This window comes from Streptomyces pseudovenezuelae (assembly GCF_001513955.1).
GTDB classification, from domain to species: domain Bacteria; phylum Actinomycetota; class Actinomycetes; order Streptomycetales; family Streptomycetaceae; genus Streptomyces; species Streptomyces pseudovenezuelae.
Genome location: NZ_KQ948149.1, coordinates 324,819 through 440,161, shown reverse-complemented (window position 1 = coordinate 440,161; position 115,343 = coordinate 324,819). Strand labels below are relative to the sequence as shown.

Genomic DNA, 115,343 nt, shown 5'->3' with positions numbered 1-115,343 from the left:
GGTCGTCCGGGGCACCCAGCTCGCCGCGTTCTGCGCCGGACCCGAGCCGGTGGCCGCGGACACGGTACGGGAACGGCTGGCCGTGTCGCTGCCGTCGTACATGGTCCCCGCCGTCGTGCACTGGCGGCAGCGGCTGCCGCTGACCGCGAACGGCAAGACCGACCGCCGGGCGCTCACCGCGCTCGCCGAGGACCTCGACGCCGGTGCGGCGGGCGGGCCCGTGACGGCCGGCGAGCGGCGGCTGGCGGACGCCTGGGCCGAGGTGCTCGGCGTGCCCGCCGACCGGATCGGCCGGCTCGACCACTTCTTCGACCGCGGCGGCAGCTCACTGTCCGCCGTGCGTCTCGCGATCGCCCTGGACCGGGCGGTCACCCTCCAGGACGTCGTCCGTCACCCGGTCCTCGCGGACCTGGCGGACCTGCTCGACCGGCGCAGCTGAAAGGAACACCGAGATGTCATCCACGAGTCTCCTTCCGAACCTGGACCTGGCGCCCGGCACTCCGCCGATCCTGCGCGCCAAGTCCGGTGGTGACCCGGCGAGTTGGGCCGCGGAGCACCGTGACCCGCTGCATGCCCTGGTCCTTGAGCACGGCTCCGTCCTGGTGCGGGGTCTGGGTCTCGCCGACCCCGCGACCAGCGAGGCCGTCTTCCGGCGGCTGACCGACGGTCTGATGCCCGACCGCGAGCCCTTCGCGCCGCGGCGCCGCTACGCGGACGGCGTGTACTCGTCCACCAAGTGGCCGCCGAACCAGCAGATGTGCATGCACCACGAACTCAGCTACGGCCTGGAGTTCCCGAGCCTGCTGCTGTACGCGTGCCTGGAGGCGCCCGGGTCGGGAGGCGCGACCGCGCTCGCCGACGCGTCGGCGGTGCTGCGGGCCCTGCCCCGCGAACTGGTCTCCCGCTTCGAACGGGAGGGCTGGCTGCTGACCCGGGCGTACCACGAGGAGATCGGCGCGTCGGTCGAGGAGGCCTTCGGCACCGACGACCGTGAAGCCGTCGAACGCTACTGCCGCCGGCACGCCATCGAGTTCGCCTGGCAGGGCGACGGCTCCCTGCACACCCGGCAGCGGCGCGGCGCGGTGCTGCGGCACCCGCGCTCCGGCCTGCCCTGCTGGTTCAACCAGATCGCGTTCCTCAACGAGTGGACCATGGAGCCCGAGGTGCACGAGTACCTGGTGGAGATGTACGGCGCCGACGGGCTGCCCTTCAACACCCGCTTCGGGGACGGGAGTCCGATCGACGAGGACGTCGTCCGGACCATCAACGAGGTCTATGACGCCCACACCGTGCGCGAACCCTGGCAGGACGGCGACCTCCTGCTGGTCGACAACATCCGTACGGCGCACAGCCGTGAGCCCTTCGAGGGGCCGCGCGAGGTGCTGGCCGCGCTCGGCGACCCGGTGCTGCGCGCCGACGGCGAGGTGAGTGGCGTATGAGCACCCTCGGCGCCCCGTCCTTCGCGCTGGTCACCGGCGCCCAGGTCCAACAGGCCCTGCACGGCCGGGAACCGGAGATCGCGGACCTCGTCGAGGCCGTGTACCGGCTGCACGGCGCGGGTGACTCGGTGAACCCGCCGTCGTACTTCCTGAGGTTCCCGGACCGCCCGTCGTCCCGGATCATCGCGCTGCCCGCCTCCCTGGGCGGACCGCTCCGGGTGGACGGCCTGAAGTGGGTCTCCAGCTTCCCGGAGAACATCAGGTCCGGGCTGCCGCGCGCCTCGGCGGTGCTGATCCTCAACGACCCGGAGACCGGCTACCCGTTCGCGTGCCTGGAGAGTTCGGTCATCAGCGCCACGCGCACCGCGTCGTCGGCGGCGCTGGCGGCCGGGAAGCTCAGCGCGGGCCGGGTCCGCCCGACCCGGGTCGGGTTCATCGGCACCGGGCTGATCGCCCGCTACATCCACACCCATCTCACGGCCACCGGCTGGGAGTTCGAGGAGACGGGCGTGCACGACCTGTCCGCCGAGAGCGCCGCCGGGTTCCGCGGCTATCTGGAGCGGTCCGGGGCGCCCGGGAAGGTGGCCGTGCACGACTCGGCCGAATCCCTCATCCGCGCAAGCGACTTGGTGGTCTTCGCCACGGTCGCCGGCGAGCCGCACGTCCACGATCCGTCGTGGTTCGGCCACCACCCCCTGGTCCTGCACGTCTCCCTGCGCGATCTCGCCCCGGAGATCCTGCTCGCGTCCGCCAACTTCGTCGACGACGTCGAGCACTGTCTCAAGGCCGAGACCTCCCCGCATCTGGCCGAACGGCTCACGGGGAGCAGGGACTTCATCGACGGCACGCTCGACGACGTGCTGAGCGGACGGGTGACCGTCCCGACGGACCGGACGGTGGTGTTCTCCCCCTTCGGCCTGGGGGTGCTCGACCTCGCCGTCGGCCGGTACGTCCACGACGAACTGGCCCGGCGCGGCGAACTGCACGTCGTCGACGGGTTCTTCAACGAGCTGCGCCGGTACGGCTGAACGACCCGTGCGCATGAGGAGGGGGGCGTCATGCCCGTCATATCCGATCCTTCGGAGTTCAACGAGTCAGACCTCTACGTCGACCTGAGGGCCGCGCTGGAGCTTCCGCTGTACCTGAAGTGCGAGGGCTTCAACTTCGCCGGGTCGATCAAGCTGAAGGCGGCCCGGGAGATGGTGAACGCCGCCGAGCGCGACGGCACCCTGCGGCCGGGGTCGGTCCTGGTCGAGTCGTCGTCAGGGAACCTGGGGGTGGCCCTGAGCATGATCGCCGCGAGCCGGGGCTACCGGTTCCTGTGCGTGACCGACTCACGGTGCAACCTGGCGACGATCCGGCTGATGGAGTCGCTCGGCACCCGGGTGCACGTGGTCAGGGAGCCGGACCTGCACGACGGCTACCTGGGCGCGCGGCTCGCGTACGTGCGAGCGCTGTGCGCGTCGGACGAGCGGTACGTGTGGCTCAACCAGTACAGCAACCAGGGGAACTGGCGGGCGCACTACCGCACCACGGCCCCGGAGATCGCGCGGCGCTTCCCGGACCTGGACGTGCTGTTCGTCGGGGCCGGCACCACCGGGACCCTGATGGGCTGCGCCCGCTGGTTCTGGCAGTGGCGGCGCCCGGTGCGGATCGTCGCCGTCGACAGCGTCGGCTCGGTCACCTTCGGGGGCCCGCCCGGCGTCCGGATGATCCCGGGGCTCGGCACGAGCGTGCCGCCGCAGCTGCTCGACAAGTCGTACATCGACGACGTGGTCCTCGTGGAGGAGCCGGACACCCTCCAGGTGTGCCGCAGGATGGCCGCCCGGGGCTTCCTGTTCGGCGGCTCCACCGGCACGGTCGTCAGCGGCGCCCACCAGTGGCTGTCCGCCCACGGCCGCCGCGGCCTCACCGCGGTGGCGATCGCCCCGGACCTCGGCGAACGCTACCTCGACACCGTGTACCGGGCGGGCTGGCCCCACGGCACCCCCGACACGGACCCGATGCACCACCCGGCGGAGGTGATGGCCCACCTGTCCTGACCGCCTCCCCACGGCACCCGCCCCGCCCACCAGCGGGAACGGGCGCCGTGATCGCGTCCGCGAGACACCGGTGCCCGGTGGTCGGGGGCAGCCGGAGACCCTGCCCCCGAACAGCCACGCGCACGGGGTCCGCCCCTCCACCGGCCCGCCGGGCACCGCGTCGACGAGACGCCGATCCCCCTACTCGCCACGACCGAAGACCGCGCCCCGAGCAGCCGCACACACCGACCCTCGCCCCCCCAACCACCGGGTACCGCGTCGATGAGCCGCCGATCCCCCCGCTAGTCACGACCGGAGACCCTGACCCCGAGCAGCCGTTGTGCAGGTCCGGCTCCGTGACTACGTGCACCCGGGCACCGCGTCGACGAGACGCCGCCCCCCTAGTCGCCTAGTCGCCGCGACCGGAGACCGCGCCCCGAGCAGCCGCACACACCGACCCTCCCCGCCCCGGAGCCACCGGGCACCACGTCGGCAAGACGCCGATCCTCCCACTCGCCACGACGGAGACCCTGCCCCGAGCAGCCGCGCACGCGGACCCACACCCCCACAGCCACCGGGCGCCGCGTCGATTGAGACGCCGATCCCCCTACTCGCCACGACCGGAGACCCCGCCCCCGAGAACCGCCTACACCAGCCCGCGCGCATCAGGCACCGCAACCATCAGCCGCCCACCGCACCCTCACCCGCACCCCCGAGGCCCACCCGCACGAAGCGAGCGGCACGGATGCCCGCAACGACCCGCCGCCCCGGCCACCAGCCCCCGGCACGCACACACCCCCCACCAGGCCCCCGCCGCGGAGCGCCCCGCACACCCACCACCCCACCCCCGTGTCCGTGAGGTGACCCTCCCCCGCCCCGGGGTACTTTCGCTGGCATGGCAGGCACCACGCACACCGTGACCAACCAGCCCCCACCCCTGACCGGCTACGACGTCTACGGCGCCGACCGCGCCCTGAAGGCCGCCGTCGAGCGGCACCTCGACCCGGTCCTGCTCGACGAGGTCCACGGCGAGCTGGCCGCGCTCGGCCGGGCCTGTGGCTCGGCGCAGGTGCAGGAGTGGGGACTCCAGGCCAACGAGAACCCGCCCCGGCTGCGCACCCACGACCGCCACGGCCACCGGGTCGACGAGGTCGAGTTCCATCCGGCCTGGCACCGGGTGCTCGGCAAGGGCGTCTCGGCGGGCCTGACCGCCGCCTGGGCCCGCCCCGGCGGACACGTACGGCGGGCGGCGGCCTTCGTCCTGTGGACGCAGGTCGACGCGGGCAACTGCTGCCCCCTGTCGATGACCCACGCCGCGGTCCCCGCCCTGCGCACCGACCCGGACCTGGCGGCCGAGTGGGAGCCGCGTCTGACGTCGATGGTCTACGACCGCGAGCTGCGGCCCGCCCACCTCAAGGCGGGGGCGCTGTTCGGGATGGGGATGACGGAGAAGCAGGGCGGCAGCGACGTACGGGCGAACACGACGTCCGCGCGGCCCCTGCCCGACGGCGAGACCTACGAGCTCACCGGCCACAAGTGGTTCTGCTCGGCCCCCATGTCGGACGGCTTCCTGGTCCTCGCCCAGGCCCCGGGCGGGCTGACCTGCTTCCTCGTCCCCCGGGTCCTGGAGGACGGCACCCGCAACACGTTTCTCCTCCAGCGGCTCAAGGACAAGCTCGGCAACCGCTCCAACGCGTCCGCCGAGGTCGAGTTCGACCGGACCTGGGGCCGCCGCGTCGGCGACGAGGGGCGCGGGGTCCGCACCATCATCGAGATGGTGGCGGCGACCCGGCTGGACTGCGTCCTCGGCTCGGCGGGCCTGATGCGCCAGGCCGTCGCCCAGGCGATCCACCACTGCACCCACCGCGAGGCCTTCGGCGGCAAGCTCGTCGACAAGCCGCTGATGCGCAACGTCCTGGCCGACCTCGCCCTGGAGTCCGAGGCCGCGACGACCCTCGCCCTGCGCCTCGCGGCCGCCTACGACAAGGACGACGAGCAGGAGCGGGCCTTCCTCAGGATCGCGGTGCCGGCGGCCAAGTACTGGGTCACCAAGCGCTGCACCCCGCTGACGGTGGAGGCCGCCGAGTGCCTGGGCGGCAACGGTTACGTGGAGGAGTCGGGCCTGCCCCGCCTGGTCCGCGAGTCACCGCTGAACTCCGTCTGGGAGGGCGCGGGCAACATCCAGGCCCTGGACGTCCTGAGGGTCCTGCAGGGCGAGCCCCGGGCCCTGAATGCCTACCTCCTGGAGATCGGCGTGACCCGCGGCGCCGACCACCGCCTGGACGCGGCGACCAAGAGTCTCTTCACCGAACTGGCCGATCTGGAGGGCATCGAGGGGCGGGCCCGCCATCTGACGGAACGGCTCGCGCTCGTCCTTCAGGGCTCCCTGCTGGTCCGCCACGCGCCCGCGGAGGTGGCCGACGCCTTCTGCGCGTCCCGCCTGGGCGGCGACGGCGGCACGGCCTTCGGCACCCTGCCCACCACCCTGGACCTGGCGTCGGTGGTGGACCGGGCCCGGCCCGTGGAGTGACCCGCCGCCGCAGACGCGAGTGAACGGGGGTGGTGCTGCGCCGACACGGCACCACCCCCGTTACGGCCCTCAGAGGCCGGAGCACGCCGCTGCGAGACGGCGTTCGCCCAAGTTTCAATCAAGCCGGAGCCCACCACCAGGGTTGCAGGGGGTTGCAACTTCCTGGCGACTGTGGGCGGACCGTCCACTTCCCCGAGCCGCGACCGGCACTATGAGACGGACAGTCAATGGATCCGGGACCGGGAGGACCAGTGCCGCTCTCGCCGACGCATGTGAGCCACCTAGCCACCGTGGACACGGCACGCGCAGCCCGGGTACTGAACGACATCCGCTCCGCGACCCTGTCCGGCCGGCGCACGCCCGTGGCCCCGCGCCCGGTGATCGAGGAGTCCTGGGGCCGTATGCTGCGCGGCGGCGTCGACCCGGACCACGACTTCCGGTCAGGTCTGCTGCCCCCCGAGGAGGTGCAGCGGCGCCGGGAGTCGACGCGCCTGAGGCACGTCCTGCCGGTGCTCAGGGAGGGGCTGCTGTCGGTCGCGGACGTCGCCCACCACATCATGGTGGTCGCCGACGACGACGGCCGGGTGCTGTGGCGGGAGGGCAGCTCCCCCGTGCTGCGCAAGGCCGACGGCACCGGCTTCGAACTCGGCGCCGACTGGCGGGAGAACGTCGTCGGCACGAACGGCATCGGCACCCCGGTGGTGGTGCGCCGGCCGGTCCAGGTCTTCGCCTCCGAGCACTTCGTGCGCTCCCAGACCTCCTGGACCTGCACCGGCGCCCCCATCAAGGACCCGCGCGACGGCCGGCTGATCGGTGTGGTCGATGTGAGCGGGCCGTTGGACACCATGCACCCGGCGACCCTCGCCTGGGTCGACTCGGTGGCCAAGCTCGCCGAGTCACGGCTGCGCGAGCTGCATCTGGTCTCGCTGGAGCAGCTGCGGGCCGTGGCGGCGCCGGTGCTCGCCCGGCTCACCGGCCGGGCGCTGGTGGTGGACCGGGACGGCTGGACGGCGGCGGTGACCGGAATGCCGTATGCGAACCGGATCGCGCTGCCCAAGTCGCCCGCGCCGGGACGCCGATGGCTGCCGGCGCTCGGTCTGTGCACCCTGGAACCGCTGGCGGACGGCTGGTTGGTCCGCGCCACCGACGAGCCGGAGCCCGAGGGCGCCACCCGGATCGTGCTGGACCTGGCGCAGCCGCGGCGCTGGACGGTGACGGTGTCGGGCGGCGCGGGCACCTGGAGTCACGAACTCAGCCCCCGGCACGCCGAATTGCTCTACCTGCTGGCCCTGCACCGCTCGGGCCGCAGCGCGGCGGGCCTGGCGGAGGACATGTTCGGCGATCCGGGCCGCACGGTGACCGTACGTGCGGAGATGTCCCGGGTGCGGCGCTATCTCGGGGCGTTCCTGGAACACCGGCCGTATCGTTTCTGCGAGGACGCCGAGGTCGAGGTGCTGCTGCCGGGCAACCCGGTCGACCTGCTGCCGCACTCGACGGCCCCGGCCGTGCTGGGGGCCCGCGCAGGCGCCGAGACCGGGTGAAAACCCTCGCTCATGGTGCATCTTCCGCATAATTGCAGCATCTTCGTCCCCAGCGGAGCCGCACTGCCGTAGCATCCTGTGCGGGCCACCCCACCTGCTCCTCGGTCAACGTACGGATCATCAGGCGCAGTTGGCCCGCCTCGGGAGGACGTATGAAGCAACGTGGCAGACACCGCAGGCGCAAGCGGGGCCAAGCGCTGCGCGCCTTCCTGGCCGGGACCGCCCTCGCGCTGACCGCCGCCGCCACCATGATCAGCGCCTCGCAGGCCACGGTGGCCGCCAATCCCGGGACACTGAAGCCGCTCACCTCGGCCGGCGAGACCGCCCCGCTGCGCCTCAAGGAATCCCAGGTCCCCAAGAGCTCCCTCGACCGGCTCTCCGCCGCGATGGGGCGTCCGGTCGGTGTCTCCGCCGTCCTGGGCTCCGCCGACCGGCTCCTGCGCGACGCGATCGACTGCACGGCCGGTGAGCGCACGGCGCTGCCCGTGGAGCCGACAGCCACGGCCGCCTACTGCTGGGACGCCGCCGACACCCGCTCCTGGCGGGCCGGGGCGGTCACCACCTCCGGGGACGCCGACGACGACGGCCTGTGGGGCGCGAACCGGGTGATCCTCTCCGCGTGGAGCCGCACCGGCACCGCGGCGGAGGGCGGGGGCCTGGCCCGGGTCGCCTTCGTCGACGCCAACGACCTGAACCGGCCGACCTACTCCTGGGCCCTCCTCGCCGTCCCGGTCGACGACGGACGCGACTTCCGCGGCCTCGTCTCCCAGGTCTCCGGGATGGTCTGGTACCAGAACAAGCTGCTGGTCACCGCGAGCGGCGACGGCGGCGACGCGCTGTACGTCTACGACATGAACCGCGTCCAGCGGGCCACCGTCGACAGCAGCGCGGTCGGCAGGGTCCGCGGCGGCTGGTCGGCGCACGGCGCCCAGTGGGTCCTGCCCGCGGTCGCCTCCTACCGCCCGGCCGCAGGCACCGGCGCCGCCCGCCCCGACTACCTCTCCCTGGACCGCAGCACCGCCCCGGACAGCCTGGTCGCGAGCGAGTGGCTCTCCGGGGACGACGACACGGCCGGCCGCCTGTGGCGCTACGACTTCAGCGGCGCTCCCGGCCGCTCCGGCCTCCTGGCCACCGACACCGGCGGCTACGCGCGCGTGGCCGAGGCGTACGTCACGAAGGCGTCCGGCTCCGGCCCCGTCCTGTCCCGTGACTCGCAGTGGTACCTGGGCCGCGCGGCGCACACCGAGGGCGACCACGGCACCCTGTGGCGCCAGAACCCGAAGGACCCCGCGAAGGCCACCCGCTGCGGAGCGGACGAGACCCGCAGCTGCTGGAGCGGGGAGTCGGAGTCCCTGTCGTACTGGGAACAGACGGGCGAGGTGTGGTCCCAGTCGGGGCGGATGCTGTTCGCGCTGCCGCTGGCCTCGATCGACAGATCTCTGGGATAGATGATTCCCTGACCCGCATGCCGAACATCCCCGTGACCACCTGGTCCCTGGAACAGACCGCCCCGACCGACCTCCTCCCGGCCGAGCCCCCGGAGGGCGAGGTCCGCGTGCACCGCGCGGAAGTCCCCTCCCCCGAGTTCAGCCGCTTCCTGTACGCCTCCGTGGGCGGCGACATCCGCTGGACCGACCGGCTCTCCTGGACGTACGCCCGGTGGCGGGAGCACCTGGAGCGGCCGGGCGTGGAGACCTGGGTGGCGTACGACCGGGGCACACCGGCCGGATACGTCGAGCTGGAGCCCCAGGACGACGGGGTCGTGGAGATCGTCTACTTCGGCCTGATCCCGGCGTTCCGCGGCCGGCGGATCGGCGGCCACCTCCTGTCGTACGGCACCGCCCGCGCCTGGGACCTCGCGGACCGCTGGCCGGGGCTGACCGACACCAAGCGGGTCTGGCTGCACACCTGCTCCAAGGACGGCGAGCACGCGATGGCCAATTACCAGCGCCGTGGCTTCCAGCTCTTCGACACCAAGGTCGAGGAGGAGGCGGAGGTGCCCGCGCCCGGCCCCTGGCCTGGGGCGTACCCGGCCTGACCTGCGGGAACAAGAGGTCCCGCGATCTTTGTGACCAACGACACCCTGGTCTCACCTGTCGAGACAAGGGTGTCCACATGGCGGATAAAGCTGGACTGTGTCCAGATCGCCGTGACACGCTTCCGTCATGTCTGGAACTGGAATTGCCTTGGTGAGTCGGCGGCACGTCGACCTCGGCCGCATGTCCAGCGCCATCTGTCCGGTGCGCTGACGAGCCGCAGCGTCACCCGACACATCCTCTCGTTCTCCTCCCCGCGCAAAGCCGCGCATGCACTCCCATGCGCCCGCACTCGCAGGTAAGAGCCGCTTTCCGCCTGTCCCGAAGGACGTAACAACCATGGCCGCCACCCCGCAGAACCCTGCTGCCGCAGCGCCCCGCCGCAAGGTGAGCCGTCACCGCGGTGAGGGTCAGTGGGCCGCGGGGCACCACACCCCGCTGAACGGCAACGAGCAGTTCAAGAAGGACGACGACGGTCTCAATGTGCGGACACGCATTGAGACGATCTACTCGAAGCGCGGCTTCGACTCGATCGACCCCAACGACCTGCGCGGCCGGATGCGCTGGTGGGGTCTGTACACCCAGCGCAAGCCCGGGATCGACGGCGGCAAGACCGCGATCCTGGAGCCCGAGGAGCTGGACGACAAGTACTTCATGCTGCGGGTGCGGATCGACGGCGGACGCCTCACCACCCAGCAGCTGCGCGTGATCGGCGAGATCTCCGAGGAGTTCGCCCGCGGCAGCGCGGACGTCACCGACCGGCAGAACATCCAGCTGCACTGGATCCGCATCGAGGACGTCCCGGAGATCTGGAACCGCCTGGAGGCGGTCGGTCTCTCCACCACCGAGGCCTGCGGCGACTGCCCGCGTGTCGTGATCGGCTCGCCGGTCGCCGGCATCGCCGAGGACGAGATCATCGACGGCTCCTGGGCGATCGACGAGATCCACGAGCGGTACATCGGCAGCCACGAGTACTCCAACCTGCCCCGCAAGTTCAAGACGGCGATCTCCGGCTCCCCGCTCCTGGACGTGGTCCACGAGATCAACGACATCGCCTTCGTCGGTGTCGAGCACCCCGAGCACGGCCCCGGTTTCGACCTGTGGGTCGGCGGCGGCCTGTCCACCAACCCGAAGCTCGGCGTCCGGCTCGGCGCCTGGGTGCCGCTGGCCGAGGTGCCCGAGGTGTGGGCCGGTGTGGTCGGCATCTTCCGTGACTGGGGCTACCGCCGGCTGCGCACCCGTGCCCGTCTGAAGTTCCTCGTCGCCGACTGGGGCCCGGAGAAGTTCCGCCAGGTCCTGGAGGACGACTACCTGGAGCGCAAGCTGGTCGACGGCCCCGCGCCCGCCGAGCCCTCGGGCCGCTGGCGCGACCACGTCGGCGTGCACCGCCAGAAGGACGGCCTGTTCTACGTCGGGTTCGCCCCGCGGGTCGGCCGCGTCGACGGCGCCACGCTGACGAAGATCGCCGAGGTCGCGGAGGCGCACGGCTCAGGCCGGGTCCGGACCACCGTCGAGCAGAAGATGATCATCCTCGATGTCGAGGAGGCGCAGGTCCAGCCGCTGGTCGAGGCCCTGGAGGCGCTCGACCTCACCGCCAAGCCGTCCCCGTTCCGGCGCGGCACCATGGCCTGCACCGGCATCGAGTACTGCAAGCTCGCCATCGTCGAGACCAAGGCGCGCGGCTCCCAGCTGATCGACGAGCTGGAGCGCCGGATCCCGGACTTCGACGAGCCGCTCACCATCAACCTCAACGGCTGCCCGAACGCCTGCGCCCGTATCCAGGTGGCGGACATCGGTCTCAAGGGCCAGCTGGTCCTCAACGACAAGGGCGAGCAGGTCGAGGGCTACCAGGTGCACCTGGGCGGCGCCCTCGGTCTGGAGGCCGGGTTCGGCCGCAAGGTACGTGGTCTGAAGGTCACCTCCGAGGAGCTGCCCGACTACGTCGAGCGGGTCCTGAAGCGGTTCCAGGCCGAGCGCGAGGAGGGCGAGACCTTCGCCGCCTGGGCCTCGCGTGCCCCCGAGGAGGCCCTGTCGTGAGCGAGCGGGCCGCCCCCTTCTACTGCCCCTACTGCGGCGACGAGGACCTGCGTCCGAGCGAGCAGTCGCACGGCGCGTGGGAATGCGCGGCGTGCAACCGCGCATTCCAGTTGAAGTTCCTCGGGCTGCTCGCCCGGGGCCTTCAGCCCACCGACGCAGGGGGAGACCAGATATGACCGCGATTCAGGAAGAGCGCACGACCGACGATCTCAGGGCGCTCGCCGAGCAGGCGGGCCGCGACCTGGAGGACGCCTCCGCGCTGGAGATCCTGCAGTGGGCGGTCGACACCTTCGGCAAGCGCTTCTGCGTGACCTCCTCGATGGAGGACGCGGTGGTGGCGCATCTGGCGTCCCGCGTCCTCAAGGGCGTCGACGTCGTCTTCCTCGACACCGGCTACCACTTCGAGGAGACCATCGGCACCCGGGACGCGGTCGAGGCCGTGATGGACGTCAACGTCATCACGCTGTCGCCGACGCGGACGGTCGCCGAGCAGGACGCGGAGTTCGGCCCGAAGCTGCACGACCGCGACCCGGACCTGTGCTGCAAGATGCGCAAGGTCGAGCCGCTGGAGCGGGGCCTGAAGGACTACCTGGCCTGGGCGACCGGGCTGCGCCGCGACGAGTCCCCGACCCGGGCGAACACCCCGGTCGTCGGCTGGGACGAGAAGCGCCAGAAGGTCAAGGTCTCCCCGATCGCCCGCTGGACCCAGGACGACGTGGACGCGTACGTCACCGAGCACGGCGTCCTGACGAACCCGCTGCTGATGGACGGCTACGCGTCCGTCGGCTGCGCCCCCTGCACCCGCCGTGTCCTGGAGGGCGAGGACGCGCGCGCCGGCCGCTGGGCCGGGCGTTCCAAGACCGAGTGCGGGCTGCACGGATGACGACATCTACCAAGGAGTTGCACGTGACGACCGGAGCCACCGTCTGGCTCACGGGTCTGCCGAGTGCCGGCAAGACCACCATCGCGTACGAGCTGGCCGGCCGGCTGCGCGAGGAGGGCCACCTCGTCGAGGTGCTCGACGGCGACGAGATCCGCGAGTTCATCTCCGCGGGCCTCGGCTTCAGCCGCGAGGACCGGCACACCAACGTGCAGCGCATCGGCTTCCTCGCCGAACTGCTCGCCCGCAACGGCGTCAAGGCGCTGGTCCCGGTCATCGCGCCCTACGCCGACAGCCGTGACGCGGTGCGCAAGCGCCACCAGGAGAGCGGCGCCGCCTACGTGGAGATCCATGTGGCGACTCCGGTCGAGGTGTGCTCCGTACGCGATGTGAAGGGCCTGTACGCCAAGCAGGCGGCGGGCGAACTGTCCGGGCTCACCGGGGTGGACGACCCGTACGAGGAGCCCGAGACGCCCGATCTGCGGATCGAGTCGCAGAACCAGACCGTCCAGGAGTCCGCGGCCGCGGTTCACGCGCTGCTCACCGAGAGGGGACTGGCATGACGACGACCGTTGCCAAGGTGGACGAGGGCACGGAGGCTCCGTACGCCCTGTCCCATCTGGACGCGCTGGAGTCCGAGGCGGTGCACATCTTCCGTGAGGTGGCGGGTGAGTTCGAGCGGCCGGTGATCCTGTTCTCCGGCGGCAAGGACTCCATCGTCATGCTGCACCTGGCACTGAAGGCGTTCGCCCCCGCGGCGATCCCCTTCTCGCTGCTGCACGTGGACACCGGGCACAACTTCCCCGAGGTCCTGGAGTACCGCGACCGTACGGTCGACCGGCACGGTCTGCGGCTGCATGTCGCCTCCGTGCAGGACTACATCGACCGGGGTGTCCTCAAGGAGCGCCCGGACGGCACCCGCAACCCGCTCCAGACGCTGCCGCTGACCGAGAAGATCCAGGCGGAGAAGTTCGACGCCGTCTTCGGCGGTGGGCGCAGGGACGAGGAGAAGGCCCGCGCCAAGGAGCGCGTGTTCTCGCTGCGGGACGAGTTCTCCCAGTGGGACCCGCGCCGCCAGCGCCCCGAACTGTGGAACCTGTACAACGGCCGCCACGCACCCGGCGAACACGTCCGCGTCTTCCCGCTGTCCAACTGGACCGAGCTGGACGTCTGGCAGTACATCGCCCGCGAGGGCATCGAGCTCCCGGAGATCTACTTCGCCCACGAGCGTGAGGTGTTCTCGCGCAGCGGCATGTGGCTGACGGCGGGCGAGTGGGGCGGCCCCAAGGACGGCGAGACCGTCGAGAAGCGCCTGGTGCGCTACCGGACCGTCGGTGACATGTCCTGCACGGGTGCCGTCGACTCCGACGCCGTGACGCTGGAGCAGGTCATCACGGAGATCGCCGCCTCCCGGCTCACCGAGCGCGGCGCCACCCGCGCCGACGACAAGATGTCCGAGGCCGCGATGGAAGACCGCAAGCGCGAGGGGTACTTCTAAGCATGACCACCACCACGGAACTCACCGAGACGACCCTTCTGCGGTTCGCGACCGCCGGTTCGGTCGACGACGGCAAGTCGACCCTCGTCGGCCGGCTGCTGCACGACTCCAAGTCGATCCTCACGGACCAGCTGGAGGCCGTGGAGCGCGCGTCGGCGAGCCGGGGCGCCGAGGGCCCCGACCTCGCGCTGCTCACCGACGGCCTGCGCGCCGAGCGCGAGCAGGGCATCACCATCGACGTCGCCTACCGCTACTTCGCGACGCCGAGGCGCCGGTTCATCCTCGCCGACACCCCCGGCCACGTGCAGTACACCCGCAACATGGTGACGGGTGCCTCCACGGCCGAGCTGACGGTGATCCTCATCGACGCCCGCAACGGAGTCGTCGAGCAGACCCGCCGGCACGCGGCCCTCGCGGCGCTGCTGCGGGTGCCGCACGTGGTGCTCGCCGTCAACAAGATGGACCTGGTCGACTACCAGGAGCCCGTCTTCGCCGCGATCGCCGAGGAGTTCACGGCGTACGCGCTCGAACTGGGCGTCCCCGAGGTCACCGCGATCCCGATCTCGGCGCTCGCCGGGGACAACGTGGTGGAGCCGTCCGCGAACATGGACTGGTACGGCGGCCCGACCGTCCTGGAGCACCTGGAGACGGTCCCGGTCACCCACGACCTGAGCCACTGCCACGCCCGCCTTCCCGTGCAGTACGTGATCCGGCCACAGACCGCCGAGCACCCCGACTACCGGGGCTACGCCGGTCAGATCGCCGCCGGTTCCTTCCACGTCGGCGAGCAGATCACCGTGCTGCCCTCGGGGCGCTCCACGAAGATCGCCGGCATCGACCTGCTCGGTGAGCCGGTCGACGTGGCCTGGACGACCCAGTCGGTGACGATCCTCCTGGAGGACGACATCGACATCTCGCGCGGCGACCTGCTGGTGCCCAGCAAGGACGCCCCGCCGACCACGCAGGACATCGAGGCGACCGTCTGCCATGTGGCCGACGCCCCGCTGACCGTCGGCCACCGTGTGCTGCTCAAGCACGGCACCCGCACGGTCAAGGCGATCGTCAAGGACATCCCGTCCCGGCTCACGCTCGCCGACCTGTCCCTGCACCCGCACCCGGGACAGCTCGTCGCCAACGACATCGGCCGCGTGAAGATCCGTACCGCGGAGCCGCTGCCCGTGGACTCCTACTCGGACTCCCGGCGCACCGGTTCGTTCATCCTCATCGACCCGAACGACGGCACCACGCTCACCGCGGGCATGGTCGGCGAGTCGTTCGCGTCCCCGGAGCCCGTCAAGGACGAGTCCGAGGACGACGGGTGGGACTTCTGACATGAACCCCACCGACTACTGGTCCACGTTCGCGAAGGAGGGCGGCCGCGTAGGCAGCGGCGCGCTCGGCAGCGGGCAGGGCGGGGTGGCGCGATGTGTGTGCTGACGTACGCGCACCGCTCGCGCGCCCTCACCCCCCACCGCCGTAGACGCAGACCTGCCGACCTCCCGGCCACGACCTGAAAGACCGTGACCGCCGGGCCTCCGAGAGGAACACCTCCCGTGCCTGCTACATCAGTTCTTCGCCGCTCTTTCGCGGTCATCGCCGCGCTCCCGCTTCTCACCCTCGCCGCCTGCGGTTACGGCTCCGAGGCGAAGGACAACGACACCGCCAAGGTCGCCGCCGGGGCGAAGAAGATCGACGGGCTCGACTCCGTCAAGATCGGCTACTTCGGCAACCTGACCCACGGCACCGCGCTCGTCGGGGTGAACAAGGGCTTCTTCCAGAAGGAGCTCGGGGCCACCAAGGCCTCGTACGCCACCTTCAACGCCGGCCCGTCCGAGATCGAGGCCCTCAACTCCAAGTCGATCGACATCGGCTGGATCGGCCCCTCTCCCGCGATCAACGGCTACGTCAAGTCGGGCGGCAAGAGCCTGAAGATCATCGGCGGTTCGGCCTCCGGCGGGGTGAAGCTGGTCGTCAACCCCGACAAGATCAAGTCGCTGAAGGACGTCGAGGGCAAGAAGATCGCGACGCCGCAGCTCGGCAACACGCAGGACGTGGCGTTCCTCAACTGGATCGCGGACCAGGGCTGGAAGGTCGACGCGCAGAGCGGCAAGGGTGACGTCACCGTCGTCCGCACCGACAACAAGATCACGCCGGACGCCTACAAGTCCGGTTCCATCGACGGCGCCTGGGTGCCGGAGCCGACCGCGTCGAAGCTGGTCGCCGAGGGCGGCAAGGTGCTGCTCGACGAGGCGTCGCTGTGGCCGGACAAGAAGTTCGTGATCACGAACATCATCGTGCGGCAGGACTTCCTCAAGGAGCACCCGAAGGCGGTCGAGGCCGTCCTGAAGGCGTCGGTGGAAGCCAACAAGTGGATCAACGCCAATCCGGACGCGGCGAAGGCGGCGGCGAACAAGCAGTTGGAGGCGGACTCCGGCAAGGCGCTCAAGCCCGAGGTCCTGGACCCGGCCTGGACGTCGATCCAGTTCACCAACGACCCGCTGGCCGCCACCCTCAACACCGAGGCGGAGCACGCGGTCAAGGCCGGTCTGCTGAAGAAGCCCGACCTGAACGGGATCTACGACCTCACGATCCTCAACAAGGTCCTCAAGGCCGACGGCGAGTCCACGGTCGACGCCGCCGGTCTCGGCACCAGCTGACCCCGGTCCCCGAAGAGTTCCCAGGAGGTGACGACCATGGCCACGACCACGACGCTCGCCAAGGCCGACGAGTCCGTCGAGTACGCCGCACGCCTTGAGCACGTCTCGAAGTCGTTCGCGGGACCGGGCGGACAGCAGCTCGTCCTGGACGACGTCAGCATCGATGTCGCGCCCGGCGAGTTCGTCACCCTCCTGGGGGCCTCGGGCTGCGGCAAGTCCACGCTGCTCAACCTGGTGGCGGGCCTGGACCGGCCCAGCACCGGTGACATCATCACGGACGGCCGCCCCGCCCTGATGTTCCAGGAGCACGCCCTCTTCCCGTGGCTGACGGCGGGCAAGAACATCGAACTCGCCCTGAAGCTCAGGGGCGTTCCCAAGCCCGACCGGCGCGCCAAGGCCGAGGAACTGCTCGAACTGGTCCGTCTGAAGGGCGCGTACGGCAAGCGCGTGCACGAGCTGTCGGGCGGTATGCGCCAGCGGGTGGCACTGGCCCGCGCGCTCGCCCAGGAGAGCAACCTGCTGCTGATGGACGAGCCGTTCGCGGCCCTCGACGCCATCACCCGGGACGTGCTGCACGACGAGATCACCCGGATCTGGGCGGAGACCGGCGTGTCCGTCCTGTTCGTCACGCACAACGTGCGGGAGGCGGTCCGGCTCGCGCAGCGCGTGATCCTGCTGTCCTCGCGCCCCGGCCGGATCGCGCGCGAGTGGACGGTCGGCATTCCGCAGCCGCGCCGCATCGAGGACGCGCCCGTGGCCGAACTGGCCCGTGAGATCACCGAAGAACTGCGTGGGGAGATCCGCCGTCATGGCCAGCACTGACACGACACCGGCCCAGGACGCCGGGAGCGTAGAGGCGGGCCTCGACGCGCTGGAGACCCGGACCACCGGCCGTCCGACCTTCCGCCAGACGTTCGTCAACAAGATCCTGCCGCCGGTCATCGCGCTCGCGGTGGTCCTCGCGGTCTGGGCGCTGCTCTACCCGGTCGTCGACGACCCGTCCAAGCTGCCCTCCCCGGCGGCCGTGGGCTCCACGTTCAAGGAGGCCTGGCTCCAGGGCGATCTGCTCGGCTACATCTGGACCAGCGTCTCGCGCGGTCTGCTGGGCTTCTTCTTCGCCCTGCTCATCGGCACCCCGCTGGGTCTGATCGTGGCCCGGGTGAAGTTCATCCGCGCGGCCATCGGCCCGATCCTGTCCGGCCTGCAGTCGCTGCCCTCGGTGGCGTGGGTGCCGCCGGCCGTGATCTGGCTGGGCCTGAACAACTCCATGATGTACGCGGTGATCCTGCTCGGCGCGGTCCCCTCCATCGCCAACGGCCTGGTGTCCGGCGTGGACCAGGTGCCGCCGCTGTTCCTGCGGGCCGGCCGCACGATGGGGGCGACGGGCGTCAAGGGGATCTGGCACGTCACGCTGCCGGCCGCGCTGCCCGGCTATGTGGCGGGTCTCAAGCAGGGCTGGGCGTTCTCGTGGCGTTCGCTGATGGCCGCGGAGATCATCGCCCAGTTCCCCGACCTGGGCGTGGGCCTGGGCCAGTTGCTGGAGAACGGCCGCACCAACAGCGACATGGCCATGGTGTTCGAGGCGATCCTGCTCATCCTGTTCGTCGGCATCGCGATCGACCTGCTGATCTTCAGCCCGCTGGAGCGGTGGGTGCTGCGCAGCCGCGGTCTGCTGGTGAAGGGCTGAGTCCCATGAAGCCTGTCCTCCTGGTCATCGCCCACGGCAGCCGCGACCCGCGGCACGCCGCGACGGTGCACGCCCTTGTCCGCCGGGTGCGCTCGCTGCGCCCCGACGTACGGGTGGAGACGGGCTTCCTGGACTTCAACATCCCTTCCGTGCCCGGGGTGTTGGAGTCCCTGGCGGCGGAGGGCGTCCGTGACGTCGTAGCGCTGCCGCTGCTGTTGACGCGAGCGTTCCACGCGAAGGCGGACATCCCCGCGGTCCTCAGGGACGCGCCGCCGCAGCTGCGCATCCGGCAGGCGGAGGTGCTGGGCCCGTCCCCGCTGTTGCTGTCGGCGCTCGAACGGCGGCTGTACGAGGCGGGGTTGACGCCCGCCGACAAGTCCTCGACCGGGGTCGTGCTGGCCTCGGCGGGGTCCACCGACCCGGAGGCGATCGCAGTGATCGCTGATATCGCGCGGGAGTGGCGGCACACCGGTTGGTGCGCCGTGCGGCCTGCGTTCGCCTCCGCGGCCCTCCCCCGCACCGAGGACGCGGTACGCGAACTGCGGGCGCTGGGCTGCGCGAAGGTGGCCGTGGCGCCGTACGTCCTCGCCCCCGGCTTCCTGCCCGACCGCATCGCGCGGGGCGCGGCCGAGGCGGACGTGCTGGCCGAGGTGCTGGGGCCCGCGCCGGAGGTGGCGCGGGTGCTGCTGCGGCGGTACGAGAGCGCGTCGGCGCGATCGCTGCTGCGGGTGAGCGCGTGAGCCCCCGCCGGTAGGGCGACCCTGCTCCGCTACGGCTGTGCCGGCTTCCCTGCGGCGGCCTCGGACTCGTCGGCCAGCCGGACCAGCTCCTCCGGCGGCATCGAGCCGGCCTCCCGGCGTTCGCGGGCGTAGGTGTTGGCGAGCCGCTGGAGGAGGTCGTTCAGCGGGGTCGGTACGCCGTGCAGGCGGCCCAGGAGGGCGATCTCGCCGTTGAGGTAGTCGGCCTCGATGCTGCCGGTGCCGCGGGTGAGGGACTGCCAGGAGGAACCGCCGCCGCGCGGGGCGTCCTGGAGGGGCAGCAGAGTGACCTTGTCGCCGCGCAGCGCGCGCTGTTCCGCCACGCTCGCGTACCCGATCCCGGCCGCGTCGAGGACGGCCACGCCCTCGGCCCGTACCCGGTCGACGAGCGCCAGGGCCGCCTCGCTCTCGACGGGCCCGGTGACCGCCTCGACCGCGTTGGCGAGGTTGGACAGCAGTTTGGCGTACTGCCAGCGGGCGAGGTCCGGCACCACCGGTGCCTCGAACCGCGCCTTCTCCAGGTCGGCGGCGATCCGGCGGGCCGTCCCGTCCGTGCCGTGCGGATACCGGCCCAGGTGCAGGATGCCGGTGAGCGGACTGCCCGCGGCGGAGACGGCCCCGGGTTCGACGAAGGTCGCCGGCAGCCAGACGCAGACTCCGTACACGTGCCGGAAGCGGCGCAGGGCCATGCGCTGCCCCTCCACGCCGTTCTGCGCGCACAGCAGCGGCAGCCGCTCGGCCGCCGTGCCGCCGCCCTCGACCGGGGCCGGGCCCCAGGCGTCCAGGGCGCGTTCGGTGTCCTGGGTCTTCACGGCGAGGACGAGCACGTCGTCGGCGCGCAGGGCACCGAGTCCGGCCGGCCCGTCCACCACCGGGAGCCGGTACGTGAACTCGCCGTCCGGCACTCTCAGCCGCAGTCCGCCGTCCCTGAGCGCCGCGTGGTGCGCGCCCCGCGCGACCAGGACGACCTCGTGCCCGGCTCCCGCGAGCCGCCCGCCGACGGCCCCGCCGACCGCCCCTGCCCCGATGATGATGTAGCGCATGCAAGGAGCCTCGCACAGCGTCACCGCGCGAACGGCGTCGCCTGGTGGAAGTACAGCAGCCACCCGCCCGGGGTGCGCCGCCACAGCGAACTGCGGTGCGCGCGGCTGCCGTTGCGCTCGGTGTCGAAGGTGAGGTGAACGAGGTCCGGCGCGAGCCTGACCCCCTTCATCCCGGTCACCGTGACCGGTCCGGCGTCCTGGTCCGTGGTCCCGGCGAGGGCGGCGATGATCGACGTGCGGTCCCACCGCCGCCCGGACGCGCCGAACTCGTGGAACCCGGGGTGCAGCAGCGCGCCCACCTGCTCGGGCGAGGCCCGGACCTCGGGGTCGAGGAGCCGCAGCTCGCCCCGGACGGCGGCCTCCACGTCGGGGTCGCGGTCACTCACCGGTCATCTCCACCAGCTTGACGACCGTGTTCCAGTTGCGGCTGGTGGCGATCACGCCCTTGTTCAGCCGTGGCCTGGACAGGTACTCCGCGAGCTTGGAGCGCCCGAGGCCGTCCGGGACGTACAGGTACAGGGCGCGGTCGCCGAGGCGGAACTCCTCGGGGAGGTGGGCGGCCCGGTCGATCTCCGCGAAGCGGGCCGCGTCCACGGGGGCGGAGAAGTAGGTGACGTGGAGCTGCCTGCCCTCCAGTTCGGCGGCCGGGAAGGGGCAGTCGTCGACGATCGCCTTCAGATAGGCGTGGTCGCGGACGATCACGTCGACCGGGAAGCCGAACCGCTTCTCGATCGCCGCCGCGAGCTCGGCGGCCAAGGACTCCTCGTCGCCGTGGTCGGCGGTGAACACGGCCTGGCCGCTCTGGAGGTAGCTGCGTACACCGTCGTGGCCGAGGCCTTCCATCAGCGTGCGCAGGTCGGCCATGGGGACCTTCCTGCTGCCGCCGACGTTGATCCCCCGCAGCAGCGCCGCGTATGTCGTGGTCATGCGCACACCCTAGGACGGCGTTCGCCCGGACCCCGATCACCGCCCCGCACAAGGGTCGTTAGATGTAAGGGTCACGATCCTCCCCAGTGCGGAGGGCGCGCGGTCCCTTGGGAGGAGCCGGTGGTGCCCGCACTTCACCGGACAGCAGGACGAGACGCGTTTATCCAGCTCATACCTTCGAAGCGAAAGGTGACGGCAGGGGGCTGTCACCGCTCACGAGGGGGCAAGCCCGTCATGCGGAACGGAGACACAAGGGTGCGTGGCCTGGCCGCCCGGGCCGGCGGCTGGAGCGCACGGCACCGATGGGCTGCCGTCGGTATCTGGGTGCTGTTCGTCGTCCTGGCGATGGGACTCGGCTCGGCAGCGGGCCGGGTCGACGTCAAGGACAGCGACCAGCTCAAGGGGGAGACCCACACCGCCGCGAAGATCATCGAGGATGCCGGGATCGACGAGCCGGCCAGTGAGTCGGTGCTGATCCAGGCCAGGGACGCCGGTGGCAAGGCGACCGACGCCGACTTCAGGGCGGCCGTCTCCGCGGTCGTCAAGGCGGTCGAGGGCACCGGCAAGGCCACCGACGTGACCTCGCCGTACGACACGAGGACGATCTCGAAGGACGGCCGCAGCGCGCTCGTGCAGTTCGACATGCGCGGCGAGGCGGACACCGCCGGGGAGCGGGTCGAGCCGGTGCTGAAGGCCGTCGAGGGGGTGCAGAAGGAGCACGGGTCGCTGCGGATCGAGGAGATCGGCGGCGCCAGCATGATGAAGACGTTCGACGACGCGTTCGGCGACGACTTCGAGAAGGCCGAGCTCTCCGCGGTGCCGGTGGCCCTCGGCATCCTGCTCATCGCGTTCGGCGCGCTGGTGGCGGCGCTGCTGCCGGTGGCCCTGGCGGTCACCGCGATCATGGCGACGATGGGCCTGATGGGCGTCGTCAGCCATGTGATGCCGATGAGCGACACCGCCAACTCGGTGATGCTGCTGGTCGGTCTGGCCGTGGGCGTCGACTACTGCCTGTTCTATCTGCGCCGTGAGCGCGAGGAGCGGCAGGCCGGGCGGGACGCGCAGACCGCCCTGCGGATCGCCGCCGCCACCAGTGGCCGCGCGATCATCGTCTCGGGTGTCACGGTGTGCGTGGCGATGGCGGGCATGCTGTTCACCGGGCTCGCCGAGTTCGAGGCGATGGGCCTGGCCTCGCTGATGGTCGTGGCGGTCGCCATGGTCGGTTCCGTGACCGTGCTGCCCGCGCTGCTCTCCCTGCTGGGCGGGCGGGTCGAGAAGGGCAAGATCCCCTTCCTGCACCCGGAGAGCCGGCTGCGCCGCAAGCGGGGCGGCAACCGGGAGAGCCGCTTCTGGACCGCCGTGCTGAAGGGCGTGCTCGCGAAGCCGGTCGTCTCGGTCGTGGTCGCGGCCGGCGCGCTGCTCGCCATCGCGGCACCCGCGCTCGGCATGAAGACCCAGAACCTCACCCTGGACCAGGAGTTCGGCGACTCACTGCCGATCGTGCAGACGTACAACCGGGTCAACGACGCCTTCCCCGGCGGCTCCGAGCCGGCCGAGGTGGTCGTCAAGGCGGCCGACATCAACTCCCCCGAAGTCACCGGCGCGCTGGCCGACTTCAAGGCGAAGGCGATCTCCTCGGGCGCCTCGCGCGGGCCGGTCGAGATCAAGCTGCACGACGCGCAGAACCTCGCCTTCGTGTACGTCCCGCTGGTGGGCGGCTCCGACCTCGACAAGGCCGGACAGAGCCTGGACAAGCTGCGTGACGAGGTGCGTCCGGCCACCCTCGGCAAGGTCGACGGCATCGAGGCGCCGATCACCGGGCAGGTCGCCGGCTCCAAGGACTTCAACGACCAGCTGGCCGGAGCGGTCGTCCCGGTCTTCGCGTTCGTCGTGGTCTTCGCCTTCGTGCTGATGCTCCTGTCGTTCCGCTCGCTGACGGTCGCGATCACCTCGATCGTGCTCAACCTGCTGTCGGTGGGCGCCGCCTACGGCATCCTCGTCGCGGTCTTCCAGCACGGCTGGGGCGCGTCCCTGGTGGGCGCGGAGGGCGTCGGCGCCATCATCACCTGGCTGCCGCTGTTCCTCTTCGTGATCCTGTTCGGCCTGTCGATGGACTACCACGTGTTCGTGGTCTCCAGGATCCGCGAGGCACACCTGCGGGGCCGCAGCACCAAGGACGCGATCCAGCACGGCGTGGTCACCACGGCCGGTGTCGTCACCAGCGCCGCCGTCATCATGGTCGCGGTGTTCGCGATCTTCGGGACGCTGTCCATGCAGTCCATGAAGCAGATGGGCGTGGGCCTCGCGGCCGCCGTGCTCATCGACGCGACGATCATCCGGGGCGTGCTGCTCCCGGCGGTCATGGCGCTGCTCGGCGAGCGCAACTGGTACCTGCCGAAGTGGCTGCACCGGCTGCCGGACCTGACGCACGACGAGGCCGCGGACGCGGTGGCCGCGCCCGCGGCACGGGACGACGAGGGTGAGCCGCTGAGGGTCTGAGCCCTCCGCGGCGAGTCCGAACCCCCCTTGTACTGAGGGCCCGTTGGCAACCGGGGAGCCAGCGGGCCCTCTCTCATGCGCGCAGGTGCGCCTCGATGAGGTCGGCGGCCCTGCGCGTGCCGCCCTCCTGAGCCATCTCCGTCTGGACCGTCTTGAGCCGGCGGGCGGCCTCGGGGTCGTCGACGAGCGCGAGGGCGGCCTCGCGCAGCGCCCCTGCGGTCGCCTCCTCCGTGTCGATCCGGCGGGCGACCCCGAGGCCCTGGAGCATGTCCGCGTTGCCGAACTGGTCCACGGCCTGCGGTACGGCGATCATCGGGGTGGCGGTCGCCAGTCCCTCCTGGCTGCCGCCCGCGCCGGCGTGCGTGACGAACAGGTCGGCCTGCCTCAGGATCGCCAACTGCGGTACCCAGGAGCGCACTTCCACGTTCTCCGGTACGGGACCCAGCTCGGCCGGGTCCACGTGCCTGCCGATCTGGAGCACGAGGTGCCAGCCCGGGAGGTCTCCGAAGGCCCTGAGGCACTCCCGGTAGAAGCCGGGCCGCTTGGTGAAGGAGGAGCCCAGGGAGACGAGAGCCACCTTCTCGGCCCCGGCCGGACGCCGCCACTCCCCTTGCCCGCCGCGGTCCCCCTGGCAGGCGCCGACGAAGGTGTACACGCTCTCGTCGACCCGGTCGGCGTTCGGCTGCAGCGCCCTGGGGATCAGGACGAGGGAGCGGTCGGGGCGGCCGACGAAGGAGTCGGGGTGCAGGTCGATCCCGTTCTCCCGCAGCCAGTTCTGGAAGCGGGCGTAGTAGGCCTGCCCCCGTGCGGTGCTCCTCGGCTCGGCCCACATCGGCTCGGCGACCTCCTCCTCGTAGCCCTGCCAGGCGACGAGGTTCGGCGAGAGCGAGATCGCGGGCACCCCCCAGCGGTGGGCGAGGACGCGGGCCGGGTAGGCGGTGATGTCGTGCAGGACGAGATCCGGTTCGTCGCCCTCGTAGGCCTCGGCGAGCTGCGGCAGGGCCTGGATCGCGTCGCCGAGGAAGAGCTCCACGTGGTCGAGGAGTTCGCTGCCCCAGGCGGCCGGGTCGTCGTCGGGGCCGGGCAGGGTCGAGTGCCAGGGCTTCACCTCGGCCCCGGTCTCGGCGACCTTCTCGGCGAACAGGGGCGGGACGGCGTACGTGACCCGGTGCCCGCGCGCCACGAGCTCGCGGATCACCTCAAGGCTGGGGTTCACGTGGCCGTGGGCGGCGATGGAGAACATGGCGATGTGTAAGGTCATGAACCTCAGGCTGCACGAGACGAGACGTCTCGTGCAAGTTGTTTTGCCGGTGCCCGGTGCGACGCTCACGCCACCAGCACCTCATGAAGCCGCAGCCACCGTTCCGGCGCCACCTCACCCACGAGTACGCCGCGGTCGAGTCCGGCGGCACGAAACCCCGCGTCCACCCGGCGCCTGGGATGCGCCCGGCACAGGGACGCGTGCAGCGAGCCCCCCACCCCCGAGAAGCCCAGCTCCACCAGGGGCCGCCAGCCGGACAGGGCCTCGGGAGCGAGCAGGGGCGCACGACGCCGCTCGATCCGGAGGATCCCCGCGTCCACACGCGGAACGGGCCGGAAACCGCGCCGCCCGACCCGCCCCGCCAGCCGCCACTCGTACCGGGGCCAGCTCAGCACCGTCAGCAGAGTCCACCTCCCGTAGTCCCCGGTGCGTTTGCGGGCGTACTCCAGCTGGGTGAGCAGCGTCGCCTCGGTGAGGGCGGGGGCGCGCAGACACCAGTCGACGATCGCGGCCGTCCGGGAGAAGGGCACGTTCCCGGCGACCGAGAAGGCCGTACCGGGCGGGCGCGCCGCGAGGAAGTTCCCGCCGATCACCCGGACGTGCGGGGTGCGCGAGAAACGGGCGTCGAGCTCCGGGAGGAGCCGTTCATCGATCTCGTACGCGAGCAGCCGGCGGCAGCGCGGGGCGAGGAGTTCCGTCAACGCGCCTTTTCCCGCGCCGACTTCGAGAAGGAGCGGGGCTTGCGGGTGCGGTACGGCGACTGCCGCGAAGCGCGCTGCGGCCGCTCGGTCGGCGAGGAAGTTCTGCGAGAGTGCGCGGGAGACGCGCGAGGGGCGGGCCATGGCCTGCGGTCCTTGTCTTCCGGAAGTGGGAAAAGGGCAGACGAGGGCCCTGACCGGAAGACAGGAGAAAGGCGTACGGGACGAACCTGGCCGCGGGTGATCAGCGGCGGACGGGGCTCCCCGGACCGGTCAGGGCTCCGGGGCCGCGACGCATCCGTACGGAGTGCGTGAAGCCCCGGCCGAGACCGGTGAAGGGAATCGCGTTGTTCGCTGCCACGGCCGGAACGCTAGGGTGCCGTGCGGGCGGCGACAACCGGTTTTTCACCGCTGGTAGCGGGCCAGCACCAGGTTCCCGTCCTGCTCCAGCCGTTCACGCAGCTCACCGAGGCCGATCGCACCGCTGTAGTACTCCTGGAAGGCGGGCGTGGCGACCTTGTCCTTCCACTCCGGGTAGCCGCGGACGGACTGCGCGGGGGCCGTGGTGAGGCGGGAGGCCAGGGCGGTTCCGGTGGCCCAGCCGTCCTTCGTGACGTGCAGGGCCGGATCGGCGAGCGCCCGCGTCCCCGTGGGCAGCATCCAGTCCCCCAGCGCCAGCCGGACCATGTTCTTCGGCCGGAGCAGGAAGTCGATGAACTCGGCGGCCTGCTTCTTGTGCGGGCAGTCCTCGGCGACGGACAGGGTCTGCGGGCTGACGCCCTGGGTCAGCCCGTCGGCGCCGGCCGGGGCGGGCAGCACCTGCCATGCGAAACCCTTGGGCGCCTGCTGCGCGATCTGCTGACGGTAGGAGAACCCGAGCGGGACCATCGCGTACTTGCCGCCGAAGAAGCCGGACAGGGTGTCGGAGCCGCCGCTGCCGAGCGTGGTCGGCGAGGCGCTGCGGTCGGTGTTCGCCTGGTCGTGGATGGTGCGGGGCACGGTCTCGTCGGCCTTCTCGAAGCGGACGGTGACCTTTCCGTCGGCGCCCCGGTGGAAGAGTCGGCCGCCTGCCGACAACGACAGGTTGAGGGTCGCGGAGACGGGTTCCTTGAGCGGCCAGGCCACGCCGTACTTGCCGTCGCCGCTGAGCTGCCCGGTGATGCTCCTGAACTCCGCCCAGCTCCACGGGTGTTCGGGGGTGGGGATGCGTACGCCGGACTTCTTCAGCCACTCGGCGTTGGCGACGAGGACACGCGGCTCCTGGAGGAAGGGCACGCCGTAGACCCCGTCGCCGAAGGTGGCGGTCTTCCAACTCCGTTGCGGGATGTCCGACTTCAGTCGCCCGGGCAGCAGGTCCCGGAGGTCCGCGAGATAGCCGCCGTAGGCGAAGTCCGCGAGATCGTCGGAGGCGTCGTGGATGATGTCGGGCGCCTCGCCGCCCTCGAACGAGGTGAGCAGCTGGTCGTGGACGCTGTCCCAACTCCCCTGCACGTACTCGACCTTGACGCCGGGGTGGGTCGCGTTCCACTCCTTCACGAGTTCCTGGTTGGCCGCCACGGACTCCTCCTGCCAGGCGAGGGACTGGAAGCGGAGGGTGATCCGGCCGTCCCCGGACGTGCTCGGGCCGGTGCACCCGGCCAGGAGCAGGAGCAGGACTCCCACGAACCATCGTGTGCGCATCAGCTCTTCACCGCCCCGGTCAACATGCCTCCCGTGATACGGCGTTGGATGATGGCGAAGATGACCAGCGAGGGCAGGGTGGCGAGGAAGGCGGCCGCCGCCAGCGGGCCGAGGTCGGCGACCCCCTCCGCGCCGATGAAGTGGGTGAGGACGACCGGCAGGGTCTGTTTGTCGGCGGTCTTCAGCAGCACCAGGGCGAAGAAGAACTCGTTCCACGCGGTGATGAACGCGAACAGGGCCGTGGCCACGATCCCCGGCGCGAGCAGCGGCGCGGTCACCGACACCAGGGTCCGCAGGCGCCCGGCCCCGTCGACGGCCGCCGCCTCCTCCAGCTCGGTCGGCACGGCACGGACGTATCCGACGAGCATCCACAGCGCGAAGGGCAGCGCCCAGACGACGTACACCATGACCAGACCCACCAGGGAGTTGATCAGCCGCAGGTTCTTCAGCACCAGGAACAGCGGGATGATCACGAGCACGAGCGGGAACGCCTGGCTGACCACCACCCAGCCGGTGGCCGCCTTCGCGAGCCGGGTGCGGTGGCGGGCCATGACGTAGGCGAGCGGGGTCGCGATCAGGACGGCGATCACGGCGGCGGCCAGCGCGGCGAGCAGGGAGTTCCCGGCGGCGCGCAGCAGGGGCTGTTCGTCGAAGGCCTGCCGGAAGTTGTCGAGCGTGGGGTCCCTGGGGATCCAGGTGGGGTGCAGACTGCCCAGTTCCCGCGGGGACTTGAAGGCGGTGGAGACCAGCCAGAGGAAGGGAAAGGCGAGGAAGACGAGATAGGCGAGCAGGGCGGCGTACTGGCCGACGCGGCCGGAGGTGCTGGTCCTCATGCCTCGTCACCTCCCTTGAGCCGGCCGACGAGGAAGAGGGCGAGGAGGAGGGAGACGACGGCGACCATCACACAGCCCATCGCGGCCGCGTAGCCGAACTGGCCGTAGCGGAAGGCCTCTTCGTAGGCGAAGAGCATGGGCAGACGGGTGCGGCCGCCGGGTCCTCCGCTGGTCAGGACGTACACGAGGGCGAACGAGTTGAAGTTCCAGATGAAGTTGAGCGCGGTGATCGCGAGGGCGACCGGTCTGAGGGCGGGCCAGGTGACCGTGCGGAATCTGCGCCAGGCGCCCGCCCCGTCCATCGCGGCCGCCTCGTGGAGCTCGCGCGGGGTGTTCTGGAGGCCGGCGAGCAGGGTCACCGTCGTCTGGGGCATCCCGGCCCAGACGCCGACGACGATCACGGCGGGCAGCGCGGTGGACAGGCCACTGAGCCAGTCCCGGCCGTCTCCCAGGCCGAGGGTGCGGAGGGTCTCGTTGAGGACACCGGCGTCCGGGTTGTAGACGAGGCGCCACATGACTCCGACGACCACCTCGGGCATGGCCCAGGGGATGATCGCGAGGGCGCGGGCGAGCCAGCGCAGCTTGAGGTCCTGGTCGAGGAGCAGGGCGAGGCCGAGCGCCAGCAGGAACTGCGGCACGGTCACCCCGACCGCCCACACCAGGCCGATCCGGAACGACTCCCAGAACAGGGTGTCGTGCAGCAGGTCCCGGAAGTTGAGGCCGCCGATCCACTGGGTGGCCCGGGTCCGGCCCGACTGCGCGTCGGTGAAGGCCAGCGAGATCCCGTACAGCAGGGGGCCCACGCTCAGCACCAGGATCGGGATCAGCGCGGGCAGCACCAGGAACCAGGTTCCGTGGCCGGAAGGGCGCCGGCCGCCCTCGGCGCGCGGTGCGCCCCGCGCCGGCCGCTCCGTCGCGGTCACCAAGGTCACGTCATCGGCTCCTTCACGCGGCTCGTGACGATCCGGCCCTCCCGGCCTGGGCCTGAGTCATGGTCGTGAAGGGGGTATGCGCCGTCAAGGGCGCGGGCACACCGGCTCACCTGTGGGAATGCGAGACTGGCCGGGTGATGGCGTGAACTCGACGCCGTACGCGGTGGCACTGCACAGGCATGCGGAACAGGTCAGGACCGGGAGGCCGGACGATGGACGAGGCACGGGCGCGGGACGTACTGGCCGCGGCGGGACTGCCGGCGGGGACGGCGCGGTTGCTCGCCCTCGGCGAGAACGCCGTGTTCGCCGCCGGTGACCTGGTCGTCAAGGTGGGGCGCGACGCCGAACTCCTCGACCGGGCGCGCCGGGAACTGGACATCGCGGGATGGCTGGCGGAGGCGGGGGTGCCGGCCGTCCGGGCGGCCGAGCCGAAGGCACGGTCGGTCGAGGGGCACCCGGTGACCGTGTGGCACCGGCTTCCCGAGGCCGTACGGCCCGCCGAGCCGCGGGATTTGGCCGAACTCCTGCGGGTGGTGCACGCGCTGCCCGCGCCGCCCTTCGCGCTGCCTCCCCGGGAGCTGCTGGGCGGTGTCGAGCGGTGGCTGCGGCTCGCGGGCGACGCGATCGACCCCGCTGACGCGGCGTACCTGCGTGAGCGGCGGGACGGTTTCGCGGCGGCCGCGGCCGCGGTGACGCCTCATCTGCCGCCGGGGCCGATCCACGGGGACGCCCTCCCCCGCAATGTGCACGTCGGGCCGGACGGGCCGGTTCTCGTCGACCTGGAGACGTTCTCCTCGGACCTGCGGGAGCACGATCTGGTGGTCATGGCGCTGTCCCGGGACCGGTACGGGGTGCCCGCGGCGGCCTACGACTCCTTCACCGCCGCTTACGGGTGGGACGTACGGGAGTGGGAGGGGTGTTCGGTGCTGCGGGGAGCCCGGGAGACGGCCAGCTGTGCGTGGGTGGCTCAGCACGCGCCGGTCGATCCCAAGGCGCTGGCCGAGTTCGAGCGCAGGGTGACGTCCTTGCGGGACGGCGACGAGACGGTGCGCTGGTACCCGTTCTGACCCGTGGCGCGCCCCCGGGTCAGTCGTCCGCACCCCGGATGGTCCGTGCCGCCGACCTGAGCTCCGTGAGAACCGTACGGACCGCCCTCCTCGCCGTCCTCTCGGGGCGGTACAGGGCGTCGATGTGGCGTCTCGCCCGCACGCCGCTCAGGGGTCTCAGGACCAGCGCCGGATGCCGGGGCATGGTCCAGCGGGGCATCAGCGCCAGGCCGCCGCCCGCCGCCACGGCCTCCGCCGCCACCGCGAACTCGTTGATGCGGTGGGCCAGATGAAGGCGGCGGCCCGCTGCCGCCGCGATCGCCTCGATGGTCGCCATGACCGGGAAGCCGTCGTGGACGGTGATCCAGGGCTCGTCGGCCACGTCTGCCGGGGTCACCCGGCGTCCGGCCGCCAGCGGGTGGTCGGCGGGCATGGCCACGTCCAGGGGTTCGCGCAGCAGCGTGGTGGCCGTCACCGTGGGCGGCCAGGCGGGGGCGTGGTCGAGGCGGTGGGCCAGGACGATGTCGTACTCGCGGGTCAGGCGCGGGAAGTCCTCCTGCGGTACGTCCTCGTCGGCCAGCCTCGGCACGGGGGCGCCGGGACCGGCGAGGGCGCGCAGCAGCAGGGGGAAGAAGGCCGCGCCCGCGCTGTGGAAGGCCGCCACCGAGACCTCGCCGCCGGGCCGGTCCACGAACTCCTCGACCGTGTGGCGGGCGCGGGCCAGCGCCGTCTCCACCTCGATGGCCGCGCCCGCCAGCGCCTGACCGGCGTCCGTGAGCACCAGCCGTCTGCCGTCGCGTTCGGTCAGCGGCACCCTGACCGAGCGCTGCAACAGCCGCAGCTGCTGCGAGATCGCCGACGGGGTCACGAGGAGCGCCTCGGCGACCGCGGTGACGCTGCCCAGTTCGCCGAGCTCCCGCAGGATCCGCAGCTGTCGTTCGTCCACCACGACAGTGTAGGAGCACTAAAAGATCGTTGAAGAAACTGGCTCTGGGCTTCAGAGACCGAGCGGTGCAGGGTGGGCGGGTGTCCGACGCCCGCCGTACCGACGCGGTACTCCTGCTGGTCGCGATCGTCTGGGGTTCGAGCTATCTCTCCGCCCAGACGGCGACGTCCGCCCTCCCTGTCCTGCTGGTGCTCCTCGCCCGCTACGCCCTGTCCGCGCTCGCCTGCCTGGGAGTCGTCGCCGCCCCCGGGCGGGGACCGCGCCGCTGGACCCGCGAGGAGCTGCGGGCGGGAGTGCCCCTGGGCCTCACCCAGGCCGCCGTGCTGCTCGTCGAGACCTACGGCGTCGCCCACACCAGTGCCGCCAACGCGGGCCTCATCATCAGCCTGACCATCGTCCTCACCCCCCTCCTCGACCGCACCGGTCACCCGGGCGGTCTGCCACCCGCCTTCTACGCGGCCGCCGGGGTGTGCGTCCTGGCCGTCGGCCTCCTCATGGCGGGCAACGGCTTCCACGCGCCCCGCCTCGGCGACCTCCTGATGCTCGGCGCCGCGGTCGTCCGGGCCGGTCATGTCGCGCTCGTCGGCCGGCTCACCGCGGGCCGGACGATACGGCCGCTGCACCTCACGACCGTGCAGACCCTCCTCGGCACGGTCCTGTTCCTCCCCCTGGCCGCGCCCGATCTTCCGGCCCTGGCCCACGCGGACCCGGCCACCTGGACGCAACTGCTCTATCTCGCCCTGTTCTGCAGTGTGTTCGCCTTCCTCGCCCAGACCTGGGCCGTGCAGCGCACCTCGGCCAGCCGGGCCAGTCTGCTGCTGGGCACCGAGCCGATCTGGGCCGCGGCGGCGGGGGTCGCCCTGGGGGGCGAGCACCTCACCGCACTGGCCGGGCTCGGCGCGGTGATGATGATCACCGGCACCTACTGGGGGCAGTCCGTGGAGCGCGCCCGTCGCACCACCGCCCCGCCCCACCCCGCGGTTCATCCCACCGGAGAGGACACCCGATGCCCGGCGCCGACGCCTAGGACACCTACGACCGTCTGATCTCCCTTCTCGACGCCTCCCGCGTCGAGCACCGGCTGATCGACCACGCCCCCGAAGGCACCACGGACGCCGTGTGCGCGCTGCGCGGGCACCCCGCCTCCGAGGCCGCGAAGTGCATCGTGCTGCGGGTCAAGGTGGACCGGCGGACCACCCGGCATGTCCTCGCGGTCGTCCCCGGGGACCGGCGCGTGGACCTGGACGCGGTCCGGGCGCTGTACGCCGCGCGCTATGTCGGGTTCAGCGACGCGGAGACCGCCGAGCGGCTGGCCCGCGCGATCCCCGGCACGGTGCTGCCGTTCAGTTTCGATCCCGAGCTGGAGGTCGTCGCCGATCCGGAGGTCGTGAAGCAGCCCCGGCTGTACTTCAACGCAGCCCGGCTGGACCGGTCGCTGTGCATGTCGGGGGCCGACTTCCAGCGGGTGGCGAAGCCGCGGGTGGAGCCGGTCGCGACTCCTGCGCACGCGGACACGCCGACGGGGTGACGCCCGCTCACACCGTCTCGTCGGCCAGCTCGCGCAGCGGCCAGACGCCGTCGACCACGGCCGTCGCGTCGCCCTTGCGGCGCAGGAAGCTCTGGAAGTCCGCCGCCCACTCGGCATACCACTCGATCTGACGGTGGTGCAGCTCCACCGGGCCGAGGGCCGCGACCTTCGGGTGACGCACGGCTATCGCGCAGGCAAGCCGGGCCGCGGCGAGCGCGTCGGCACAGGCGTCGTGGGCGGTGTCGAGCGCGACGCCGTACTCCGTGCAGACCGCTTCGAGGTTGCGCTTGCCACGGCGGTAGCGGTCCACCGAGCGGTCGATGGTGTACGGGTCGATGACCGGGGCCGGGTCGAGGCCGCCGAGGCGCTCACGCAGGGACGGCAGGCCGTACCGGCGCAGTTCGGCGGAGAGCAGGCTCAGGTCGAAGGCGGCGTTGTAGGCGACGACCGGGACGCCCGTCTTCCAGTAGGTCGCGAGGACGTCCGCGATGGCGTCGGCGACCTGGTCGGCGGGACGGCCCTCCGCGGCCGCCCGCTCGTTGCTGATCCCGTGGACCGCCACCGCGTCCGCCGGGATCTCCACGCCCGGGTCCGCCAGCCACTCCCGGCGCCCCAGGGGCTGTCCGTCCCTGAGCTCGATCACGGCTCCGGTGACGATGCGCGCCTCGCGCGGGTCGGTGCCGGTGGTTTCCAGGTCGAAGCCGATCAGCAGCTCTCGGTGCCAGCCCATGGGCGGTCCCCCTTCTTGGTGGTGCTTTCCCCCAGTGGTCTCCACCTTCCCATGCGCCACTGACAGTCAGAGGGCCGCATTCCGCTTGGCATCGCCGACGCCCGGGAAAGCGGGGACACTTCAGGACACCGGACGCGAATCCACCCAGTTCGTCTCGAACTCCTCGCGGTAGGTCGGGAAGAGACCGCTGTCGTCCACATCGCCCGCCTTGACCACCCGGTTTCCGTTGCGCAGCACGAGGACCGGTGCCTCCATGCCCCGCGACCGGCGCAGATAGGACTGCACGACCGCGATGCCGTCGGAGCCGTCGCCGTCCACGAGGTAGGCCGTGAAGCGCGGGGTGTCGTCGTAGACCTGGATCTCGAAGGCGCCCGGGTCGCGCAGCCTGGAGCGCACCCGGCGCATGTGCAGGATGTTCATCTCGACGGCCCGGCTCAACTCGCCCCTCTTGAGACCCAGTTCCCGCTCGCGCCGCTTGACCGCGCTGGAGGCCGGGTTCAGGAACAGCAGCCGCACCCGGCAGCCGCCCTCGGCCAGACGCACCAGCCGGCGGCCGGAGAAGTTCTGCACGAGGAGGTTGAGGCCGATACCGACGGCGTCGAGGCGCCGGGCGCCGCCGAAGATGTCCTCGGCGGGAAACTGGCGCAGCAGCCGCACCCGGTCGGAGTGCACGGCGACCACGTCGGCGTACCGGTCGCCGACCAGGTCCTCGACCGCGTCGACGGGCAGCCGGCGGGCGGACGGCACGTCGCCGCCGGCGCCGAGTATCTCCAGGAGCTTGGCGGCGGCGCGCTCGGCCTGGCCGAGGACCGCCTCGGACAGGGCCCGGTTGCGGGAGACGACGTTGCGCGTCACCTCCAGCTCGTCCAGGGCCAGTTCGACGTCCCTGCGGTCGTCGAAGTAGGGCTCGAAGCACGGCCAGTGCTGCACCATCAGCTCGCGCAGCTGGGGCAGGGTGAGGAAGCTGAGGACGTTGTCGTCGGCGGGGTCGAGCAGATAGCCCTTGCGGCGGCTGACCTCACGGACCGCGACCGCGCGCTGGACCCACTCCTGTCCGGCGGGTCCGGCGGCCGCGACCACCCAGTCGTCGTGGCCGTGCACGGGTTCGTAGATGGGACGCAGAACAGCGGCCACGACAGCCCGTAGCCGCTGTTCGACGAGGTTCAGCCAGATGTAGGCACGGCCCGCCCGCTGCGCGCGCGTACGCACCTCGCGCCAGGCGTCGGCGTCCCAGTCCAGCTCCGGCCCGATCGTCGCTCCCGCGTCCATCGGCCGTGCCAGGGACACCGTGCCGGGCGGGGCGTCTTGGGAGTTCCCCTCGTGACCCTCGTCACCAGGGGGCAACTCCAGCCCTCCCGAGCCCACCCGCGCACCGCCTTCCGCTCCCCCGAGCACTCCCGGGGGCATGGCCCCACCCAACGATCAAGGAAGGGTACTCCGGGAGCGGTCGGCGGTGCAGCCGGATGGACAGGGTCAATCTCAACTACCGGGCTCCCAGTGCCCGTTCTGCCCGGCGAGCTCGGCCGGAGTGAGCGGATTCATAGCCGTGACGTCCCTGGGGGCGATGGAGAATCCCTGCCAGTGGACCGGCATGGGCTGCTGGTCCTCGTCGCGCGCGATGTGGTGGAAGCCCACGTTCATCCAGACCACCGGGTGGGTGAGGTCCTGGCCGTTGACCCACTTGTCGACGGACGTGCCCGCCCCGGCGGCGCAGCTGCCGGTGTTGTTGCTGGCGAACTGCTCGCACGGGTTGTACTCGGTGAAGTACACGTCGTGCTTGGTGAAGGCGCGGCCCGGGTACTTGGTGCTCGGGCCGGGGACGATCTCGTAGGACCGCGGGTGCCAGTCCTTGTTCTTGCCGACCGCGCTCACCATGCGCCACCAGCGGTAGCTCTTGGCGTCGCCCGCGAGTTCCTTGGTGACCGGGGTGCGGGTGGTCTTGACGGTCGCGGTCTGCTGGCCCTGGGCGGCCGCGGTGACCGTCGAGTCGTACTGCTCGACCCGGTTCTTGGAGGAACCGTCGAGGGCGAAGTCCAGGCGCCAGAAGGCGTTGTGGCTGTGGCTGGTGGCCTGGGCGCGGGGGCCCTTGCCGATGGGCCAGCCACGGCCGTCGCCGGCGTCGTAGTCCTCGTAGGAGAGGCTGCCGGTCGCGCCGAGGTTCATGGTGATGGTGCCGTCGTCCTGGAAGCGCCACTCGGTCATGTACTCGTACCAGCCGACCTGGTTGACCGAGTAGACGAGCAGGTCCTTGCCCTGGGCCTGGTAGACCTTGTTCGCGCTGTCGCCCTGCATGCGGTAGGCGTGACCGCGCGAACGGGTCGTGGTGCACAGGCCGTTGACGTCCGAGTGGTCCGGGTCCCAGGAGTCGGGGACCTTGACGCTCTTGATGGTGCCGCCGGGACACTCGCCCGGGTCCAGGTTCATCAGGCCCTGGGCGAAGCCGAAGCCCGTCAGGTCGTCGTACTCGACGCTGCCGTCGTCGTAGGGGACGTGGATCTGCCCGAGCCGGGCGCTGTTGAGGACCTTGATCGGCGCGGCCTCGCCCTTGGGCTGGTAGGAGATGTCCTCCAGGACCATTCCGGCCTTGCTGTCGTAGCGCCAGCACATCCGCCAGGTGGTACCGCTGGCGAGCTTCTGCTCGATCTTGTAGGCGCTGCTGCACTCCGCGGCGGCCGCGGCGGCGACCCCGGGCTGGGCGGCGGCCGGTCCCGCGCCGGTCGTGACACCGGCGGCCAGCGCGGCCACGGACACGCCGAGGGCCGCGTGCCTGCGCGCGCGGCTGATTCTGTTACGCATGAAGAGATGACTCCCTTGCGAAGGAGCAGGTGGGAAAAGTGGACGGAGAAAGGCGGATCAGCTCTCGAGCTTGGCGACCTTGCGGGCGCTCAGATCGATCACGAAGGCCCTGGCGTCGATCCAGGGGCCGTTCTTCACCTTGGGGAACAGCCGCACGCAGCGGTGCTCGCCGCACTTGTCGAGCGCGGCGGGCTGCCCGCCCGGGACGGCCCGGTACACGGCGCCGGTGAGCAGCAGCTGGTCGGCGTTGGTGAGGTCCTTGTCGGTGGCGTCCTTGTAGTCGGCCTTCAGGTCCGCACCGAGCGGGTCGGCGATCAGCAGGCTCGCGGCCTCCGCGTACTCGGCGCTGCTCAGCGGCGGCTGGACGCCGTGCTGGGAGCCGGTCGCGACGACCTTTCCGCTGTCGAGGTCGACGGTCCGGGTGACGAGGGTGTCGTCCCGGTAGTCGTAGAACGTCACGTTCGCGCGCCGGGGCGCGTTCGGGTCGTCCAGTTCGCCGGCCTTCGGGTCGGCGAGGTCCACGGTGAGGCGCTCGGGACCGCGATCGCCCTCGACGTCCTCGCTGGAGTTCATCATCTGCGGGTTCACGGCGAGCTGCTCGACCCGCTTGATCTCGTCGTCGGTGAGCGGGTCGCGACCCTTGCCCTTCTCACCCTCGGCGGCCGGCGCCTTTTCGACGACCCCGGGCGCCACGGCCCCGTCTGCGCCCTGCCCCGCCTGCGCCGCGGGCTGCCCGGAGGCCGTCTTGCCGCCCCCGGTGTCGTCCGCCCCCGCCGTGCCCGGCAGGGTGATCCCGACCATCACGGCGGTCCCCGCCACCGCGATGGCCGCACCTGCCACCACCTTCCCGAGGTGGCGGTGCACTATCTTGCGCACATCTTCCCCCTACTCCCCGGGCATCTCCGGGAGTATGTGTATGCCCCGATATTTCGGCAAAGAACAGTTCTGTGACCGCCCTGTGCACTGGTCGATCGGTAAGAGGGACGTAAGTCATAGGTGGTTCCATCACTTTCGGGGACACTCGGGGCCAAGGCGCCACACGCGGCGCGGGAGAGCTGAAAGAGTCGTTTCATGCAGGTCTGGCCTGGAGAGGCGTATCCACTCGGTGCCACGTACGACGGCGCCGGTACCAACTTCGCGGTCTTCACCGAGGCCGCGAACCGAGTAGAGCTGTGTCTGTTGCACGACGACGGCTCGGAAACGGCGGTGGAACTGCGCGAGAGCGACGCGTTCGTCCGGCACGCGTATCTGCCGGGCGTGATGCCCGGACAGCGCTACGGCTTCCGGGCGCACGGCCCGTACGCTCCCGATCGCGGCCTGCGCTGCAACTCCTCGAAGCTGCTGCTCGACCCCTACGCGCGCGCGATCAGCGGATCGATCCGCTGGGGCGAGGAGGTCTACGGCTACCACTTCGACTCGCCCGACAAGCGCAACGATCTCGACTCGGCGCCGCACACCATGACCTCGGTCGTGGTCAACCCGTACTTCGACTGGGGCGACGACCGGCGGCCGCGGATCGGCTACCACGAGACGGTGATCTACGAGGCGCACGTCAAGGGCCTCACCATGCGGCACCCGGGGCTGCCCGAGGAGCTCCGCGGCACCTACGCCGCGCTCGCGCACCCCGCGATCATCGAGCACCTGGTGGAGCTCGGCGTCACCACCCTGGAGCTGATGCCGGTCCACCAGTTCGTGAACGACCACCGCCTGGTCGACATGGGCCTGAACAATTACTGGGGCTACAACACCATCGGTTTCTTCGCCCCGCACAACGCGTACGCCTCCTGGGGCGACCGCGGCCAGCAGGTCCTGGAGTTCAAGTCGGCGGTCAGGGCGCTGCACGAGGCCGGGATCGAGGTCATCCTGGATGTCGTCTACAACCACACCGCCGAGGGCAACCACCTGGGCCCGACGCTGTCCTTCAAGGGCCTCGACAACCCGCAGTACTACCGCCTGACCGACGACCAGCGGTACTACATGGACACCACGGGCACCGGGAACTCCCTGCTCATGCGGTCCCCGCACGTGCTCCAGCTGATCATGGACTCGCTGCGGTACTGGGTGACCGAGATGCACGTGGACGGCTTCCGCTTCGACCTCGCGGCGACCCTGGCCCGGCAGTTCCACGAGGTGGACCGGCTGTCGTCGTTCTTCGACCTGGTCCAGCAGGACCCGGTGGTCTCCCAGGTGAAGCTGATCGCCGAGCCGTGGGACGTCGGCGAGGGCGGCTACCAGGTGGGCAACTTCCCGCCGCTGTGGACCGAGTGGAACGGCAAGTACCGCGACACCGTACGGGACCTGTGGCGGGGCGAGCCGCGCGCGCTGGCGGAGTTCGCGTCCCGGCTGACCGGTTCCTCCGACCTCTACCAGGACGACGGCCGGCGTCCGCTGGCCTCGATCAACTTCGTCACCTGCCACGACGGGTTCACCCTCCACGACCTCGTCTCGTACAACGACAAGCACAACGACGCCAACGGCGAGGACAACCGCGACGGCGAGAGCCACAACCGGTCCTGGAACTGCGGGGCGGAGGGGGAGACCAACGACCCCGCGGTACGGGAGTTGCGCGCCCGCCAGATGCGCAACTTCATCGCCACCCTCATGCTGTCCCAGGGCGTGCCGATGATCAGCCACGGCGACGAGGTGGCGCGCACCCAGCGCGGCAACAACAACGCCTACTGCCAGGACAGCGAGCTGGCCTGGGTGCGCTGGCCGGAGGAGGCCGGGGACGGGGCGGCGGGGCTCGGCGCCGAGTTGCTGGCCTTCACGCGCGCGATGGTGTGGCTGCGCAAGGACCATCCGGTCTTCCGGCGCCGCCGCTTCTTCCACGGGCGGCCCGTGGAGGGGACCCACGACGAGCTGTCGGACATCGCCTGGTTCACGCCCGAGGGCAAGGAGATGACCCAGCGGGACTGGGACCGGGCGCAGGCCTCGGCGCTGACGGTCTTCCTCAACGGCAACGCGATCTCCGAGCCCGGAGCCCGCGGGGAACGGATCACCGACGACTCGTTCCTGCTGATGTTCAACGCCTCGCCCAAGGCGCTGGACTTCGTGGTGCCGGTCAACCACGGCCGGCAGTGGGAGGTCGTGGTCGACACCGCCCGCACGGACGGGGTGCCGCCGGGCACGGAGGCGAAGGTGCAGGCCGGGGACGGGCTGACGCTGGTGGACCGCAGCATGGTGGTGCTACGACGGCCCGTCTAGCGGAACGAACCGGTGGCGTCGGGACGGCAGCGTCCCGACGCCACCGGCCCGCGCACATGGAGCATGCGATGACACGAAAGGCCGCAGGGCGGGTACGTAGGTCTGCATGACACCTGAGCGACCCGACCCGTCGGTGCCGACGGCCACGTACCGGCTGCAGCTGCAGCGCGAGTTCCCGTTCGCGGCCGCGGCGGCGGCCGTGCCGTATCTGGCCTCGCTGGGCGTCTCGCACCTGCATCTGTCCCCCGTCCTGGAGTCCGTCCCCGGTTCGACGCACGGCTACGACGTCGTGGACCACGCCCGCGTGCGCGAGGAGCTGGGCGGCGAGGCGGGGCTGCGGGCCCTGTCGCGCACCGCGCGGGAGCACGGGCTCGGCCTGGTGGCGGACATCGTGCCGAACCACATGGCGATGGACCCGCGCCACAACCACGCCCTGTGGGAGGTGCTGCGGGAGGGCCCGAAGTCGCCGTACGCCCGCTGGTTCGACATCGACTGGGAGGCGCAGGGCGGCCAGGTGCTGCTGCCGGTGCTGGGGCATCCGGTCGGCGAGGAGCTCGGCAACCTCACGGTGGACGGGGAGGTCCTGCGCTACTACGACCATGTGTTCCCGCTGCGCGAGGGCACCGGGGAGCTTCCCCTGCCGCAGCTCCTGGACGCGCAGTGGTACCGCCCGGTGTGGTGGCGGCTGGCCCGCACCGAGCTCAACTACCGGCGTTTCTTCAGCATCTCGGAGCTGATCGGGGTGCGGGTCGAGGACCCCGAGGTGTTCGAGGCCACCCACGCCAAGATCCTCCAGCTGCTGCACGAGGGCGTGCTCGACGGGCTGCGGATCGACCACCCCGACGGCCTCGCCGACCCCGACGCCTACCTCCAGCGGCTCCACGAGGCGACCGGCGGGCGCTGGACGGTGGTGGAGAAGATCCTGGCGGACGGGGAGCGGCTGCCGGCCTCCTGGCCCGTGGCGGGGACGACGGGGTACGACGCCCTGCGGCACATCGACGGGCTGTTCACGGACCCGGCCGGCTTCGGGGAACTCCTCGGCCAGTACCGGAGGTTCGCCGCGCCGCAGACCGACCGCGGCGGCGACTGGGACGCGACGGCACGCCGGGCGGCGTACAAGGTGATCACGCACGAGCTGGCCACCGAGACCGACCGTCTGACCCGGGTGGCGGCACGCGTGTGTGCCGCGTCCCCGGAGCCCGCGCTGCGCGACCGGGCGCCCTGGGCGCTGCGCACCGCGCTCCAGGAGCTGCTGGTGCGCATGGAGGTCTACCGGCCCTACGGTTCCTCGGACGCCGCCCGTGTCGTCACCGAGGAGGCCGCGGCCGAGGCCCGGCTGGCCTTCGTGGTCCCCGAGGAGGCGGGTGCCGTGGACGTCGTACGGGATCTGGTGCTGGGGCGGGCCGGTGACGGCCCGGACCAGGTGGAGTTCCGGACCCGGTTCGCGCAGACGGCGTCGGCGCTGCGGGCCAAGTCCGTGGAGGACACGGCGTTCTACCGGTACGTGCCGCTGCTGTCGGCGACCGAAGTGGGCGGGAACCCCGGCAGCCCGGCCGTCGCGCCCGAGGAGTTCCACGCCTACTGCACGCGCGTGCAGCGCGACTGGCCGCTGACGGGGACCGTGGTGTCGACGCACGACACCAAGCGCAGTGCGGATGTCCGGGCGGCCCTCGCCGTGCTCACCGAGTGCCCAGGGTGGTGGGCGGACACGCTGGCCGAGGTGACCCGCACCGGCGAGGGCGTGCCGGACGCGCAGCTGGCGTGGGCGGCCTGGCAGACGGTGTTCGGGCTCGGCCCCGCGGCCCCGGAGCGGGTGCGGGAGGCGCTGCTGAAGCATGTGCGCGAGGCGGGCCTGTACACGAGCTGGACGGAGCAGGAGCCGGCGTACGAGGAGGCGGTGACGGAGTTCGTCACGGCCGGGCCGTGCGGGGCGCAGGGCGAGCAGGTGGCCGCGTTGCGCACGCGCCTCGATCCGCACATCCGGGCGAACGAGCTGGGCGCGGCCCTGGTGCAGCTGACGATGCCCGGGGTGCCCGACGTGTACCAGGGCACGGAGAGCAGGTACCTGGCGCTGGTGGACCCGGACAACCGGCGGCCGGTGCGGTTCCCGCCGGAGGACTCCGGTGACAAGGGCGCGCTCACGGCCGCGGCCCTGCGGCTGCGCCGGCGCAGGCCGGACGTCTTCGGGGACGCGGCGACGTACACGCCGCTGGCCGCGGAGGGGCCCTCGGCGGCGCACTGCGTGGCGTTCGCGCGCTCCGGGGAGGTGATCACCGCGGTGACCCGGCTGTCGCTGCGGCTGGCGGAGGCGGGCGGCTGGGGGGAGACGGTGCTGCCGCTGCCGCCGGGCGTCTGGCGCGACGTACTGGTTCCGGAGCGGGAGTTCTCCGGGCACGCGCGGGTGGCGGAGCTCCTGGGCGAGTCGCCGGTGGCGCTGCTGGAGCGGGTCGCCGCGGACTGACCGGGCGCGGCCGACTGCGGCCAGGTCCCGTCGCGCGAGGACCACGCAGTCCTCACCCCGGTCGGCGAGGCGTTCCTGACGCCGGCTGGGCGCGGCCTGCACCGGCAGTGACACCGGGCGGCCGGTGTGGGCGACTGCGGCCAGGTCCCGCAGGAGGTCCACGAAGGCCTCGGCAGCGCCGGTGAGCGGCACGCGCGCGAGGACGGTCATGGGGCGCTTGCGGACCGGGGCGCGCGCGAGGACCACGCGGTCCTCACCCCCGGTCGGCGAGGCGTTCCTGACGCCGGCTGGGCGCGGCCTGCACCGGCAGTGACGCCGGGCCGCCGGTGCGGGCGCGGGGGCGTGGGCAACCCCGCTGGCACGTACGGCTCTACCGGCTGCCGGTAAATGCATCTGGGCGCCCCCTGGAGGCTCCCCCACGGCGTCCTTGACACCTCAACCAGACCGTGGGGTACTGCGGATTGCGAGGCCGGTCGGACGTGTCGGGGGTGAGTCTCCTGCCGGAGCTGCGCTACCCCACGGTGACCGAACTGGTCCGGTCCGCGCGGGCGTTGGCCGCACAGCGGCCCGGCGACTGCCGGCTGAGGCGGGTGGGTGTCTCGCGCGCGGGCAGACCCCTCCAGGTGCTGTCGATCGGCCGGGCCCGGCGAGCCGTCCTGGTGGTCGCGGGCGCCCACGCCAACGAACCGGCCGGCGGCCCCGCGGCTCTGGCGGTGGCCCGGCGGGTGCTGGCCGAGCCGGAGTTGCGGGCGGACACGTCCTGGCACTTCCTGCTGTGCGCCGATCCCGACGGGGCGAGTCTGCATGTGACCCCGGCGCCGCGCAGTCTCTTCGACTACCACCTCGGCTTCTTCCGGCCCGCCGGGGCGGAGCAGCCGGAGTGGGCGCCCGCGATGCTGCCGCCGGACCGGCTGCCGCCCGAGACCCGCGCCCTGACCGGGCTGATCGACGAACTGCGGCCCTACGTCCAGGTGACCCTGCACGGCACCGATCTGGGCGGCAGCTGGGTGCAGCTGACGAAGGACGTGCCGGGGATCGCCGAGCCGTTCGCCAAGTCCGCGGCGGAGCTGCGCATACCGGTGGAGACCGGTGCCTCGGACGCGGCGGGCTGGCCCGCGGCCGGACCGGGGGTGCATGTGATGCCGGCGCCGGGCGCCGGGGCGGCGTACCCGAGCATGCCGGACGACGCGCGGCGCAGCACCTGGTACCACGCGCACCGCCACGGCGGTCTGACCGCGGTGGTCGAGGTACCGATGTGGGCGAGCGACCAGGTGGACGATCCGGCGCCGCATCCGGCGCCGACGGCGGCGATGGGGCGGCTGGCGGGCCGGCTGCTGCGGCAGTCGCGCGCGGTGGACCAGGTACTGGCGGACGCGCTGCCGCGCCTCGACGCTGCCGGCGGGCCACTGCTGCGGGCCGCAACCTGGGGTCTGGGGCTGGTGCCGGGGCTGGCCGCGGACTGGATCCACACGCGGCCGGCCGACGACACGAGGGCGTACATCGGCAGTGTGGACGCGTTCTCCCGCCGGCTGCCGCTGCGGGCCGCGGCGATGCTGCTGCGGGTCCTGCGGGAGACCGACGACCGCGCGGCACCGCGTCTCGAACGGCTCGTGGAGGCGTGGAGCGATTCCTTCGCGGAGCGGTTCGGTGCCCGCTGGGTGCCGCTGGAACACCAGATCGAGCACCAGGCCCGCACGGTCGTGGCGGTGGCGCTGCACGCGCGCGTACGGGCGGACTGACCCGGCCTCGCCCCCCGCCCCCGGGCGTCAGTCGTCCAGTGCGAAGACCGCCCCTGTCCGCGCCCCCATCAGACAGCCGTTCGAGAAGGTCTGCCGGTACTCGACAGGGCGGCCGTTCCACTGCCCGTCGGCCCGGACAGTGACCGGAGCGTAGAGCATCGGGCAGACGACGTCCGCGGCCGGAAGGGCGTCGATGTCACCCCCGACGGAGTCCAGTTGGGCGCAGGCCTCGGCGGCGCGAGCGTGGCCCTGGGGCGGGTCGCACAGCAGGAGCGTGCCGCGGGTGTCGCTGGAGCGGCCGTCCCCCGTGGTCACCATGAGGTAGAGGTGGTCGCCACCGGCTCCGGACCCTGCCGTCGCGGGGGCCGCGGCGGCGAGAAGCAGGGCGGCGGACACCGCCAGAGCCAGGTGTGCCGCTCGCCGTACCGCTGTCGTTGTCGCTGTGATCGTGGACGTCATTCCCGATGCATCGGCACGGCGGCCTCGGATCCCCACCCCGGCTCACCCGAACGGGAGCGCGCGGGCGCGTCCCGCACGGCGAGTTCGAAGGCGGAGAGCACGACCCGGGACTGGTACTCGATCTGGCGCGGCACCGGGATCCAACGGGCCCCGCACCCGTCGCGGTAGTCGGCGCACCAGAGGTCGATGAGCCGGTCCAGTTCCGGCAGCGCGCCGGCCGGGTCGGTGCCCGCGCGGATCACGAGCTGGTGCAGGAGTCCGGCTGTGCGCAGGGCGAGGCGCCGCCCGGCGATGCGCAGCGCGGTCAGGTGACCGGTGCTGAGCGGGGGCATCGGGCGGCCGCCGTCGGGGACGTCGGGGTCCCAGGCGTCGGCGAGTCCGGGGCAGACCAGTAAATAGTCCTCGACCGGGGCGAGCAGTCGCGCCGCGTCCGGGGCGGCCGAGACATACGGGCGGATCCGCGCCAGGACGTCCTCCAGGAGCCGCGCGTCGCGGCGCAGCGTGTGGCTGACGGTGCGCAGCACGGCGGCCGCGTCGGCGGGTGCGCCGGCGTCCTCGACGGCGGCCACGCCCCACATGGGTGACTCGACGACGGCGGTCACGGTGCCGTACCGGTGCGGGTGGTACCAGGTCGACTCGACGGCGGCCTCGGTGATGGCGGCGGCCAGGTCGCCGCGGCGGGGCGGCGGGATCCGGTAGACGGCGGGGCCCAGACACGGCCAGTACAGGGTGTCGTACGGGCCGACCTCGCGCGGGATGCGCAGCCGGGCCGCGGTGTCGGCGACCCGCCGGGCGAGGCCGGGCAGGTCCCGGGTGAGTTCCACGAAGCCGCCGCCGACGTCGACCCCGTGCAGGGAGCACTGGAGGATGGGCCGCAGTTCGTCCTGGAGGGCGAGCAGGGTGCGGGTCTCCGGCAGTGCGGCGGCGTCCGCGCCGTCGGGCAGCCATTCGGGCTGTTCGCCGAAGCCGGGCCGGAAGAAATTGCGGAAGTAGCGGCCGAGGGAGTACGGGCCGCGCAGCCAGCCCTCGTTGCGGCGCAGGCCGTCGGGGTCGAGGCAGAGCAGCAGGTTCCAGGTGGCGTCGGCCCCGACGGTGAGCCGGGGGTCGGCCAGGGCGCGCTCGGCCAGCCGGAGCACGGTGCCGCCGCCCACCGGCTCGTTGGCGTGCGGGCCGGCCACGACGAGGGCCTGGCGGCTGCCGTGGCCGACGGAGAGCAGCCACAGGGGGTTTCCCGCGCGGGAGGTGCCGGCGCGGCGCAGTCGGGCGTCCGTGGGATGGCGGGCGACGAGCGCCGCGGCCCGTGCGCCCAGCTCGTCGACGGTCGGATAGCGCAGGAGGGGCGGCAGGGCACACCTCCACAATGTGGTGCCGTCGGTTCACCTGGTGTGCAAGGTGTACGCACAGTCAGTCACGACTTGAGAGGTACGTCAACACCGTGCGGCGGAAAGGGTTTTGGGCCGCGACCGCACGTAAAGCCCAGGCCAGAGGTGAGGTTGGGCTCAGTTGACCGCGAGCCGGAAGGCCATCCGGCCGAACCCGACCTGATCGCCCTCGCGGACGACGGCGGCGCCGATGACCCGCCGGCCGTTGACCGTGGTGCCGTTGGTGGAGCCGAGATCGCGCAGCACCCACATGCCGCCCTGACGGCTGAGTTCGGCGTGGACCCGGGAGACCGTCTCGTGGGTCAGCCGCAGACCGTTGGCCGGGTCGCGGCCGATGCGCAGCGCGTGGCCGCTGCCCGGGTGCGGCAGCAGCAGCTTGGGCAGGCGCTCGGCCTGCCATGCCCTGCGCAGCCGCACGGTGAAGCCGGAGACGGCCTCGACGGTGCCGAACACCAGGCGGGAGACGCGGCTCTCCTGGGGCAGGTCCGCGGTGAGCACGGCGAGTTCGTCGGACCGGCGCGCGATGAGGGCCAGTTCCATGCGGCGCACGAACGTGTCGTGCGACAGGCGGCCCATGGCGACGCCGTCACGGAGCACCTTCAGCACCTTGTCGCGCTCCGCGTCGGACAGCCGCGCGGGGTACGTGTTGAACTCGAAGGACGACGTCACGTTGGTGATTGTCGGGCAGTGAACCCCGGGTGTCCAGAAAACGAGACAACGGCCGCCCCCCGCGCGTCCCTGACGACACCTGCCGCAAAGGGGAGGATTCCCCGGCGGATTGATCTCGTTTGAAGCACCATGGACGGGCTACATCACGGTGAACAGACGAAGGGGAACCGTCCGTGCAGTTCGAGGTGTGGGCACCGCAGGCCGACCGTGTGACGCTCCATTGCGAGGGCGCCGCGCGCGCGTTGGAGCGCGATCCGGAGCGCTCGGGATGGTGGTGGGGTGAGGCGGAGGCCGGGGACGGCACCCGGTACGGCTTCGCGCTGGACGACGGCCCGGTGCTTCCCGACCCGCGCTCGCGCCGTCAGCCGGACGGGCCGGACGGACTCAGCGCCGTCGTCGAGCACGAGCGCTACACCTGGCGTACGCAGTGGGCGGGCCGCCCGCTACCGGGAGCGGTCCTCTACGAGCTGCACGTGGGCACCTACACGCCCGAGGGCACCCTGGACGCGGCCGCCGCCCGACTCGACCACCTGGTCGAACTCGGCATCACCCACGTCGAGTTGATGCCGCTGTGCCCCTTCCCTGGGCGGCACGGCTGGGGCTACGAGGGCGTCTCCCTGTGGGCCGTGCACGAGCCCTACGGCGGCCCCGAGGCCCTGAAGCGCTTCGTCGACCGGGCCCACGAACTGGGCCTCGGGGTGGTCCTGGACGTGGTGCACAACCACCTGGGCCCCTCGGGCAACTACCTGCCCGCCTTCGGACCGTACTTCACCGACACGCACCACACGCCCTGGGGTTCCGCGATCAACCTGGACGCCCCCGGCTCCGACGAGGTGCGCACGTATCTGCTGGGCAGCGCGCTCTCCTGGCTGCGGGACTACCGGATCGACGGACTGCGCCTGGACGCCGTGCACGCGCTCGCCGACACGCGCGCGTGCCACTTCCTGGAGGAGCTGTCGACGGCTGTCGACACGCTCGCCGCCGACCTGGGACGGCCGCTGTTCCTCGTCGCCGAGTCCGACCTCAACGACCCGCGGCTCATCACGCCCCGCGCCGAGGGCGGTCTCGGGCTGCACGCGCAGTGGAACGACGACTTCCATCACGCCCTGCACACCGCGCTGACCGGCGAGTCCCAGGGCTACTACGCCGACTTCGCCCGCGCTCCCCTGGCCTCGCTCGCCAAGACCCTCACCGGCGGCTACTTCCACGACGGCACCTACTCCAGCTTCCGCGGCCGCGGCCACGGGCGCCCACTGGACCGCACGCGCGTGGCCGCGCACCGGCTGCTCGGCTACTCCCAGACCCACGACCAGGTCGGCAACCGCGCCCAGGGCGACCGGCTGGCGGCGTCCCTCTCCCCCGGCCTGGTGGCCTGTGCGGCGGCCCTCGTGCTGACCGCGCCCTTCACCCCCATGCTGTTCATGGGCGAGGAGTGGGCGGCGAGCACGCCCTGGCAGTTCTTCACCGACCACACCGATCCCGAGCTCGCCGAGGCCGTACGCCGGGGCAGGCGTCGGGAGTTCGCGGAGCACGGCTGGGCCGAGGAGGACGTGCCCGACCCGCAGGACCCGGCGACCCGCGAGCGCTCCTGCCTCGACTGGTCCGAGCCCGACCGCGAGCCGCACGCGCGTGTGCTGGCCTGGTACCGCCGGCTCCTCGCGTTGCGGCACGAGCAGCCGGACCTCACCGATCCCGATCTCGCCGACACCAAGGTCGCCTACGACGCGGACCAGCGCTGGCTCGCCTTCCGCCGCGGGGATGTCCGGGTGGCGGTGAACCTGGCGAAGTCGCCGGCGGCCATCCCGCTGGGGCCCCGCGAGGCCCGCGTCCTGGCGGCCTGGGAGCCGGTGGAGGCGCCGGGCGCGGACGGGGTGCTGCATGTGCCCGGGGAGTCGTGCGTGGTGCTGCTCCAGGCGTGAGCTCACGGGGCTGCTCCGGTTCATGGGGTGACCGGCAGGGCGTTGCGCCCCTGCCGGCCGAGGCGCGCCCGCAGGATGCTGCCGCGCACGACGATGAGCGCAAGACGGACGACGACCTCGCCGAAGGCCATGAGGACCAGGGCGGCGACCCACGCCTGCTCGCCGGTGATGTCGTGGTCGACGGAGAAACGGGCCATGTGCGCGGCGCCCGAGGGGTGTGAGGACCAGACGGCGAAACCGAGGCGGAAGCCCATGCTGATCACCCACAGCGCCGCCGCGACCGGGGTGGCCCTGACCCGTATGTGCCCGTCCGCGTGCCGGACCCGGGTGACCAGGCCGCCGGCCAGACCGAAGGCGACGCCGGTCGCGGCGAACGCGCCGATCAGCACGAGGTCGTTGCCCGCCGTGGGGATGTCGTGCAGGTAGGCGGTCGCCGCCCAGCCGATCAGCGCCAGGGGCAGCAGGACCGTGCGCGGCGTCAGCCTCTCCTCCCGCAGCTGCCGGAGGACCACGAGGACAAGCGCCACGTCGATGAGCCAGTCGGAGATCGTCATGCCTCGACTGTCCGGCTCCGGCACGGTCCCGCGCCTCGACCCGGGGGTGGAAGCAGGGTGGAAAAGACCGGGTGGGGACGCCTACGACCCCGCGTCTACAACTCCGCGTCGTCCGTCTCCTCGTCCCGCAGCTCGGTGACGCGTTCCAGCAGGATCGCCTCCCAGGCCCGCCGCAGCCGGGTGCGCAGGAGAGGCAGGGGTTCGGCGGCCCGTCCGTCCAGGCCCGCCGCGAGGCGGATCATGGTGTCGCAGCGGGCCAGCCACAGTCCGCGCAGGCACGGCCGGGCCCCGTACCCGGCGAGGGTGGCGGCACGGACGGCGGCGGGCGACCCCACGGCCAGCGCGAGGCCCGCGATGTCCTCGGCGGGGTCGCCGACGACCGTGCCGGTCCAGTCGAGGACGCCGCGCACCCGGCCGTCGGCGCTGATCACCAGGTGGTCGCCGGTCAGGGCGTGGTGCACGAGGACCGCGCTGCCGGGCTGCGCGGCGAGCTGGACCGCCGCGGCCGAGGTGAGCTGCTGGAGCGGGACCGGGTCGAACTCGTCGGCCGCGCGGAGGAGTTCGGCGGCCCGGCCGGCCTCCCGGCGCAGCGCCTCCAGGGAGCGCGGGGCGACGCGGGGGACGCCGAGCGCCTCGGCCTGCCGTACCGGCACCTCGCGCAGCCCGGTGAGCAGGCCGGCCAGGTCGGCCTCGCCGACGGCGGACACGTCGTGCTCCTCCGCCGAGCCGCCGGGCACCAGGGTGTCGAGGGTGTAGGCCAGCCCGGGCGCCCACTCGCCCTGTGCCACGCCGGTCGGCACCGCGACGGGCAGGTGCGGGCGGACCAGGTCGCGCAGCCGGAGTTCACGGCGTCCGCGGAGGGAGGCCTCGCGGTCGCCGGCCAGGCGCAGGACATGGCGGGTGCCGATCCACCAGGTGAAGTGCCCGCCCTCGGCGACGGGCCGGACCTCGGGCCCGCCGGAGTCGGGCGTGGGGTCCTTGAGCAGGGAACGGACCAGTCTGCGGACCGTGTCCGCGGTGGGTGTCGGTGCCTGGGTCATGTCGCGCCGTAGTCGTTCGAGGGGTGGAGGGCTCCTGGGTGCTCGGTCAGTCCACTATGACCATCTCGCGGGTCGTGTCGTTCAGCCTGCGGCCGCCGACCTCGGTGACCGTGACGATGTCCTCGATGCGTACCCCGAAACGGCCCGGCAGATAGACGCCGGGTTCCACGGAGAAGCACATGCCCGGGACGAGGGGCTGCTCCTCGCCCTCGATCATGTACGGCGGTTCGTGGGTGGTGACGCCGATGCCGTGCCCGGTGCGGTGGATGAAGTACTCGCCGTACCCGGCGTCGGCGATGACCGCGCGGGCGGCCCGGTCGACCTCCTGGCAGGGCACGCCGGGGCGCACCGCCCGGAAACCCGCCTCCTGCGCCGCGCGTACGAGGTCGTGCACCCGGCGTTCCTCGTCGGTGGGTTCGCCGACGTGGACCGTGCGGGAGGTGTCGGAGCCGTAGCCGTCCTTGAGGCCGCCGAAGTCGAGGACGACCATGTCGCCGCGTTCGATGACACGGTCCCCGACCTCGTGGTGCGGGTTGGCGCCGTTCGGTCCGGAGGCGACGATGGTGAAGTCGACCTGGGAGTGACCGAAGCGACGCAGCAGACCGGCCAGGTCGGCGGCCACCTCCGACTCCCTGCGGCCGCCGAAGGGGACCTTGCGGATCTCTTCGAACGTCGCGTCGGCGGCCGCTCCGGCGGCCGCCAGCAGCTCCAGCTCCGCCGCGTCCTTGACGGCGCGGAGCATCGGCAGGGCGTCGGTGAGGGAGGCGTACGAGGTGCCGGGCAGAGCCTTCTGGAGGCCCAGCAGGTGCATCGCCCAGGCGTTGTCACTGATGCCGAACCGGCCGCCGGCGTCCAGGAGGGCGGCGGTGGCGGCGTAGGGGTCCTTGCCGTCGGTCCAGTCCCGCAGGGTCAGGGCGTCGGCGCCGGTGGCCTTGGCGGCGTCCGGGGCCTCCAGGGTGGGCACGACGAGGACGGGGTCCTGTCCGGGGGCGAGGACCAGCAGCGTGAGCCGCTCGGTGACGGCGGTGGGCGCGTAGCCGGTGAGCCACACCAGGTCCGGGCCGGGGGCCACGAGGAGTCCGGCGAGCCCGGCCTCGGCGGCCGACCGTGCCGCGCGCTCCATGCGGGCCCTGTAGTCGTCGGCGGCGAAGGGCGCTGCGGTGCCGGTCATCGGGGCCTCCCTGGACGGTGACGGTCTTGGGCAGCATCCTGCCCGGACGGCGAGGGGCGCGCGAGCCGGTCGACACGTCTTTCGCACGGACCGGTCGGGGCGCCGGGCGGGCACCGGCTGTCCGCGTGCCATGCGGACGCCCGGCAGGAGCGGCACACCGCCGGAGAGGAGACCTGGTTTTCCGTCCTGGCCGACGAGAACATCTTGATCGGATCCGATTCTTAATGCTTGGATCGACCTCAACCATTAGATGACGGGGGTACGGCGTGCTTGTGCTCGCACACATCAGCGATCTGCATCTCGACGGGACCGCACGGGCGACGGAGCGCGCCGAGCGGGTGCGCGACCGGCTGTGGCGGTTGCCCGGGCCGGTGGACGCCCTGCTGGTGACGGGGGACATCGCCGATCACGGCGCCGAGGCGGAGTACGAGGAGGCGGCGCGGATCCTGGGACTGCACGAGGAGGACCGGCCGTTCCCGGTGCTCACCTGCCCCGGCAACCACGACAGCCGCGCCCCGTACCGCAAGGCCCTGTTGCGGCGGCCCGCGGCCGACGGGCCGGTGAACGAGGTGCGGGTCCTCGACGGCGGTGCGGTACTGATGTGCGATTCCAGCATTCCGGGAAGCGACGAAGGGGCGCTGGACGAGGAGACGTACGACTGGATCGAGGCGACGCTCGACGAACTGGGCGGGAATCTTCCGGTGCTGCTGGCCTTCCACCATCCACCGGTGGCGCTGCACCACCCGCTGCCCGACTCCTACCGGCTGGACGGGCCCGGGCGGCTGGCCGCGCTGCTGGAGCGGCGGCCCGAGATCGCCGGTCTGATCACCGGTCACGCGCACACGCCCGCGGCGACCGTGTTCGCCGGGCGGCCCCTGGTCGTCGGACCCGGGGTGACCTGGACGCTGCGGCTGCCCTGGGAGGGCGAACAGATCGCCGACCGGGACGCGCCGGTGGGGCTGGCCTTCCACATCCTGGACGACGAGGGACGGCTCACCACACACTTCCGGGTGGTCACCTGAGCACCGGCCCCCGCGCATCGCTCAGGTGACGACTCCCGGCACGGCCGTCAGCTGCTGGTAGCCGCCGCTGCGGTGCCGGACCGTCAGTACGACCTCGCGGCCGGCTCGGGCGTCCGCGACGGCCCGCGCGAGGTCGCCGGCCGTGTCGACGCGGGTCCGGCCGAAGGCGAGGAGTACGTCACCGCGGACCAGGCCCGCCGTGCAGCCCGGGCCGGGTACGTGGACACCGACCACCAGCGCGCCCGCCTTCTCGGCGTCCACGACCTCCAGGCCGAGGGTCGCGACGACGGGCACGGGCGAGGGGGTGATCGTCGGCCCCGCGGACGACGGGGCGGTGCCCTGGTGCGCCGAGGCGGACGGGCCGCCCAGGTGAGGCAGCGCCTGCCGGCGGAGTTCGGCCAGTCTGCTCATGCCGATCACCGTGGCGCCCATCGTCCCGAGACCCACCCCCGACAGCACCAGGACGGCCGCGACGAACAGGCCGAACAGGAGGGTCGTGAGCCGTCGCCCGCGCCGGCGCGCGGCGTGCGGGCGCCGGGCGGGCCCGGTCCTCCTGCCGCCGCCGGGCTCCTGACCTGGCATCGGCTTGGGACGCAACGCTGTCTGTTCCATGGTTCGCCTCCGGCTGGATCACCACCGGCTGGTGTCTACCCGGCACATGGGCGCGCGACGAGCCACGAACGAGTGAGACTGACGGGGGGTCAGGAACGGGCAGGGTCACGCTCGGCAGAGACGGTGGAGCAGGGCGGGCGCGGGGCGCGTCAGGTCGTACGACGCACCCCGCGCGGAGCGTGTCAGCCGGTGTGGCCACCGGTCACGGTCCGGGCTGCTCCTCCGGCCCGGAGCGGACACGGCGGAGCCGCTGCCGCGGGCACGCCGCACGGCCGCGCGGAACCAAGCGTTCCCCGCGCCGGGCCCCGCGCAGAGCACGCCTTCCTGGCCCGCCGGACGGCGGTGTCTCGGCCGTCGGGTCAGACCGCCAGGGGAAAGGCGGGCGGACGGTCCGGGAGGAAGCCGTGGGTGCGGCGGGCCAGGTGCTCGGCCTTGTAGCGGTCGACCGTGCGATGCCAGTGCAGGATGCCCGCCATCCAGTGCTGGAGGTCGGTCACATAGCCCCGCATGACCTCGCGCGCCTCCTCCGAGAGCTCGAAGTCGTCGTAGACGACGGGCAGTTCGTGCGCGGCGACATGCTCGAACTGCTGCATGCGCTGGGTCATCAGGTCGTGGACGACACGCAGCGCGGCCGGGTAGTCGATGCCGAAGAAGTTCTGCACGACGAGGATCGAGTTGTGGACCTCGCCCTCGTACTCGATCTCCTTCTGGTAGGAGAAGACGTCGTTGAGCAGGCAGGCGTAGTCGACCGCTGCGTTCTCCAGGGAGCGCACGGGTCCGCTGCGGTAGACCTCCGGCGGGACGGCGGGGCCGTGGCCCATACGGCACATGCTCATGGTGAGGTCGGAGCCGAAGGTGGCGCGCCGCATCTCCAGGTAGTCGACCGGGTCGGGGACGCGGTGCTGGATCTGGTTGGCCAGCTCCCAGAGCCAGCTCTCGGTCATCACGTTCACGGAGTCCTTGAGCGTGCGCCGCTGGTCGGGGGTCATCTCCGCCGTGGTGCGGGTCCACAGGTCGATCAGGCCGCGTTCCATGGCGTTGACGGGGACGAGGGTCTGCTCGCCGTCCAGGGGCATGCAGTCCGACAGCCGCTGTGTGGTCACGCGGGCGGCGGCGAGGTCGCGGCGGCCTCCGTAGACGAGAGGGTAGTAGTCGTCGCCGTACGTCCCCCAGGCCAGCCAGTGCGCGCTCAGGTCCAGGGCCTCGGGGCTCGCGTCCGGGTCGATGCCCGCCGAGCACAGCGGGAGGTCGGCCGCGGCGAGCTTGTCCTCGTCCCAGACGCCCTCCTGGAGCATGCCCATGCGGTGCGCCCACTCGGCCAGGCGGGGGCGGGCACCCGGCAGGTGCGGGCTGAGTTCGTTCGGGAACGGCATGTAGAAGTCGGGCAGCAGGGACGGCCCGACCTTCTGGAACGGCACATGGGTGTGGGCGCGCAGCCGCTCGGCGCCGGCCGAGGCGAGCAGGGCGCCGACATCGGCGGCCGAGGTGCCACGACCGGTCAGGGCCTGCCAGGGGGAGGTGGTGTCGGCGCGGGCGTTCATGTAGCGGCTGGAGCGCATGTGCCATTCGTGGCCGCCGGACTGCCAGTCCTGGAGGCCCTGTGTGTACCGGGCGACGGCGGTCACCTCGGCCGGGGACAGCGCGTGCTCCAGGGCGATCGCGGGGACCTCGGTGAGGGCGGTGTGCTCGAACTGGTGGAGGCGGGAGGTGAGGACGTCGTTGACGGTGTCGGCGGCCTCCTGGGTGGTGCAGCCGAAGAAGGTCTCCAGGACCAGGACGCCGTTGCTGAGTTCGCCCTCGTCCTCGACCTCGCGCTGGTAGGAGAACAGGTCGTTGCGCAGGTGGACGGCGTCGGAGAAGGTCTCCATCAGGACGCGCAGCGGTCGTGACCCGGCGACCGCCGCCGGCACTTCGGCCGTCGCGTACTCCACCAGGCCGGCCGACCAGGGGGCGCCGCCGACCTTGCGGCGCATCTCGATGTACTCGACGGGGTTGGCGATCCGCCCCTCGTTGATGTTGGACAGCTCCCACAGGGACTCGTTGAGCAGATGCTCGGTGGCGACGGCGAAACGGCGGCGCCAGTCGACGGACATCGACGGCACGGTCCGCGTCCACAGATCGGCGAGGCCCGCCTCGACCGGGTTCTCCGGCTCGGGCATCGGGGTCGACAGGTCCATCGGCATGAACAGGGGCAACCGGTCGAGATAGGCCTTGCCGCCCGCGCGGTCCTGCGTGCGCTTGAAGGTCTCCAGGAAGTGGTCGTCGAAGAAGAACACCCACACGTACCAGTCGGTGATGAGCGAGAGGGCGGGGCCATCGCAGTCGGGGTGTGTGTAGGCGCAGAGCAGGCCGTAGTCGTGCGCGTCGAGGTCGGACTGCTCCCAGATCCCGGACCCCTCCAGCATGCCCATCTCGCGCGCCCACACGGTCGAGTGGGCGCGCGCCTCGTCGACGTGCGGGTTGAGCCGCGCGGGATACGGCATGTAGAAGTGCGGGAGTTCGAAGGGCTGCTGCGTCATGAGCCGGGCCCTACCCAGGGCACTCCGCAGGCATCCGCCCCGGCACACATGATCACACCATCGCGTGAACTCCGGGCTGAACGCGGGAGTTCGCGGGCGGACTTGTGACGTCCGGTTGGCGGGGCCGGAGTTCGGGCGCCCGGAGCTCAGCGGCGGCTGTCACGAACACCATGAGGATGAGGGAGAGCGAAAGGCTCAGCCGCAGCCCGGCGAAGATGCGGGGCAGGGCGGAGGGCAGGACGAGGAACCACAGGCGTTCGGCGGTGTTCAGGCGCAGGACCGCGGCGACGTCGAGGCGCAGCGGGTCGGTGTTGCGGACACCGGCCGCGGTGTTGATCAGCACCGGCCACACGGCGCTGAAGGCGATCGAGGCGATCTGCATCGGGGTGCCGAAGGCGAAGACCACGACGAAGACGGGGACCAGGGCGGGAGGCGGCACGGCCCGGGCGAACTGGAGGACGGGGTCGGCCAGCGCGTACACCCACCGCGACCGGCCCACCACGACACCCAGCACGATCCCGGCGACGGCCGCCAGCGTGAACCCGGCCGCCATCCGGCCGAGGCTGGGCAGGATGTCGTCCACGGCGGCCCGGCTGAGGAAGAGATGCCGGACGGGCCCGTCGTACCACAGCTCGTGGACATGGCGCGCGATGCGGTCCGGGGGCGGGAAGTAGACGCTGCCGCGAGCCCGGGTGGCCACCTCCCCTGGGTGACTGCTCGGCACGGCTCAGCTGCGGGTCCTCCGACGTGCGGCACCGTGCACACCGCGCGCGCCGCGGGTCGCCGGGGCGCCCGGGCGGCCCGTGCCGGACTTCGCGACCGGATCAAGTCCCTTCGAGGCCACATGACATGAGAACCTGAAGACGGGAGAGGGGTTCGGACGTAGCCGTCGAGGTGTGTGCCGACAGGGGGTCCTCGATGTTCGGGGCAGAGTTGTTCACCCAGACCGCCGCAGCCGCCGCGGGCACCATGGTCGGGCTGATGACCACGGATGCCTGGCAGGCGGCCCGGCAGCGGATGGCGCGGTTCTTACGGCGGGAGGACGTCGAGCGGCTGGACCGGGCACGGGCGGCGCTCGACGCGGCACCGCCGGCCCGGCAGGAGATCATGCTGCGGGAGCAGCGCCAGGAGTGGGACACCACCCTGCGCGGTCTGCTGGCCCGCAATCCCGATCTGTCCGGTCTGCTGGCCGAGTTCGTCCAGGAGTTCTCCGGCCTCGCGCGCCCGGTCCTCATCCAGGTCCAGCAGGCCCCGGCGGCGCTGGAGCCGGTCCGTGCCCCGGGTGCGCTGACCGTGGCGCCTCCGCTGGGCCGGCTCGACCGCCGGGTGCGGGGCCGTGAGTCGCTCCTGGACACGCTCAAACAGCTGGTGGGCAAGCCGACTTCGGGTGTGCAGGTGCTGCACGGCATGGGCGGCAGCGGGAAGACGACGGTCGCCCTGGAGATCGCCGCCTACGCCGCCGCGCTGAACGTCGACGTGTGGTGGGTGACGGCGAAGAACCCTGCCACGCTGAGCGAGGGGATGCGCGAGGTGGTGGCGGCGCTGGGCACGCCCGCGGACCTCATCGACCGTGCGTGGTCGGGGCGTTCGAGTGCGACCGACCTGCTGTGGCGGCGGCTGTGCGACACCGCGAGCCCGTGGCTGCTGGTGGTGGACAACGCCGACGAGCCCGAACACCTGGCGCCCTACGGCCGGTTGGCGGAGGGCAGGGGCTGGATCCGGCCCGCCGCGGAGCTGCCCGGCCTGGTGCTGATCACCAGCCGGGACAGCAGCCCGAGGACCTGGGGGCCGTGGGCCACGCTGCACTCGGTCGACGCCCTGGAGGAGGACGACGCCACCGAGGTGCTGTGGGACCTCGCCGGGGAGCGGGCCGGTTCCCGTGAGGACGCGCGGCTGCTGACCCGGCGGCTCGGCGGGCTGCCGCTGGCACTGCGCATCGCGGGCTCGCATCTCGCGGCGGCCTCGGCGTTCCCCGCCTGGCCGGGCACGACGACCGTACGGACGTACGCCGACTACCGCGTGGCCCTCGACGAGCGTTTCACCGAACTCCTCGACGAGCGCCCGCCCGGGCGGCAGGGCAGCAACTACTCGGTCCCGGTGACCGGCACCTGGGAGCTGTCGCTGGACCTCCTGGAGCGGCGGGGCATCGTCCAGGCCCGGCCGCTGATGCGGCTGTTGTGCTGTCTGGGCGAGGCCCCGGTGCCGTTGGTCGGCCTGTTGCGCCCCGACCGGCTGGCGGACTCCTCGGTGCTGCCCGGTGTCACACCCCAGGAGCTGTACACCGCGCTCACCTCGCTCGCCGACTTCGGCCTGGTCGAGCTGCACACCCCGCGCGGCGGCGACGACCACACGCGCACCCTGCTGATGCACCCCCTGGTCCGGGACGCCGGCCGGCTCCAGCGGGACCTCGCCGAGCACATGAAGGAGTACGCGGCCGTCGTCGCCGACCTGGTCGTCTGCGCCACCGCCGAGCTCAGCGAGGACGACCCGTGCGACTGGCCGCGCTGGCGGCTGCTGCTCCCGCACTGCGACGCCCCGCTGGCCCTGATCGGCGACCCGTACGAGGCGGAGGACGACCTGGTCTCCAGGGCGCTGCGGGCGGCGGCGGCCGGGGCCCGGCATCTGATCCGGCGGGGTTGGCTGGACCGGGCCGAGGAGGTCCTCGGGGCGTGCGAGCCGGTGGTGCTCGCGTGCGGTCCACGCGACCCCGACGCGCTAGAAGTACGCTCCGCGGCCGCCCACTTGCTCCAGTTGCGGGGCCGGCTCGCCGCCGCCGAGACGCTGGTGCGTTCCGTTCTGGAGGACACCCGGGCGCTGTTCGGCGACGGCTCCGGTGAGAGCGCCGACGCCCGGTACGCCCTCGCGGAGCTGCTCTGCGACCGGGGCCGGCCCGCGGAGGCGGAGGCGGAGTACCGCTCGGTGTACGCCACCTTGCGCACCCTGCTCGGTGAGCGGGCCCCGCAGACGCTGGCCGCCCGCAAGGGCATAGCCCGGATGTCCCAGCAGCGCGGGCTGCTCGCGGAGGCCGAGGAGGAGTACCGCCTGCTGCTCGGCGCCTACCGGGAAGCCCTCGGGGACCGCCACCCCGACACCCTGGCCGCCCGGTTCGACGCCGCCCAGGTGCGGCACGAACTCGGCATGTTCCGGCAGGCCGAGGAGGAGCTGCGGGACACGCTGCGGATGTGCCTGGAGGTGCTGGGCGAGCGCCACCCGCTCACCCTCAGCGTCCGTCACCGCTTCGCCGACGTGCTGCGCGACCGGGGCCTCCTGGCCGAGGCCGAGCACGAGTTCCGTACCGTGCTCGGCCTGCGCGCCGACGCCTACGGCGAGGACCATCCCGAGACCGTGGCCGCCCGGCACGGCCTGGCCACCGTGCTGCGCGACCGCGGCTGGCCCGGTGACGCGGAGACCGAGTTCCGGGAGGTCTTCGAGGTCCGGCGCAGGCTGCTCGGCGACATGCACCCGCACACCCTGGTGGTCCGGCACAACCTGGCCGACCTGCTGATGGAGCGGGGCCAGCTGGAGGCGGCCGAGACGGAGTTCAGGGAGGTGTACGCGGCACGCCGGGAAGTGCTCGGCGAACAGCACCTGCTCACCCTCTCGGTACGGCACGGTGCCGCGCACGTCCTGCATCTGCGGGGGCGTACCGACCGGGCCGAGACCGAGTACCGCACGGTCCTCGCGGACTGCGTGGAGACCCTGGGCCCCCGTCACCCGGGCACGCTCGCGGTCCGCCACAATCTCGCCGACCTGCTCAAGGACCAGGGCCGACTCGCCGCCGCGGAGCAGGAGTTCAGGGAGGTCTACGAGGCCCGGCGGACCGTACTGGGCGAGCAGCATCTGCTGACACTGTCCGTACGGCACGGTGCCGCGCACGTCCTGCATCTGCGCGGGCACGTCGAGCAGGCGGAGGCGGAGTACCGCACGGTGCTCGCGGACTGTGTGGAGACGCTGGGGCCGAGGCACCCGGGCACCGTGTCGGTCCGGCACAACCTGGCCGGACTGCTCTGCCTCAAGGGTGAACTCGGTGCGGCCGAGGCGGAGTTCACCGAGGTGCGGGCGGCCTGCGAGGAGGTGCTGGGGCTACGGCATCCACGGACCCTGGCCGCCCGGGAGGCGCTGGCCCGGCTGCGGTCCGAGGATCAGGCGCCCAGGGATCCCGACTCGGCGGCCACCGGCTCGTAGCCCGGGAAGCTCGCCGGGATCTGCGCGAGGTCCCACAGGGCGAGCGTCTTGTCGTCGTAGAAGTCGTCGGACTCGTCGTCGCCGATGACCTGCAGCGGTTCGGGCAGCCCGAAGGGGGCCAGCCGGAGGTTGATCGGCCGCCACCAGCCCGTGACGATGTCGGTGTTGGCGGCGGTCCGGGAGAAGGTCGTGGTGAGCAGATAGCGCGAGCCGCTCTCCCGGAACCGGGTCAGCGCCTCCACCACGTGCTGGTAGGAGAAGTGCACGAGGGCGTCCCGGCACACGATGAGATCGACCCGCGGCACCGGCTGGGCGGTGAAGTCGAGCAGCTGGAACTCCCGCCCCGGGCCGGGGTGGTGGGCGCGGTTGGCCGCGACGAGCTCCGCGACGACGTCCCCGCCGAGGTAGGAGGCCCCGTGCAGTTCGACGTGCTGCATCCAGTTCAGGTCCCCGCACGGGGCGTCCAGCACCGAGCGGACGCCCAAGTCGGCGATGAGCGCGCCGAGTCGGCCGATCACCCGCTTCATGCGCTGGAGCTCGGAGCCCGGTCCGGAGCGGGTCTCGTCGGAGCCCCAGCGGTTGGTGCGGTAGATGTCCGTGAACACGTCGTGCAGGTCGGCCTCGTCACGGGCGTCCGTGACGTCGACGTAGCGCCGTGCGTCCACGTCGTAGACGGGCTCCCCAGGATTGCTCACGTACCGCGGGGTCAATGACGTCCTCTTTCGCTGCCCGTCGGCGGGACGTAGGGCAGCCCACCGGTGCACGTCGGCAGCATAACGCTCCTCAGGGCCGGACCTGGATGAGCGCGTGGGTCCCGCCGGTCCGCCAGCGCCGTCCCTCCGCCGCGACCAGCGCGGCTTCCGTACGCTCGTCGAGACCGGTGATCACGTCGGACTTCAGGGTGCGCAGGGCGGCGACCGGACCCGGGAAGTACCCGGTCGCGTCGGCGAACGGCGTGGTCGGCGCCCACCACCGGTCGCCCACCAGACGGCGGTAGTTGAGGTCGCCCTTCAGGACGGTGAGCGCGGCGCCGCCGATCTCCGCGCTCAGGTCGTCCGGCATGTCGGCGTACGGCAGCGGAGCGCAGGAGAACGCGTGCGCGCGCACCCCGAGCCGCCCGTCTGCCATGGCCTCCCACAGCCGGCGCCCGTACCCGGCGGCCTCCCCCGGCGCCCGCACGAGCCGGCGCATGGCGTCGACCACGTCGGCGGTGGTCGCGTCGGAGACGTAGTAGGGGTACGGCTTCACGTGCAGCACGGCCCGCTCGATCCGGCCGTGTTCGAGGAGGTGGGTGAGGAGCAGCAGATCGGGGATGAGCTCGCGTCCGGCGTTGTCGGCGATCAGACACAGGGTGCCGTGGCCGTCGAGCAGCGCCCACAGCCGGTGGCTGTCGTCGGCGACCAGATCCGGTACGGCGTCCCGCCCTTCGGCCTCCCCGTCCGAGAGCCGGAACCCGAGGTCGGCGCGGTTCCCCCACAACGACCCGTGCAACAGGGCCGCGCCCTGTTCCTCGGCCGGCAGGGCGGCGAGTTCGTCCAGGGCCGCGAGCTCCTGGTCCGTCTCCGGGGAGTCGAGTTCGGCGAGCTTGGAGGGCCGGAAGGGGTCGATGCCGTGCCAGGGCCCGTCCCCGAAGTAGCCGACGGCGTCGAGGAGCCGCCGGTAGAAGTAGCTCTCGGACCACAGCCACGGCACGTCGAACCAGGAGCGCCCCAGGTAGGCGTCGATCCCCCACTCGCCCCAGGCGCCGCCGGGCAGCGGCTCGATCACACCCTTCGTGCAGCTGTCGTGCAGCGCGTCGAGTGCGCGGTGCTGCTCGGGCCCGTAGGGGAACGCCTCCCGCACCTGCCCGATGATGGCGGGATGCCGTTCGGCGAGCACGCTGTGCGGAAAGGAACCGGGGTCGTTGCCGAGGATGACGGCGGCGCCGATAGACATGGACCGACCTTAACCACTGCGGGGGCACGGGGCTGTGTCAGACCGCGCGGGCGCGACCAGCCGCGGCGTACCGCCCCCCGGTGACGGCCGAAGGCAGGAACGCGCTCACCCCCCGCCGCGGGACTCCTGCTCCAGCTGACTGACCAGCGTCAGGTACCGCGCCCGTCGAGGCACCGGCACCAGCCCCCGGATCATGACGTGCCACATCTCGGCGAGCCGGCGCGGCTGACGTCCCACCGGCTCCAGATGCCGTCCCACCACGCGTGTCCCGACGAAGAAGCAGACCAGCGAGTGCGCCACGGCGTCGACGTCGGTGTCCGGGTGGAGATCGGACTCCTTGACCGCTCCCAGCAGCTTGCCCGTGGCCAGGTCCAGCCACTCCGTGAACGGGTGCCGCAGCGGCGGCCGCACCTCGACGCCCCCGGTGGCGAGCCGGAGCCCGGCCCGGAGCACCGGCCCCTCGACCGACAGGCGGGCTATCCCGAAGGTGACGCGGACCAGTGCCTCCAGCGAGGTGTAGCCGCGGGCGTCCACGTCCCCCGCCAGCTGCCGCGAGGCCCGTGACTGGATCTCCATGATCGCGTGCGCCAGGTCGTCCTTCGCCGCGAAGTGGAAGTAGAGCGCGCCTTTGGTGACTTGGGCGTGCGCGACGATGTCGCTGAGACTGGTCGATTCATAGCCGCGACGGTCGAACAGATCGGCGGCGGCGGTGATGATCGTCGCTCGGGTCTGTTCAGCGCGTAACTGCCTCGGCATCGACTGCACACTCCTGGTACGGAAAAGAACGGGTCATGCCGTTTGTTTCTTACTCCCTGTACACGATATCTCACCCTGCGACGGCGCCCACCAAGCACTCGAAGACCATCGACTCCCCTTGCAGCGCGATGACTTGTACGTCGGTGCCGTCCTGCCCGCTCACTTCCGTCCAGACCGGTCTGTCGAGCTCCGCGTACTGGTGAAACGTGGCATGGAACGACACCGGCACCAGCCGCTCCTGCCCTCCGTGCGCCCGTACGGTCTGGCGGGCGGCCTCCAGCAGGAGCATGCCGGGGATGTGGTCCAGGGGATGGTCGAAGAAAACAGGATGAGCGGTATCGACGCGGAGCCGCCAGCGGCCGGGGCGGGCGTCGGGCGAGAGCAGGACGTCGGCGGCGAGGGCCCGGCCGACCGTGTCGGCGGGAAGCGGCGGCAGCGGACGCGGCAGTCGCAGGGCACCGACGTCGGCGGTGCGCCCCCCGCGCAGTCGGCGGTAGACGGACTCGTTCGTCCAGCTCACGGCTATGCGGCCGGTCGCGACCCGCTCGCCGCCCAGCCGTACGGCGGCGTCGTAGCGCAGTGCCGTCGGGCGGCCGGCGCGGCGGCGGACCTCCGCCACGGTGATGTCGATGACGGGTTCGGCGGGCGCGGCGCCGACGGCCAGATGCTCCGGGCGGGTGTCGACGCTCAGCTCCTGGAGGACGAACTGGTGGCCGAGCGGGACCTCGTACTCCGCGTGGGCGAGCAGCGCCCCGCACTGACGGACCGTTTCTGCAACCAGTAGCGGCTCGTACGCCGAGCGGTCCGGGGACACGTGTAACTGATGGGCGCGCGGCCACTGGGCGGTGATGGTGAACCGGTCCGCGCCGGTCCTGGACCAGCCGGTGAGGAGGATCTCCGCGACCGCCACCCGGTGCACGTACTCCCGGGGTACGGTCGCCGTCAGGGGCCCGGAACCGGGCCGGGCCTGCGCGAACTGCCGTAACTCTGGCATGTCTCCCCCTCGTTCCTCCGAAGCGATGACGGACGGTGAGGTGCCCGTGCCGGTGAGCGATAGAGTACGAGGGATTCCGGTCTGTTTTCAATGTGACCTGATCGAGACCGGACGAGATCCGAACTCGGCGCATGGGAGGGGTTCTTATGGCGAGACAGGAGCGCGCCATCAGGACACGCAGGACGATCGTGGAGGCCGCGGGCGCCGTCTTCGACGAGCACGGGTACGCCGCGAGCACCATCGCGATGGTGCTGGAGCGGGCCGAAGTCACCAAAGGTGCCCTGTACTTCCACTTCCCCTCCAAGGAGTGCCTGGCCCAGGCGGTGCTCGACGAGCAGTTGTCGCTGGGGGCCGTGCCGCCGCATCCGTGCAAGCTGCAGGAGATCGTCGACATGACGTTCGTCTTCGGGCAGCGGCTGCGGACCAACTCCCTGCTGAAGGGGAGCGTGCGGCTGACGGTGGACCAGTGCGCGCCGCCCGGTGTGGATCACACGGGACCGTTCCGGCAGTGGAGCGAGCATCTGGCGGCACTGCTGCAAGAGGCCCGGGAGCAGGGCGAGTTGTTGCCGACGGTCGAGCCGCGGGACACGGCGGATCTGCTGGTCGGGGCGTTCGCCGGGGTGCAGTTGATGTCACGGGCGCTGCACGGGCGGGAGGATCTCGGACACCGGATCTCCGTGATGTGGGCCCATATGCTGCCGAGCGTCGCGGTGCCGGGGGTGCTGGTCGGCCTCGACAGCCGGCCCGACCGCGGGACCCGGGTGCTGGCGTCCGTCGAGAGCGGTGAGCTGGTGGGCGCGGAGGCGTGATCGGGGGCGGGCCGGGTCACGGACCGCACGCGGATGGGCCGGCCGGTGCCCCATCCGCACCGGCCGGCCCATCTGTTCGCAGGAGCTCGCTCAGAAGGTGAGCTTCCAGCCGTTGAGCGTGCCGGTGTCCTGCGACGCCGTGTCCTGGACGCGGAGCTTCCAGGTGCCGTTGGCCGTCTCGGAGGAGGCGTTGACGGTGTAGGTGGTGTTGACGTTGTCCGCGGAGTCGGAGGAGCTCGCTGCCTTCAGGCTGTACACCGTGCCGTCCGGGGCGACGAGGCCGATCACCAGGTCACCGCGGTAGGTGTGGGTGATGTCGACGCCGACCTGGAGGGCCGAGGGGGCGTTGCCGCTGCGGCCGCTGACCGCGAGGGAGGACTCGATCGCGGAGCCGTTGTCCGGGATGGCGACGGCGGTGCTGCTGGAGAAGGTCGTCCCCGTCGTCGTACCGCCGCCGCTCACGGCCGCCACGGTCTTCGCCGCGTCCGCGAGGCCCGCGCCGCAGCCGCCGGAGCAGGCGCCCGGCAGCGGACGGGCGTTGTTCTTGATGGCGGTCTCGATCTGCCCCGGGGTCAGCGCCGGGTTCGCCGACTTCACCAGCGCGACCAGGCCCGCGATGTGCGGGGTGGCCATGCTGGTGCCCTGGTAGTAGGCGTACGACTCCGAAGACGGCGTCGAGGCACCGGAGTTGAGCGTGGACAGGATGCCGTTGGCGGTACCGGTGCTGGTCTGGCCGCCGGGCGCCGAGATGTCCACGAGGGAGCCGTAGTTGGAGTACGAGGCCTTGGCGCCGGAGCGGTTGGTCGCGGCGACCGAGATGATGTTGTTGCAGTTGCCGGGCGAGTGGCCGGAGACGTTCTCGTTGTCGTTGCCGGCGGCCACGACGACGGTCGTACCGCGGCCGACGGCGTTGTTGATGGCGGTCTGGGTCGCCGAGGTGCAGGCGCCGTCGCCGCCGAGGCTCATGTTGATGACCTTGGCGACGTTGGTGTTGGCGGGCACGCCGGAGACGGTGCCGCCGGACGCCCAGGTGATGGCGTCGATGATGTCGGAGTCGTAGCCGCCGCACTTGCCGAGGACGCGCACCGGGGAGATCTTCGCGCCGTACGCGATGCCCGCGACGCCCTTGCCGTTGTTCGTGACCGCGGCGATGGTGCCGGCGACGTGCGTGCCGTGCCAGGAGGAGCTGGAGGCGGGGATGCCCGAGCCGCACTCGTTGGCCGCGTAGTAGTCGCCGGGGTCGGCCGGGTTGCTGTCACGGCCGTCGCCGTCGACGGAGACCGCGGTGTCGGAGATGAAGTCGTAGCCGCCGACGATGTTCGCGGCGAGGTCGGAGTGGGTGACGTAGCCGGTGTCGATGACGGCGACGGTGACACCGCTGCCGGTCGACGTCGGCCAGGCGCCCGGCACGTTCATGCCGGCCGTGGACTCGTACAGGTCCCACTGCTTGGCGTACTCGGTGTCGTTCGGGTCGGCCTGCGGCTTGTTGAGGCGGTCCGGCACGACGTAGGCGACCTGCGGGTCCGCCTTGAACTCGGCCACGGCGTCGGCGACTTCGGCCTTGCTGGGGGCCGCGCCCAGGTCGACGAGGGCGGCCCCGGTGCCGAGTCTGCGCTGGAAGTCGGCGTCCTTGGCCGCGGCGTCGGCCTCGGCGGCCTTGTTCGACGTGGCCTCGGCGGCGCCCGACTTGTAGCCGACGATGAGGCGCTCGGCCTGGACGCCGGGAGCGGCCTCGGTGAGCGCGGCCGGGACGGCGGCCTGCTGGGCGGGGGTGTCCTGGGCGACGGCGACGGAGGCCGTTCCGACGGAGAGAAGGGCCGCGGAGACGGCGGCGGCGGATATCAGCTTCCGCCGCAGGGAGGGGGAGGTACGCAAGGGGCTTGCCTTTCGGGGCCGTGCTCCGGGCAGCGCGGAGCAGCAGTCGAATCGCTTCGTCGATGAAGCGGCGGGGGGGTGAAGCCAGGAGCGCGGCGGCCGGCCATACGTGGGGCGCGTGACCCGTTCGGGGTTACCTGTGGGTCAGCTGTGGTCGAACGATAGGCAAAGAGCAGGTCATGCGGATACAGGGGAAACCCTTGATCGGGCCGGAAACACCCCCTGTCCGATGGCCGGTTGAGCGGGGGTGGCCGCTTTGCCCGCGTCTGCGCGGGGCGGACGACCCGGGCCGCCGGTGAACGCGCGGGGCCCGCGCCCCGTACTGCACGGAAGCCCGTCGTTCCCGCGCCGCCCGAGGAGGCGTTCCGGATGTTCCGGATGCCCTGGACCACCGCCCGCCGTACCAGTGCGGCGGCCGCCACCGCCCTGACCCCGCTCCTGCTGACCGTGTTCGCGGCGGCGCCCGCGCAGGCCCACGGCGCTCCCACCGACCCGGTCAGCCGGGTCTTCGCCTGCTCCCCCGACGGCGACTCCTCGGGCACGTCCGCGTGCCGGGCCGCCGTGGCGGCGAACGGCTCGCCCTTCACGGCCTGGGACAACCTGCGGGTCGCGAACGTGAACGGCCGGGACCGGCAGACGATTCCCGACGGGAAGCTGTGCAGCGGCGGCCTGCCCGCCTACCGGGGCCTCGATCTGGCCCGCTCCGACTGGCCGGCCACCCGTCTGTCCCCCGGGGCGACCCTGACCATGAAATACGTCTCGACGATCCCGCACACCGGCACGTTCCGCATGTATCTCACCGAGCCCGGCTACGACCCGTCGAAGCCCTTGAAGTGGTCCGATCTGCCGGAGCAGCCGTTCGCCCAGGTGAAGGACCCGGCACTGACGGACGGCGCGTACCGGATCCGGATGACGTTGCCGAAGGACCGCACGGGCCGGCAGGTGCTGTACACGATCTGGCAGAACAGCAGTACGGCGGACACGTACTACTCGTGCTCGGACGTGGTGTTCCCGGCGGCGGCCGGCGGGGACGGGGACAGGGCGAGCGCCGCCGCGTCGCCGACCCGCTCCAAGGCGGCGGAGGAGAAGCCCGCGCAGAGCCCGACGCCGACCACTCCCGCCGTCACTGCCTCGCCGACACCGTCCGTGGCACGTTCGGCGGGTGCCGCCGTACCCGACTCCACTCCGGTGGCGGCCGACGCCGATCCCGCCTCCGGGCCGTCCGCGCCCATGATGGCGGGCGGCGCCGCCGCGGTGCTGGTGCTCACCGGGGGCGCCGCCCTGGCGCTTCGTCTGCGCCGACGCTGAACTACGCGGTTACGGAGTTCAGTTGACGTAGACCGGCTCGCCGCCCGCGGTCACCGGGCTGTACTTGGCGGTCCAGAAGCCGCTGGCGGGGCACAGCGAGGAACCGGACGTCCGGCTGAACTGCTGGTTGGCGAACTTGATGCTGTTGTCGGTGTTGTCGGCCGTGCCGGCCAGGCCGGACGCCGCCTGGTAGACACAGCTGACGCTGCCCAGCAGGGTGCGCAGCACGACGGTGGTCTGGATGGAGGAACCGCTCGCCGGGGTCACGGCGACGGAGCCGTCGGAGGACACGTCGGTGGTGTAGGGCAGGTTGTTCACCGTGATGCTGGTGACGCCGAGGACACCGACCACGTTCGAGGTGCAGCCGCTGAAGGTCTGCCCGGTCAGGGACTCGGTGGCGGTGCCCGGCGCGGTCGGGTTGCTGCCGACCGTGGCGGTGAAGGTGGAGGCCGTGCAGGTGATCCCGCTGGTGCCCGTCGAGCTGGAGTAGAGGGTCGCGGTGGTCCCGCTCGCCAGGGACGCACTGATGGTCGTGCCCTCGGCGACGTTGGTGCCGCCGACCGAGCCGGTGGTGAGGACCGCGACGTCGGCCGCCGCGGCGGGGGCGGAGGCGGCCACGGCCACGGGCAGCGCGAAGGCGGCGGCAGCGGCGGTGAGGGAGAGCAGGGAACGCATACGCATGGGGGATTGCCTCTTTCATGAGGTGAGGGTGGGTGTGGGGGGGCGCGGACGCGCGTCGGCGCCCGCCGTTGCCGGTCCGTCACGCCTTCTCCGTACGTGACGGACCGGCAACGGCATCAGACCGGTGACCGGCCGGGTGCCCCATGGGGGAGGGTCCGGCCGGGCCGGGTGAGAGAGGGCGAGCCCGGAGCGGCCCAGGGGGGAATCGGCCGGTTCGGGTGCCATGGAGGGGCGGACTCGGGCGGTGAAGAGCCCGTGAGGGACAGCTGGTCCGGGAACGCGGGCAGGTGCCGCCCGACGGCTTGGATCCGGCGCCACGGATCCAGGGAAGCCAGGGAGAGTTGTAGACCTGATCATCCGTCAACGTCAAGGTGTTACAGGGGAGTTGATCATCGATCAGCGTCTTTTGCCGTCGTCGGAGGCGTTGTTGATCACCGGTGCCACATAATCGACACCCTTTACTCACAACTTGCTTGACCCACGGGCGTAACCGCCGGTAACTTCCGTGGCATTACTGCGGAGTACGAGAAAGCCCTTGCAGCCGCCGGGGGTTGGAAGAACACGTGCGCCGCAGCCGCCGTCCGCGCCAGGACGACAAGCCACTGAAGCCGAAACATCCGCACGTGAGCCCCACTTGCGTTGACTATGCCCCTGGGAGCAGCACATGGCCTCGTCCGTCGGCACCACCCCCGAGACCCCCGAAAGCGGTTCCGCACCCGAAGCCCCCGGCAGCACCGCGAGACGCGGGCGGGTCCGGGGCCGCCGGGCCGCGATCATGGCCGTGCCGGCCGTCGTGATCACCGCGGGTCTCGCGATCATGACCGCCGAGGGTGCGCTGGGTGTCCAGTTCGCCATCTCCGGCATGCCGTTCACAGTCACCGCGGACAACCTCGACGGCACCGGCTTCGAGCAGTTCGGCGGCCTCGACAACATGGCGGACAACAGCCCGAACGCCGGCGACACCGGCGGACAGGTGCTGGTCGTGACCTCCGCCATCAAGAGCGCGACCCTGAGCAAGCTGTGCCAGAGCGTCGACCTGGGCGGCACCAACCTGCGGATCGAGGCGGGCAAGGGAGAGAAGAAGGTCGAGGCGACCGACCTGACCACGGACTCGACCGTGCTGACCGGTGACGCCTCCTTCGACAACATCGAGATCGGCAACGACGCCAGCACCCTCACCAAGGCGGGCGTGAAGGGCCCCCTCGGGGTCTTCAGCCAGCAGGCCGACACCGTGCACATCGCCAACCTGCGACAGACCAACTACGCCACCACGGCAGGCGTGTTCAAGCTGCCCGGCCTCAAGCTCAGCTTCAGCAGCAAGGCCTGCTGATGGAAGGTCAGGAGCCGGTGAGCGGGCCCGGGCCGGCGGGCGTAGCGCAGCCCGTGGCCGAGCAGGACGCGTTCACCCGCTGGGTGTACGGACGCCCCTTCTTCGGCGGGCTGTGGCTCACCCTGGGCGGGCTCTGGATCCTGGTCACAATGAAGGCCTCGGTGAAGGTCGTCCTGCACGTCGGGATGCAGGGCGTGGCGGGCTACCTCCTGCCGACCCTGATGGTGCTGCTGGGACTGCTGATCCTCTTCAGCCCCGCCCAGCGCCTCTTCTACTCGATCACCGGCGTCCTGATCTCCATGGGTACCTGGGTCACCTCGAACCTGGGCGGCTTCATGGTCGGCCTCCTGCTGGGAGTCGCGGGAAGCATCCTGACCTTCGGCTGGCTGCCCGACCAGGACCCGCGGGTGAGCCGCCGCGAGCGGCGCGGGTCGGCACAGCGGGCGACCCAGGACGGGCCGGCGGCCGACGCCGGCCGGAACGGCACCGACACCCCTACGGCCCAGGCCGTGACGGCCACCGCCCAGTAACCCGGACGAGCGGACCGTTCCGGCATCGGCTCGCGCATCCGCCTTCCCCCTCCCGGGGCCCGGACCGCGCAGGCACACCCGTCACACAGCGGGCAGCCTGCGCGGTCCGACGCGGTCCTCGACCCGGTGCCGTACGGCGTAGAGCCCAACGGGGTTCCAGGAGTCGGCGGTGCGACCCGCGACCTCGCCTTGATCAGGCCGGTGGCCCGAGGGACGAACACTGCCGCCGCGGCTCCCCTCACGCCCGGAAGGCGATCAGGTCCCCTACGGCGGGCGCCAGGACGCAGGCAAGCGTGAAGCCCGCGACACCGGAAGCGTCCGCGCGCCCGCGACGAACAGCTGCTCGCGGCCGAGGACGTCGCCGAGCCGTCCGCAGGCAACGAGCAGCACCGCGACACCGCCCCGCCCAGGCCGGCGTGGACGGCGGGCGCGGCGACCTCGACGACGGTCGCGTCCAGCAGGTTCATGGGCTCGCCGAGCAGCAGCACGACGCGCGCGAGCCATCGGAAGGCGGCCGGCCGCGGACGCCCGTACCGAGGATTACCTCCGCCCCGGTGACACGGGCGCGGCGACCTCGACGACAGTCGCGTCCAGCAGGTTCATGGGCTCGCCGAGCAGCAGCACGACGCGCGCGAGCCATCGGGAGGCGGGGGCCGGCGACGCCGTACCGAGGAATTCCTCCGCCGCCGGGGACCGGTACGGGGGATACGAGCACCGGTCGGGGTCGGCCGGGAGACGGACTGGGCGCTCGGCCTTCTGCCGTACATCCACGTGAAGATCATTACGATGCGGAACCGAGAAGTCACTACAAGGGGCTGATCACTTGACTACCGGCGGTCACACGCGGTTGGCTCCTGGCCAGTGAAAGTTCAACCGGCCGACGCGCCCGCGATCCGGCCGCCCTTTCGCGTTCCGCCTGCCAGGCCGCACAGCGAGGTGCCGCACCCCATGAACACTCCTCCCCCACCTCGGACTTCCTTGAGATCCCTGCGCGTGGCCGCCCTCACCTCCGTCACCCTGCTGCTGCTCGCCGGCTGCTCCGGCGCCGGCGACGACTCCCGCCTCGGCACGGACGCGGCGAAGGGGGCGGACACCTCGGGGCTGAAGATCGCCCTGATCACCCACGGCGGCGAGGGCGACGCCTTCTGGGAACGCGTCCAGAAGGGGGCCGAGGCCGCCGCCGCGAAGGACGGCGTCGACCTGACGTACGCCAACGACTCCGATCCCGCCGGGCAGGCCCAGTTGGTGCGCGACGCGATCAGTGACCGCGTCGACGGCATCGCGGTGACCCTGGCCAAGCCGGCCGCGATGAAGGCCCCGGTGGCCGCGGCACGGGCGGCCGGCATCCCGGTGGTGGGCCTCAACTCCGGTATCGACGCCTGGAAGTCGCAGGGGCTGCTGGAGTACTTCGGCCAGGACGAGATCGTGGCCGGCGCGGCCGTGGGCGACAAGCTGAACGGTCTGAAGGTCAAGCACGCGCTGTGCGTCATCCACGAGCGGGGCAATGTCGCCCTGGAGGCGCGCTGCGCCGGAGTGAAGAAGACGTTCGGCGGTGAGACCGAGAACCTGTACGTGGAGGGCACCGACCCCGAGGCCGTGGACACCGTTCTCACGGCCAGGCTGCGACAGAACCCCGGCATCGACGAAGTCGTCACCCTCGGCGCGCAGTTCGCGCTGGACGCCGTGGACTCGGTGAAGGCCGCCGGCAGCAGAGCGCACGTCGCCACCTTCGACCTCAACGACGACCTGGTCCAGGCGGTCCGCGCCGGGGACGTGCAGTTCGCGGTGGACCAGCAGCCGTATCTGCAGGGCTACCTCGCCGTGGACTCGCTGTGGCTGTACCGGACCAACGGCAACATCAGCGGGGGCGGCGTGGCTCCCGTGCTCACCGGGCCAGCGTTCGTCACCCGGACGAACGTCGCCGCGGTCGCGGGGTTCGCCGCCGCCGGCACGCGGTGATCCCCCCTCCCGACAACCGCTTCCCCCCGCACCGCCCACTCCGCTCTCCCTGACCGCCCAAGGACGACCATGCCCGACCGGAAAGGCGCCCGCCGCCGCCTCGGCTCCATACGTCTCTCCCTCATCATGCTGGCGCTGGTGCCGAGCGTCACGCTCGCCGCGATGTGGGGTGTGACGACCACGCAGTTGTTCTCGGAAGGCCTGCGGCTGCGCTCGCAGACCGAGCTGAGCAGGTCGACCGGCGCGATGGGCACCGAGACCACGCTCGCGCTGCAGGGGGAACGCGCGGTGTCCGCCGCCTGGCTGGCCAAGGTGCCCGGTTCCCGGACCGCCCTGGACGAGAAGCGGGCGGCCACGGACGCGGCGGTCGCCAAGCTCGTGCAGCGGTCCGAGGAGATCCAGCGGGCGCCCGCGCGCATCGCCGACCAGCTGTACTCGGTCCTCGGCTCGGTGGGCAGCCTGGAGTACTACCGCGACCAGGTGGACCACCCCACCGACATCACCGCCGAGCAGGCCCTCGGCCAGTACACGTCGATCATCGACGACCAGGTCCACGCCTTCCAGCAGCTCTCCCAGGTCGACGACGGCGACCTCACCTCGCAGGCCGGGCCGCTCGTCGCCATCGAACACGCGGCGGAGCTGACCTCGCAGGAGGACGTGGCGCTCACCCTGGCCTGGCCGTCCGGGCATCTCGACGAGAAGGCCTGGGAGCACTTCGTCCAGCTGGTCAACACGCGCCGGTGGCTGGTCGAGGACCAGATCGTGCCCGCCCTGAGCGGCGGCGCGAAGACGCAGACGGAGCGGATCCTGGCGAGCGCGGACTGGCGGACCCTCACGGCGGTCGAGGACCGGATCCTCGCCGCGCGGCCGGCCGGTGGCACCGGTCGGGTGGCCCTGCCGGACGCGGGCAAGCAGTGGACGGCCGCGATGGCGAAGGTCTCCGTCAGCTACACCGACCTGATCCGGCAGCAGACCTCGGGACTGCTGACGCGGAGCGCGGACAAGGCGCGCGAACAGTTGGTGACGGCGGGCTCCCTCAGCGCGGGCGGGCTGATCGCGCTGCTGATCTGCCTGGTCATGTCCTGGCGAATCACCCGTTCGCTGTCCCGGCGGCTGCGGGGCCTGCGGGAGGCCACCCTGGGCCTCGCACAGGAACGGCTGCCGGACGTGGTCGCGCGCCTGGAGCGGGGCGAGAAGGTCGATGTGGACCGGGCCGCACCGGAGCTGGACTACGGCTCGGACGAACTGGGGCAGGTGGCCCAGGCGTTCAACACGGCACAGCGGACGGCCGTGGAGACGGCCGTCGAACTCGCCGACACCCGGCGGGGGTTCCAGAAGGTGATCCTAGGGATCGCCCGGCAGAGCCAGAACCTGGTCAACCTCCAGCTCAGCCGGCTGGACACCCTGGAGCGCGAGCACCAGGACCCGGACGTCCTGTCGGGGCTGTACGAACTCGACTCCACGGCCAGCCAGTTGCGGCGGTACGAGGAGAACCTGGTCATCATCAGCGGCGGGCAGCCGCGGCGCAGCTGGACCGAGCCGGTCGCGCTGATCGACATCCTGCGCAGTGCGGTGGGCGAGGTCGCCGAGTACCAGCGGGTGGAGGTGCGCACCGAGGAGGAGGTCTGTGTGGCCCCGCCCGCGGTCGCGGACGTGATCCACCTGCTGGCCGAGCTGATCGAGAACGCCACGCTGTACTCGCCCGCGCCGAGTCCGGTCGGGGTGCGGGCCGGGCTGGTGGCCAAGGGTCTCGCCATCGAGGTCGAGGACCGGGGTCTCGGCATGTCGGAGGACGAGTACGCCGCCTTCAACGCCCACTTGGCCGAGGCCCCCAAGTTCGACGTGGTCGCCCTCGCCGACGATCTGCGGCTCGGCATGTTCGTCGTCGCCCGCCTCGCCACCCGCCACGGCATCCAGGTGACCCTGCGCTCCTCGCCGTACGGCGGAACGACGGCGATCGTGCTGATCCCGCACGAGATCGTCGTGCGGGAGGAGCGGGAGGAGCGGGAGGAGAACGAGCCGGAGGCCCGGGACGGGGGCAAGGCCACCGCGGGGGCGACGGCCGGGAAGGCGGCCTCGGCCACTGCCCGGGCGGGCGCCGGACGCGGAGAGGGGCCGGCAGCGGTCGGGGCCGCGACCGGTACGGACCGTACGGCGGAAGCGGCCGGGTCGGCCGACCCGGCTGACCCGGCTGACGCCCCGAGTCCTGGGGACCGGACGGGCGCAGAGGGTTCCGGGGAGCCGGATGTGCCACCGGGTGCGTCGGACCCGGAGCCGGAGCCGGCGGCCGGAGCGGTACCGGCTCGGGCGGAGTCCCGGCCGCGCCCCGCGGCGAGCGACACCGCCGCTTCCCGCCCCGACGGTCTCACCCCGCTCCCCCGGCGGGTGCCGCAGACCAGTCTCGCCGTCGAACTGCGCGAGGAGGCCCCGGCCACCTGCCCGGAGGAGGACACCGAGGAGTTCACCGCGGACCACGCGGCCTCCTCGCTCGCCGGATTCCAGCGCGGCACGCTCCGCGCCCGGGACGAGGACGGCCTCCTCGACACCCCTCGGGACGCGCTCGCGGGGCCCGCCCCCGAGGACGTGACCACCGCCGACACCAACGGCCGGCCCGGCGCCGTGGAGGCCCCGTCCGTCGCCGCCCGTACTCCCGACCCCGATCGCTCGTGAAGGACACGCCATGACACGCCCCACCCCCGCCACGCACACCCAGCTGGACCAGCTGCTCACCGGACTCGTGGAGCGGGTCGCCGACGTGACGCAGGCTGTCGTGCTCTCGGAGGACGGGCTGGTCGTCAGCAAGTCCACCGGGTTCCTGCGCGACGACGCCGAGCGGCTGGCGGCGACCGCGTCCGGTCTGATGAGCCTGAGCAAGGGCGTCAGCATGGACTTCCGGGGCGGCCCGGTGCGCCAGGCGCTCATCGAGATGGCCAACAGCTTCCTGATCCTCACCTCCGCGGGACCCGGCGCCCACCTCGTCGTCCTCACCGGGCCGAACGCCGATGTCGGAGTGGTGGCGTACCAGATGAACATGCTGGTGAAGAAGATCGGCGAGCACCTCAGCGCGGCACCACGGGCCGGCATCGGCCCCACCGGCGGGTGAGGTGACCGACAGTGACGCGTCGGGCCGGCTGGTACGTCCGTTCGCCCTGACCGGCGGACGGACCCGGCCCAGCCGCGCCGACTTCACCCTCATCACGACGGTGACCGCGGTGGACCCGCCGCCGGAAGGCGCCCCGCGACCGCAGGCCGAGCAGACCCGCATCCTGCGCAGGTGCGCTCGCCCGGTCGCCGTGGCGGAGCTGGCCGCGCTGCTGGACCTCCCGGTCAGCGTGGTCGTGATCATGCTGTGCGACCTCCTGGAGGAGGGTCTGATCACCGCGCGCCCGCCGCGCCCCGTCCTGCCCCGCTCCCCGGACCTGGACCTGTTGCAGAAAGTGAGGGAAGGCCTTGGCCGGCTCTGACGCACTCGCCACCGGGACAGCCGGTGTCCCCGCCGCACCCGACACCGTCAAGATCCTCATCGCCGGGGGCTTCGGTGTCGGCAAGACCACCATGGTCGGGTCGGTCAGCGAGATCACTCCGCTGCGCACGGAGGAACCCCTCACCGTCGCCGGTCTGGGCGTCGACGATCTCGCGGGGATCGAGGAGAAGCGGGCCACCACCGTGGCCATGGACTTCGGCCGGATCACCATCAGCGACGAACTCGTGCTCTACCTCTTCGGCACCCCGGGCCAGCAGCGGTTCTGGTTCATGTGGAACGACCTGGCCGTCGGGGCCCTCGGCGCGGTCGTCCTCATCGACGTGCGCCGCCCGGAGTCGAGCTTCGCGGCCGTGGACTTCTTCGAGCGGCGGCACATCCCCTTCGTCGTCGCCGTGAACGGCTTCGACGGCCGGCACCCGTACCCGGCCGAGGACATCAGGGAGTCCCTCGCCCTCCCGCCGGACGTCCCGGTGGTGCTGTGCGACGCACGGCGACGCGAGTCCTCCCGGGACGTGCTGATCGCCCTTCTGGACCTGCTGATCGCCGCCGCGGTCGACTAGGTCGACTCCCCCTCGGTCATCCCCCGGTCGAAGCGGACCATCGGCCGTCGAACGCGGCGGTGCCGTAGGCGCGGCAGATCCTGATCGGCGCCGCCCGGCGTGCGGGCCATCTGCCGGCCGGCCGCCCTCGCGAACGGCCCGGGCTCCGGACACCCGATCTCGACGAGGACGAGGCCCGTCTCGCGCGGCGCCAACTCCGTTTCGGCGAAGTCGTGTTCAGAGCGGTACGACTCCCTGAGCCGGGCCAGGACCACGTACCCGCTCCCCACCCGCGACACCGCCCCGCTCACCGCGCGCTCGCCACCGTGCCGGATCGCGTGCACCACACCGGTCAGCGTCATCGAGCCCGCGTGCCGGCCGTCGGCCACGGCACCCGACCGCTGACGGTGGCGCGGTGACGTGGGCCGCGCCCAGCCCCTCCTCGGACCCTCGGTCCTGCGGGCGCTGACCGCCGCCGCCGATCAGCAGGCATCCGGTGCATGCACCGCACCGGTCAGCGTCAGCGAGCCCGCGTGCCGGCCGTCGGCCACGGCACCCGACCGCTGACAGTGACGCGGTGACGTGGGCCGCGCCCAGACCGTTCGCGGACTCTCGGTCTGCGGGGCCCGGCCGCCGCCGAACCGCCGGTCAGCGGGCATCCGGTACGAGTGCTCCGCTCGCGGCTCGGCGTGGACGGTGTCGGTGGGAGCCGCGGCCCGGGCGGAATTCGGACGGTGACCTGCCCGGGCCGTGCTCCGCGACCGCGACCGTCAGCCGAGGCCGTTCGACTTCAGCCAGGCCTTCGCCACGTCCAGCGGGTCCCCGTTCTCCAGCTGGACCTGGGAGTCCATGGCGAGGAGCGCCTTCGTGTCCAGCTTGGCCGAGACCGCGTTCAGGGCGGCCACGCCCTCCTGGCTGAGGCCGGACTTGTAGACCAGCGGGGTCACGTTAGCGAAGCCGAAGAGGTTCTTCGGGTCCTGGAGGACGACGAACTTCTCCTTGACGATGGTCGGGTCGGTCGTGAAGATGTCCGCGGCCTGCACGGTGTTCTTCTTCAGCGCCGCCTGGGTCAGCGGGCCGCCCGCGTCGAGGGCCTTGAAGGACTTGAACTTCAGGCCGTACTGGGACTCCAGGCCGAGCAGGCCCTGCTGCCGGGTCTGGAACTCCGGCGAGCCGCCGATGACCAGGTCAGGGGCGATGTCCTTGAGGTCGGCGAGGGTGGACTCGGAGGTCAGGTTGTACTTCTTCGCGGTGTCCGCGTTGACGGTGACCGAGTCCTTGTCCTCCGCGGGCGCCGAGTCCAGCAGCGTCAGCTTGGAGTCGAGCTTCGCCTTGACGGCCGTGTCCACGCCCTCCGCGGACTCCTGCTTCGCGTCCTTGTCCAGGTAGGCCAGCAGCGAGCCGTTGTACTCGGGCAGGACGGTGATGGAGCCGTTCTTCAGCAGGCCGTAGGTGGTCTCGCGGCTGCCGATGTTGGGCTTGTAGGTGACCTTGATGCCCTTGGCCTTGAGGGCCTCGCCGTAGATGTCGGCGAGCAGGATGCTCTCGGCGAAGTTGTTCGAGCCGACGACGACGGTGTCACCGCCGGCGGCGCCCCCCGTGTCCTCGCTCAGCGGGTCGGAGCCGTCGTCGGAGGACCCGCATCCCGCCAGCAGGACCGTGGCGGCGGCGAGCGCGACGGCGGCCACGCCGGGGTTCTTCCTGATGGACCTGCGGTGTGCGGCGGTAGAAGTCACGATTCCCGTTCCGGAACTCGGTGGATGCAAGGTGGTCCAGGGCGTCGGAGAAGGGAAGCCCTTGCACTGATCCAATCCAGCCTGTTCTCACTCAGTCAAGACCCGCCTGGTCACAATTGACGACACCCGGTGATCGGTTGTGAAGGAAACGCGAAACCGGCACGCGGGGTACGACTCGGGTTGTAACGGATTCTTGACTCAGGGCGGCAACAAGCGCTGTCCGAAGAGGCTGTAGTCTCGCCGCAGTTGGCGCCGGTCACACAGGCGTGCAGGAGCCACTCAGGTGTCCCTACGCACCGTCCCGTAGCGATCCGAATCGGTCAGGTCCGCTCTTCCGCGCCGACCGAGACACCCACGAAGGAGGGCTGGTGTCCACGAACGAGGTGGACGTGTCCACCCGGTCGGCACCGCCGCCGGACCGGAACGGCGGACGCGGCAACCGGGGCCTGCGGGACTTCGCCGAGCGCTGGCCCTTCCGACGCAAGCTGAACATCCTGGTGGGTGTGCCGCTGGCGGTGGTCGCCGCGCTGCTGGCCTATCTCTTCGCCGACCAGGTCGGCCAGTCCCAGGACGCCTCGGACGCGGCCCAGCTGGTGCGGGACAGCGCCCAGGTGGCCAAGCTGGTGGGGCAGTTGGAGGCCGAGCACCAGCAGGCCGTCCTGCTCTCGGTGCGCCACCAGTCCAGCTGGGACGGCGCCATCCCCTCGCGGTCCGCCTACCGCGAGGCCCAGATCCGCGTGAACAACCAGGTCGAGAAGGTCCACGCGATCTTCGGCGACCGGCTGCCCGAGGAGGAGGCCCAGGCCCTTCGCGAGGTCGAGGGCCTGGATGAACTGCGCGCGACCATCGAGAAGTCCTACCTGCCGGCCGACAACATCGACCCGGCCTACAGCGACGCCGCCAAGGGCCTGATCGACGGCCTCGGGCTCGACCGCGACCCGGCCCTCGCCGCTACCTTCACCGGCAACCTGCTCGACTCGCTGCTGCGCGCCGACGCCGCGCACGGCTCCTTCGAGACCGGTGTCTTCTCCGCGACGACCGGCGACTCCAACGCCCTCATCGAGCTGATCGGCGCGATCGGCTCCTACGACGAGTACACCCACCAGGTGGAACGATTCGGCCGGTTCGCCACCGCGGGGCAGGCCGAGGAACTCGGCGACATCGAGCACAACACCGCCCAGGCTACGATCGCCCGGCAGTACGCCGAGCTCCAGATCGACCCCGGCGCGCTCCAGGCGGAGACCCCGGCCGAGATCAAGAAGGCCTTCCAGACGGCGCTCGACTCCTACCCGGACTACCGCTCGCAGGCCCGGACCCGGCTGAACACCACCACCTCGCTCATCGACCAGATCGCCGACCGCGCCGACACCGCCTCCCGGGACGCGCGCTCGAACGCGGCCTGGCTGCTGGGCTCGGCCCTGCTCGGCTTCGTGCTCTGGCTCGCCTTCTCGGTCGCCGTCCGGCGTTCGGTGGTGCGGCCGGTGCAGGCGCTCACCGGTGCCGCCAAGCAGGTCGCCGAGGTGGCGGGCCGTGAGCTGGCCCGGGTGGCCGACGACGACACCGAGGACACCGGGACACCGCGGCTGCAGGAGATGCCGGTCACCGCGAAGGACGAGATCGGCGATCTCGCCGACGTGTTCAACCAGGTGCAGACCACCGCGGTCGCGCTTCTCGAACGCCAGGTGCTCAGCCGCCGCAACGTCGCCGAGATGTTCGGCAACGTGGGCCGCCGGGTCAGCAACCTGACCACCCGCCAGCTGGCCCTGATCGACGCGGTCGAGCGCGGCGAGACCGACCCGGCGCTGCTGGAACGCCTCTACAGCATCGACCACATCGCGGTCCGCCTGCGCCGCAACGCCGACAGCCTGATGCTGCTCGCCGGCATCCGCGAGACGGTCCTCGACTCCGGGCCGCTCGCCCTCACCAACGTGGTCCGCGCGGCGCTCGGCCAGATCGAGGGGTTCCAGCGGGTGTCCCTGCAGGCCGGCACCGAGGTCATGGTCGAGCCGGACATCATCGGCGACCTCACCCTGATGGTGGCCGAACTCGTCGAGAACGCCGTGTCGTTCTCGCCCGCCGGCAGCCCCGTCGAGGTGATCGTCAAGGACAGCCACGAGGGCGCGCTCGTCGTGATCTCCGACCACGGTCTCGGCATGAGCCCCGAGCGCCTGGAGGAGGAGAACGCCCGCCTTATCCGCCGCGAACGCCTCGACCTCGTCCCGACGAAGGTGCTCGGTCTGTTCGTGGTCGGCACCCTGGCCCGCCGCTGGGAGGTGAGCGTGGTCCTCTCCCGCACACCGGGCGGCGGCGTGACGGCCGAGGTGACCATCCCCTCCGCCCTGCTGCTGACGATGAGCCCGATGGCGCTCGCCACCGGCGGTCCGACGGCGGCCGAAGCGCTGCCGGAAGCGGCGGCGGCTCCTCGTACGGCCGCACACACCGTCCCGGCCACCGGCGCGGGCACGCCCCCGGCCCCGGAACCCGCCCGGGCGACAGGCCCTTCGGGTCCTACGGCCGTACGGCCCGACTCCGGCCAGGAGGAACCCGCGGGCCCGACGCCCCGGGGTACCGCTGACCCGGAGCCCGGCGTCACGGGCACCGCCGACGCCGGCGATCCGGCCCCCCTCCCCCGCCGGGTCCCGCACCGCGACCCGGCCCCCACCGCCCCGGACCCCGAACCCTCCTCTCCCGCAGCCCCGTTCATCCCGAAGGCCCGCACCGGCGAGGTGCCCGGGGACGGTGACGCAGACGACGGCCCGCGTCCCCTGCGCCGCCGGGTCCGCGGCGCCACGCTGCGCACCACCGTCGGTGCCGACCCGGTGCAGAAGACCGCTCCGCTCCAGCCCGCCGACGCGGAGGCCGTACGGGACGCGCTCGACGAGTTCGAGGCGGCCGTGGAGCGCGCCCACCGGGAGAGCGAGACCGGCAGCCACGCCAGACCCGTACTGAGCCGCGACGTGGAAACCCACCAGACCGCATCCAACCCCCCGCACGAACAGAACCACTCCCCGGAAGGAGCGGAGCAGTGAGCACGTCCACAGGTGACACGCCTACGGAAGGCACCACGCCCGCCGACCTGCAGGCCGCCGCAGCCGACTTCACCTGGCTGCTGAACCGTTTCGCGACGGAGACCGCGGGCGTCGTCGACGCCATCGCCGTGTCCTCGGACGGGCTGCTCATCGCCGTGTCGGAGCTGCGCGAGCACGCGGACTCCGAACGCCTCGCCGCGATCGTCTCCGGCATCACGAGCCTGGCCGCCGGAGCCTCCGGCAACTACGGGCTCGGCGGCCTCAACAAGGTCATCATCGACCTGGAGGGCGGCCATGTCCTGGTCTCCGCGATCGGCAGCGGCGCCGTGCTCGGCGTCGTCACCGACAAGGAGGCCAAGCTCGGCAACATCGCGTACGAGATGACGCTGTTCGCGAACCGTGCCGGCAGCGCGCTCAGCCCCCAACTCGTACTCGAACTGAAGAACAGCGTCGGCACCGCGTCGAAGCGCTGACCGAGGAGGAAGCGCAGTCATGGCGGACGGCAGCACGCCTCCGGACCCGGAGCCGGGCGGTCCCGTGCCCGCCGTACGGCCGTTCCTCGTCACCGCCGGCCGGGTGGCACCCGATCCGTCCGGCCGGACGATGCCCGTCGAGACCCAGGTGGTGGCCACCGCCGAGGGACTCGCCGTGCTCGACCGGCTCGCCTTCGAACAGCACGACATCGTCGCCGCGTGCCGGATCCCGCAGTCCATCGCGGAGATCGCGGCCCGGCTGCGGCTGCACCTGAACGTGGTGCGGATCCTCGCCGAGGACCTGCGCACGGCGGGGCAGCTGACGGTGCACGTGCCCGACACCGGCGTCACCCACGACGCGTCCGTCCTGCGCAGGCTCATCGACGGCCTGCGCGCCATCCCCGACTCCCGAGGGGTACTCCGTGACACCGACTGAACCGGCCACCCGGCCCTCGGCCGCGCCCTCCGCCGCCGTACGACCGCCGCTGCCGGTCAAAATGGTGATCGCGGGCGGTTTCGGGGTGGGCAAGACCACCGCGGTCGGCTCGATCTCCGAGATCGAGCCGCTGACCACCGAGGCCGCCATCACCGAGGTCGCCGCCGGGGTGGACGACCTCAGCCACACCCCGCGCAAGACCACGACCACGGTCGCGATGGACTTCGGCTGCATCACCGTCGACCCGACCCTGAAGCTGTACCTGTTCGGCACGCCGGGCCAGGAGCGCTTCGGCTTCATGTGGGACGACATCGTCGAGGGCGCGCTCGGCGGCCTGGTCATCGTGGACACCCGCCGCCTCGACGACTGCTACGCCGCGGTCGACTACTTCGAGCACAAGCAGATCCCGTTCGCCGTCGCCGTCAACGCCTTCGACGGCAGGGTCCAGCACACCCTGGACGAGGTCCGCTGGGCCCTGGACGTCAACGACCGGGTCCCGGTGATCGTCTTCGACGCGCGGGAGCGGGGTTCGGTGCGCGACGCGCTGCTGGTCGTCCTGGAACAGGCCCTGGCGCGTACCGAGGGGTGACCGCAGCGCGACCGGCCACGAGGGTGCCGCGGCCGCCGTACGACGGACCGCGGCATCCCGTCAGGCGCTTCTGCGCACCCCGCGGGAGACGGTGAGCCGGGTGATCCCCCAGAACAGGCCGAGGGTGACCAGCGCCAGCGCGGCGACCAGCGTCGCGCCGCCCACGACCTTCTCGTAGTTGCGCTGGTAGAGCCCGTCCACGATGTACCGCCCGAGCCCGCCCAGGGAGACGTACGCGGCGATCGTGGCCGTCGAGACGATCTGGATGGCCGCCGAGCGCAGCCCGCCGAGGATCAGCGGCAGGGCGACCGGGAGCTCGACCCGGAACAGCACCTCCACCTCGTGCATGCCCATCCCGCGGGCCGCGTCCACCGGGGCGGGGTCCACCGACCGCATCGCCTCGTAGCTGGTGACCAGGATCGGCGGCACGGCGAGCACGACCAGCGGGATCATCACGTTGATCAGCCCGAACCCGAGCGACAGGGTCATCAGCACCAGCAGACCGAAGGTGGGCACGGCCCGCCCGGCCACGGCGATGAAGGCCAGCGCGTTGCCGCCCCGCCCGAAGTGCCCGGTGACGAGGCCGACCGGCAGTCCGATCGCCGCGGCGATCGCGAGCGCCTCCAGGGTGTACTGGACGTGCTCCGCCAGCCTCGTGGGAATGCCGTCGTAGCCCTGCCAGTGCGCGCTGTCGCTGAAGAAGGCGTTGATGAAGTTGAGGACGTTCACCGGGCGGCGACCTCCGGTTCGGGCCGCGGCGCGCGCCGCGCACGTGCGCCGCTCGGCATCCACGGCGTCAGAAGCAGGCGTACGGCGACCAGCAGCCCGTCGGCGAGGATCGCGAGGACGGCCATGGTCACCACGGCGTTCACGGCGAGTTCGGGCCGGTTGTAGATGTTGGCGTCGTTGATGAGGTTGCCGAGCGCGCCCTGGTTGCCGATGAGCGCGCCGACGCTGACGAGGGAGATGCTCGACACGGTCGCCACCCGCAGCCCGGCGATGATGGCGGGCACGGCGATCGGCAACTGGACCTGGACGTACCGGCGTACGGGTCCGAAGCCCATCGCCGTCGCGGCCGCGAGGGTCTCCTGCGGCACCGAACGGACGCCGTCGACGATCGCCGGGACCAGGATGACGAGCGTGTAGACGGTGAGCGGGATCATCACCGTGAGTTCGGTCTGGCCGGTGTAGTCGATGAGGACCACGAAGAAGGCCAGCGACGGGATCGCGTACAGCACGGTCGTCACCCACAGCACGGGCGGGTACAGCCACCGGAAGCGCACGCACAGCTGGGACAGCGGCAGGGCGACCAGCAGCCCGGCCAGGACCGGCAGCAGGGCTTCCCTGAGGTGCAGTCCGATCAGCCCGAGCCAGCTGTGCTGGAGGTCGCTCGGGATGTCGAAGAAGCCGTTCACCGGGCGGCCTCTGCGTCCGTGCGGCCCTTCGCGTGCGCTCCGCGGATCGCCTCGCCGATGGTCTGCTGGGAGACCACCCCGGTCACCCGCCCCTCGGCGTCGACGCCGACGGCCCACCCGGTGGGCGAGAGCACGGCGCAGTCCAGGGCGGCGCGCAGCGAGTCGGTACCGGCGACGAAGGGCCGCCCGTACGGCAGCAGCCGGGCCGGGTCGACACCGCCCGCGGTGAGGTCCCCCGGCTCGCTCCAGCCCAGGGGCCTGCCGTCCATGTCCGTGACGAGGAGGTAGGGAGCCTCGGCCGTGGCGCGGGCGGCGATCTGCTCCGCGGTGGCGTCGACGGCGACGACCGGCGTGGTGAGCAGCCGGAGTCCCGCGGAGGGGAAGAAGGAGAGCCGCCGGATGCCCCGGTCGGTGCCGAGAAAGTCCTCGACGAACGCGTCGGCCGGGTTCGACAGGAGTTCGGCGGGCGGCGCGTACTGGGCGAGCTTGCCGCCGGTGCGCATCACGGCGACCATCGTGCCGATCTTGACGGCCTCGTCGATGTCATGGGTGACGAAGACGATGGTCTTGCCCAACTCGTCCTGGATGCGCAGGAGTTCGTCCTGCAGTCCCTTGCGGACGATGGGGTCGACGGCGGAGAACGGCTCGTCCATCAGCAGCACCGGCGGATCGGCGGCGAGCGCCCGCGCCACCCCGACGCGCTGCTGCTGGCCGCCGGACAGCTGGTAGGGGTACCGCTTGGCGAGCGAGCCGTCGAGCCCGACCCGCTCCATCAGCTCCCGGGCCCGCGCCCGCGCCTTCTCCTTGCCCCAGCCCAGCATCCGGGGCACGGTCGCGATGTTGTCGACGATCGTGCGGTGCTGGAAGAGGCCGGCGTTCTGGATGACGTACCCCATGGACCGGCGCAGCGTGTTGACCGGCTGCTGCCGGCTGTCCTTGCCGTCGATCAGGATGGTCCCCTCGCTGGGCTCGACCATCCGGTTGATCATGCGCAGAGTCGTGGTCTTGCCGCAGCCCGAGGGGCCGACGAGCACCGTGATCGACCGGTCGGGGATCTCCAACGAGAGTCGGTCGACCGCCACCGTGCCGTCCGGGTACCGCTTGGTGACTGAATCTATCCGTATCAAAGCGCCGAATACCCTTCGGGTCTGCCAGAAGTTGTCCGCATTCGGCCGGTCCAGCAGGCCGTCCGGCAGAGTCTAGACCGGTTGTGTGACGTCACCGTGGCCGGTCCCGGGCCGCTGTGGGCTTCCTGTGAGTCCCCTGATTCTCATCCTTCGTTCAGTGCAGCCACAGGGTTCGCCCAGGACCGGGCCCGAGGGTCGGGGCAACCACCGCTCGGAGACCTGGAGTGCCTGCCATGACGACCCTCGCCCCACCGCCCGCGCCGACCGCCCAGGACGGCGGGCACCGGGCCGCGCCGCCCGCCGCGGGCAGCCGGCTGCGCAGACTGTTCACCGGTGCCCCGGAGGACCCGCGCTGGGCCCGCCCCGCGCTCTGGGCGATCCTGGTGCTGGCCACGGCGCTGTACGCCTGGAACCTGTCGTCCGTCACCGGCAACACCTTCTACGACGCGGCCGTCTACTCCGGCACCAGGAGCTGGAAGGCGTTCTTCTTCGGCGCCCTGGACTCCGGCAGCTTCATCACGGTCGACAAGCCGCCCTTCGCCCTGTGGGTGATGGGCCTGTCCGCCCGGGCCTTCGGTTACGGCACCTGGCAGTTGATGCTGCCGATGGTCGCGGCCGGCACCGGCTCGGTGGCCCTGCTGTACCGCGTGGTCAAGCGGGACTTCGGCGCCGTCGCGGCCACGATCGCGGGGCTCGCGCTCACCCTCACGCCCATCACCGTCGCCATCACCCGGGACACCAATCCCGACCCGGTCCTGGTCTTCCTGATGCTGCTCGGCGCGGCCGCGCTGATGAAGGCCGTGCGCACCGGACGCCTCATGCCGCTGGTGTGGTCCGGGGTCGCGATCGGCTTCGCGTTCAACACCAAGATGATGCAGGCGTACGTCGTCCTGCCGGTCTTCTTCCTCGTCTACCTCTGGGCCACGCGGCTCGGCCTGGGCAGGCGGATCCGCAACCTCGCCGTGGGCACCGTCGCGCTGGTCGTCTCCAGCGCCTGGTGGATGGTGGTCGTCGATCTCGTCCCCGCCTCCTCCCGGCCGTACATCGGCGGCTCCACGGACAACACCGTGTGGGACCTGGTCATCGGGTACAACGGCTTCGGCCGGATCTTCGGGGCGAGTTCCTCGGTCGGGTCGCAGGGCAACGGCGCGAGCTTCGGCGGCGAGGCGGGCCTGTACCGGCTGTTCAACAGCATCATGGGCGGCCAGATCTCCTGGCTGATCCCCTTCGCCCTCGTCGCGCTGATCGGCGGCCTGGTGCTGCGCGGCCGGGCGCCGCGCACGGACCCGAAGCGGGCGGCGCTGCTGCTGTGGGGCGGCTGGTTCGTCCTGCACTACCTGACCTTCGCCCTCGCCGAGGGCACCTTCCACCCCTACTACGTCACGGCGATGGCGCCGGGCGTGGCGGCCCTGGCCGGCATCGGCGGGGTGATGCTGTACCGCGCCTTCCGGGAGGGCTCGTTCGCCCGGTGGGGCTGGGTGCTGCCGGGCGCGATCGCGGTCAGCGCGGTGTGGGCGGTGGTCCTGCTCCAGCGGGTCTCCGGCTCCGGGACGCCGTACACGGTGGCCGAGGTCGTGGCCGGGGTCGCGGGTGCGGTCGCGGTGACCGGGCTGCTGCTCGGCCGGTTCACCGGACGGCAGCGGCTGACCGGCATCGCGGCCCTCGCGGCGGTCGTCGCCCTGCTCGCGGGTCCCGCCGCGTACTCGGCGTCGGCGGCTTCCTCCAGCACCAACGGCACGAACCCGACGGCCGGTCCGAGCACGGGCGGGATGGGCGGGGGCGGCATGGGCGGTCAGCGACCGAGCGGCAGCGGTGGCCCGAGCGGCGGTACCAGCGGTGCCACCGGCTCCGGCACCTCCGGCGCCCCGTCCCAGGGACAGCCCCCGACCGGTACGGGAAGCACCGGTAAGGGAAGCACCGGTACGGGTGGCACCGGCACCCAGGTCTCCTCCGCGATGGTCTCGTACCTGAAGAAGAACCAGGACGGTGCCACCTGGCTGGTCGCGGTCGCCACCGACCAGACCGCCTCCTCGCTCATCCTGGAGTCCGGTCAGCCGGTGATCTCCATGGGCGGCTGGTCCGGCTCCGACGACGCGATGACCCTCGCCAAGCTCAAGAGCCTGGTGAAGTCCGGCAAGCTGCACTACATCGTCGTCAGCAGCGAGGGCGGCCAGTCCACGAACTCCGAGATCTCCACCTGGGTCAAGAAGAACGGCACCGCGGTGAGCGCCTACAGCGGCCTGTACCGCCTGGACGCCTCCGACGTCGGCTGACCGACACGGACAGCGGGCGGCCGCCGGTGGGTTCACCGGCGGCCCGCCCTCGTGGTGTCCGTTCAGGCGGCCGCGGGAAAGCCCGGCGTACGCAGCACCCGCCGCCCGGCGTCCACCGCGAACACCTCGCAGCCCTCCAGGGAGGCCGCCCAGTCGACGCCCTCGGGGCCCATCGCGAAGGCCGCCGTGGCGACCGAGTCGGCCTCGGTGAGGGTGGGGGCCACGACGGTGAGGCTGAGGAGGCCCGTCGCCGCGTCTCCGGTGCGGCCGTCGACGATGTGGTCGCCCCGCTCGTAGCGCGCGGAGGTCGCGACCGCCCCGCCGTCGAGCGAGAGGACCGTGCAGAGCTTGTCGGCGTGTTCCGGATGCCGTACGCCCACCCGCCAGGGGCCGCCCGCGGCGACCACGTCACCTCCGGCGTTGAGGACGAACCGGGTCGCGCCCGCCGCGGCCAACAGCTCCGCCGCCCGCTGCACCGACCAGCCCTTGACCACCGCGCAGGGGTCGAGACGGCGGCCGGGCAGCCGTACGTCGAAGGCGCCGCCGGTGGCGATCCGGTAGTGCTCGCACAGGTCGAGGATCTCGCGCAGGTCCGCGCTCAGGTCGGCGGCGGACAGCTCGCCCCGGTCGTACCGCGAGACCTCGCTGTCCTCCTTGAAGGGGCTGAACCGGGCGTCGACCTCGCGCAGCCAGGCGAACACCGCGTCCGCCGCGGACTCGGGGACGTGCTCGTCGTCGACCCGGAGCGAGACCGGGAACCCCATGACGTGTTCGACGCGGTGCAGCATGCCCGGTGCCTCAGCCCTTCGCGTCGATCGCGGCCTGGAGGGACTCCTTGTAGCCCTCACTGGTGATGGTCGCACCGGACACCGTGTCGATGTCCGCGCTCTGCGCCTGCAGCGTCTCCGCGACGAGCTTCGGCACGGCCGCGGTGGTCTGCGGGTGGTTCGGCTGCTGGAGCATCCGCACGGCGCCGATCTTGTCGCCCTCGAAGGTCACCTGGACCTGGACGGTGCCCTTCTCCGTGTCGACCGCCGTGCCGTCGACGGTCCGGGAGGCCGAAGCGGCGGAGGCAGAGGCGGCGGGAGACGAGGACGCCGTCTTCGCGTTGTCGTCGATCGCGGCCTGGAGGGACTTCTTGTAGGCCTCGCTGGTGATCGTGGCACCGGAGACGGTGTCGATGTCCGCGCTCTGCGCCTGCAGCGTCTCCGCGACGAGCTTCGGCACGGCGGCCTCGGTCTGCGGGTGGTCGGGCTGCTGGAGCATCTTCACGGCGGTGATCTTCGTGCCGGCGAAGGTCACCTGGAGCTGTACAGGGCCCTTCTCCGTGTCGATCGTCGTGGTCGTGACCACGTGCGTACCGGACGTCCCGGAGGAGGACGTCGACGGCGCGGGCGTCGTGGCCTGGTCGGTGGAGGTGCCGCTCGACGGCTGGTAGAGCCACACGGGGACCAGGCCCGCGATGCTCAGGACGACGACGGGTATGGCTCGTTTCACGGTCTGTTCCTCATCCCGCCAGGCTGAAGCGTTCGAAGTGGATCTGCGGCTTGGGCACGTCCAGCTCGCGCAGGCTGCCCAGGACCGCGTTCATCATCGGGGGCGGTCCGCACAGGAAGACGTCCCGCTCGGCGATGTCGGGCACCAGCCGCGCCAGCTCGCCGGCCGCGAGTTTGTCGGGCACCGGCGGGCCGGTGACCAGGTGGAGTTCGGCGCCCTTGGCGAGCGCGAGGTCGCGCAGCTCGTCGTAGAGGACGGCGTCCCGGTCGGAGCCGACCCGGTAGATGACGACGGCGTGGCCCTGCACCTCCTCCAGGAGGGCCCGGATGGGGGTGACGCCGACACCTCCGGCGATCAGGACGGACTCGGGGCGGGTGCGGTGCAGGGCGGTGAAGGCGCCGTAGGGGCCCTCGGCGAAGACGCGGGTGCCGACCTTGACGTGCCGCAGGGCGGCGCTGCCCTCGCCGGCGGCCTTGGCCGTCAGGCGCAGGGTCCGGCCGTCGGGGGCGGCGGAGAGGGAGAAGGGGTTGGCCTGCCACCAGCGGTCGGCGGTCAGGAAGCGCCACAGGAAGAACTGGCCCGCACGGGCGGGGAGTTGGTCGAGGTCCTTGCCGCTGATGTAGATCGAGACGACGTTGTCGCTCTCGGGGACGACGGCGGTGACGCGGAACTGGTGGCGCCAGTTGCGCCACAGCGGGAGCACCGCGCGGCCCAGGACGACCGAGCCGAGGGCCACGCCCCAGACGACGTACCAGTAGGCGGTGGCGACGGAGGAGGAGGCGAAGGTGGTGCCGACGGCGACCTGGTGGGTGAAGGCGAGCACCACGGCGACGTAGGTGTACAGGTGGATGAAGTGCCAGGTCTCGTAGGCGAGCCGGCGCCGGGCGTAGCGGGCGGAGACCGCGCCGACCACGAGGATCAGGCAGAACGCGACGACCGCGCGCAACACACCCTCGGTGGTCTCGGCGAGGTCGACGATCTCACCGATCGGGCCGGTGTCGGTGCCCTCGGCGTAGCCGAAGCTGATGAAGACGACGTGCGCGAGGAGCGTCCACAGGATGCCGAAGCCGGTCCAGCGGTGCCAGGAGGTCAGCCGGTCCATGCCGATGCGGCGGTCGAGCCAGGGCAGCCGGGCCACCAGGACCAGCTGGAAGGCCATGATGAGCGCGGCGTACAGGCCGGTGAGGCGGCCGAGCACGATGAGCGCGTTGGAGGCGAAGCCGGCCTGGGCGAAGAAGAAGGCGACCACGGCCGCGTTGGCGGCCAGCACGGCGTAGAGCCCGGTGCGGGCCACCACCCGGGGGCGTTTGATCGCCGTGGGGGGCGCGGGGGGCGATTGGACGGTCGTCACGGGTCGTAGCTCCTTGGTCGGGGCCTCTGGATAACCGAGTGGACAACCGAGCTTGTCCGGCGGGAGCTGTCGATCAGCTGTCGTACAACTTTCAAGAGCTTATCGATCTGCTCACGGGCGCCACCCCGCTCTGGCTTTCCGGCCGCTGTGAAGCACTATGAGCGGGTGGAAAAAGTACGACTCCTCGTCGTGGACGACGACCCGCCGATCGCCGATCTCGTGGCGACGGTCGCCCGCTACGAGGGCTGGGAGGCGGTCACCGCCAACTCCGGTGAGGAGGCGCTCAGCCGCGCCGCCGAGTTCCGTCCCGACATCGTGGTGCTCGATCTGATGCTGCCCGACCTCGACGGCTTCGGTGTCCTGGACCGGTTGCGGCGCTCGGGCACGATGGTGCCCGTGGTGTTCCTCACGGCGCGGGACGCGGTCGCCGACCGGGTGGCGGGGCTGACCCGGGGCGGCGACGACTACCTGGTCAAGCCGTTCGCGGTGGAGGAGCTGATGGCCCGGCTGCGGACCGTGCTGCGGCGCAGCGCCGGGCCCGGCTTCCAGCGCTCGGTGCTGCGGGTCGCGGACCTCACGATGGACGAGGACACCCGCGAGGTGCGCCGCGGCGACAAACTGCTCACGCTCACCCCGACCGAGTACGAGGTGCTCCGGTACCTGATGCGCAAGTCGCCGACCGTGCTCACCAAGGCGCAGATCCTCGACCATGTGTGGGAGTACGGCTTCGGCGGGCGCTCCAACGTCGTCGAGCTGGTCGTCAGCCGGCTGCGCCGCAAGCTGGACGACGCGGGTGAACCGCTGATCCACACCGTGCGGGGCTTCGGGTACGTCATCCGGCAGGCCGCCGAGTGAGGTCCCTCCCCGGCCGGGTGCGGTCGGCGTACCGGAGGATGCGGCTGGGGACCCGGCTGGCGCTGGGGCTCGGGGCGCTCGCCCTGGTGGTGTTCGCGGTCGTGGGCACCGCGCTGACGACGTACATGCGGGACTATCTGTCGGCCCAGCTCAACGAGCAGCTGTCGCTCGCCCAGGTCGCCCAGTCGAAGAGCATCGCCGAGTCCGGCACCCTCGCGGGCAAGAAGTACTGGGCCTGGTACTACGCCGTGTACGACGTCAAGGACGGCACCCCGCGGCTGCGCAGGCCGGAGGACCCCTCCGACCTGCCGGAGGACGTCGAGGAGTTCACCGGCGTCGCGAAGGCGCAGACCGTCGCGCACACCGAGGTCCTGGCCACCGAGCACCTGAAGGGCCAGGGCGAGTACCGGCTGCGCGCCTGCGAGGTCGAGCCCGGGGTGGTCCTGGTCAGCGCGGCTCCGATGGCCGACATCGACGCCACGGTACGGCGGTTGATCACGGTCCAGGTCGTCGCCTTCGGGCTCGCCCTGCTGGCGCTCGTGGTGGTCGGCCGCAAGCTGCTGCGCCGGGGCATGAAGCCGCTGAGCGACATGGCGCACACCGCGCACGGCATCGCCCTGCACGACCTGACCGAGTCGGCGTCCCGGCTGCCGCTGCGCGCCGACAAGCGGGGCGGCGGGCCGGAGGTCGAGGAGCTGCGGACGGCGTTCAACACCATGCTGGAGCACATCGACGACTCGCTCGCGGTCCGCGCGGCGGCCGAGCAGCGGCTGCGCCGGTTCGTCGCGGACGCCTCGCACGAGCTGCGCACGCCCCTGATGTCGGTGCGGGGCTACGCGGACCTCTTCCAGTACGCCGCCGCCAACGCCCCCGAGGAGCGCGACAAGCACCTGGCCCGGCTGCGCGCCGAGGCCGCCCGCATGGGCTTCCTGCTGGACGACCTGCTGCTGCTCGCCCGCCTGGACGCGGCGGAGGTGGAGACCCCGCTCAGGCCCGTCGAGGTGGATCTGGTGGAGCTGGTGGAGCACGCGGCCGACGCCTTCCGCGCGAGCCACCCGGACCATCCGCTGTCCTTCGAGGAGGGCCCGCAGGCACTGAAGCTGCGCCTCGACCCGCAGCGGGTGCGCCAGGTCGTCGACAACCTCCTCACCAACGCGGCCGTGCACACCCCGGCCGGCACGGCGGTGTCGGTCGGCGTGCGGGTGCGGGACGGGCACGCCCAGGTGCGGATCGCGGACGCCGGGCCCGGTGTCCCGGCCGCCGACCAGGAGCGGGTCTTCGACCGCTTCTACCGCGTCGACAAGGCCCGCAGCCGGGACCGGGGCGGCAGCGGCCTCGGCCTCGCGGTGGCGAGCTCCCTGGTGCGGGCGCACGGCGGCACGATCGAGCTGGCCAGCGTGCCCGGCTCGACGGTGTTCACGGTGTCGCTGCCGCTGAGTCTTACGAAGCCGTGACGTGCGGGCGCGGCCCGGCCTTCCGGGCGCGTCACGGCCCTAGCGTGAGGGCATGCGCGTACTGGTCACCGGCGGTGCCGGTTTCATCGGGTCCCAGATCGTCGAGGCGCTCGCGGCACACGGCCACGAGCCCCTCCTGTACGACGTCCGGTCCGACCCGGCGTCCGACGTGCGGGACCCCGACGCCGTCCGCCGCGCCCTGAGCGGCGTGGACGCGGTGTGCCATCAGGCGGCCATGGTCGGCCTGGGCGTGGACTTCGCCGACGCCCCGCGGTACGTCTCCCACAACGACACGGGTACGGCGGTCCTGCTGGCCGCCATGGCCGAGCTGGGGGTACGGCGGCTGGTGCTCGCCGGGTCGATGGTCGTGTACGGCGAGGGCCGCTACGCCTGCCCCCGGCACGGGACCGTGCGGCCGGGTCCACGGGCCGTCGCCGATCTGGACGCGGGGCGCTTCGAGCCGCCGTGCCCGCGGTGCGGCGCGGACCTCTCCCCGGATCTGGTCGGCGAGGACGCCCCGGTCGACCCGCGGAACGTGTACGCGACGACCAAGCTCGCCCAGGAGCATCTGGCGGCGTCCTGGGCCCGGGCCACGGGCGGTACGGCGGTGGCCCTGCGCTACCACAACGTGTACGGGCCGGGCATGCCCCGCGACACCCCGTACGCCGGCGTCGCCTCCTTCTTCCGGTCCGCGCTCGCCCGCGGTGCGGCCCCGCGCGTCTTCGAGGACGGCGGTCAGCGCGCCGGGACTTCGTGCATGTGCGGGATGTGGCCGCGGCCAACGTGGCCGCGCTGGAGGCGGGTTCGCGGGACGGCGCGCTCACGTCGTACAACACCGGTAGCGGCGAGCCGCACACCGTGGGCGAGATGGCCCGCGCGCTCGCGGAGGCGTACGGCGGTCCCGAGCCCGTGGTCACCGGGGAGTACCGCCTCGGCGACGTCCGGCACATCACGGCGGACTCGGCGCGGCTGCGGGCGGAGCTGGGGTGGAAGGCGGAGGTCGGATTCGCCGAGGGAATGCGGGAGTTCGCGGGCGCGGGGATGCGGGACGCGTAGCCGCGGTGGACCGGTGGTGCCGCCCGTGAAAGAAAGCGGCCGCGGGCGGCACCACCATTGCTCAGGAAGCCGCCGACGGCAGCACCACCTCGAAGCGACAGCCGCCCGGGACATTGCGTACGGTGGCCCGGCCCGCGTGGGCCTCGACGATGCCCCGGACGATCGCGAGGCCGAGTCCCGCCCCGGCAGGTGGTGTGCGGGCGTGGGTGCCGCGCCAGCCGGTGTCGAAGACACGCGGCAGATCCTCCTCGGGGATGCCGCCGCAGCCGTCCGTGACGGACACGACGACCCCCTCCGCGCGGTGCTCGGCGGCCACCGCGACCGTGCCGTCGGCGGGAGTGCGGCGGATGGCGTTGACGAGCAGGTTGCCGAGCACTCGGCTCATCTCCTTGCCGTCCACCTCCACCGGCACGGCCGCCACCCGGTCGCCGACGAGCCGTACACCGTGCGCGCGGGCCAGCGGGTCGGCACCCGCGAGCGCGTCCGAGACGAGGTCGTACAGGGAGATCCGGCTCGGGCTCAGCGCCAGCGCCCCCGCGTGGATGCGGGAGAGTTCGAAGAGGTCGCCGACCATGTCGTTGAGGCGTTCGACCTCGGTGCGGATCTGCCGCAGATAGCGGGCGGGGTCGGCGGCGACGCCGTCCTCCAGGGCCTCGGACATGGCGCGCAGGCCGGCGAGCGGGGTGCGCAGGTCGTGGGAGATCCAGGCGACGAGTTCGCGCCGGGAGGACTCCAGGGCGCGCTCCCGCTCCCTGGACTCGGCGAGTTTGGCACTGGTGAGTTCCAACTCGCGGCTGAGGTCGGTGAGTTCGGCGGTCGTGGGGCCGCCGGGCGAGGTGAAGTCGCCGCCGTCGCCGAAGGAGCGGGCGGCGAGCGCGAGGGCCCGGCTGCGGGCGGTGACCCAGCGGCCGAGCAGCAGGGCGGTGGCCAGCGAGACCACGGCGGCCATCAGGACGACGGTGGTGACGACCCTCAGGTCGTGTCCGGACAGGAACATGGCCTGGGCGACCGCGAGGGTGCCGGCCAGCATCGCGGTGACGCCGACGGCGGCCACCACGGTGAGGTGCAGGGAGAGCGAGCGGCTGCGGATCAGCAGCAGCACCCAGGCGCCGAGGAGCCCGGCGGCGACGGCACCGAGGAAGGCGTAGAGGGCGATGAGGAGCATGTCGCTCATGACCGGGCCTCGCTCTCCGCGGCGTCTTCGAAGCGGTATCCGACGCCCCACACGGTCTGGATGAGCCGCGGGCGCGCCGGGTCGTCCTCGACCTTTCCGCGCAGCCGGCGGACGTGGACGGTGACCGTGGACAGGTCGCCGAAGTCCCACCCCCACACCTCCCGCATCAGGTCCTCGCGGCCGAAGACCCGGCCGGGATGCCGCAGGAAGAACGCGAGGAGGTCGAACTCGCGGATGGTGAGGGCGAGTTCGGTGCCGTTCTTCACGGCGCGGCGGGCCTGTGGATCGAGGCTCAGCCCCGCCGCGCGGAGGGCGCCGGACTGCTGGGCGGGCCGCGCGCGGCGCAGCACGGACTCGACGCGCAGCACCAGTTCGCGGGGGCTGAAGGGCTTGGTGACGTAGTCGTCGGCGCCGACCTCCAGGCCCAGGATCCGGTCGTCCTCGTCGCCGCGGGCGGTGAGCATGATGACCGGCACCGGCCCGCGCCCCCGCATCCGGCGGCACACCTCCAGGCCGTCCATGCCGGGCAGCATCAGGTCGAGGACGACGAGGTCGGGGCGGTGCGCGGCGGCGCGGTCGAGCGCCTCGGGTCCGTCGGCGGCCCGGTCCACGAGGTATCCGGCCCGGTCGAGGTAGCCGGAGACCACCTCGGCGACGGTGGGGTCGTCGTCGACGACGAGCACCCGGGGCCGGGTCTGTGCGTACTGCTGCTGCTCCATGCCGCCAGCCTCGCACCGCGCGCGCGAATGTGCCGCAGGCGGCCGCCGACGTCCTTGTTTCGTAAGGAGCCGTAGCCCGGTTTGTCCGGTTCATGTTCGTAGGGTGAATCTCGTGACGACCCCCTCAGTGAACGAACCCGCGGCGTCCGTGGACGTCGTGCTGCCCTGTCTGGACGAGGCCGGGGCCCTGCCGTGGGTGCTGGAACGCATCCCGCCGGGCTGGCGCGCGCTTGTCGTCGACAACGGCTCCACGGACGGCTCCGCCAGCATCGCCCACGCCCTCGGCGCGACCGTCGTCCGCGAGGAGCGGCGCGGCTTCGGCGCCGCCTGCCATGCGGGGCTGACCGCGGCCACGGCCGACATCGTGTGCTTCTGCGACTGCGACGCCTCCCTGGACCCTTCGGACCTGGTGCCGTTCGTGGCCGAGGTGCTGGCCGGTCAGGCGGACCTCGTGCTCGGCCGGCGCCGCCCGCAGGCCCGTGGCGCCTGGCCGCCGCACGCCAGGGCGGGCAACCTCGCGCTCGCCCGGCTGCTGCGCCGCCGCACCGGTCTGCGGCTGCGGGACCTGGGCCCGCTGCGGGCAGCCCGGCGCGAACCGCTGCTCGCCCTCGGCCTGACGGACCGGCGCAGCGGCTATCCCCTGCAGATGGTGGTGCGGGCGGCCGACGCGGGCTGGCGGATCACCGAGCACGACGTGCCGTACCACCCGCGCACCGGCGCCTCCAAGGTGACGGGCACCTGGCGGGGCACCTGGCAGGCGGTGCGGGACATGAGTCAGGTCCTGAACGAGACGGGGGTGCGCGCGTGACCACGCTGCTCGTCATCGCCAAGGAGCCGCGGCCGGGGCGGGTCAAGACCCGGCTCACCCCGCCGTTCACGCCCGAACAGGCGGCCGCGCTGGCCGAGGCGTCCCTCGCGGACACCCTCGACGTCGTGGCCCGCACCCCGGCCCGGCGCCGGGTGCTGGTCCTGGAGGGCACGCCGGGCCCCTGGATGCCGCCGGGTTTCGAGGTCGTACGGCAGTGCGCGGGCGGCCTCGACGAACGGCTGGCCGCGGCCTTCGCGGGCTGCGAAGGACCGGCCCTGCTCATCGGCATGGACACGCCCCAGGTGACTCCTGAGCTGCTCACGGTGGACTTCGCCGACTGCGACGCGTACTTCGGGCCGGCCGAGGACGGCGGCTTCTGGGCCCTGGGACTTGCCGAACCCGACCCGGCCCGGCTGCGCGGGGTCCCCATGTCGACGCCCCGCACCGGCGCGGCCCAGCGGGCCCGGCTGAGCGGGCTGCGGGTGCGGGAACTGCCGCCGCTGCGGGACGTGGACACGGCGTTCGACGCGGAACTGGTCGCACGGGCGGCGCCGGACGGACGGTTCGCGGCGCAGCTGACCCGGCTCGCCGGGGTGTCGCGGTGAGGGGGCCACAGGCCGGCGTGGCGACACGGCCCGCCGCGGACACGGCACCCGTACGGCCCGACGCAGCGGACGCGGAACCGGTCACGGCGGCGGCATCGTCGGCGCCTGGTACCCTTCCCGGTCCCCGGCCGGCACTGCCGGGCGTCGATGTCCGGCCGTACGACATTCCCTCCGGTGACGACGGCACCTGGTCCGCCGACCCCTATGCGCGGGCCCTGCGCACCGGCCGCGGGCCGCTCTTCCTGCGCCGCTCCGACGGCTGGCTGCTCCCGCTCGAACTGGAGCGCTGGTGCGCCGCCGCGGATGCCGCGGACCTGGAGGTGCTGCGGCGCTGCGAGGGTGCGGTGCTGGACGTCGGCTGCGGTCCGGGGCGGCTCGTCGCCGCGCTCGGGGCCCGTGGCCGGCGGGTGCTCGGCATCGACGTGAGCGAGGCGGCGGTGGAACGGACCATCGCGCTCGGCGGGCAGGCCCTGCGGCGGTCCGTCTTCGAGTCCCTTCCCGGCGAGGGCCGTTGGGGCACCGCGCTGCTGATCGACGGCAACGTCGGCATCGGCGGCGACCCGCGGGCCCTGCTCGACCGGACCGCCCAACTCCTGCGGCCGGGGGGCCTGTTGATGGCCGAGACGGTCACCGACCCGGAGCTCGACGAGCGGGTCCAGGTGCATGTCACCGACGCCCGGGGCGCGGCCGGCGACCCGTTCCCCTGGGCCCGGCTCGGCACCCCCGCCCTGCTGCGGCACGCCGCCCGCTCCGGCTGGGTGTCCGTGGATCAGTGGACGGCGGGCGGCCGTTGCTTCGTCGCCCTGCGCCGCCGGACGACGAAGACCACCGCCGAACCGCCGAAGAGCACGGCCGTCACCAGCAGCCAGCGGGCCAGGAAGCCGTCCGGGGACAGGCCGGTCGCCCGGGCGTAACGGTCCGCGACCTGCCCGCTGATCAGCGGGAACCACACCAGCAGGAGCAGCAGGGAGAAGGCGGCGGGGACCCGCACGTACAGGACGTGCCGCCCCGCCGTCTTCACCAGCGCCCGGTCCGCCGCCGCGTACAGCGGCAGCAGTACCAGGTCGTGCAGGACGGCCGCCCCGACGAACCACAGCGCGACCCCGAACCAGTCCCCTGCCAGCAGCCGCACCCCCGCATATCCCGCGAGGGCGAACGAGCAGACGAGCAGGAGCAGTTGGAGGGGGCTGCCGAGAGGGATGCGCATCACAGGTCTCCGAAGGTCAGCCGCGCCACCCACTTGGTGTTGAGCACACCGGGCGCCGCGGGCACGATGATCCGGGCCGGGTGGCCGTGGTCGGGGGTCAGGTCCTCCCCGTTGACGAACAGGGCGAGCAGGGACCGCGGGTCGGCGACCTGGTTGGAGCGCAGGGCCGCCCGCCGGAAGGCACCGTGCCGTTGCAGCGACTCCACGAAGACGTCCGGCGGATCGTCCTCGTAGCCGACGAGCGCCGCGAGGTCCCGCAGCCGTACCCCGCGCCACCACTGGTCGGAGGTCGACCAGCCCTCCACACAGGCGATGGGCAGCGCCGAGCTGTGCAGCGGCAGCCTGAGGAGTTCGGCGCGGCCGAGGCGGACCGTGCGGCCGTCGCGGCCCGTGACGACCAGCCGCCAGGCCTCCTCACCGGTCTCGGCCGGGTCGATCCCCGCGTACGCGGCGGTCTTGTTGATCTGGAAGCCGCCCGGCCCGGACCCCGGCTCGGCGCCGCCGTGCGGGGCGAGGAGGGCCGTTCTGCGCAGGAAGCCGTCGAAGCTCTGCCCGGCCGTGGTGAGGAACAGCAGCAGCGAACCGCCTCCGACGAACCAGAGCGCCCCGCGCCGCGAGACGGTCGGCTCGGCCGGGTCCGGGGACACCAACTCGCTCTGCTCCTCGCGCGGTTCCCGAAGCCGGCGGAGGTTGCGCAGCGCGAGCGGCGTCTTCAGCACGGCATGGGCGACGAACGCGGTGAAGAACACCCACGCCCCGTAGAAGTGCAACGGGTAGAAGGAGCCCGGGAAGAGGTAGTCCAGCTGGACGTTGAGCACCCCGGTCACGAACTCGAACAGGGCACCGCCGACCAGCAGCAGCAGCGAGATCCGCTCCAGGGCGTGGGCGAGCGAGCGCGCGGGCGGCAGCGTGAACAGCTTCGGCACCACCGACCACAGCTTGGCCAGCAGGACGGGGATCAGGGTGATGCCCAGGGTGACGTGGACCCCCTGGTCCAGCCGGTAGAGCCAGTGCGGGTCGGTCGGCCAGGAGAAGAGGTAGAAGCCGAGGACGCCCTTGTCCGGGGTCTTGTCGTTCACCGGCGCGAGGTCCGGGTTGTAGGCCGCGTACGACAGCAGGCCCGTCACGAACAGCAGGGTGATGCCGCCGAGGAGGACGATCCCGAGGACCGAGGTGAGCCAGGGGCCGCGCAGTGGGCTGCGCCAGAAGGAGGGTGCGAAGGGAGACCGTGCCATGTCCCGACGGTAGGCCCGCGCCACCCCGTCAACGGGCCCGCGAACCATGACGAAACTCTGACGTCCTCGCATGTCAGCCGTCCGGCGGTGGACGTGCGGCCTAGCGTCGTCCGGGTGAACCGGGACCTCCTTCGTGACCTGTACGCGGCCGTGTGCGCCGCGCTCCTCGTGCTGACCGCCGTCCTGGTCGGCACGGCGATCCAGCACCGCAACGGCTCGCTGCGGGTCGGCTGGCCGCCCCTGCTGGCGAGCTGGGACCCTCACCTCGGCCCCGGCACCCCGGCCGCGCTGGTCGTCGCGGCCGCCGTGGTGGTCCACGGCCCCTCGCTCGCCGCCCGGCTCCCCTGGCGACCCCTGCTGCTCGCCGTCTGGGGCGCGGGCATGGCCTGGACGTGGTCCCTGGCCCTCGTGGACGGCTGGCACCGGGGCGTCGCCGAGCAGCTCACCACGAGGAACGAGTACCTGCGGGCCGTCGGTCGCTTCCACGACATCCCGGCGGCCCTGCGGGACTTCACCGGGCACATCCTGATCGACTCGCCGGACAACTGGGGCGCCCATGTCGCCGGGCATCCCCCGGGCGCGACCCTCACCTTCGTCCTGCTCGACCGGGCCGGGCTCGGCGGCGGGGGCTGGGCGGGGACCTGGTGCATCACCGTCGGCACGACCGCGGCGGTCGCGGTCCTGATCGCCGTACGGACCCTCACCGACGAGTCGCTCGCCCGCCGCGCCGCGCCCTTCCTGGTGCTGGCCCCGGCCGCGGTGTGGGTGGGCACGTCGGCCGACGGGTACTTCGCGGCGGTGGCCGCGTGGGCGGTGACCCTGCTCGCCCTCGCGGTGCGGGGGTTCCGGCCGGGACCGTACGGCTTCTGCTCCGGGCTGCTGTTCGGTCTGACCGTGTACCTGTCGTACGGCCTGACCCTCCTGGCCGTCGTCGCGGGGGCGGTGCTGCTGCTGGGCTCCGCCCGTCGCCCGCTGCTGTTCGCCCTGGCCGGTTTCGTGGTCGTGCCGGTGCTGTTCACCGTGTCGGGGTTCGCCTGGTGGGAGGGGTACCGGCTGCTGGTGACGCGGTACTACCAGGGGGCGGGCGGGGTCCGGCCGTACGGGTACTGGGTGTGGGCGAACCTGGCGTGCACGGTGCTGATCGTGGGGCCGGCGACGGTGGCGGGGGTGCGGCGGACCGTCGTTCGGCTGTGGCACGGCGGGCGCTGGTCGCGCGGTGCCCCGCGCCCCTGGACCAGGTGGTCGGAGCGTGGCGATCTCCGGCTCTGTCTGCTGGTGCTGAGCGCGCTCCTGGCGCTGCTCGTCGCCGACCTGTCCGGGATGAGCAAGGCGGAGACCGAGCGGATCTGGCTGCCGTTCGCCGCGTGGCTGCTGCCCGCGTGCGCCTTTCTGACGGGGGCGCGCGGCTGGCTCGCCGGGCAGGCCGTGCTGGCGCTGCTCCTCAACCACCTGTTGCTCACGGGGTGGTGAGGACCCCGTCCGGGCCGGCCGTGCGCGGCCGGCCCGGACAGGTGGGGGTGGGGGGTGGGGTCAGCAGGTGGCCACGCCGTCCAGCCAGGCCGGGCCCTTGATGTAGATGTTGGTCACCCACGAGCCGTCGGTCAGCTTCGACCAGGCGTCGTTGGTGTAGCCCTCGGCCGTGACCTCCTGGGCGTGCTTCTGGCAGACCACGTTGACCGTGGTCGGCTGGGCGAAGTAGTCGACCACGCCGGCGTTGACGTTGGGCTCGCTGTGGGTGCGCACCCCGGTGCCCCAGGTCTGGAACGCCTTGCTGCCGCCGGACGGCGGCGGGGTGCTGCTGCCGCCGCAGTCCGGGATGCCGGGCAGCCAGGCCGGGCCCTTGATGTAGATGTTGGTCACCCACGAGCCGTCGGCGAGCTTGGCCCAGGCGTCGTTGGTGTAGCCCTCGGCGGTCACGGTCTCCGCGTGCTGCTGGCACTGGACGGACACCTGGGTCGGCCCGGCGAAGGTGTCGACGACGGCGGAGCCCACGCTCGGCGACCGGTGCGTGCGCACGCCGGTGCCCCAGGTCTCGAAGACCGTGCCGCCGTTCGCGGGCGGCGGGACGGGGGTGCCGGAGCCGTTGATCCGGACCGCGCCCGCGTAGTCGCCGCCGGTGCGCACGGAGGTGACCCTGATGTGGGTGCCCGACTCGTAGGCCTCGACCATCTGGCCGCCGCCCAGGTACATGGCGACATGGTGGATGTGCCCGCTGCCCCAGAACATCAGGTCGCCCGGCACCAGCGGGGCGGTGCCCTGCCCGGCGGAGAACCGGGCGGAGGCCTGAGAGGTGTGGAACTGGTCGTCGGCCGTGCCGTTGAGCAGGTCCTTGCCGGTCGCCCGGTAGTAGGCGTACCGCATCAGGCCCGAGCAGTCGAAGCCCTTGCGCTCGCCGTCGTGGAGGCTGTCCGGGTCGGAGCCGTCGTAGAAGCCGTAGCTGGCGCCGGGGGTGGCCGCGTGGCCGCCGCCCCAGCTGTACCAGACGCCGATCTGCGAACAGGCGGCGTCGACGGCGGCCTGCGCGGTGGCCGAGGCGCCGGACGCGAGGACACCGCAGTCGGCGTCCGCGGCGGCCGGGGCGGCGTGGGCCGGGGCGGAGAAGAACGCGGTGAGCGCCAGGGCCGAGGCGCCCAGGATCGCGCCGCTGGTCCGGCGGCGCGTGCAGGTGGTCTGCAAGGGACTCTTCCTTCGTCGAGGTGGCGTCGGCGGGATGCCGGTGACGCCGGTGGGAGACACGGTGGGAGACACGGTGGGAGACACGGATGGCACACCCCACCCCCGTGGGGGTGTGCCATCCGGGCTAGTGGTGGAGGGCGGCACGCATCTTGGCGAGGCCGCGCAGACGGTTGCGCTGGACCGTGCCGCGGTGGGCGCCGAGCCGCTCCCCTGCCGTGTCGTGGGTGAGTCCCTCCAGATCGACGAGGATCACCGCGGCGGCCTCCTTCTCGGAGAGCATGCCGAGCAGCGCGAGCGCCGTCGCGGAGGCCTCGTAGGAGTCGAGTCCGCCGTCCCAGCCGGCTTCGGGCAGCTGGTCCGTGGTGCGCTCGCGACGGGAGGGGTGCTGCCAGGAGTCGCGCAGCAGGTTGAGGGCGACCGCGCAGGTGTAGGCGTACGGGTGCTGCTGCTGTGCCAGGCTCTGGGAGCGGGCCCGCCGGGAGAGCCGCAGATAGGTCTCCTGGAGCAGGTCGTCGGCGTCGTACGGATTGCCCGTCAGGGCCAGCAGCCGTCGTCGCAGGCGTGGCATGTCGGCCGTGAAGGACGCGTCGAAGTCCCCCGGGCTCATCCGGTCGTCGGCCTCGCGCGGTGGTGGTGGACAGGTGGCGTGGCTGTGCTGCATCTCTTTCCCCCTTGCGGTGATCCCTTGCGGTGATCCCTCGCGGCGTCTTCTCACTGCGGTCGTCGTGCGCCGCCCCGCTCCGGTGGTCAGGCCGGAGGGCGGGGCGGGTCCGCGGGGCCGTAGCGGGCGGCCGGTACCCGGCGCAGCAGGGCCCAGTACCGGTCGCCGTACGACCAGTGCCACCACTCCGTCGGGTAGTTGACGAACCCGGTCGCGCTCAGCACCCGGCCCAGCAGGGCCCGGTACTCGCGTGCCTCGGGGCCGATGCCGGGCGCGTCGGTGCGGCAGGCGCCCGCGCTCTCCTCCGGGGTGGCGTTGACCTCGGTGCCGAGCGGCAGTTCGCGGCCGGCGTGGTCGCACAGGGTCAGGTCGACCGCGCCGCCGCTGACGTGCGGGGCGACCTCCGGCGGCGAGATGTACGCGCTCGCCAGCTCGCGGATCCGCTCGGGAGCCGCGTCCGGGTGGTCCCGCCGCATGGTCGCCGCGTACTGCTCGAAGTACCGGCGCTGGAGGTCGGGCGGCCGGTACCCCTCGACGACCAGCAACCGGATCCCCGCGGGCAGCAGCCGCTGCGCCCGCAGGAGCCGCTGCAGCGCACCGGCCCTCAGATGGGCGTAGCTCCCGTCGTCGTCGGCCTGCCGGGTGTCGAGGAGCAACTGCCCCTCCTCCCGCAGGTCGACGAGCGGTTCGCCGCACTCGTCGTGCGTCACCGCGGCAACCCTGGGGTCCGCGAGCGTGATGATGTCGGTCACGGGAAGAGCTTCCCGGGGGGCTCTGCAATTGCTCTGCAGATCGCCTGCAAGCGCCGGACCAGGGGTTCCGCGGCGTCCTCGTGGCGCCCTCCGTCCCGTCTAGGGCCGCTCCCGTGCCTCCCCTGTCTCTCCCGCCTCTCTCGCCTCCCGCGCCCCCGACTCCCGGAAGAAGCGCGTCGCCTCGGCCCGGGCTCCGGAGGCCGCGTCCCTCTCCCCGGTGGCCTCCCACACCTCCGCCAGGTTCCACAGCGTCCGCGCCCGCCACAGCGGCAGCCGCAGCGCCTCCCAGAGCGACAGCGCCCGCTCCAACGGGTCCCGGGCGCTCGCGGCGTCACCGGCGGCCAGCTGCCACTCGCCCAGCGTCCGCAGCACCAGCGCCTCGCCGAACCGGTCCTGCCGCTCCCGGGCCAGCTCCAGGCACCGTCCGAGGCGTTCGCGCGACACGTCCAGGCGCCCGAGCCGCAGCTCCACCTTCGCCAGCGACTGCTCCGTGTACATCACGCCGAACGAGTCGTGGAGGTCGGTGAAGGCCCGCAGCACGCCCCGCAGCAGCCGCTCGGCGTCCGCGTACTCCCCTTCCGCACGGTGGCACAGGGCCACCGCGCGCAGCACCAGCGCCTCGCCGTGCCTGTCGTCCTCCGCGCGGTACAGCTCCAGGGCCTGCGCGAAGGCCTCGCGGGCGGCGGGGTCCTCGCCCAGTTCCCGGTAGACGTAGCCGAGGCCGTAGAGCACCCGGGCCCGGGCACCGCGGTCGTCGAGCCGCCCGTACCCCTCCAGGGCCCGGCCGAGCAGCTCCAACGCCTCCGGATAGCAGGCCTGTTCACGCCGGGCCGTGGCCATGCCGAGCAGGGCCTGGGCCGCGCCCTGGACGTCGTCATGGCCCTCGAACAGCCGTAGCGCGTCCCGGAAGTAGGCGTACGACTCCTCGAACTCGTCCTGTTCGTAGCGCAGTTGACCGAGGCCGGTGAGGAGCCACGCCTCGCCCTCGCCGTCTCCGCTGCGCCGCACCGCCGCCATGGCCGCGGTGTGCGAGCGGGACCAGGCGTCGAACTGGTTGTACAGCGCGACCGAGCTCGCGATCAGCGCGCCGGCGAGGTCCCGGGCCGCGCGGTCCATCCCGTGGTCGGCGCAGTACTCCACCGCCGCCAGCAGACCGGCCTGTTCGGCGGCGAACCAGGCCGTGGGCCGGGTGAGCAGCTCCTCCTCGGCCCGCGGATCGGCCGGGTCCAGGGGCCGTACGGCGGCCGGTTCGGGGAAGTACCGCGCCGCGCCGCCGGGGCCCCGCGCGGCGGCCTTCTCGGCCAGCCCCAGCCAGCACTCCACGAGGCGCCGCACGGCCGCCGCCCGCTCCTCGGCGCTCTCCTCCGACAGACAGCGCTCGCGGGCGTGTTCACGGGCCAGGTCGTGGATGCGGTAGCGGCCGCGGCCCGTGCCGTCCACGCCGATCACATCGATGAAGTGGCAGTCCACGAGCCGCTCGACGGCCTCCTCGGCCTCCTCCGTGCCGATGTCCAGCAGGGGTGCGGCGATCCAGGCCGCGAAGTCGGGCAGGTCGAGCAGAGCCAGCCGGCGCAGGGCGCGCTGTTCCTGCGGGTCGAGGTCGGCGTAGCCCAGTTCGAGGCTGGTGCGCAACTCCAGGTCCCCGGCGCGCAGTTCGTTGAGCCGCAGCCGCTCGTCCCGCAGCCGGGCGGCGAGCCGGCCGGGCACCCAGTGCGGCCGGGCGGCGAGCCGTGCCCCGGCGATGCGCACGGCGAGCGGCAACCGTCCGCACAGGGCGACGATCTCGGCGGTCTGTTCCGGCTCCGCGCGGACCCGGTCCGGGCCGGCGACCCGGCGCAGGAGTTCCAGCGCCTCCTCCTCGTCCGGAACGGTCAGATCCAGGTGCGCCGCGCCCTCCAGCGCCACCAGCCGTCGCCTGCTCGTGACGAGCACGGCGGAGCCGGGACCCGGCGGCAGCAGCGGCCGCACGTGGGCCTCACCGGCGGCGTTGTCGAGGATCAGCAGAATGCGGCGGTGCCCGGTGTACGTGCGGTACAGCCCCGTCAGTTCCTCGACGGAGCTGGGCAGCGTCTCCGGTTCCGCGCCCATGGCGCGCAGCAGCCGGGCGAGGGCGTCGGCCGGCTGCAGGGGGGCGGTGTCGGCGGCCCGCAGGTCCACGAACAGGCGGCCGTCCGGGAAGCGTTCCGCGGTGCGATGGCCGACGTGCACGGCGAGCGCGGTCTTGCCCGTGCCGGAGCGCCCGGAGATGACCCCGATCGGCGGGGCGGTGCGGCCGGGCTCGTCGACGCGGCCCAGCAGGGTGACGGCCCAGTCGATCTGGTCCGACCGGCCGACGAAGTCGGCTATGTCCGGGGGGAGATGGGAGGGGGCGGGTCTCGGAGCCGGCGCGGCGGGTGCACCGCCGGTCGAGGCCGTACGGTCCGGGGTCCGCGGCCGGGCCTTCGATGCGGCGGCGGTCTCCCGGGAGGACGGGCCGGAGCCGGGGCCGGGCAGCGAGGGGTCGTGGGAGCGTGCGCCGGAGCCGGACGGATCGTGGGAGCGCGCGTCCGTGCCGAGCCGTGCCGAGCCGTGCGGCGGGGAGCCGGGGCCCAGCAGGGCGGGGTCGTTGGTGAGGACGGCCTTGTGCAGCGCCCGCAGTTGCGGCCCGGCGTCGATGCCCAGCTCCTCGCGCAGGACCTCGCGGCCCTCCTGGTAGGCGCGCAGGGCGTCGGAGACCCGTCCGGTGCGGAACAGGGCGGTCATCAGCTGGCCGCGCGGCCGTTCCCGGAGGGGGTGGGCGGCGACGTGCGCGAGCAGGGGCGCGATGGTGCGGTCCGCGCGGCCGAGCTCCAGCTGGAGCCCGAAGGACTCCTCCTGGGCGACCAGCCGCAGTTCGGCCAGCCGGGCCGCCTCGATCCGGGCGAACGACTGACCCAGCCCTTCGAGGGCCTCCTGCCCCCGCCACAGCCCCAGCGCCTCGGACAGCAGCTCGGCGGCCTCGTCCGCGCGGGCCTCGGCGGCCCGGGTCCGGGCGGAGGTGAGCAGGTCCTCGAAGCGGCGGGCGTCGACCTGGGAGGCGTCGAGATCGGCGACGTATCCGGGGGGCCGGGTGCGGATCACCTCCGCCTCGCCGACACCGGCCAGGGCGCGGCGCACCGCGGAGACATGGGTGGCGACGAGGGCGCTGGCGGTGGCGGGCGCCTGCTCGTCCCAGACACAGTCCACGAGCCGTTCGGTGGAGAGCACCTCGCCGAGGTGGACGACGAGTGCGGACAGCACCGCCAGGGGTCTGACCCCGCCCAGCGGGGCCCGTCGGTTCCCTTCCCAGACCTCCACCGGACCGAGAAGACGTACCTGGAGCATCGTTCCCCGATCGCCGTACCGTCCGCCCCACGGATGCGTGTTCGACGATATCGACGGGCGGTGTCCACGGACGAAGCAGTCGGCGCTTTCCTGGCCGGATCCGGCCAGTCGGTCGCCGTGCTCAGGCCTAGGGCCTGTCGTTTGGATCAGCCCGGCGTCGCGGGGTTGGGCACGCCCATCTGCGGCGTTGTCGTCGGTCGCCGACGCTCCGCGTCGACTCCCTCCTCCGCCTTGCGGCTGCACGCACCAGACCCCGCTCGCGTCGGCAGAAAAGCACCGCACCTCACGGCCGGCCTGATCCAAACGAAAGGCCCTGGCGGCGGGGCCTGACTCCGGTGCGAGGGGGCTGATTCCGCGACTCCCTCTCCGGACGGCGGTTGACTGGATTTCGACGGTGCCCACAGCCGCCCCTCACCTGAGGGACGGCTGACCGGAGGCGCTCGTATGAGGGCTCTCCGACATTTCCCGCGCCGGCGGACCTGTGCACCCGCACCGGCGGCGCGCCCGCCCGCGTCGGTCCCTCGCCCGGGAGGCCGCCCCACCCCGTGTCGCCCACCCGCCCGCACTCCTTCGGCTGCCGGACATTTGAACGTCACACCGAGAGGGAACGTTTCCCTCGTCCCCTCTGCATCGCCTTGCCTCCGTCATGCCCCCTGTCCCGCACGGGGCATGACGCGAAAGGACGACGTGCGCCGTGTCCCTGCTTCCGCTCGAAGGTCCCCCGGGTCCGCTCCCCGCCGCCGCCCCGGCCCCGCTCCCGATCAGCCCCCCGGCCCCCGCTCCCGCCGGTTCCCGCCGCCCCCTGACCCGGCTCACCCGCCGCCTGGTCACCGTGCTCCCCCTGCTGCTCATCGGCATATGGGCCGCGCTGGACTGGCGTGCCCTGTACGACGGCACCGCGCGGCTGGCCTCGGCCGATCCCGGCTGGCTGCTCGTCGGGCTCTTCTACACCGGCCTGGGCTGGATCTCCGCCTCCGTCGTCCGCCAGGGCGCGCTGCCCGAGCGGCTGCCGCCGGGCCTCCTGGTCTCCTCGCAGTTCGCCGCCGGCGCCGCCAACCACGTGCTGCCGGCGAGCCTCGGCGCCCACGCGGTCACCCTGCGCTTCCTCCAGGGGCAGGGCATTCCGCTGGCCCGCGCCACCGCCTCGCTCGCCCTGTACGCGCTGGTCAGACCGATCGCCAAGACCCTGGTCCTGATCGGTTTCCTGGTCGCCCTGCCCGGTCTGCTGCGGCTCGGTGATCTCGTCCCGGACCGGCGCATGCTGTTCCTGCCGCTGGTGGCCGCGGGGCTCGGACTCGGCGCCACGCTCCTGCTGTTGACCCTCGTCCGCCCGCTTCGCCGTCCCGCGGTCACGTTCGTGCGCACCGCCCTGACCGACGCCCGCCGGCTGCACACCATGCCCAGCCGGGTCCTCGCCCTGTGGGGCGGCGCGGCCGCGGCGCCCCTGCTCCAGGCGAGCGTGATCCACGCGGTCGGCGCCTCGCTCGGGGTGACGTTGTCCTGGGCGCAGGTCGCGTTCGCGTATCTCGCCGCGAGCAGTGCGGTCGGGTCCGTGCCCGCGCCCGGCGGCATCGGCCCGGTGGACGCCGCCATGGTCTTCACCCTCGCCGTCTACGGCGTCCCGGTCAGCGTCGGCACGGCGACCCTCATCGGCTACCGCGTCCTGACGGTGTGGCTGCCCCTGCTGCCCGGGGTGCTCTGCATGTCGGCGCTCGTGCACCGGAAGGTCCTGTGAACACCGGGCGACACCCGCCCCATTGAATGATACATTCAACACTCTTAGCATTCTCAGGTGGATTCATTCATCAATCTCAGATGTATGGCCGCCGCCCTGCTGCTGGCGTTCGGTCTCGCGGCCCCCGCGGCCCCCGCCTCGGCCGAGCCCCGGCAGCCCGTGCCGGAGATCTGGCCGACGCCCCAGCGGACGACCGTCGGCCCCGGCCGGCTCCCCGTCCCCGACCGGGTGGTCGAGGTCGTCGGCCCCGGCACCGATCCCTCCGCCCGAAGGGTCGTCGAGGCGGCTCTCGAAGCGGCCGGGGCGGAGCACATCACGAAGGTCGACGCCGGTGACCGGCCGCCCCCGTCGGGCCTGACCGTCTACCTCGGCGGCCCCGGCGAGAACCCCGCCACCGCCCGGGCCCTGACCCGCCTGGGCGCCGCCTCCCCGTCCGGCCTCGCCTCCGGCGGCTATGTCCTGGCCTCCGGCCGCAGCCACGGCCAGGCCCTCCTCGCCCTCTCCGGTGTCGACCCCACCGGCACCTTCTACGCCGCCCAGACCCTGCGCCAACTCCTCGACGGCCGACGCGGGTTGCCCGTGGTTACGGTCCGCGACTGGCCCACCGCCGCCCTCCGGGGAGTCATCGAGGGGTTCTACGGCACCCCCTGGACGCACGCCGAGCGGCTCGCCCAGCTCGACTTCTACGGCCGTACGAAGCAGAACGTCTACGTCTACTCCCCCAAGGACGACGACTACCTGCGCGCCCGCTGGCGGGACGAGTACCCGGCAGCGGCGCTGGCGCAGCTGAAGGAACTGGTCGACCGGGCCGACGCCGACCACGTCCGCTTCACCTACGCCCTCTCCCCCGGCCTGTCGGTGTGCTACTCCTCCGCCGCCGACGTCAGGGCGCTCACCGCCAAGTTCGACTCGCTGTACGCGATCGGTGTCCGCTCGTTCGCGATCCCGCTGGACGACATCAGTTACACGAAGTGGAACTGCCCCGAGGACGAGCGGGAGTTCGGCACGGGCGGCGGTGCGGCCGGGACCGCGCAGGCCCGTCTGCTCAACACCGTCTGGAAGGACTTCTCCGCCACGCACCCGGACCTCCAGCCGCTGGAGACGGTCCCCACCGAGTACTCCGACCTCGCCGACTCCCCGTACAAGAAGGCCCTCAGGGAGAAGCTGGACCCGTCCGTGGTCGTGGAGTGGACCGGAGTGGGTGTCATCGCGCCCACCCTCACCACCGAGCAACTGCAGCAGGCCCGCGAGGTCTACGGCCACCCGATCCTGGTCTGGGACAACTACCCGGTCAACGACTACGTCACCAGCCGCCTCCTCCTCGGCCCCTACACGGGCCGCGAGCCGGGCGTGGCCGCGGCGGCGACCGGAGTGACCGCCAACCCGATGGTCCAGGGCGAGGCGAGCCGACTGGCCCTCTTCACCTCGGCCGCCTACCTCTGGAACCCGCACGCCTACGACCCGCGCAAGGCGTTCCTCGCCTCGGTCGAGGACCTGGCGGGCCCCAAGGCCGCCAAGTGGCTGCGGATCTTCGCCGAGAACAACTACTCCTCCCAGCTGGACGCGACCGAGTCCCCCACTCTCACCCGGCTGATCGCCGCCTTCCGCAAGGCCTACGAACAAGGCAGCGGGCTCGACCGGGCCGCGACGGCCCTCACGAGCTACTTCGCCGACATGGCGGCCACCCCCGCCGAGCTGCGCGCGCACCTCGGCAACCCGGGCTTCCTGGACGAGACCTCCGCCTGGCTCGACAAGCTCGGCCGCTACGGCGGCGCGGGCGAAACGGCCGTGCGGCTGCTGCTGGCCCACAAGGCCGGTGACACGGACGCGGTCTCGACGTACTGGACGCAACTCCAGCGGGAACGCAAGGAGTTGGACGCCATACCGCAGCAGGTCTCGCCCGGCGTGATGGACCAGTTCCTGTACACGACGATGCTGGAGAACGCCCCCGACCCCGGAGTGGACGCCTCCTTCTCCCCCGCATCCCTCTCCCTGAAGCCCGGAGCCTCCGCCACGGTCACCCTCGACCTCTCGGACACCCGGGGAAAGACGGTCAGGTGGAAGCTCGACGTGCCGGACGGCGTCACCGCCACGCCCTCGGAAGGCACCGACACCAAGGCCACCATCACCCTCACGGGCAGGACGGAGGGCGTGCACTCGGTCGTCGTCGAAGGCACCGGCATCCTCGACCGGGCCCTGCCGGTCCGGGTCACGGACGGCACCGGGACACCCCGAGCCCTGACGGCGAACTTCAGTGGCGCGTCGGTGAGTTCGATCGACCTGGCCTCCGGAACCATGACGGACATCGCCGTCGGCGCCAACCCCGGCGAGGTCGTGGTGAGCGCGGACGGCCGTACCGCGTACGCGGCGAACCAGGGCAGCAACACGGTCAGCGTGATCGACGTGGCGAGCGGCAAGGTCACCGCCACGGTCGCCGTGGGCAAGGTCCCCGCGGGCCTGGCACTCACCCCGGACGGTGACACTCTCTGGGTCGCCAACTACACGGACGGCACCGTGCAGTCGATCGACACGGCCACCCTGAGCACCGGGACACCGGTCACGGTCGGCGACGGCCCCGAGAACATGGCGGTCACCCCCGACGGCAGGACCCTCTACGTGGCGAACATCCACGACGACACGGTCACCCCGGTCGACCTCGCCACCGACAAGGCGGGTACGGCGATCCCGGTCGGCCCCAGCCCCTTCGACGTCGTGGCCGCCCCCGACTCGAAGACCGTCTACGTCTCCGACTCCGGCGGCTCCACGGTGACCCCGATCGACACGGCGACGAACGACACCGAGCCGACCTTCCTGGTCACCGGCCAGGCCTACGGTCTCGGTCTGTCCCCGGACGGCCGCACCCTGTGGGTCAGCCCGAGCAACGGCGACACGATCACCCCGGTGAACACGGTGACCGGCGCCCTCGGCACCACGGTCGAGGTCGGCAGGTCGGCCTTCGACGTATCCCTCGACTGGAACGGCGCCACGGCCTACGTCACGACGGCCGACGGCAACACCCTGGTACCGGTGGACACGGCGACCGGCACCGTCAAGTCACCACTGGCAACCGGTGCGTACCCATTGGCCGTTGCCCTGACTCCACTGCCTGTGAACTGAGGGTCGGGCAACCCACCCAGGGGCGCGGGGAACTGCGCGACCGGCCCCCGCCGGCCGCAGGTTCCCCGCGATACCCCCCGAAAAAACCTACGTGGCCGTACGCCGGACCCGCCCCGCGTACCGTTTCTCCAACTCCAGGTTCCCCTCGAACCCACCCGGCACGTTGGCCGACACGTACACCGGCGGACGCTCCCCCGCGGCGAGCAGCGCGGCGCACGCCTCGGCCACCGCCATCTGCACCAGCATCACCCCGGTCAGCGTGGACAGTGCCCCCACCGCCCCGCCCCCGGGCAACGCCAGCAGGGCGTCGCCGACGGGAGCCGCGTTGTCCAGCACCACGTCCGCCAGGTCCACGAGCTTCTTCCCGCTCTCGTGCCCCGCGGGCACCGCCGCCGTGTGCGTGCGGGAGGTGATCGCGAGGATCCTGTGCCCCTGCTCCTTGGCATGCAGCGCCATCTCCACGATGACGTTGTTGACCCCGGAGTTGGAGATGATCACGAACAGGTCCTGGGCCCGGGGAGCGGCCAGGTCGTAGAGGCGCACCGCCACTCCGGGCTCGCGCTCCAGAAGCGGGTCGTCGAGCACGCTCGGCGCGTCGCCGCCGTAGAGGACCAGGTCGGACATCTGGAGCCGGTTCGTGGGCACCAGACCGCCCGCGCGGCCCGCGACCTCCAGGACCATCGCCTGGGAGTGGCCGGTGCCGAAGGCGTGGATCACACCGTCGGCGCGGATGCAGTCGGCGATCAGTTCGGCGGCTCGGCGCACGTCCTCGCGGGCGGACTCGACGACGTGATGGAGGACGTCCAGGCTCTGTTCGGCGAAGCCCTGGGCGCTGACTGAATCGACGGACACGCGACACTCCCCACTGATGGATTGAACCACCATACAATCAGCCATCGGTGAATCAATAAACCATACTGCGGTCCTGGTATTCAATCAGTGGCCCTAAGGGTGGCTGATACCTTCTTTCCATGCCTCCGACCGACGTCACCACACTGATCCGCACCGAACTGCCCCGGCTGGCCGGTTCACTGCGGAAGGTCGGCGAGCTGATCCTGGAGGATCCGGCCGCCGTCACCCACTGCTCGGCCGCCGAACTGGGCCGCCGCACCGGAACCTCGCAGGCCACGGTGACCCGGTTCTGCCGCGCCATCGGGCTGGAGTCCTACCAGCATCTGCTGATCGAGCTGGCCCAGGAGCGCGGCCGCGGCGAGGTCTCCGACTGGGGCTCGGCCGAGATCGGTCCGGACATCTCCCCGGACGACAGCCTGGAGCGGGTCGTCCAGGTGGTCGGCAGCGCGGATCTGCGCGCGATCCAGCAGACCATCGAGCGCATCGACCTCGACGCCCTGGAGCGCGCGGCCCAGGCGCTGGCCAAGGCCCGCCGCATCGACGTGTACGGCGTCGGGGGCAGCGGCGCGGTCGCCCAGGAGACCGAGACGCGGCTGTTCCGCATCGGCTGCCAGGTCCGCGGCTGGACCGAGGTGCACGGCGCCGCCACCTCCGCGGCCCTGCTCACGCCGGCCGACGTGGCCATAGGGATCTCCCACTCGGGCGCCACCCGCGAGACCCTCGAACCCTTCGAGATGGCCAAGGAGCGGGGCGCGACCACGATCGCCATCACCACCGACCCGCGTTCCCCGCTGGCCAAGGCCGCCGACATCCGGCTCGTCTCCGCGACCTCCGAGACCAGCTTCCGCACCGGCAGCATCGGCGGCCGGCACTCCGTCCTGATGATCGTCGACTGCCTCTACGTCCGGGTCGGCCAGGTCGCCTACCAGCGGGCCAGCGCCTCCCTCGCGCTCACCGACCACATCACCCCGCAGCACGCGGTGAAGGCCCGCCGTGCGCGGTGACGTGACTGATCTTGCATGGATGAACCACCGAGATAACACGAAGATGGTTGTTTGAATCATCCTCTCGATGCCAGGATGGGGCTCCCCCGAGTCATCTCGTAGGAGCCCCATGCGCGTCACCTCTGTTGAGTCGACCGAGTTGTTCGTCGGTACCCCCGAGCAACCGCTCCAGGTGGTGTCGGCCGGGATCGAGCACCTCCCGGGCCGCACGGTCCACGTGCGGGTCGAGGGGCGCGGCACCGGCGAGAGCGTCGTCACCGTCGGCGAGGACGGCACCGTACGCGCCGAGATACCCGTGACCGGCGCCGGCGGACCGATCACCGTCACCGCGACCGACGGGGACGAGAGCGCGAGCGGCACCGGCGAGTTCACGGTCGCCGAGCCCGGCTGGACCATGTTCATGGTCAGCCACTTCCACTACGACCCCGTCTGGTGGAACACCCAGGGCGCCTACACCGAGACCTGGGACGTCGCCGACGCCCCCGCCACCACCGGCCTGCCCGCCCGCACCTTCGACTCGCGCGGCCAGTCCGGGATGAGCCTGGTCCGGGCCCACTCCGATCTGGCCCGGCGCGATCCGGCGTACACCTTCGTGCTGGCCGAGGTCGACTACCTCAAGCCGTACTGGAACGCCTTCCCGGAGGAGCGCGGCTTCCTGCGCGAGCTGATCCGCACCGGCCGCGTCGAGATCATGGGCGGCACGTACAACGAGCCGAACACCAACCTCACCGGCGCCGAGGCGACCGTACGCAACGCGCTGTACGGCGACGGATACCAGCGGGCGATCCTCGGGGCGTCCCCGGAGACCGCCTGGCAGCTGGACGCGTTCGGGCACGACCCGCAGTTCCCGGGGATCATGGCCGACGCGGGGGTCTCCTCCAGCTCCTGGGCGCGCGGGCCCTTCCACCAGTGGGGGCCGACCCTCTCCGTGTTCGGCGAGGAGCCGCGGGACCCGAACCGGATGCAGTTCCCGGCCGAGTTCGACTGGATCGCCCCCTCGGGGCGCGGGATCCTCACCGCGTACATGGTCAACCACTACGGCGCCGGCTGGCGGATCGACAACGCGCCGACGCTGCCCGAGGCCGAGGCCGAGGCGTTCAAGCTGTTCCAGGGGCTGAAGAAGGTCGCCCTCACGCGCAACGTGCTGCTCCCGGTCGGCGGGGACTACGCGCCGCCGTGCCGCTGGGTGATGGACATCCACCGGGACTGGAACGCCCGGTACGTCTGGCCCCGGTTCGTCTCCGGGGTCCCCCGGGACTTCTTCGCCGCCGTGCGCGCGGAGCTGGACGCCGAGGGCCGTAAGGCCTCACCGCAGACGCGGGACATGAACCCGGTCTACACCGGCAAGGACGTCTCCTACATCGACACCAAGCAGGCCCAGCGGTACGGCGAGACGCTGCTCGCCGACGCGGAGGCCTGGGCGACCCTCGCCTCCTTGGTCACCGGCCACCCCTATCCGGACGCGGCCCTCGACAAGGCGTGGCGGCAACTGGTCTACGGCGCCCACCACGACGCCATCACCGGCTCGGAGTCGGACCAGGTGTACATCGATCTCCTCACCGGCTGGCGGGAGCTGGCCGACCTCGCCGAGACCGTGCACGCCGACGCGACGAAGGCGCTGGCCGACCGGGTCGAGCCGGGCACCGGACCCGACCTGGTGGTCTTCAACCCGGTCACCTGGGAACGGCGGGACGTGCTGAGCCTCGACGACCCCGGCCTGGTGCCGGTCGGCGACGACTTCCAGCCGCTGCCCGCCGTACGCGAGCAGGACGGCACCCTGCGGGTCGTCGTCCCGCGGGTGCCCGGCATGGGTCTCAAGGCGCTGCCCCTGGCGGCCGGTTCGCTTCCCGGGTGGGCCTCCGGCGCGGGCACGACCATCCGTAACGAGTTCTACGAGGTGACGGTCGACCCGGCGCGCGGCGGCGCCGTGAGCAGCCTGCGGGCCCTCGCCGGGGACGGCCGCGAACTGCTGCCCGCCGGCGACATCGGCAACGAACTGGTCGTCCAGGAGGAGTATTCGAGGCACCCGCGCTTCGGCGAGGGCCCCTGGCACCTCACCCCGACCGGTACGACCGCCGCCCGCAGCCGGGACGTCACGGCGGACGTCGCCGTCGAGCACTCCCCCGCCGGGTCCCGCCTCACCGTCCGCGCCGACCTCGGACTGTTCACGTACACCCAGACGCTGACCCTCTGGACCGGCGTCGACCGGCTCGACGTCTCCACGACGATCGACGGCTACGACGGCGAGGACCGCCTCATCCGGGTCCGCTGGCCCTCCGACGTGCGCGGCGGACTGCCCGTGCACGAGGTCGCCGACGCGGTGATCGGGCGGGGGTTCGGGTTCGTGGAGGTGAACAGCGAGCAGTTCCCGTGGACTTTGGACAACCCGGCCCACACCTGGTTCGGGCTGGCGTCCACGGCACGGGTGGCGCTGCGCGACGACTCCGGCGCACTGCTGGGGCAACGGGCCTTCGGAGTCGCCGAGTTGGTGTACGCCGACTGGGACGAGGCGGGCGAGCTGGGCGCCCCGCTCGCGGCGGCCCTGGTCCGCGCGGGTGTCACGGCGACCTCGACCATCGCCTGCGGTCCCCGCTACGGCGACCTCGAAGTCGACTCCAACCTTCCCGACATCCGGATCGCGGTGGGCGGCCCCGAGCGCAACTGTCTGGTCGCCGAGGCCCTCGCCATGGACCCGGCGGCCGACCGCGAGCTGCGCCGCCAGGTCGCCGCACAGGGCGTGGCGGCCGTCTGGGTCGCGCCGCGTGCCTCCCTGCGCGAGGAGTGGGTGCCCGGCGCCGACCTGCGCGACCTGGAACGGCTGCCGCTGCTGGTGATCGCCGGCGCCGACCCCTCGGGGGACGCGAAGGCCGTCGACGCGCTGATCACGGACCTGGAGGACTTCACCGTCACCGCCACCGCGGCGGGCGGCGGCGAGGCCCTCCCGCCCGGTGACGCCTGGGACGGGCGCGGCTTCGCCGTCCTGAACCGGGGCACGCCCGGTTGTGTCGTCACCACCTCCGGCGACC

General features: G+C 72.3%; 97 protein-coding genes and 2 pseudogenes (2 of these 99 cut by a window edge). 54 read left to right on the top strand and 45 right to left on the bottom strand.

Annotated features, from left to right (window positions below; all coding sequences use genetic code 11):
* The 19 genes from AQI94_RS26225 to AQI94_RS26135 form a co-directional block, all read left to right on the top strand.
* On the top strand, nt 1-439 hold the 3' portion of the coding sequence (locus tag AQI94_RS26225; protein ID WP_062229960.1) for a non-ribosomal peptide synthetase. The gene continues 1,649 nt to the left of window position 1, outside the view; the window shows 439 of its 2,088 coding nt (coding positions 1,650-2,088); the start codon falls outside the window, past its left edge; the stop codon is at nt 437-439.
* A gap of 13 nt (nt 440-452) precedes the next feature.
* Complete coding sequence (locus tag AQI94_RS26220; RefSeq protein ID WP_031045391.1) at nt 453-1,439, top strand: TauD/TfdA family dioxygenase; 987 nt, start codon at nt 453-455, stop codon at nt 1,437-1,439.
* Nucleotides 1,436-2,467: a 2,3-diaminopropionate biosynthesis protein SbnB gene (gene sbnB, locus AQI94_RS26215; protein ID WP_031045395.1), complete on the top strand. Its 1,032-nt coding sequence runs from the start codon at nt 1,436-1,438 to the stop codon at nt 2,465-2,467. Before AQI94_RS26220 ends, sbnB begins: the two co-directional genes overlap by 4 nt.
* Nucleotides 2,468-2,497: 30 nt before the next feature.
* Complete coding sequence (sbnA, locus tag AQI94_RS26210; protein WP_031045399.1) at nt 2,498-3,481, top strand: 2,3-diaminopropionate biosynthesis protein SbnA; 984 nt, start codon at nt 2,498-2,500, stop codon at nt 3,479-3,481.
* A gap of 874 nt (nt 3,482-4,355) precedes the next feature.
* On the top strand, nt 4,356-5,990 hold the full coding sequence (locus tag AQI94_RS26205; protein ID WP_031045402.1) for an acyl-CoA dehydrogenase family protein: 1,635 nt from the start codon (nt 4,356-4,358) through the stop codon (nt 5,988-5,990).
* A gap of 251 nt (nt 5,991-6,241) precedes the next feature.
* Nucleotides 6,242-7,531 carry a GAF domain-containing protein gene (locus AQI94_RS26200; protein ID WP_031045405.1) on the top strand — a complete coding sequence of 430 codons (1,290 nt, stop codon included), beginning with the start codon at nt 6,242-6,244 and terminating at the stop codon, nt 7,529-7,531.
* A gap of 152 nt (nt 7,532-7,683) precedes the next feature.
* Nucleotides 7,684-8,979 carry a hypothetical protein gene (locus AQI94_RS26195; RefSeq protein ID WP_031045410.1) on the top strand — a complete coding sequence of 432 codons (1,296 nt, stop codon included), beginning with the start codon at nt 7,684-7,686 and terminating at the stop codon, nt 8,977-8,979.
* Nucleotides 8,980-8,996: 17 nt separating this feature from the next.
* The gene (locus AQI94_RS26190; protein WP_031045413.1) at nt 8,997-9,569 is read left to right on the top strand and encodes a GNAT family N-acetyltransferase; all 573 of its coding nucleotides are present in this window, start codon (nt 8,997-8,999) and stop codon (nt 9,567-9,569) included.
* A gap of 127 nt (nt 9,570-9,696) precedes the next feature.
* Nucleotides 9,697-9,780, top strand: coding sequence for a putative leader peptide (locus AQI94_RS46600; protein ID WP_349817346.1), 84 nt, complete (start codon nt 9,697-9,699; stop codon nt 9,778-9,780).
* A gap of 126 nt (nt 9,781-9,906) precedes the next feature.
* Entirely contained in the window at nt 9,907-11,604 is a 1,698-nt protein-coding gene (locus tag AQI94_RS26185; RefSeq protein ID WP_031045415.1) for a nitrite/sulfite reductase, read from the top strand.
* Nucleotides 11,601-11,780, top strand: coding sequence for a hypothetical protein (locus AQI94_RS26180; protein WP_031045418.1), 180 nt, complete (start codon nt 11,601-11,603; stop codon nt 11,778-11,780). Before AQI94_RS26185 ends, AQI94_RS26180 begins: the two co-directional genes overlap by 4 nt.
* Complete coding sequence (locus tag AQI94_RS26175; protein ID WP_031045420.1) at nt 11,777-12,487, top strand: phosphoadenylyl-sulfate reductase; 711 nt, start codon at nt 11,777-11,779, stop codon at nt 12,485-12,487. Before AQI94_RS26180 ends, AQI94_RS26175 begins: the two co-directional genes overlap by 4 nt.
* A complete protein-coding gene (gene cysC, locus AQI94_RS26170) occupies nt 12,484-13,047 on the top strand; it encodes an adenylyl-sulfate kinase (protein WP_078902735.1) in 564 nt (187 codons plus the stop codon). Before AQI94_RS26175 ends, cysC begins: the two co-directional genes overlap by 4 nt.
* Nucleotides 13,044-13,982: a sulfate adenylyltransferase subunit CysD gene (gene cysD, locus AQI94_RS26165; RefSeq protein ID WP_031045424.1), complete on the top strand. Its 939-nt coding sequence runs from the start codon at nt 13,044-13,046 to the stop codon at nt 13,980-13,982. Before cysC ends, cysD begins: the two co-directional genes overlap by 4 nt.
* Before the next feature lie 2 nt (nt 13,983-13,984).
* A complete protein-coding gene (locus AQI94_RS26160) occupies nt 13,985-15,313 on the top strand; it encodes a sulfate adenylyltransferase subunit 1 (RefSeq protein ID WP_031045426.1) in 1,329 nt (442 codons plus the stop codon).
* 222 nt (nt 15,314-15,535) lie between these two features.
* Nucleotides 15,536-16,639 carry an ABC transporter substrate-binding protein gene (locus AQI94_RS26150; protein WP_031045430.1) on the top strand — a complete coding sequence of 368 codons (1,104 nt, stop codon included), beginning with the start codon at nt 15,536-15,538 and terminating at the stop codon, nt 16,637-16,639.
* A 36-nt stretch (nt 16,640-16,675) separates the two neighbouring features.
* Entirely contained in the window at nt 16,676-17,461 is a 786-nt protein-coding gene (locus AQI94_RS26145) for an ABC transporter ATP-binding protein (RefSeq protein ID WP_031045433.1), read from the top strand.
* On the top strand, nt 17,448-18,326 hold the full coding sequence (locus tag AQI94_RS26140) for an ABC transporter permease (RefSeq protein WP_031045435.1): 879 nt from the start codon (nt 17,448-17,450) through the stop codon (nt 18,324-18,326). Before AQI94_RS26145 ends, AQI94_RS26140 begins: the two co-directional genes overlap by 14 nt.
* 5 nt (nt 18,327-18,331) lie before the next feature.
* Nucleotides 18,332-19,066, top strand: coding sequence for a sirohydrochlorin chelatase (locus tag AQI94_RS26135; protein WP_062229959.1), 735 nt, complete (start codon nt 18,332-18,334; stop codon nt 19,064-19,066).
* A gap of 29 nt (nt 19,067-19,095) precedes the next feature.
* On the opposite strand, the gene AQI94_RS26130 is transcribed toward AQI94_RS26135, so the two are convergent.
* Genes AQI94_RS26130 through AQI94_RS26120 form a run of 3 tightly spaced genes read right to left on the bottom strand, consistent with a single transcriptional unit; the run spans nt 19,096 to nt 21,054 of the window.
* Entirely contained in the window at nt 19,096-20,127 is a 1,032-nt protein-coding gene (locus AQI94_RS26130) for a ketopantoate reductase family protein (protein WP_031046406.1), read from the bottom strand.
* 20 nt (nt 20,128-20,147) lie between these two features.
* Nucleotides 20,148-20,513, bottom strand: coding sequence for a nuclear transport factor 2 family protein (locus AQI94_RS26125; protein WP_031046408.1), 366 nt, complete (start codon nt 20,511-20,513; stop codon nt 20,148-20,150).
* A complete protein-coding gene (locus AQI94_RS26120; protein ID WP_031046409.1) occupies nt 20,506-21,054 on the bottom strand; it encodes a DUF1697 domain-containing protein in 549 nt (182 codons plus the stop codon). Before AQI94_RS26120 ends, AQI94_RS26125 begins: the two co-directional genes overlap by 8 nt.
* A gap of 234 nt (nt 21,055-21,288) precedes the next feature.
* Here AQI94_RS26120 and AQI94_RS26115 point away from each other — a divergent pair, with 234 nt between their 5' ends.
* A complete protein-coding gene (locus AQI94_RS26115; protein WP_031046410.1) occupies nt 21,289-23,553 on the top strand; it encodes an MMPL family transporter in 2,265 nt (754 codons plus the stop codon).
* Between the two features lie 73 nt (nt 23,554-23,626).
* Here the strand turns inward: AQI94_RS26115 and mgt are convergent.
* From mgt to AQI94_RS26090, 5 genes and pseudogenes are all read right to left on the bottom strand, one after another.
* Nucleotides 23,627-24,899: pseudogene (gene mgt, locus AQI94_RS26110) on the bottom strand (macrolide-inactivating glycosyltransferase).
* Nucleotides 24,880-25,656 carry an ErmE/ErmH/ErmO/ErmR family 23S rRNA (adenine(2058)-N(6))-methyltransferase gene (erm, locus tag AQI94_RS26105; RefSeq protein WP_031046412.1) on the bottom strand — a complete coding sequence of 259 codons (777 nt, stop codon included), beginning with the start codon at nt 25,654-25,656 and terminating at the stop codon, nt 24,880-24,882. Before erm ends, mgt begins: the two are co-directional and overlap by 20 nt.
* Nucleotides 25,657-25,917: 261 nt before the next feature.
* Nucleotides 25,918-27,192: an ABC transporter substrate-binding protein gene (locus tag AQI94_RS26100; protein WP_031046413.1), complete on the bottom strand. Its 1,275-nt coding sequence runs from the start codon at nt 27,190-27,192 to the stop codon at nt 25,918-25,920.
* Nucleotides 27,192-28,025 (bottom strand): carbohydrate ABC transporter permease, encoded by an 834-nt coding sequence (locus AQI94_RS26095; RefSeq protein ID WP_031046414.1) that lies wholly within the window; start codon nt 28,023-28,025, stop codon nt 27,192-27,194. The genes AQI94_RS26100 and AQI94_RS26095 overlap by 1 nt, the downstream gene beginning before the upstream one ends.
* The gene (locus AQI94_RS26090) at nt 28,022-28,957 is read right to left on the bottom strand and encodes a carbohydrate ABC transporter permease (RefSeq protein WP_031046415.1); all 936 of its coding nucleotides are present in this window, start codon (nt 28,955-28,957) and stop codon (nt 28,022-28,024) included. Before AQI94_RS26090 ends, AQI94_RS26095 begins: the two co-directional genes overlap by 4 nt.
* A 212-nt stretch (nt 28,958-29,169) precedes the next feature.
* On the opposite strand from AQI94_RS26090, the gene AQI94_RS26085 reads away from it, so the two are divergent.
* Entirely contained in the window at nt 29,170-30,024 is an 855-nt protein-coding gene (locus tag AQI94_RS26085; RefSeq protein ID WP_031046417.1) for a phosphotransferase enzyme family protein, read from the top strand.
* 19 nt (nt 30,025-30,043) lie between these two features.
* On the opposite strand, the gene AQI94_RS26080 is transcribed toward AQI94_RS26085, so the two are convergent.
* Entirely contained in the window at nt 30,044-30,949 is a 906-nt protein-coding gene (locus AQI94_RS26080; RefSeq protein ID WP_031046420.1) for a LysR family transcriptional regulator, read from the bottom strand.
* An 80-nt stretch (nt 30,950-31,029) separates the two neighbouring features.
* On the opposite strand from AQI94_RS26080, the gene AQI94_RS26075 reads away from it, so the two are divergent.
* A complete protein-coding gene (locus AQI94_RS26075) occupies nt 31,030-31,995 on the top strand; it encodes a DMT family transporter (protein WP_037942561.1) in 966 nt (321 codons plus the stop codon).
* Nucleotides 31,992-32,477: a YbaK/EbsC family protein gene (locus tag AQI94_RS26070; protein ID WP_051832255.1), complete on the top strand. Its 486-nt coding sequence runs from the start codon at nt 31,992-31,994 to the stop codon at nt 32,475-32,477. The genes AQI94_RS26075 and AQI94_RS26070 overlap by 4 nt, the downstream gene beginning before the upstream one ends.
* A 7-nt stretch (nt 32,478-32,484) precedes the next feature.
* Here the strand turns inward: AQI94_RS26070 and AQI94_RS26065 are convergent, their stop codons facing one another.
* The 4 genes from AQI94_RS26065 to AQI94_RS26050 all read right to left on the bottom strand — a co-directional run bounded on the left by AQI94_RS26065 (nt 32,485) and on the right by AQI94_RS26050 (nt 36,879).
* Nucleotides 32,485-33,207 (bottom strand): 3'-5' exonuclease, encoded by a 723-nt coding sequence (locus AQI94_RS26065; RefSeq protein ID WP_031046430.1) that lies wholly within the window; start codon nt 33,205-33,207, stop codon nt 32,485-32,487.
* A gap of 120 nt (nt 33,208-33,327) precedes the next feature.
* Entirely contained in the window at nt 33,328-34,614 is a 1,287-nt protein-coding gene (locus tag AQI94_RS26060) for an SAV2148 family HEPN domain-containing protein (protein ID WP_199814331.1), read from the bottom strand.
* A 72-nt stretch (nt 34,615-34,686) separates the two neighbouring features.
* The gene (locus AQI94_RS26055) at nt 34,687-36,003 is read right to left on the bottom strand and encodes a copper amine oxidase (protein ID WP_062229958.1); all 1,317 of its coding nucleotides are present in this window, start codon (nt 36,001-36,003) and stop codon (nt 34,687-34,689) included.
* 57 nt (nt 36,004-36,060) lie between these two features.
* Nucleotides 36,061-36,879, bottom strand: a complete 819-nt coding sequence (locus tag AQI94_RS26050) for a hypothetical protein (RefSeq protein ID WP_031051822.1) — start codon at nt 36,877-36,879, stop codon at nt 36,061-36,063.
* Nucleotides 36,880-37,074: 195 nt separating this feature from the next.
* Between AQI94_RS26050 and glgX the strand changes: the two genes are divergently transcribed.
* From glgX to AQI94_RS26035, 3 genes are all read left to right on the top strand, one after another.
* Nucleotides 37,075-39,207: a glycogen debranching protein GlgX gene (gene glgX, locus AQI94_RS26045; RefSeq protein ID WP_031051820.1), complete on the top strand. Its 2,133-nt coding sequence runs from the start codon at nt 37,075-37,077 to the stop codon at nt 39,205-39,207.
* Nucleotides 39,208-39,313: 106 nt separating this feature from the next.
* A complete protein-coding gene (gene treY, locus AQI94_RS26040; RefSeq protein WP_031051819.1) occupies nt 39,314-41,668 on the top strand; it encodes a malto-oligosyltrehalose synthase in 2,355 nt (784 codons plus the stop codon).
* A gap of 488 nt (nt 41,669-42,156) precedes the next feature.
* Nucleotides 42,157-43,407 (top strand): M14 family zinc carboxypeptidase, encoded by a 1,251-nt coding sequence (locus tag AQI94_RS26035; protein ID WP_062229957.1) that lies wholly within the window; start codon nt 42,157-42,159, stop codon nt 43,405-43,407.
* A 27-nt stretch (nt 43,408-43,434) separates the two neighbouring features.
* Here AQI94_RS26035 and AQI94_RS26030 read toward each other — a convergent pair whose 3' ends face one another.
* The 3 genes from AQI94_RS26030 to AQI94_RS26020 all read right to left on the bottom strand — a co-directional run bounded on the left by AQI94_RS26030 (nt 43,435) and on the right by AQI94_RS26020 (nt 45,917).
* Nucleotides 43,435-43,866 carry a subtilase-type protease inhibitor gene (locus AQI94_RS26030; RefSeq protein WP_031053823.1) on the bottom strand — a complete coding sequence of 144 codons (432 nt, stop codon included), beginning with the start codon at nt 43,864-43,866 and terminating at the stop codon, nt 43,435-43,437.
* Nucleotides 43,863-45,227 (bottom strand): M14 family zinc carboxypeptidase, encoded by a 1,365-nt coding sequence (locus AQI94_RS26025; protein ID WP_062229956.1) that lies wholly within the window; start codon nt 45,225-45,227, stop codon nt 43,863-43,865. Before AQI94_RS26025 ends, AQI94_RS26030 begins: the two co-directional genes overlap by 4 nt.
* Before the next feature lie 138 nt (nt 45,228-45,365).
* Entirely contained in the window at nt 45,366-45,917 is a 552-nt protein-coding gene (locus AQI94_RS26020; protein ID WP_007385491.1) for a DUF1707 and FHA domain-containing protein, read from the bottom strand.
* A gap of 173 nt (nt 45,918-46,090) precedes the next feature.
* On the opposite strand from AQI94_RS26020, the gene treZ reads away from it, so the two are divergent.
* Complete coding sequence (gene treZ / locus AQI94_RS26015; RefSeq protein ID WP_031041393.1) at nt 46,091-47,836, top strand: malto-oligosyltrehalose trehalohydrolase; 1,746 nt, start codon at nt 46,091-46,093, stop codon at nt 47,834-47,836.
* Nucleotides 47,837-47,856: 20 nt separating this feature from the next.
* Here the strand turns inward: treZ and AQI94_RS26010 are convergent, their stop codons facing one another.
* The 3 genes from AQI94_RS26010 to AQI94_RS26000 all read right to left on the bottom strand — a co-directional run bounded on the left by AQI94_RS26010 (nt 47,857) and on the right by AQI94_RS26000 (nt 50,601).
* Nucleotides 47,857-48,390, bottom strand: a complete 534-nt coding sequence (locus tag AQI94_RS26010; RefSeq protein ID WP_031041388.1) for a hypothetical protein — start codon at nt 48,388-48,390, stop codon at nt 47,857-47,859.
* Nucleotides 48,391-48,485: 95 nt separating this feature from the next.
* A complete protein-coding gene (locus AQI94_RS26005) occupies nt 48,486-49,430 on the bottom strand; it encodes an aminoglycoside phosphotransferase family protein (protein WP_031041385.1) in 945 nt (314 codons plus the stop codon).
* Between the two features lie 46 nt (nt 49,431-49,476).
* The gene (locus tag AQI94_RS26000) at nt 49,477-50,601 is read right to left on the bottom strand and encodes an aminopeptidase P family protein (protein WP_031041382.1); all 1,125 of its coding nucleotides are present in this window, start codon (nt 50,599-50,601) and stop codon (nt 49,477-49,479) included.
* Between the two features lie 266 nt (nt 50,602-50,867).
* On the opposite strand from AQI94_RS26000, the gene AQI94_RS25995 reads away from it, so the two are divergent.
* Nucleotides 50,868-51,623 (top strand): metallophosphoesterase, encoded by a 756-nt coding sequence (locus tag AQI94_RS25995; protein WP_031041380.1) that lies wholly within the window; start codon nt 50,868-50,870, stop codon nt 51,621-51,623.
* 21 nt (nt 51,624-51,644) lie between these two features.
* Here AQI94_RS25995 and AQI94_RS25990 read toward each other — a convergent pair whose 3' ends face one another.
* The 3 genes from AQI94_RS25990 to AQI94_RS25980 form a co-directional block, all read right to left on the bottom strand.
* Complete coding sequence (locus AQI94_RS25990; RefSeq protein WP_031041377.1) at nt 51,645-52,235, bottom strand: PDZ domain-containing protein; 591 nt, start codon at nt 52,233-52,235, stop codon at nt 51,645-51,647.
* 359 nt (nt 52,236-52,594) lie between these two features.
* On the bottom strand, nt 52,595-54,754 hold the full coding sequence (gene cyc2 / locus AQI94_RS25985; RefSeq protein WP_031041374.1) for a germacradienol/geosmin synthase Cyc2: 2,160 nt from the start codon (nt 54,752-54,754) through the stop codon (nt 52,595-52,597).
* A 52-nt stretch (nt 54,755-54,806) separates the two neighbouring features.
* Nucleotides 54,807-55,454 (bottom strand): ABC transporter permease, encoded by a 648-nt coding sequence (locus AQI94_RS25980; protein ID WP_225890262.1) that lies wholly within the window; start codon nt 55,452-55,454, stop codon nt 54,807-54,809.
* Nucleotides 55,455-55,672: 218 nt separating this feature from the next.
* Here AQI94_RS25980 and AQI94_RS25975 point away from each other — a divergent pair, with 218 nt between their 5' ends.
* On the top strand, nt 55,673-58,939 hold the full coding sequence (locus tag AQI94_RS25975; protein WP_031041367.1) for a tetratricopeptide repeat protein: 3,267 nt from the start codon (nt 55,673-55,675) through the stop codon (nt 58,937-58,939).
* On the opposite strand, the gene AQI94_RS25970 is transcribed toward AQI94_RS25975, so the two are convergent.
* The 4 genes from AQI94_RS25970 to AQI94_RS25955 form a co-directional block, all read right to left on the bottom strand.
* Complete coding sequence (locus tag AQI94_RS25970; protein ID WP_225890261.1) at nt 58,897-59,634, bottom strand: class I SAM-dependent methyltransferase; 738 nt, start codon at nt 59,632-59,634, stop codon at nt 58,897-58,899. The genes AQI94_RS25975 and AQI94_RS25970 overlap by 43 nt on opposite strands.
* Before the next feature lie 88 nt (nt 59,635-59,722).
* Nucleotides 59,723-60,874, bottom strand: a complete 1,152-nt coding sequence (locus AQI94_RS25965) for a damage-control phosphatase ARMT1 family protein (protein WP_031041362.1) — start codon at nt 60,872-60,874, stop codon at nt 59,723-59,725.
* Between the two features lie 105 nt (nt 60,875-60,979).
* Complete coding sequence (locus AQI94_RS25960) at nt 60,980-61,630, bottom strand: ScbR family autoregulator-binding transcription factor (protein ID WP_031041359.1); 651 nt, start codon at nt 61,628-61,630, stop codon at nt 60,980-60,982.
* A 70-nt stretch (nt 61,631-61,700) separates the two neighbouring features.
* A complete protein-coding gene (locus AQI94_RS25955; RefSeq protein ID WP_031041356.1) occupies nt 61,701-62,624 on the bottom strand; it encodes a ScbA/BarX family gamma-butyrolactone biosynthesis protein in 924 nt (307 codons plus the stop codon).
* Between the two features lie 146 nt (nt 62,625-62,770).
* On the opposite strand from AQI94_RS25955, the gene AQI94_RS25950 reads away from it, so the two are divergent.
* On the top strand, nt 62,771-63,433 hold the full coding sequence (locus AQI94_RS25950; RefSeq protein WP_031041353.1) for a ScbR family autoregulator-binding transcription factor: 663 nt from the start codon (nt 62,771-62,773) through the stop codon (nt 63,431-63,433).
* Nucleotides 63,434-63,523: 90 nt separating this feature from the next.
* Here the strand turns inward: AQI94_RS25950 and AQI94_RS25945 are convergent, their stop codons facing one another.
* Nucleotides 63,524-65,308, bottom strand: coding sequence for a S8 family peptidase (locus AQI94_RS25945; RefSeq protein WP_031041350.1), 1,785 nt, complete (start codon nt 65,306-65,308; stop codon nt 63,524-63,526).
* Between the two features lie 369 nt (nt 65,309-65,677).
* Between AQI94_RS25945 and AQI94_RS25940 the strand changes: the two genes are divergently transcribed.
* Nucleotides 65,678-66,616 (top strand): lytic polysaccharide monooxygenase, encoded by a 939-nt coding sequence (locus AQI94_RS25940; protein WP_037941743.1) that lies wholly within the window; start codon nt 65,678-65,680, stop codon nt 66,614-66,616.
* An 18-nt stretch (nt 66,617-66,634) separates the two neighbouring features.
* On the opposite strand, the gene AQI94_RS25935 is transcribed toward AQI94_RS25940, so the two are convergent.
* Nucleotides 66,635-67,297: a hypothetical protein gene (locus AQI94_RS25935; protein ID WP_031041346.1), complete on the bottom strand. Its 663-nt coding sequence runs from the start codon at nt 67,295-67,297 to the stop codon at nt 66,635-66,637.
* Between the two features lie 664 nt (nt 67,298-67,961).
* Here AQI94_RS25935 and AQI94_RS25930 point away from each other — a divergent pair.
* Together AQI94_RS25930 and AQI94_RS25925 are read left to right on the top strand one after the other, a co-directional pair.
* On the top strand, nt 67,962-68,627 hold the full coding sequence (locus tag AQI94_RS25930; RefSeq protein ID WP_031041343.1) for a DUF6230 family protein: 666 nt from the start codon (nt 67,962-67,964) through the stop codon (nt 68,625-68,627).
* 17 nt (nt 68,628-68,644) lie between these two features.
* On the top strand, nt 68,645-69,157 hold the full coding sequence (locus AQI94_RS25925; protein ID WP_031041340.1) for a DUF6114 domain-containing protein: 513 nt from the start codon (nt 68,645-68,647) through the stop codon (nt 69,155-69,157).
* Between the two features lie 540 nt (nt 69,158-69,697).
* Here AQI94_RS25925 and AQI94_RS25920 read toward each other — a convergent pair.
* A complete protein-coding gene (locus AQI94_RS25920) occupies nt 69,698-69,928 on the bottom strand; it encodes a hypothetical protein (protein ID WP_031041337.1) in 231 nt (76 codons plus the stop codon).
* Between the two features lie 177 nt (nt 69,929-70,105).
* Here AQI94_RS25920 and AQI94_RS25915 point away from each other — a divergent pair, with 177 nt between their 5' ends.
* The 5 genes from AQI94_RS25915 to AQI94_RS25895 all read left to right on the top strand — a co-directional run bounded on the left by AQI94_RS25915 (nt 70,106) and on the right by AQI94_RS25895 (nt 75,160).
* Entirely contained in the window at nt 70,106-71,116 is a 1,011-nt protein-coding gene (locus AQI94_RS25915; RefSeq protein WP_031041333.1) for a substrate-binding domain-containing protein, read from the top strand.
* 69 nt (nt 71,117-71,185) lie between these two features.
* On the top strand, nt 71,186-73,786 hold the full coding sequence (locus AQI94_RS25910; RefSeq protein ID WP_062229955.1) for a sensor histidine kinase: 2,601 nt from the start codon (nt 71,186-71,188) through the stop codon (nt 73,784-73,786).
* A 10-nt stretch (nt 73,787-73,796) separates the two neighbouring features.
* A complete protein-coding gene (locus tag AQI94_RS25905; protein ID WP_030313681.1) occupies nt 73,797-74,219 on the top strand; it encodes a roadblock/LC7 domain-containing protein in 423 nt (140 codons plus the stop codon).
* A gap of 1 nt (nt 74,220) precedes the next feature.
* Nucleotides 74,221-74,580 carry a DUF742 domain-containing protein gene (locus tag AQI94_RS25900; RefSeq protein WP_031051782.1) on the top strand — a complete coding sequence of 120 codons (360 nt, stop codon included), beginning with the start codon at nt 74,221-74,223 and terminating at the stop codon, nt 74,578-74,580.
* Nucleotides 74,567-75,160 carry a GTP-binding protein gene (locus tag AQI94_RS25895; RefSeq protein WP_031051780.1) on the top strand — a complete coding sequence of 198 codons (594 nt, stop codon included), beginning with the start codon at nt 74,567-74,569 and terminating at the stop codon, nt 75,158-75,160. Before AQI94_RS25900 ends, AQI94_RS25895 begins: the two co-directional genes overlap by 14 nt.
* Here AQI94_RS25895 and AQI94_RS25890 read toward each other — a convergent pair.
* Together AQI94_RS25890 and AQI94_RS25885 are read right to left on the bottom strand one after the other, a co-directional pair.
* A complete protein-coding gene (locus tag AQI94_RS25890) occupies nt 75,157-75,528 on the bottom strand; it encodes an MlrC C-terminal domain-containing protein (protein WP_031051778.1) in 372 nt (123 codons plus the stop codon). The two genes, AQI94_RS25895 and AQI94_RS25890, sit on opposite strands and share 4 nt — an antisense overlap.
* A gap of 381 nt (nt 75,529-75,909) precedes the next feature.
* Nucleotides 75,910-76,875: an ABC transporter substrate-binding protein gene (locus tag AQI94_RS25885; protein WP_031051776.1), complete on the bottom strand. Its 966-nt coding sequence runs from the start codon at nt 76,873-76,875 to the stop codon at nt 75,910-75,912.
* 368 nt (nt 76,876-77,243) lie between these two features.
* Between AQI94_RS25885 and AQI94_RS25880 the strand changes: the two genes are divergently transcribed.
* Genes AQI94_RS25880 through AQI94_RS25865 form a run of 4 tightly spaced genes read left to right on the top strand, consistent with a single transcriptional unit; the run spans nt 77,244 to nt 81,402 of the window.
* Nucleotides 77,244-79,904 carry an ATP-binding protein gene (locus AQI94_RS25880; RefSeq protein ID WP_062229954.1) on the top strand — a complete coding sequence of 887 codons (2,661 nt, stop codon included), beginning with the start codon at nt 77,244-77,246 and terminating at the stop codon, nt 79,902-79,904.
* Complete coding sequence (locus tag AQI94_RS25875; protein ID WP_031052307.1) at nt 79,901-80,377, top strand: roadblock/LC7 domain-containing protein; 477 nt, start codon at nt 79,901-79,903, stop codon at nt 80,375-80,377. The genes AQI94_RS25880 and AQI94_RS25875 overlap by 4 nt, the downstream gene beginning before the upstream one ends.
* A gap of 19 nt (nt 80,378-80,396) precedes the next feature.
* Nucleotides 80,397-80,813, top strand: coding sequence for a DUF742 domain-containing protein (locus tag AQI94_RS25870; RefSeq protein WP_007385463.1), 417 nt, complete (start codon nt 80,397-80,399; stop codon nt 80,811-80,813).
* A complete protein-coding gene (locus AQI94_RS25865; protein ID WP_031052303.1) occupies nt 80,800-81,402 on the top strand; it encodes a GTP-binding protein in 603 nt (200 codons plus the stop codon). The genes AQI94_RS25870 and AQI94_RS25865 overlap by 14 nt, the downstream gene beginning before the upstream one ends.
* Nucleotides 81,403-81,462: 60 nt before the next feature.
* Here the strand turns inward: AQI94_RS25865 and AQI94_RS25860 are convergent, their stop codons facing one another.
* The 3 genes from AQI94_RS25860 to AQI94_RS25850 are packed head-to-tail and all read right to left on the bottom strand — an operon-like array spanning nt 81,463 to nt 83,944.
* Nucleotides 81,463-82,131 carry an ABC transporter permease gene (locus tag AQI94_RS25860; protein WP_031052300.1) on the bottom strand — a complete coding sequence of 223 codons (669 nt, stop codon included), beginning with the start codon at nt 82,129-82,131 and terminating at the stop codon, nt 81,463-81,465.
* Entirely contained in the window at nt 82,128-82,817 is a 690-nt protein-coding gene (locus AQI94_RS25855; protein ID WP_031052299.1) for an ABC transporter permease, read from the bottom strand. The genes AQI94_RS25860 and AQI94_RS25855 overlap by 4 nt, the downstream gene beginning before the upstream one ends.
* On the bottom strand, nt 82,814-83,944 hold the full coding sequence (locus AQI94_RS25850; RefSeq protein WP_078902849.1) for an ABC transporter ATP-binding protein: 1,131 nt from the start codon (nt 83,942-83,944) through the stop codon (nt 82,814-82,816). The genes AQI94_RS25855 and AQI94_RS25850 overlap by 4 nt, the downstream gene beginning before the upstream one ends.
* Nucleotides 83,945-84,177: 233 nt before the next feature.
* Here AQI94_RS25850 and AQI94_RS25845 point away from each other — a divergent pair, with 233 nt between their 5' ends.
* Nucleotides 84,178-86,217 (top strand): ArnT family glycosyltransferase, encoded by a 2,040-nt coding sequence (locus tag AQI94_RS25845; RefSeq protein ID WP_062229953.1) that lies wholly within the window; start codon nt 84,178-84,180, stop codon nt 86,215-86,217.
* A gap of 62 nt (nt 86,218-86,279) precedes the next feature.
* On the opposite strand, the gene AQI94_RS25840 is transcribed toward AQI94_RS25845, so the two are convergent.
* Genes AQI94_RS25840 through AQI94_RS25830 form a run of 3 tightly spaced genes read right to left on the bottom strand, consistent with a single transcriptional unit; the run spans nt 86,280 to nt 89,065 of the window.
* Nucleotides 86,280-87,005: an FAD:protein FMN transferase gene (locus AQI94_RS25840; protein ID WP_031061417.1), complete on the bottom strand. Its 726-nt coding sequence runs from the start codon at nt 87,003-87,005 to the stop codon at nt 86,280-86,282.
* Nucleotides 87,006-87,015: 10 nt separating this feature from the next.
* Entirely contained in the window at nt 87,016-87,714 is a 699-nt protein-coding gene (locus AQI94_RS25835) for an FMN-binding protein (RefSeq protein WP_031061420.1), read from the bottom strand.
* Between the two features lie 10 nt (nt 87,715-87,724).
* A complete protein-coding gene (locus AQI94_RS25830) occupies nt 87,725-89,065 on the bottom strand; it encodes a ferredoxin reductase family protein (protein WP_031061423.1) in 1,341 nt (446 codons plus the stop codon).
* A gap of 165 nt (nt 89,066-89,230) precedes the next feature.
* Between AQI94_RS25830 and AQI94_RS25825 the strand changes: the two genes are divergently transcribed.
* The 3 genes and pseudogenes from AQI94_RS25825 (at nt 89,231) to AQI94_RS25815 (ending at nt 92,430) form a co-directional block, all read left to right on the top strand.
* Nucleotides 89,231-89,920 carry a response regulator transcription factor gene (locus AQI94_RS25825; protein WP_031061426.1) on the top strand — a complete coding sequence of 230 codons (690 nt, stop codon included), beginning with the start codon at nt 89,231-89,233 and terminating at the stop codon, nt 89,918-89,920.
* 38 nt (nt 89,921-89,958) lie between these two features.
* Nucleotides 89,959-91,374 carry a sensor histidine kinase gene (locus AQI94_RS25820; RefSeq protein WP_062229952.1) on the top strand — a complete coding sequence of 472 codons (1,416 nt, stop codon included), beginning with the start codon at nt 89,959-89,961 and terminating at the stop codon, nt 91,372-91,374.
* Between the two features lie 52 nt (nt 91,375-91,426).
* Nucleotides 91,427-92,430 (top strand): annotated as a pseudogene (locus AQI94_RS25815) (NAD-dependent epimerase/dehydratase family protein).
* A 61-nt stretch (nt 92,431-92,491) separates the two neighbouring features.
* Here AQI94_RS25815 and AQI94_RS25810 read toward each other — a convergent pair.
* Nucleotides 92,492-93,604 carry a sensor histidine kinase gene (locus AQI94_RS25810; protein ID WP_031061435.1) on the bottom strand — a complete coding sequence of 371 codons (1,113 nt, stop codon included), beginning with the start codon at nt 93,602-93,604 and terminating at the stop codon, nt 92,492-92,494.
* The gene (locus AQI94_RS25805) at nt 93,601-94,323 is read right to left on the bottom strand and encodes a response regulator transcription factor (RefSeq protein WP_031061438.1); all 723 of its coding nucleotides are present in this window, start codon (nt 94,321-94,323) and stop codon (nt 93,601-93,603) included. The genes AQI94_RS25810 and AQI94_RS25805 overlap by 4 nt, the downstream gene beginning before the upstream one ends.
* Before the next feature lie 103 nt (nt 94,324-94,426).
* On the opposite strand from AQI94_RS25805, the gene AQI94_RS25800 reads away from it, so the two are divergent.
* Genes AQI94_RS25800 through AQI94_RS25790 form a run of 3 tightly spaced genes read left to right on the top strand, consistent with a single transcriptional unit; the run spans nt 94,427 to nt 96,650 of the window.
* Nucleotides 94,427-95,131: a glycosyltransferase family 2 protein gene (locus tag AQI94_RS25800; RefSeq protein WP_062229951.1), complete on the top strand. Its 705-nt coding sequence runs from the start codon at nt 94,427-94,429 to the stop codon at nt 95,129-95,131.
* Nucleotides 95,128-95,736 carry a TIGR04282 family arsenosugar biosynthesis glycosyltransferase gene (locus tag AQI94_RS25795; protein ID WP_031051828.1) on the top strand — a complete coding sequence of 203 codons (609 nt, stop codon included), beginning with the start codon at nt 95,128-95,130 and terminating at the stop codon, nt 95,734-95,736. Before AQI94_RS25800 ends, AQI94_RS25795 begins: the two co-directional genes overlap by 4 nt.
* A 17-nt stretch (nt 95,737-95,753) precedes the next feature.
* Complete coding sequence (locus AQI94_RS25790) at nt 95,754-96,650, top strand: class I SAM-dependent methyltransferase (RefSeq protein ID WP_404817932.1); 897 nt, start codon at nt 95,754-95,756, stop codon at nt 96,648-96,650.
* 292 nt (nt 96,651-96,942) lie between these two features.
* Here AQI94_RS25790 and AQI94_RS25785 read toward each other — a convergent pair whose 3' ends face one another.
* A complete protein-coding gene (locus tag AQI94_RS25785) occupies nt 96,943-98,178 on the bottom strand; it encodes a molybdopterin-dependent oxidoreductase (protein WP_031051831.1) in 1,236 nt (411 codons plus the stop codon).
* Nucleotides 98,179-98,292: 114 nt separating this feature from the next.
* Here AQI94_RS25785 and AQI94_RS25780 point away from each other — a divergent pair, with 114 nt between their 5' ends.
* Nucleotides 98,293-99,648, top strand: a complete 1,356-nt coding sequence (locus AQI94_RS25780; protein WP_031051833.1) for a hypothetical protein — start codon at nt 98,293-98,295, stop codon at nt 99,646-99,648.
* Between the two features lie 60 nt (nt 99,649-99,708).
* Here the strand turns inward: AQI94_RS25780 and AQI94_RS25775 are convergent, their stop codons facing one another.
* From AQI94_RS25775 to AQI94_RS25760, 4 genes are all read right to left on the bottom strand, one after another.
* The gene (locus AQI94_RS25775; RefSeq protein WP_062229950.1) at nt 99,709-100,854 is read right to left on the bottom strand and encodes a C40 family peptidase; all 1,146 of its coding nucleotides are present in this window, start codon (nt 100,852-100,854) and stop codon (nt 99,709-99,711) included.
* A 124-nt stretch (nt 100,855-100,978) separates the two neighbouring features.
* Nucleotides 100,979-101,515 carry an RNA polymerase sigma factor gene (locus AQI94_RS25770; protein ID WP_031053260.1) on the bottom strand — a complete coding sequence of 179 codons (537 nt, stop codon included), beginning with the start codon at nt 101,513-101,515 and terminating at the stop codon, nt 100,979-100,981.
* An 86-nt stretch (nt 101,516-101,601) separates the two neighbouring features.
* Entirely contained in the window at nt 101,602-102,267 is a 666-nt protein-coding gene (locus tag AQI94_RS25765) for a M15 family metallopeptidase (RefSeq protein ID WP_031053257.1), read from the bottom strand.
* 99 nt (nt 102,268-102,366) lie between these two features.
* Nucleotides 102,367-105,609, bottom strand: a complete 3,243-nt coding sequence (locus AQI94_RS25760) for an AfsR/SARP family transcriptional regulator (RefSeq protein ID WP_062229949.1) — start codon at nt 105,607-105,609, stop codon at nt 102,367-102,369.
* A 694-nt stretch (nt 105,610-106,303) separates the two neighbouring features.
* Here AQI94_RS25760 and AQI94_RS25755 point away from each other — a divergent pair.
* Both AQI94_RS25755 and AQI94_RS25750 read left to right on the top strand, forming a co-directional pair.
* Nucleotides 106,304-107,344, top strand: a complete 1,041-nt coding sequence (locus AQI94_RS25755; RefSeq protein WP_031061101.1) for a lysylphosphatidylglycerol synthase transmembrane domain-containing protein — start codon at nt 106,304-106,306, stop codon at nt 107,342-107,344.
* An 84-nt stretch (nt 107,345-107,428) separates the two neighbouring features.
* A complete protein-coding gene (locus AQI94_RS25750; protein ID WP_051833047.1) occupies nt 107,429-110,461 on the top strand; it encodes a beta-N-acetylglucosaminidase domain-containing protein in 3,033 nt (1,010 codons plus the stop codon).
* A gap of 87 nt (nt 110,462-110,548) precedes the next feature.
* Here AQI94_RS25750 and AQI94_RS25745 read toward each other — a convergent pair whose 3' ends face one another.
* Nucleotides 110,549-111,313: a sugar isomerase domain-containing protein gene (locus AQI94_RS25745; protein WP_031061107.1), complete on the bottom strand. Its 765-nt coding sequence runs from the start codon at nt 111,311-111,313 to the stop codon at nt 110,549-110,551.
* A gap of 119 nt (nt 111,314-111,432) precedes the next feature.
* Between AQI94_RS25745 and AQI94_RS25740 the strand changes: the two genes are divergently transcribed.
* Complete coding sequence (locus AQI94_RS25740) at nt 111,433-112,317, top strand: MurR/RpiR family transcriptional regulator (RefSeq protein ID WP_031061110.1); 885 nt, start codon at nt 111,433-111,435, stop codon at nt 112,315-112,317.
* A 109-nt stretch (nt 112,318-112,426) separates the two neighbouring features.
* Nucleotides 112,427-115,343, top strand: the 5' portion of a protein-coding gene (locus AQI94_RS25735; protein WP_062229948.1) for a glycoside hydrolase family 38 N-terminal domain-containing protein. It continues 1,298 nt past the right edge of the window; only the first 2,917 of its 4,215 coding nucleotides appear in the window; it begins with the start codon at nt 112,427-112,429; the stop codon falls past the right edge of the window.

Coding starts and splice junctions, on each gene's coding strand:
- AQI94_RS25930 (WP_031041343.1), top strand. CDS start 67,962: ATGGCCTCGTCCGTCGGCACCACCCCCGAGACCCCCGAAAGCGGTTCC.
- sbnB (WP_031045395.1), top strand. CDS start 1,436: ATGAGCACCCTCGGCGCCCCGTCCTTCGCGCTGGTCACCGGCGCCCAG.
- AQI94_RS25740 (WP_031061110.1), top strand. CDS start 111,433: ATGCCTCCGACCGACGTCACCACACTGATCCGCACCGAACTGCCCCGG.
- AQI94_RS26005 (WP_031041385.1), bottom strand. CDS start 49,430: ATGACCCAGGCACCGACACCCACCGCGGACACGGTCCGCAGACTGGTC.
- sbnA (WP_031045399.1), top strand. CDS start 2,498: ATGCCCGTCATATCCGATCCTTCGGAGTTCAACGAGTCAGACCTCTAC.
- AQI94_RS25840 (WP_031061417.1), bottom strand. CDS start 87,005: ATGCTGCACCGCGTCGAACACGTCATGGGGTTCCCGGTCTCGCTCCGG.
- AQI94_RS25750 (WP_051833047.1), top strand. CDS start 107,429: ATGGCCGCCGCCCTGCTGCTGGCGTTCGGTCTCGCGGCCCCCGCGGCC.
- AQI94_RS26175 (WP_031045420.1), top strand. CDS start 11,777: ATGACCGCGATTCAGGAAGAGCGCACGACCGACGATCTCAGGGCGCTC.
- AQI94_RS26065 (WP_031046430.1), bottom strand. CDS start 33,207: ATGGGCTGGCACCGAGAGCTGCTGATCGGCTTCGACCTGGAAACCACC.
- treY (WP_031051819.1), top strand. CDS start 39,314: ATGACACCTGAGCGACCCGACCCGTCGGTGCCGACGGCCACGTACCGG.
- AQI94_RS25870 (WP_007385463.1), top strand. CDS start 80,397: ATGGCGGACGGCAGCACGCCTCCGGACCCGGAGCCGGGCGGTCCCGTG.
- AQI94_RS25935 (WP_031041346.1), bottom strand. CDS start 67,297: ATGCGTATGCGTTCCCTGCTCTCCCTCACCGCCGCTGCCGCCGCCTTC.
- glgX (WP_031051820.1), top strand. CDS start 37,075: ATGCAGGTCTGGCCTGGAGAGGCGTATCCACTCGGTGCCACGTACGAC.
- AQI94_RS25770 (WP_031053260.1), bottom strand. CDS start 101,515: ATGCAGCACAGCCACGCCACCTGTCCACCACCACCGCGCGAGGCCGAC.
- AQI94_RS25845 (WP_062229953.1), top strand. CDS start 84,178: ATGACGACCCTCGCCCCACCGCCCGCGCCGACCGCCCAGGACGGCGGG.
- AQI94_RS25915 (WP_031041333.1), top strand. CDS start 70,106: ATGAACACTCCTCCCCCACCTCGGACTTCCTTGAGATCCCTGCGCGTG.
- AQI94_RS26160 (WP_031045426.1), top strand. CDS start 13,985: ATGACCACCACCACGGAACTCACCGAGACGACCCTTCTGCGGTTCGCG.
- AQI94_RS25805 (WP_031061438.1), bottom strand. CDS start 94,323: ATGGAGCAGCAGCAGTACGCACAGACCCGGCCCCGGGTGCTCGTCGTC.
- AQI94_RS26115 (WP_031046410.1), top strand. CDS start 21,289: ATGCGGAACGGAGACACAAGGGTGCGTGGCCTGGCCGCCCGGGCCGGC.
- erm (WP_031046412.1), bottom strand. CDS start 25,656: ATGGCCCGCCCCTCGCGCGTCTCCCGCGCACTCTCGCAGAACTTCCTC.
- AQI94_RS25955 (WP_031041356.1), bottom strand. CDS start 62,624: ATGCCAGAGTTACGGCAGTTCGCGCAGGCCCGGCCCGGTTCCGGGCCC.
- AQI94_RS25990 (WP_031041377.1), bottom strand. CDS start 52,235: ATGGAACAGACAGCGTTGCGTCCCAAGCCGATGCCAGGTCAGGAGCCC.
- AQI94_RS25965 (WP_031041362.1), bottom strand. CDS start 60,874: ATGTCTATCGGCGCCGCCGTCATCCTCGGCAACGACCCCGGTTCCTTT.
- AQI94_RS25950 (WP_031041353.1), top strand. CDS start 62,771: ATGGCGAGACAGGAGCGCGCCATCAGGACACGCAGGACGATCGTGGAG.
- AQI94_RS26145 (WP_031045433.1), top strand. CDS start 16,676: ATGGCCACGACCACGACGCTCGCCAAGGCCGACGAGTCCGTCGAGTAC.
- AQI94_RS26010 (WP_031041388.1), bottom strand. CDS start 48,390: ATGACGATCTCCGACTGGCTCATCGACGTGGCGCTTGTCCTCGTGGTC.
- AQI94_RS26185 (WP_031045415.1), top strand. CDS start 9,907: ATGGCCGCCACCCCGCAGAACCCTGCTGCCGCAGCGCCCCGCCGCAAG.
- AQI94_RS25810 (WP_031061435.1), bottom strand. CDS start 93,604: ATGAGCGACATGCTCCTCATCGCCCTCTACGCCTTCCTCGGTGCCGTC.
- AQI94_RS26095 (WP_031046414.1), bottom strand. CDS start 28,025: ATGAGGACCAGCACCTCCGGCCGCGTCGGCCAGTACGCCGCCCTGCTC.
- AQI94_RS26190 (WP_031045413.1), top strand. CDS start 8,997: ATGCCGAACATCCCCGTGACCACCTGGTCCCTGGAACAGACCGCCCCG.
- AQI94_RS26000 (WP_031041382.1), bottom strand. CDS start 50,601: ATGACCGGCACCGCAGCGCCCTTCGCCGCCGACGACTACAGGGCCCGC.
- AQI94_RS25940 (WP_037941743.1), top strand. CDS start 65,678: ATGTTCCGGATGCCCTGGACCACCGCCCGCCGTACCAGTGCGGCGGCC.
- AQI94_RS46600 (WP_349817346.1), top strand. CDS start 9,697: ATGTCTGGAACTGGAATTGCCTTGGTGAGTCGGCGGCACGTCGACCTC.
- AQI94_RS26205 (WP_031045402.1), top strand. CDS start 4,356: ATGGCAGGCACCACGCACACCGTGACCAACCAGCCCCCACCCCTGACC.
- AQI94_RS25960 (WP_031041359.1), bottom strand. CDS start 61,630: ATGCCGAGGCAGTTACGCGCTGAACAGACCCGAGCGACGATCATCACC.
- cysC (WP_078902735.1), top strand. CDS start 12,484: ATGACGACATCTACCAAGGAGTTGCACGTGACGACCGGAGCCACCGTC.
- AQI94_RS26060 (WP_199814331.1), bottom strand. CDS start 34,614: ATGCCCCCGGGAGTGCTCGGGGGAGCGGAAGGCGGTGCGCGGGTGGGC.
- AQI94_RS25975 (WP_031041367.1), top strand. CDS start 55,673: ATGTTCGGGGCAGAGTTGTTCACCCAGACCGCCGCAGCCGCCGCGGGC.
- AQI94_RS26220 (WP_031045391.1), top strand. CDS start 453: ATGTCATCCACGAGTCTCCTTCCGAACCTGGACCTGGCGCCCGGCACT.
- cysD (WP_031045424.1), top strand. CDS start 13,044: ATGACGACGACCGTTGCCAAGGTGGACGAGGGCACGGAGGCTCCGTAC.
- AQI94_RS25820 (WP_062229952.1), top strand. CDS start 89,959: ATGCGGCTGGGGACCCGGCTGGCGCTGGGGCTCGGGGCGCTCGCCCTG.
- AQI94_RS25910 (WP_062229955.1), top strand. CDS start 71,186: ATGCCCGACCGGAAAGGCGCCCGCCGCCGCCTCGGCTCCATACGTCTC.
- AQI94_RS26085 (WP_031046417.1), top strand. CDS start 29,170: ATGGACGAGGCACGGGCGCGGGACGTACTGGCCGCGGCGGGACTGCCG.
- AQI94_RS26195 (WP_031045410.1), top strand. CDS start 7,684: ATGAAGCAACGTGGCAGACACCGCAGGCGCAAGCGGGGCCAAGCGCTG.
- AQI94_RS25905 (WP_030313681.1), top strand. CDS start 73,797: ATGACACGCCCCACCCCCGCCACGCACACCCAGCTGGACCAGCTGCTC.
- AQI94_RS26100 (WP_031046413.1), bottom strand. CDS start 27,192: ATGCGCACACGATGGTTCGTGGGAGTCCTGCTCCTGCTCCTGGCCGGG.
- AQI94_RS26030 (WP_031053823.1), bottom strand. CDS start 43,866: ATGACGTCCACGATCACAGCGACAACGACAGCGGTACGGCGAGCGGCA.
- AQI94_RS26130 (WP_031046406.1), bottom strand. CDS start 20,127: ATGCGCTACATCATCATCGGGGCAGGGGCGGTCGGCGGGGCCGTCGGC.
- cyc2 (WP_031041374.1), bottom strand. CDS start 54,754: ATGACGCAGCAGCCCTTCGAACTCCCGCACTTCTACATGCCGTATCCC.
- AQI94_RS26140 (WP_031045435.1), top strand. CDS start 17,448: ATGGCCAGCACTGACACGACACCGGCCCAGGACGCCGGGAGCGTAGAG.
- AQI94_RS25760 (WP_062229949.1), bottom strand. CDS start 105,609: ATGCTCCAGGTACGTCTTCTCGGTCCGGTGGAGGTCTGGGAAGGGAAC.
- AQI94_RS25785 (WP_031051831.1), bottom strand. CDS start 98,178: ATGGCACGGTCTCCCTTCGCACCCTCCTTCTGGCGCAGCCCACTGCGC.
- AQI94_RS26055 (WP_062229958.1), bottom strand. CDS start 36,003: ATGCGTAACAGAATCAGCCGCGCGCGCAGGCACGCGGCCCTCGGCGTG.
- AQI94_RS26135 (WP_062229959.1), top strand. CDS start 18,332: ATGAAGCCTGTCCTCCTGGTCATCGCCCACGGCAGCCGCGACCCGCGG.
- AQI94_RS26120 (WP_031046409.1), bottom strand. CDS start 21,054: ATGACCACGACATACGCGGCGCTGCTGCGGGGGATCAACGTCGGCGGC.